At 33.4% G+C, this 115,343-nt stretch carries 91 protein-coding genes, 1 tRNA gene and 1 riboswitch (2 of these 93 cut by a window edge); of the genes, 57 read left to right on the top strand and 35 right to left on the bottom strand.

From position 1 onward, the window contains the following. A protein-coding gene (locus ACNQGG_RS01975; protein WP_417961031.1) for a TonB-dependent receptor crosses the window boundary here: on the top strand, nucleotides 1–951 show its 3' portion. 1,191 nt of this gene lie to the left of the window's left edge; the window shows 951 of its 2,142 coding nt (coding positions 1,192–2,142); its start codon lies beyond the left edge, outside the window; it ends in the stop codon at nucleotides 949–951. Between the two features lie 60 nt (nucleotides 952–1,011). On the opposite strand, the gene ACNQGG_RS01980 is transcribed toward ACNQGG_RS01975, so the two are convergent. Then, complete coding sequence (locus ACNQGG_RS01980) at nucleotides 1,012–1,431, bottom strand: Rieske (2Fe-2S) protein (RefSeq protein WP_417961033.1); 420 nt, start codon at nucleotides 1,429–1,431, stop codon at nucleotides 1,012–1,014. A gap of 164 nt (nucleotides 1,432–1,595) precedes the next feature. Here ACNQGG_RS01980 and greA point away from each other — a divergent pair, with 164 nt between their 5' ends. The 3 genes from greA (at nucleotide 1,596) to ACNQGG_RS01995 (ending at nucleotide 3,761) form a co-directional block, all read left to right on the top strand. After that, nucleotides 1,596–2,072, top strand: a complete 477-nt coding sequence (greA, locus tag ACNQGG_RS01985; protein WP_121364313.1) for a transcription elongation factor GreA — start codon at nucleotides 1,596–1,598, stop codon at nucleotides 2,070–2,072. Nucleotides 2,073–2,115: 43 nt separating this feature from the next. Further along, nucleotides 2,116–2,505: an HIT family protein gene (locus ACNQGG_RS01990; RefSeq protein ID WP_417961035.1), complete on the top strand. Its 390-nt coding sequence runs from the start codon at nucleotides 2,116–2,118 to the stop codon at nucleotides 2,503–2,505. A 95-nt stretch (nucleotides 2,506–2,600) separates the two neighbouring features. Beyond that, nucleotides 2,601–3,761 (top strand): transglutaminase domain-containing protein, encoded by a 1,161-nt coding sequence (locus ACNQGG_RS01995; RefSeq protein ID WP_417961037.1) that lies wholly within the window; start codon nucleotides 2,601–2,603, stop codon nucleotides 3,759–3,761. Here the strand turns inward: ACNQGG_RS01995 and ACNQGG_RS02000 are convergent. Beyond that, nucleotides 3,753–4,907: a sensor histidine kinase gene (locus tag ACNQGG_RS02000; RefSeq protein ID WP_417961039.1), complete on the bottom strand. Its 1,155-nt coding sequence runs from the start codon at nucleotides 4,905–4,907 to the stop codon at nucleotides 3,753–3,755. The genes ACNQGG_RS01995 and ACNQGG_RS02000 overlap by 9 nt on opposite strands. 175 nt (nucleotides 4,908–5,082) lie before the next feature. Here ACNQGG_RS02000 and ACNQGG_RS02005 point away from each other — a divergent pair, with 175 nt between their 5' ends. The 3 genes from ACNQGG_RS02005 to aat all read left to right on the top strand — a co-directional run bounded on the left by ACNQGG_RS02005 (nucleotide 5,083) and on the right by aat (nucleotide 7,083). Beyond that, nucleotides 5,083–5,964: a flavin reductase family protein gene (locus tag ACNQGG_RS02005; RefSeq protein ID WP_417961041.1), complete on the top strand. Its 882-nt coding sequence runs from the start codon at nucleotides 5,083–5,085 to the stop codon at nucleotides 5,962–5,964. 24 nt (nucleotides 5,965–5,988) lie between these two features. Continuing rightward, the gene (locus ACNQGG_RS02010) at nucleotides 5,989–6,366 is read left to right on the top strand and encodes a DUF3127 domain-containing protein (RefSeq protein WP_417961043.1); all 378 of its coding nucleotides are present in this window, start codon (nucleotides 5,989–5,991) and stop codon (nucleotides 6,364–6,366) included. A gap of 78 nt (nucleotides 6,367–6,444) precedes the next feature. Further along, nucleotides 6,445–7,083 (top strand): leucyl/phenylalanyl-tRNA--protein transferase, encoded by a 639-nt coding sequence (gene aat, locus ACNQGG_RS02015; protein ID WP_417961045.1) that lies wholly within the window; start codon nucleotides 6,445–6,447, stop codon nucleotides 7,081–7,083. Nucleotides 7,084–7,085: 2 nt separating this feature from the next. Here aat and ACNQGG_RS02020 read toward each other — a convergent pair whose 3' ends face one another. The 20 genes from ACNQGG_RS02020 to rplM form a co-directional block, all read right to left on the bottom strand. Continuing rightward, nucleotides 7,086–7,796 (bottom strand): HesA/MoeB/ThiF family protein, encoded by a 711-nt coding sequence (locus tag ACNQGG_RS02020; RefSeq protein ID WP_417961047.1) that lies wholly within the window; start codon nucleotides 7,794–7,796, stop codon nucleotides 7,086–7,088. A 19-nt stretch (nucleotides 7,797–7,815) separates the two neighbouring features. After that, nucleotides 7,816–8,937 carry a 2-iminoacetate synthase ThiH gene (thiH, locus tag ACNQGG_RS02025; protein WP_417961049.1) on the bottom strand — a complete coding sequence of 374 codons (1,122 nt, stop codon included), beginning with the start codon at nucleotides 8,935–8,937 and terminating at the stop codon, nucleotides 7,816–7,818. Between the two features lie 78 nt (nucleotides 8,938–9,015). After that, entirely contained in the window at nucleotides 9,016–9,393 is a 378-nt protein-coding gene (locus tag ACNQGG_RS02030; protein ID WP_417961051.1) for a GxxExxY protein, read from the bottom strand. A gap of 188 nt (nucleotides 9,394–9,581) precedes the next feature. Next, nucleotides 9,582–10,352 carry a thiazole synthase gene (locus tag ACNQGG_RS02035; RefSeq protein WP_417961053.1) on the bottom strand — a complete coding sequence of 257 codons (771 nt, stop codon included), beginning with the start codon at nucleotides 10,350–10,352 and terminating at the stop codon, nucleotides 9,582–9,584. After that, nucleotides 10,339–10,971, bottom strand: coding sequence for a thiamine phosphate synthase (locus tag ACNQGG_RS02040; protein WP_417961055.1), 633 nt, complete (start codon nucleotides 10,969–10,971; stop codon nucleotides 10,339–10,341). Before ACNQGG_RS02040 ends, ACNQGG_RS02035 begins: the two co-directional genes overlap by 14 nt. Continuing rightward, nucleotides 10,964–11,719 carry a hydroxymethylpyrimidine/phosphomethylpyrimidine kinase gene (locus ACNQGG_RS02045; protein WP_417961057.1) on the bottom strand — a complete coding sequence of 252 codons (756 nt, stop codon included), beginning with the start codon at nucleotides 11,717–11,719 and terminating at the stop codon, nucleotides 10,964–10,966. Before ACNQGG_RS02045 ends, ACNQGG_RS02040 begins: the two co-directional genes overlap by 8 nt. Beyond that, entirely contained in the window at nucleotides 11,692–12,291 is a 600-nt protein-coding gene (locus ACNQGG_RS02050) for a thiamine phosphate synthase (protein ID WP_417961059.1), read from the bottom strand. Before ACNQGG_RS02050 ends, ACNQGG_RS02045 begins: the two co-directional genes overlap by 28 nt. Before the next feature lie 4 nt (nucleotides 12,292–12,295). Beyond that, entirely contained in the window at nucleotides 12,296–14,119 is a 1,824-nt protein-coding gene (thiC, locus tag ACNQGG_RS02055; protein WP_417961061.1) for a phosphomethylpyrimidine synthase ThiC, read from the bottom strand. Nucleotides 14,120–14,304: 185 nt separating this feature from the next. Continuing rightward, entirely contained in the window at nucleotides 14,305–14,511 is a 207-nt protein-coding gene (gene thiS / locus ACNQGG_RS02060) for a sulfur carrier protein ThiS (protein WP_417961063.1), read from the bottom strand. Between the two features lie 75 nt (nucleotides 14,512–14,586). Further along, nucleotides 14,587–14,683, bottom strand: a riboswitch (TPP riboswitch). A gap of 91 nt (nucleotides 14,684–14,774) precedes the next feature. Continuing rightward, nucleotides 14,775–15,335 (bottom strand): DNA-3-methyladenine glycosylase I, encoded by a 561-nt coding sequence (locus ACNQGG_RS02065; RefSeq protein ID WP_417961065.1) that lies wholly within the window; start codon nucleotides 15,333–15,335, stop codon nucleotides 14,775–14,777. Nucleotides 15,336–15,337: 2 nt separating this feature from the next. Continuing rightward, on the bottom strand, nucleotides 15,338–15,991 hold the full coding sequence (locus ACNQGG_RS02070) for a queuosine precursor transporter (protein WP_417961068.1): 654 nt from the start codon (nucleotides 15,989–15,991) through the stop codon (nucleotides 15,338–15,340). A 188-nt stretch (nucleotides 15,992–16,179) separates the two neighbouring features. Then, complete coding sequence (locus ACNQGG_RS02075) at nucleotides 16,180–17,148, bottom strand: hypothetical protein (RefSeq protein WP_417961070.1); 969 nt, start codon at nucleotides 17,146–17,148, stop codon at nucleotides 16,180–16,182. A 15-nt stretch (nucleotides 17,149–17,163) separates the two neighbouring features. Further along, complete coding sequence (locus ACNQGG_RS02080; RefSeq protein WP_417961072.1) at nucleotides 17,164–18,117, bottom strand: DUF6175 family protein; 954 nt, start codon at nucleotides 18,115–18,117, stop codon at nucleotides 17,164–17,166. Between the two features lie 9 nt (nucleotides 18,118–18,126). After that, a complete protein-coding gene (locus ACNQGG_RS02085; RefSeq protein ID WP_417961074.1) occupies nucleotides 18,127–18,516 on the bottom strand; it encodes a hypothetical protein in 390 nt (129 codons plus the stop codon). A 115-nt stretch (nucleotides 18,517–18,631) separates the two neighbouring features. After that, on the bottom strand, nucleotides 18,632–19,150 hold the full coding sequence (locus ACNQGG_RS02090) for a hypothetical protein (protein ID WP_417961076.1): 519 nt from the start codon (nucleotides 19,148–19,150) through the stop codon (nucleotides 18,632–18,634). Between the two features lie 21 nt (nucleotides 19,151–19,171). Further along, nucleotides 19,172–20,782: a hypothetical protein gene (locus ACNQGG_RS02095; protein WP_417961078.1), complete on the bottom strand. Its 1,611-nt coding sequence runs from the start codon at nucleotides 20,780–20,782 to the stop codon at nucleotides 19,172–19,174. Nucleotides 20,783–21,010: 228 nt separating this feature from the next. Next, nucleotides 21,011–21,835 (bottom strand): translation elongation factor Ts, encoded by an 825-nt coding sequence (tsf, locus tag ACNQGG_RS02100; protein ID WP_417961080.1) that lies wholly within the window; start codon nucleotides 21,833–21,835, stop codon nucleotides 21,011–21,013. Nucleotides 21,836–21,967: 132 nt separating this feature from the next. Continuing rightward, on the bottom strand, nucleotides 21,968–22,783 hold the full coding sequence (rpsB, locus tag ACNQGG_RS02105; RefSeq protein ID WP_417961083.1) for a 30S ribosomal protein S2: 816 nt from the start codon (nucleotides 22,781–22,783) through the stop codon (nucleotides 21,968–21,970). A gap of 174 nt (nucleotides 22,784–22,957) precedes the next feature. Then, on the bottom strand, nucleotides 22,958–23,344 hold the full coding sequence (gene rpsI, locus ACNQGG_RS02110; protein WP_066080508.1) for a 30S ribosomal protein S9: 387 nt from the start codon (nucleotides 23,342–23,344) through the stop codon (nucleotides 22,958–22,960). Continuing rightward, complete coding sequence (gene rplM / locus ACNQGG_RS02115; protein WP_416842602.1) at nucleotides 23,344–23,799, bottom strand: 50S ribosomal protein L13; 456 nt, start codon at nucleotides 23,797–23,799, stop codon at nucleotides 23,344–23,346. The genes rpsI and rplM overlap by 1 nt, the downstream gene beginning before the upstream one ends. Nucleotides 23,800–24,143: 344 nt before the next feature. Here rplM and ACNQGG_RS02120 point away from each other — a divergent pair, with 344 nt between their 5' ends. Continuing rightward, entirely contained in the window at nucleotides 24,144–25,169 is a 1,026-nt protein-coding gene (locus tag ACNQGG_RS02120) for a LacI family DNA-binding transcriptional regulator (RefSeq protein ID WP_417961085.1), read from the top strand. 113 nt (nucleotides 25,170–25,282) lie between these two features. Here ACNQGG_RS02120 and polA read toward each other — a convergent pair whose 3' ends face one another. Further along, nucleotides 25,283–28,123, bottom strand: coding sequence for a DNA polymerase I (polA, locus tag ACNQGG_RS02125; RefSeq protein WP_417961087.1), 2,841 nt, complete (start codon nucleotides 28,121–28,123; stop codon nucleotides 25,283–25,285). A 368-nt stretch (nucleotides 28,124–28,491) separates the two neighbouring features. Here polA and ACNQGG_RS02130 point away from each other — a divergent pair, with 368 nt between their 5' ends. The 3 genes from ACNQGG_RS02130 to ACNQGG_RS02140 all read left to right on the top strand — a co-directional run bounded on the left by ACNQGG_RS02130 (nucleotide 28,492) and on the right by ACNQGG_RS02140 (nucleotide 31,860). Continuing rightward, a complete protein-coding gene (locus tag ACNQGG_RS02130; protein WP_417961089.1) occupies nucleotides 28,492–30,000 on the top strand; it encodes a hypothetical protein in 1,509 nt (502 codons plus the stop codon). A 254-nt stretch (nucleotides 30,001–30,254) separates the two neighbouring features. Continuing rightward, nucleotides 30,255–31,490 carry a metallophosphoesterase gene (locus ACNQGG_RS02135; RefSeq protein WP_417961091.1) on the top strand — a complete coding sequence of 412 codons (1,236 nt, stop codon included), beginning with the start codon at nucleotides 30,255–30,257 and terminating at the stop codon, nucleotides 31,488–31,490. Between the two features lie 73 nt (nucleotides 31,491–31,563). After that, nucleotides 31,564–31,860, top strand: a complete 297-nt coding sequence (locus ACNQGG_RS02140) for a thioredoxin family protein (RefSeq protein ID WP_039108730.1) — start codon at nucleotides 31,564–31,566, stop codon at nucleotides 31,858–31,860. Nucleotides 31,861–31,863: 3 nt separating this feature from the next. Here ACNQGG_RS02140 and ACNQGG_RS02145 read toward each other — a convergent pair whose 3' ends face one another. Further along, a complete protein-coding gene (locus ACNQGG_RS02145; RefSeq protein WP_417961093.1) occupies nucleotides 31,864–32,505 on the bottom strand; it encodes a polysaccharide deacetylase family protein in 642 nt (213 codons plus the stop codon). A gap of 83 nt (nucleotides 32,506–32,588) precedes the next feature. Continuing rightward, nucleotides 32,589–35,864, bottom strand: coding sequence for a glycosyltransferase family 117 protein (locus tag ACNQGG_RS02150; RefSeq protein ID WP_417961094.1), 3,276 nt, complete (start codon nucleotides 35,862–35,864; stop codon nucleotides 32,589–32,591). Between the two features lie 252 nt (nucleotides 35,865–36,116). Between ACNQGG_RS02150 and ACNQGG_RS02155 the strand changes: the two genes are divergently transcribed. After that, nucleotides 36,117–36,187 (top strand) — tRNA-Gln (locus ACNQGG_RS02155). 103 nt (nucleotides 36,188–36,290) lie between these two features. Here the strand turns inward: ACNQGG_RS02155 and ACNQGG_RS02160 are convergent. Continuing rightward, entirely contained in the window at nucleotides 36,291–37,115 is an 825-nt protein-coding gene (locus tag ACNQGG_RS02160; protein ID WP_417961096.1) for a universal stress protein, read from the bottom strand. A 174-nt stretch (nucleotides 37,116–37,289) separates the two neighbouring features. Here ACNQGG_RS02160 and rimP point away from each other — a divergent pair, with 174 nt between their 5' ends. The 4 genes from rimP to ACNQGG_RS02180 all read left to right on the top strand — a co-directional run bounded on the left by rimP (nucleotide 37,290) and on the right by ACNQGG_RS02180 (nucleotide 43,009). Further along, nucleotides 37,290–37,754, top strand: a complete 465-nt coding sequence (gene rimP / locus ACNQGG_RS02165; protein ID WP_417961097.1) for a ribosome assembly cofactor RimP — start codon at nucleotides 37,290–37,292, stop codon at nucleotides 37,752–37,754. Between the two features lie 13 nt (nucleotides 37,755–37,767). Continuing rightward, complete coding sequence (gene nusA, locus ACNQGG_RS02170; protein WP_417961099.1) at nucleotides 37,768–39,021, top strand: transcription termination factor NusA; 1,254 nt, start codon at nucleotides 37,768–37,770, stop codon at nucleotides 39,019–39,021. A 113-nt stretch (nucleotides 39,022–39,134) separates the two neighbouring features. Then, a complete protein-coding gene (gene infB / locus ACNQGG_RS02175; RefSeq protein ID WP_417961101.1) occupies nucleotides 39,135–42,023 on the top strand; it encodes a translation initiation factor IF-2 in 2,889 nt (962 codons plus the stop codon). A gap of 92 nt (nucleotides 42,024–42,115) precedes the next feature. Beyond that, entirely contained in the window at nucleotides 42,116–43,009 is an 894-nt protein-coding gene (locus ACNQGG_RS02180) for an RHS repeat domain-containing protein (protein ID WP_417961561.1), read from the top strand. 540 nt (nucleotides 43,010–43,549) lie between these two features. On the opposite strand, the gene ACNQGG_RS02185 is transcribed toward ACNQGG_RS02180, so the two are convergent. Next, the gene (locus tag ACNQGG_RS02185; RefSeq protein ID WP_417961103.1) at nucleotides 43,550–43,942 is read right to left on the bottom strand and encodes an SPOR domain-containing protein; all 393 of its coding nucleotides are present in this window, start codon (nucleotides 43,940–43,942) and stop codon (nucleotides 43,550–43,552) included. 216 nt (nucleotides 43,943–44,158) lie between these two features. On the opposite strand from ACNQGG_RS02185, the gene ACNQGG_RS02190 reads away from it, so the two are divergent. From ACNQGG_RS02190 to queG, 10 genes are all read left to right on the top strand, one after another. Beyond that, the gene (locus tag ACNQGG_RS02190) at nucleotides 44,159–45,493 is read left to right on the top strand and encodes a c-type cytochrome (protein WP_417961105.1); all 1,335 of its coding nucleotides are present in this window, start codon (nucleotides 44,159–44,161) and stop codon (nucleotides 45,491–45,493) included. Nucleotides 45,494–45,522: 29 nt separating this feature from the next. Then, nucleotides 45,523–48,579 (top strand): TAT-variant-translocated molybdopterin oxidoreductase, encoded by a 3,057-nt coding sequence (locus tag ACNQGG_RS02195; RefSeq protein WP_417961107.1) that lies wholly within the window; start codon nucleotides 45,523–45,525, stop codon nucleotides 48,577–48,579. A 38-nt stretch (nucleotides 48,580–48,617) separates the two neighbouring features. Continuing rightward, nucleotides 48,618–50,021 carry an NrfD/PsrC family molybdoenzyme membrane anchor subunit gene (nrfD, locus tag ACNQGG_RS02200; RefSeq protein WP_417961109.1) on the top strand — a complete coding sequence of 468 codons (1,404 nt, stop codon included), beginning with the start codon at nucleotides 48,618–48,620 and terminating at the stop codon, nucleotides 50,019–50,021. Further along, nucleotides 50,014–50,538: a DUF3341 domain-containing protein gene (locus ACNQGG_RS02205; protein ID WP_416857242.1), complete on the top strand. Its 525-nt coding sequence runs from the start codon at nucleotides 50,014–50,016 to the stop codon at nucleotides 50,536–50,538. The genes nrfD and ACNQGG_RS02205 overlap by 8 nt, the downstream gene beginning before the upstream one ends. Before the next feature lie 8 nt (nucleotides 50,539–50,546). Further along, nucleotides 50,547–51,095: a c-type cytochrome gene (locus ACNQGG_RS02210; protein WP_417961111.1), complete on the top strand. Its 549-nt coding sequence runs from the start codon at nucleotides 50,547–50,549 to the stop codon at nucleotides 51,093–51,095. Nucleotides 51,096–51,122: 27 nt separating this feature from the next. Then, entirely contained in the window at nucleotides 51,123–52,475 is a 1,353-nt protein-coding gene (locus ACNQGG_RS02215; RefSeq protein WP_417961113.1) for a quinol:cytochrome C oxidoreductase, read from the top strand. 19 nt (nucleotides 52,476–52,494) lie between these two features. Next, nucleotides 52,495–53,649, top strand: coding sequence for a cytochrome c oxidase subunit II (locus ACNQGG_RS02220; RefSeq protein ID WP_417961115.1), 1,155 nt, complete (start codon nucleotides 52,495–52,497; stop codon nucleotides 53,647–53,649). 28 nt (nucleotides 53,650–53,677) lie between these two features. Continuing rightward, nucleotides 53,678–55,474, top strand: coding sequence for a cytochrome c oxidase subunit I (locus ACNQGG_RS02225; protein ID WP_417961117.1), 1,797 nt, complete (start codon nucleotides 53,678–53,680; stop codon nucleotides 55,472–55,474). Between the two features lie 156 nt (nucleotides 55,475–55,630). Beyond that, entirely contained in the window at nucleotides 55,631–56,653 is a 1,023-nt protein-coding gene (gene ruvB, locus ACNQGG_RS02230; protein WP_416849403.1) for a Holliday junction branch migration DNA helicase RuvB, read from the top strand. Between the two features lie 149 nt (nucleotides 56,654–56,802). Next, nucleotides 56,803–57,756 carry a tRNA epoxyqueuosine(34) reductase QueG gene (queG, locus tag ACNQGG_RS02235; protein ID WP_417961120.1) on the top strand — a complete coding sequence of 318 codons (954 nt, stop codon included), beginning with the start codon at nucleotides 56,803–56,805 and terminating at the stop codon, nucleotides 57,754–57,756. Between the two features lie 37 nt (nucleotides 57,757–57,793). On the opposite strand, the gene ACNQGG_RS02240 is transcribed toward queG, so the two are convergent. The 6 genes from ACNQGG_RS02240 to ACNQGG_RS02265 form a co-directional block, all read right to left on the bottom strand. Then, complete coding sequence (locus tag ACNQGG_RS02240) at nucleotides 57,794–58,819, bottom strand: LacI family DNA-binding transcriptional regulator (RefSeq protein ID WP_417961122.1); 1,026 nt, start codon at nucleotides 58,817–58,819, stop codon at nucleotides 57,794–57,796. Between the two features lie 241 nt (nucleotides 58,820–59,060). Then, on the bottom strand, nucleotides 59,061–60,080 hold the full coding sequence (locus ACNQGG_RS02245) for a LacI family DNA-binding transcriptional regulator (protein ID WP_417961124.1): 1,020 nt from the start codon (nucleotides 60,078–60,080) through the stop codon (nucleotides 59,061–59,063). 127 nt (nucleotides 60,081–60,207) lie between these two features. Then, entirely contained in the window at nucleotides 60,208–61,953 is a 1,746-nt protein-coding gene (locus ACNQGG_RS02250; protein ID WP_417961126.1) for a glycoside hydrolase family 13 protein, read from the bottom strand. Between the two features lie 36 nt (nucleotides 61,954–61,989). Further along, nucleotides 61,990–62,898, bottom strand: coding sequence for a carbohydrate kinase family protein (locus tag ACNQGG_RS02255; protein ID WP_417961128.1), 909 nt, complete (start codon nucleotides 62,896–62,898; stop codon nucleotides 61,990–61,992). Further along, on the bottom strand, nucleotides 62,891–64,222 hold the full coding sequence (locus tag ACNQGG_RS02260; RefSeq protein WP_417961130.1) for a sugar porter family MFS transporter: 1,332 nt from the start codon (nucleotides 64,220–64,222) through the stop codon (nucleotides 62,891–62,893). Before ACNQGG_RS02260 ends, ACNQGG_RS02255 begins: the two co-directional genes overlap by 8 nt. Before the next feature lie 51 nt (nucleotides 64,223–64,273). Next, nucleotides 64,274–65,869, bottom strand: coding sequence for a glycoside hydrolase family 32 protein (locus ACNQGG_RS02265; protein ID WP_417961132.1), 1,596 nt, complete (start codon nucleotides 65,867–65,869; stop codon nucleotides 64,274–64,276). 197 nt (nucleotides 65,870–66,066) lie between these two features. Between ACNQGG_RS02265 and ACNQGG_RS02270 the strand changes: the two genes are divergently transcribed. The 28 genes from ACNQGG_RS02270 to ACNQGG_RS02405 all read left to right on the top strand — a co-directional run bounded on the left by ACNQGG_RS02270 (nucleotide 66,067) and on the right by ACNQGG_RS02405 (nucleotide 109,544). Further along, nucleotides 66,067–68,073: a glycosyl hydrolase family 95 catalytic domain-containing protein gene (locus tag ACNQGG_RS02270; RefSeq protein WP_417961134.1), complete on the top strand. Its 2,007-nt coding sequence runs from the start codon at nucleotides 66,067–66,069 to the stop codon at nucleotides 68,071–68,073. A 571-nt stretch (nucleotides 68,074–68,644) separates the two neighbouring features. Beyond that, a complete protein-coding gene (locus tag ACNQGG_RS02275) occupies nucleotides 68,645–71,617 on the top strand; it encodes a SusC/RagA family TonB-linked outer membrane protein (protein WP_417961136.1) in 2,973 nt (990 codons plus the stop codon). Between the two features lie 10 nt (nucleotides 71,618–71,627). Continuing rightward, nucleotides 71,628–73,142, top strand: a complete 1,515-nt coding sequence (locus ACNQGG_RS02280; RefSeq protein WP_417961138.1) for a RagB/SusD family nutrient uptake outer membrane protein — start codon at nucleotides 71,628–71,630, stop codon at nucleotides 73,140–73,142. 287 nt (nucleotides 73,143–73,429) lie between these two features. Next, nucleotides 73,430–76,747 carry a VCBS repeat-containing protein gene (locus tag ACNQGG_RS02285; protein ID WP_417961140.1) on the top strand — a complete coding sequence of 1,106 codons (3,318 nt, stop codon included), beginning with the start codon at nucleotides 73,430–73,432 and terminating at the stop codon, nucleotides 76,745–76,747. Beyond that, nucleotides 76,740–80,000 carry a VCBS repeat-containing protein gene (locus ACNQGG_RS02290; RefSeq protein ID WP_417961142.1) on the top strand — a complete coding sequence of 1,087 codons (3,261 nt, stop codon included), beginning with the start codon at nucleotides 76,740–76,742 and terminating at the stop codon, nucleotides 79,998–80,000. Before ACNQGG_RS02285 ends, ACNQGG_RS02290 begins: the two co-directional genes overlap by 8 nt. Before the next feature lie 40 nt (nucleotides 80,001–80,040). Continuing rightward, entirely contained in the window at nucleotides 80,041–81,393 is a 1,353-nt protein-coding gene (locus tag ACNQGG_RS02295) for a vanadium-dependent haloperoxidase (protein WP_417961144.1), read from the top strand. A gap of 2 nt (nucleotides 81,394–81,395) precedes the next feature. Beyond that, entirely contained in the window at nucleotides 81,396–82,313 is a 918-nt protein-coding gene (locus ACNQGG_RS02300) for a GyrI-like domain-containing protein (protein WP_416857218.1), read from the top strand. A 140-nt stretch (nucleotides 82,314–82,453) separates the two neighbouring features. After that, on the top strand, nucleotides 82,454–83,758 hold the full coding sequence (locus ACNQGG_RS02305) for an MFS transporter (RefSeq protein ID WP_416857217.1): 1,305 nt from the start codon (nucleotides 82,454–82,456) through the stop codon (nucleotides 83,756–83,758). 16 nt (nucleotides 83,759–83,774) lie between these two features. Further along, a complete protein-coding gene (locus ACNQGG_RS02310; RefSeq protein WP_417961147.1) occupies nucleotides 83,775–84,701 on the top strand; it encodes a carbohydrate kinase family protein in 927 nt (308 codons plus the stop codon). A 6-nt stretch (nucleotides 84,702–84,707) separates the two neighbouring features. Next, entirely contained in the window at nucleotides 84,708–86,444 is a 1,737-nt protein-coding gene (locus ACNQGG_RS02315) for an alpha-amylase family protein (RefSeq protein ID WP_417961149.1), read from the top strand. A 111-nt stretch (nucleotides 86,445–86,555) separates the two neighbouring features. Next, the gene (locus tag ACNQGG_RS02320; protein WP_417961151.1) at nucleotides 86,556–87,770 is read left to right on the top strand and encodes an MFS transporter; all 1,215 of its coding nucleotides are present in this window, start codon (nucleotides 86,556–86,558) and stop codon (nucleotides 87,768–87,770) included. Next, a complete protein-coding gene (locus tag ACNQGG_RS02325) occupies nucleotides 87,767–89,632 on the top strand; it encodes a trehalase family glycosidase (protein WP_417961153.1) in 1,866 nt (621 codons plus the stop codon). The genes ACNQGG_RS02320 and ACNQGG_RS02325 overlap by 4 nt, the downstream gene beginning before the upstream one ends. 74 nt (nucleotides 89,633–89,706) lie before the next feature. Further along, a complete protein-coding gene (locus ACNQGG_RS02330) occupies nucleotides 89,707–90,132 on the top strand; it encodes a CBS domain-containing protein (protein ID WP_417961155.1) in 426 nt (141 codons plus the stop codon). Nucleotides 90,133–90,289: 157 nt separating this feature from the next. Continuing rightward, nucleotides 90,290–92,572, top strand: a complete 2,283-nt coding sequence (locus ACNQGG_RS02335; RefSeq protein ID WP_417961157.1) for an NADP-dependent malic enzyme — start codon at nucleotides 90,290–90,292, stop codon at nucleotides 92,570–92,572. A 95-nt stretch (nucleotides 92,573–92,667) separates the two neighbouring features. Further along, nucleotides 92,668–93,249, top strand: a complete 582-nt coding sequence (gene ruvA / locus ACNQGG_RS02340; protein ID WP_417961159.1) for a Holliday junction branch migration protein RuvA — start codon at nucleotides 92,668–92,670, stop codon at nucleotides 93,247–93,249. 23 nt (nucleotides 93,250–93,272) lie between these two features. Further along, nucleotides 93,273–100,424, top strand: coding sequence for a T9SS outer membrane translocon Sov/SprA (gene sov / locus ACNQGG_RS02345; protein ID WP_417961161.1), 7,152 nt, complete (start codon nucleotides 93,273–93,275; stop codon nucleotides 100,422–100,424). A gap of 94 nt (nucleotides 100,425–100,518) precedes the next feature. Further along, nucleotides 100,519–100,899, top strand: a complete 381-nt coding sequence (gene gcvH / locus ACNQGG_RS02350; RefSeq protein WP_417961163.1) for a glycine cleavage system protein GcvH — start codon at nucleotides 100,519–100,521, stop codon at nucleotides 100,897–100,899. Next, the gene (locus ACNQGG_RS02355) at nucleotides 100,892–101,275 is read left to right on the top strand and encodes a VanZ family protein (RefSeq protein WP_417961165.1); all 384 of its coding nucleotides are present in this window, start codon (nucleotides 100,892–100,894) and stop codon (nucleotides 101,273–101,275) included. The genes gcvH and ACNQGG_RS02355 overlap by 8 nt, the downstream gene beginning before the upstream one ends. A gap of 188 nt (nucleotides 101,276–101,463) precedes the next feature. After that, nucleotides 101,464–102,207, top strand: a complete 744-nt coding sequence (deoC, locus tag ACNQGG_RS02360; protein WP_417961167.1) for a deoxyribose-phosphate aldolase — start codon at nucleotides 101,464–101,466, stop codon at nucleotides 102,205–102,207. Then, the gene (locus tag ACNQGG_RS02365; RefSeq protein ID WP_417961169.1) at nucleotides 102,179–104,344 is read left to right on the top strand and encodes a gliding motility protein RemB; all 2,166 of its coding nucleotides are present in this window, start codon (nucleotides 102,179–102,181) and stop codon (nucleotides 104,342–104,344) included. The genes deoC and ACNQGG_RS02365 overlap by 29 nt, the downstream gene beginning before the upstream one ends. Before the next feature lie 106 nt (nucleotides 104,345–104,450). Then, entirely contained in the window at nucleotides 104,451–105,353 is a 903-nt protein-coding gene (cyoE, locus tag ACNQGG_RS02370) for a heme o synthase (RefSeq protein WP_417961171.1), read from the top strand. A 2-nt stretch (nucleotides 105,354–105,355) separates the two neighbouring features. After that, nucleotides 105,356–105,943: a cytochrome c oxidase subunit 3 gene (locus tag ACNQGG_RS02375; RefSeq protein ID WP_417961173.1), complete on the top strand. Its 588-nt coding sequence runs from the start codon at nucleotides 105,356–105,358 to the stop codon at nucleotides 105,941–105,943. A 42-nt stretch (nucleotides 105,944–105,985) separates the two neighbouring features. After that, complete coding sequence (locus tag ACNQGG_RS02380; protein ID WP_417961175.1) at nucleotides 105,986–106,963, top strand: cytochrome c oxidase subunit 3; 978 nt, start codon at nucleotides 105,986–105,988, stop codon at nucleotides 106,961–106,963. A 16-nt stretch (nucleotides 106,964–106,979) separates the two neighbouring features. Further along, the gene (locus ACNQGG_RS02385; RefSeq protein WP_417961177.1) at nucleotides 106,980–107,330 is read left to right on the top strand and encodes a cytochrome C oxidase subunit IV family protein; all 351 of its coding nucleotides are present in this window, start codon (nucleotides 106,980–106,982) and stop codon (nucleotides 107,328–107,330) included. A gap of 75 nt (nucleotides 107,331–107,405) precedes the next feature. After that, nucleotides 107,406–108,047: a hypothetical protein gene (locus ACNQGG_RS02390; RefSeq protein WP_417961179.1), complete on the top strand. Its 642-nt coding sequence runs from the start codon at nucleotides 107,406–107,408 to the stop codon at nucleotides 108,045–108,047. Nucleotides 108,048–108,059: 12 nt separating this feature from the next. Then, entirely contained in the window at nucleotides 108,060–108,746 is a 687-nt protein-coding gene (locus ACNQGG_RS02395) for an SCO family protein (RefSeq protein ID WP_417961181.1), read from the top strand. A 2-nt stretch (nucleotides 108,747–108,748) separates the two neighbouring features. After that, nucleotides 108,749–109,291 carry a DUF420 domain-containing protein gene (locus ACNQGG_RS02400; protein WP_417961183.1) on the top strand — a complete coding sequence of 181 codons (543 nt, stop codon included), beginning with the start codon at nucleotides 108,749–108,751 and terminating at the stop codon, nucleotides 109,289–109,291. A gap of 22 nt (nucleotides 109,292–109,313) precedes the next feature. Beyond that, the gene (locus ACNQGG_RS02405) at nucleotides 109,314–109,544 is read left to right on the top strand and encodes a hypothetical protein (protein ID WP_417961185.1); all 231 of its coding nucleotides are present in this window, start codon (nucleotides 109,314–109,316) and stop codon (nucleotides 109,542–109,544) included. 16 nt (nucleotides 109,545–109,560) lie between these two features. On the opposite strand, the gene ACNQGG_RS02410 is transcribed toward ACNQGG_RS02405, so the two are convergent. Beyond that, complete coding sequence (locus ACNQGG_RS02410; RefSeq protein ID WP_417961187.1) at nucleotides 109,561–110,970, bottom strand: DUF4403 family protein; 1,410 nt, start codon at nucleotides 110,968–110,970, stop codon at nucleotides 109,561–109,563. 226 nt (nucleotides 110,971–111,196) lie between these two features. On the opposite strand from ACNQGG_RS02410, the gene ACNQGG_RS02415 reads away from it, so the two are divergent. The 3 genes from ACNQGG_RS02415 (at nucleotide 111,197) to tsaB (ending at nucleotide 114,662) form a co-directional block, all read left to right on the top strand. Next, a complete protein-coding gene (locus ACNQGG_RS02415) occupies nucleotides 111,197–112,600 on the top strand; it encodes a TolC family protein (protein WP_417961189.1) in 1,404 nt (467 codons plus the stop codon). Nucleotides 112,601–112,606: 6 nt separating this feature from the next. Next, nucleotides 112,607–113,911, top strand: coding sequence for an efflux RND transporter periplasmic adaptor subunit (locus tag ACNQGG_RS02420; protein ID WP_417961191.1), 1,305 nt, complete (start codon nucleotides 112,607–112,609; stop codon nucleotides 113,909–113,911). Between the two features lie 82 nt (nucleotides 113,912–113,993). Beyond that, a complete protein-coding gene (gene tsaB, locus ACNQGG_RS02425; RefSeq protein ID WP_417961193.1) occupies nucleotides 113,994–114,662 on the top strand; it encodes a tRNA (adenosine(37)-N6)-threonylcarbamoyltransferase complex dimerization subunit type 1 TsaB in 669 nt (222 codons plus the stop codon). 8 nt (nucleotides 114,663–114,670) lie between these two features. On the opposite strand, the gene ACNQGG_RS02430 is transcribed toward tsaB, so the two are convergent. Next, a protein-coding gene (locus ACNQGG_RS02430) for a mechanosensitive ion channel family protein (protein ID WP_417961195.1) crosses the window boundary here: on the bottom strand, nucleotides 114,671–115,343 show its 3' portion. The gene runs 155 nt beyond the window's last position; 673 of the gene's 828 nt are visible here — the last part of the coding sequence; its start codon lies off the right edge, out of view; the stop codon is at nucleotides 114,671–114,673.

Here is a 115,343-nt window from a genome sequence, read left to right on the forward strand (position 1 = left end):
GTGATTTGGGCTCGTTATTCTTCTCAAAGTGAATTGGGAGATCATTATTATGATGATTTTGCTACTAAAACCGATGGAAATGTTTTTGCAAAAGCAAATTATCAAATAACTGAAAAAATAAGCTTATTTGGAGATTTACAACTAAGAAATGTACATTATAAAGCTGATAGTTATGAAACGGGTTCAGTAAATGACAACTTTAATTTTTTTAATCCAAAGACGGGATTGAATTTTGATATCGACGCTAAAAACAAGTTGTACTTTTCGTATGCAAGAGCAAATCGCGAGCCAAACAGAACGGATTATGAAGGCGGAAATGCTAAGCCAGAAAAGTTGAATGACTTTGAATTGGGTTGGAGATATGTCGCTGATAAACTGAAATTCAATTCGAATGTGTATTACATGGCCTATAAAGACCAATTGATATTAACTGGAAAATTAGATGATGTAGGAAGTCCGATTCGTTCTAATAGTGAGAAAAGTTACCGTTTAGGACTGGAAGTTGATGCTACAATTGCGGTATCGGAACAATTTATTATTCGTCCTAATTTTACTTTAAGTGCTAATAAAAATATTGATTTAGCTGTTGAAGGGGAGCATTACGGGACTACTGATATTGCTTATTCACCAGCATTTATTGTTGGGAATATTTTGGTTTATAAGCCTACAGAAAACTTTCAAGTATCTTGGATGCAAAAATTTGTGGGAGAACAATACATGAATAATATCGAATTACCGGCTGCAAAGTTGGCGGATTATTTTGTGAACGATTTGAATGTTGCTTATGAATTTAAACCAAAATCAGTTTTTAAATCAATTATTGTGACTGGTTTGGTAAACAATGTTTTAGACAAAAAATATGTTTCGAATGGGTATATGTGGGATGTTTATCCATATTATTATCCACAATCCGGAATCAACTTCTTGGCTGGATTAACCCTGAAGTTTTAGATTGTTATTGGTTATAAAAGCAAAAAATCCTGATAGTTAAACTATCAGGATTTTTTGCTTTTAATTATATACTCGAAGGACATTTCCATTGACTTCTACACGATATTGTTTTAAAGGATATTGTGCCCCCCCTTGGGCTTGACCCGTAAACAAACTGTATTCTTTACTGTCACAAGGACAAAGTACATTTATTCCTTTTATTGTCATGGTCGAGCAGCTGCTCAAAGCTTGATTAGGGCAAGCGGCATCGAATGCGTTATAGCCACTTCCGGTGTTGAATACAAATATCCCTTTGACACCCGCACCAGAATAATAAATAGCATTACTGGGATACTGGAGATTAGAATATGCAGGTAGATTCATGTTGATGTCCAGAGTAAAGCTGTAATTTGGGAGGTAGGGGTTTTTATTGTTAAAACCATTGTCACTGCAACTAAATAAAAATGGAATAATCAGAGATACCAACAGTAGTTTTTTCATTATTCAAAATTTATTAAAAGAATTAGCGAAACAAATTTAATTTATTTAACTTTGAATTATATATGATTAACATATATTTATTGGCTAAAAAAAATTAATAGTATCTTTGTGGAAAGAAATCCCGTCCTGATGGGATTTTTTCTATTTATATAAATGACGAAATTATGAGCACAGTATCTTATTACACCGCGGAAGGATTAAAGAAGTTAAGAGAAGAATTGGATTATTTGAAAAGTGTAATGCGTCCAAAAGCATCTGCAGATATAGCTGAGGCAAGAGATAAAGGAGATTTGTCTGAAAATGCAGAATATGATGCCGCCAAAGAGGCACAAGGAATGTTGGAAATGCGAATTGCAAAATTAGAAGAGGTACATTCTAATGCTCGATTAATTGATGAAACGCATCTTGATGTTTCTAAAGTGTTGGTTTTGTCCAATGTAAAAATCAAAAACCAAACCAATGGAATGGAAATGAAATACACGTTGGTTGCAGAAAGTGAAGCCGATTTAAAAACAGGAAAAATCTCTGTAACCTCCCCAATTGGTAAAGGTTTATTAGGAAAATCTGTAGGAGAATTTGCTGAAATTACGGTGCCTAATGGTGTTTTGAAATTCGAAATTTTAGAAATTTCCCGCGACTAAATAGTTAAAGGTTTAACCGATTCATCAATTAACCAATTCAACAATGTCAAGTATTTTTACAAAAATCATAAACGGAGAAATTCCTTGCTATAAAATAGCAGAGGATGATAATTTTTTGGCATTTTTGGATGTAAATCCAAATGCAAAAGGGCATACACTTTGTGTTCCAAAACAGGAAATCGATAAGATTTTTGATATTGAGGATGATTTGTATATAGGTCTTATGCAGTTTTCAAAAAAAATAGCCATTGCATTGGAGAAAACAGTTCCTTGTAAAAGAATTGGGATGGCCGTTATTGGTCTGGAAGTCCCTCATGCTCACGTTCATCTTATTCCATTGAATGAAATGGATGAAATGCGTTTTCAAAATAAAGTAGCTTTAAGTAAAGAAGAATTTGAAGCATTGGCAATAAGTATTCAAACTAATTTATAATAGTTGTACAAATAAAATAAATTGGTACGGTTTTCGTTCAGAAAGGGAATAGGTGAAAATCTATTCCCTTTTAATTTATGAGTCTACTTAGTAAGATGAAAAATATTTATATACTACTTTTTTTATTTTTATCCGTTTTAAGTTTCGGTCAGAATGCAGGATATGCTTTGATTGACAAGAAAATGGCTGCTATTTCCACTAATTCTACTGAGGCGATTGCTAATTATATAAATGCTAACTTTAAAACTGATTCCGATAAAATTCGTGCTGTTTTTTATTGGACTGCATCAAATATTAGCTACGATGTTGCTAATATGTTTACGGTAAACTTTAATGAAACTCCACAAGAACAAATAACAAAAACCTTAAAAACAAAGAAAGGGGTCTGTATTCATTATGCTACCGTTTTTAATGATATTTCGAATAAAATTGGGATACAATCATACATAATAGAAGGCTATACAAAGCAATATGGGAAAGTGGCAAACTTGGCTCATGCCTGGTGTACTGCTAAAATTGATAATAAGTGGTATTTATTTGACCCTACCTGGGGTTCAGGCTATGTAAATAATGGGAAATTTTTTAAAAAATTAAATGAGACTTATTTTAAGGCAGAACCCGCAAAATTGATTTCTTCTCACATTCCTTTTGATTATTTATGGCAGTTTCTAAATTATCCAATTACCAATAATGAGTTTTATGAAGGGGTAACTCAAATCAATAAATCCAAGAAATACTTCAATTTTGAGAATGAAATTGCTAAATTAAATACTTTATCAGAAATTGATAAATTATTTGAGTCTGCAGCAAGGATAGAAAAAAATGGAGTTAAAAATACCATGATTTTAGAACGTTTGGAAGGGAAAAAGAAAGAGATAACTTATTTGCGACAAAATTCGAATGTTGAAAAATTAAATTCAATAGTCAACAATTACAATGAGGCTGTCGATTTATTAAATGACTTTGTTCATTATAGAAATAATAAGTTTAAGCCCACTTTATCTGACGATGAAATTAGTAGCATGATTCAAGCTCCTATTGAAAAATTAGCCAAATGCCAAGATGCCATTTATACGATAGGTTCCGTTGGGACTGATAATTCTTCCAATTTGACTTCGTTAAAAAAATCAATCAATGATGTTTTAGTACAAGCAAAAGAACATGAGTCATTTGTGCAGGAATATTTAAGTAAGTCAAAAATTGTCAGAAAGACTATGTTTACAAAGGTTTCTTGGTTTGGAGTTCCGTTAAACTAAATTGCTTTTTTTAAAACTGACTTGCATTGTTGTTCCTTTTCCTATTTCGGAATTCAAGACCTTTATAGTTCCTTTATGGTATTCTTCCACAATTCTTTTGGTTAAAGAAAGACCCAATCCCCAACCCCTTTTTTTAGTGGTGAAACCGGGTTCAAATATGGTTTTGAATTGTTTTTTTTGAATTCCGCCTCCAGAATCTATGATGTTTATATTGACAGAGTTACCTTCTTGCTCAATTTCTAAAGCTAATTTTCCTCTTCCTTTCATGGCATCGATAGCATTTTTTACCAGATTTTCTATCGTCCAACTGTGTAAAGTAGGATTAAGCGAGACCATAATAGTTGATTTTGGTGCTTTAAATGAAAATTCAATTTGTTTTGAAAATCGAGATTGTAAATAATCATAAGATTGAAGTGTTTCTGCTACAATGTCCTTGTCTTCTAATTTTGGTTCCGAACCTATTTTCGAAAAACGATCTGTTATGGTTTGTAGGCGTTCAATGTCTTTTTCAATTTCGAAAGTAGTGCTTTCATCTACATTTTCGGATTTCAAGAGTTCTACCCAGCCAATTAAGGATGAAAGTGGGGTTCCTATTTGGTGCGCGGTTTCTTTTGCCATTCCTGCCCAAAGTTTATTTTGCGTGGCCATTTTGGTACTTCGATAGAAATTATAGACTAAGCCGCCAAATAATACTATAATGAGCAATAAAGCAATAGGGTAATATTTTAGTTTGTTCAGTAATGCCGAATTGCCATAATATAGTTTTTGAAATTTTCCAGGTACATATTCAATTACAATGGGGTCATTTTCGTTTTTTAAATCATGTAAAAATGCGTTTGCCTTCGGTTTGTTTTTTACAATTGCATCGTCAATATTTACCGTATTTATGATGCTGTCATTCTCTGTAAGTATTATGGGAATTGAGGTGTTGTTACTGAAAATCTGAAGCGGAAGCTCTACATCCGTATTTTCACCTGCATTAATCAGTGTTTTTTGTGCTTTTGCCCAAAGGTTCATTTTTAATCGTTCTTCATTTTTAAAGATTTGAAAAAAAGTATAGGTATTCCAAAGAATCAATGAAATTATTAAAAAGGAAGCAAAAATAATAATCCAACGGGTTGTATTTCTTCTTTCAGAAAACTGCATAAATTAAATTTTGAATTATAAATATAACGAAATAAATGCTCTAGTATTTTAGTTTTAATTAAAGAATTTTTTTTCAAAAAATTATATCCTATTTTTATTCTAAATCTCGATTACTACTTCTTAAACTTGATTCATTTGTCTACTTTTGTATCTTTCGAAGATAAATTAAAAATATATGATTAGTATTGATCCTAAAAGTATTGAAACGGCTAAGTTGCAAGGCTATTTGCAAAGCTCTGTTGGACCAAGACCTATCGCTTTTGCAAGTACTATTGGTGCTAATGGAATTCCTAATGTATCGCCTTTTAGTTTCTTCAATGTGTTCAGTGCTAATCCGCCAATCCTTATTTTTTCACCAGCAAGACGAGTTCGGGATAATTCGATTAAACATACTTTAATCAATGCCGAAGCAACTCGAGAAGTGGTAATTAATGTAGTGAATTATGATATGGTTCAACAAACATCTCTCGCAAGTACGGAGTATGCTGATAGTGTCAATGAGTTTGTGAAATCAGGTTTGACGCCGATTCCTTCGGATGTTGTAAAGCCATTTAGAGTAAAAGAATCACCAGTTCAATTTGAATGTAAAGTTACTCAGATTATTCCTTTGGGAAGTGAAGGAGGCGCAGGAAATTTGATTCTTTGTGAAGTATTGCGAATTCATATTGACGAATCCATTTTAGACGAAAACGGAGCAATTGATCAGTATAAAATAGATTTAGTTTCAAGATTAGGCGGCAATTGGTATTCTAGGTCAAACCAAGGACTTTTTGAAGTGCCAAAGCCATTGTCAACATTAGGAATAGGTGTAGATGCAATCCCTAATTTTATAAAGGAAAGCACTGTTTTTAACGGAAATGATTTAGGAATGTTAGGTAATATTGAAGCCTTGCCTACAATGGAAGAAGTTAGTATATTTGTAAAACAGAATTTTGCTGTAAAAGGCGTTTTAAGCTCCGATGATACTATAAAAGTACACTTAGAAGCTAAAAAATATTTAGATAGTAATGATGTGTTTTCAGCATGGAAAGTACTTTTGGCTGAAAGAAAAAAATAGAGCAAAACAATTAAAACATAGAAGATGGAAGTTACAGGAAAAATTAAAATGATCGATCAAACTAAAGAAGTTGGATCTGGAGGTTTCAAAAAAAGAGATGTAGTTGTTACTACTGATGAGCAATATCCACAACATATTCTAGTTCAGTTTGTTCAGGATAAATGTGACTTATTGAACGGTTTTCAAGTAGGTGAGCCTGTGAAAATTGATATTAATTTAAGAGGAAGAGAATGGACAAATCCTCAGGGAGAGACTGTTTATTTCAATACAATCCAAGGATGGAGAATAGGAAAAGTTCAAGCTGAAGCTCCTTCTGCACAAATGCCTCCAATGCCAGCTGCTGAAGCATTTGCACCAGCAACAAACTTAAACGAAGAAGAAGCAGACGATTTACCATTCTAATCATTTGATTTTCTATTGATGCAGTAATCAAACCCGACAGCTATCTTTTAACTGTCGGGTTTTATTTTTTAATAAAGAATGTATTATTTAACTAAAGAACTATTCTTCCCTTCAGTTTCTCAGACTAATTCGACAGGTATTCTTGCTTTTGGAGGAGATTTGTCGACTGAGCGTTTACAGCTTGCTTATACGAATGGGATTTTTCCATGGTTTGAAGATGGAGAACCTATTACTTGGTGGTCACCTAACCCCAGAATGGTTCTATTTCTGGATGAATTGATTGTTTCCAAGAGTATGCGTAATATTCTCAATAGAAATATTTTCAAGGTTACGTTTAATCAAAATTTTAGGGATGTAATCTCTAATTGTCAAAATATAAAACGCGATGGTCAAAACGGGACTTGGATTACCAATGATATGATTGAGGCCTATTGCAAATTGAACGGATTAGGTAGTGCTAAATCAGTAGAGGTTTGGCAAGAGGATGAATTGGTAGGCGGTTTGTATGGTGTCGATTTAGGACATGTTTTCTGTGGGGAAAGTATGTTTTCTACAGTTTCGAATGCTTCTAAAGTGGCTTTTATTGCATTGGTCAACCAGTTAAAGGCAGCCAATTATAAATTGCTGGATTGTCAGGTGTATAACCCTCATCTTGAAAGTTTGGGCTGTAGAGAAATTGAAAGAACGGATTTTATGGAAATATTGAAAAGTAAATAATATTAAAAGTCTAATTTTTTAAAACTCCAATCCAGTGTATTAAAAAGAACCAATTCATTGTCTAATGTTGGTAAATCCATAATCAGCTTTAAAGTTTCATGCGCCATCATTGTGCCAATCATCCCCGGGAGAGTGCCTAATACGCCATTCAAATTACAATTGGGAATATCTTTTGGATTTGGTGGTTCAGGGAATAAGTCACGAAGATTTTTATTTCCATTATGATTAAAAACTGCCATTTGTCCCTCAAAGTTTAAAATGCTACCGTAGACTAATGGTTTTCTTAGCATTACACAAGTATCGTTTACTAAATAACGAGTAGCAAAATTATCACTCCCATCAACAACTACATCAAAATTCATGATGATTTGTGTGGCGTTTTCAATAGTTAGTTTTTCTTCAAAAGCAATAATGTCAATCAATGGATTTAAAGTTTCCAAAACCGATTTTGCCGTAATTGCTTTTGATTGACCAACGTGTTTCTCCGTATATAGAATTTGACGGTGAAGGTTGTGTAATTCTATTGTGTCAAAATCTACTATTCCAATAGTTCCTACTCCGGCCGTTGCTATATATTGCAAGATAGGACACCCTAATCCGCCAGCACCAATCACTAGAACTCTAGCTTTCTTGAGTTTTTCCTGTCCTGAATCACCTATTTCCGGTAACAGCATTTGTCGGTTGTAGCGTAAAAAATCCTGAATAATACTCATAATTCTGTATTCTTAAATGTTAATCTATATTCGTGTAACTTCTGTCCCAGTCTTTCCAAACGGGTTCGTATCCTCTACTTGAAATGACTTTCGCAATCTCCGAAGCCGATCGTTCGTCACTGATTTCAAATTGCTCTAATGATTGTGGATCAACCACATAACCACCTGGATTAGTTTTAGAACCAGCACTCATACTTGTAATCCCAATTGGAATAATATTATCACGGAATTTTTCGTTCTCACGAGTTGACATGGAGATTTCTAAATCTTCATTCCACAAACGGTAGGCACAAATGAGTTGGGTCAAATCGGTATCATCCATTATAAAGTTGGGCTCAATAACTCCTTCTGCTGGTCTTAATCTGGGGAAAGAAACTGCATATTTAGTTTGCCAATACATTTTTTGTAAATAATCTAAATGCAAGGCATTGAAAAAACTGTCCGTACGCCAATCTTCCAATCCTAATAAAACACCCAAACCAATTTTATGAATACCTGCAGTTCCTACTCGGTCCGGTGTTTCCAAACGAAAATCGAAATTGGATTTTTTTCCTTTTGTGTGGTATTGCTTGTAAACATCACGATGATACGTTTCTTGGTACACTAAAATCGAATAGATACCAGCATCATGCAATTGCTTGTATTCTTCTGTTGACAAGGGTTGCACTTCGGCTGAAATGGTAGAAAAATCATTTTTTATTAGAGCAATCGTCTTTAGAAAATAATGAATGTTTACGGTATGATTTGCTTCACCAGTAACCAACAAAACATGATCAAATCCCGCTTTTTTTAAGACCTCAATTTCTAGCGTAATTTCACTTTCGGTAAGTGTTTTTCGCTTGATTTTGTTATCTAAACTAAAACCGCAATAGGTGCAAATGTTTTGACATTCGTTGCTTAAATACAAAGGAGCATACATCTGAATCGTTTTGCCAAATCTTTTTTTGGTTAATTCATGGGCCTGTTGTGCCATTTGCTCTAAATAGGGTTGCGCAGCAGGTGAGATTAATGCCAGAAAATCATCGAGACTACGTTTGCTTTTGGCCAAAGCCTGTTCAACTTCCTGTGCAGTGGTGCTGTATATTTTGGATTTAATGATGTCCCAATCGTAGTTGTCAAAAACCGATTTAAATGTTTTCATTGTTTTGTTTTTTTACCGCCAAAAGAATATGCTGTTTTTTGGCACGCAAAATCTGCGTCCTAATTTTTAATCCTCAATTTATATTCTATTTGCAATTCTTTTGATGTCATCTAATATATTGATAGTATTGAAATTGACAAGTAGGCCTAATTTTTTATTGGTAAGTTTTAAATAGTTTGTAATTTGTTTATAATGTATAGGCGCTAAATCCTCAACCGATTTTAACTCAATAATTACTTTGTCTTCTACTAATAAATCAATTTTAAAAGCAACATCTAATATGATTTCGTCGTAAGGAATACTGATTTCAAGTTGTCTTTCAACTTTTAAATTTATTTTAGTTAATTCATAATACAAAGCACTTTCATAAACAGATTCAAATAAACCTGGACCGAGTGTGTTGTATACCTTGAAAATTGCTCCTCGTATTTCATATGAAATTTCATTTTCTGTCATCTTTAAGAAATTTAAAGATTAGTACTAATTAAAAATTAAATGTAGTTATTTTAATACAATTATAAATTCCTGTTGCACTCAAATTCTGCGAATTTTAGCATATTTTTTTAAGTTTTTTATCTGCGTAGATCTGCAAAATCTGCGTGCCATTTTTTTAGTGGTTTTCTTGTAAATAGACTAAAAATATCTTACTCATACAAAAACGCTGTCAAAGGACTTGAAGCCATCGCACGATTTACTTTTTGTGCTAATTGCGCTTCGTAGGCTTTTCGACCTGCAATAACTGCTTCTCTAAAAGCCTCTGCCATCAATATTGGGTTTCCGGCAGCGGCAATGGCTGTGTTTACCAAAACGGCATCGGCCCCAAGTTCCATTGCTTTTGCCGCATCAGATGGTGCGCCAATTCCGGCATCTATAATCACGGGAACTTTGCTCTGTTCGATTATTATTTCTAAAAAGTCAATGGTTTTTAATCCTTTGTTACTGCCAATTGGGGAACCTAATGGCATCACCGCCGAAGTTCCGGCGTCTTCCAGTCGTTTACATAAAACAGGATCCGCATGGATATATGGCAAAATGATAAATCCTAATTTGGCTAATGCCTCGGTAGCTTTTAAAGTTTCGATTGCATCGGGCATCAAATATTTTGGATCGGGATGAATTTCCAGTTTAAGCCAATTGGTTTCTAATGCCTCCCGAGCTAATTGTGCTGCAAAAATGGCTTCTTTAGCATTTCGTGCGCCAGAAGTATTGGGTAACAAATTAATTAGTGGATGTTTAAGATGTGATAAAATGGCATCGGTTTTGGTTTCTAAATCCACGCGTTTTAATGCTACGGTTACTAATTCGCTTCCCGAAGCTAAAATCGCTTCTTCCATCTGTTGATTGGAACCGAATTTCCCTGTGCCTAAAAACAAGCGGGATTGAAAGGTTTTGTCTCCTATTTTAAATGGTAGCATATAAGTTGTCGTTAAGTTGATTGATAAGTTGGGATGGATTTTCGCTTTGTGTAATCAAACCAGAAACGGCAATACCATAAATTCCAGTTTCCATTAAGCTCTCAACATTTTCCAGTGTGATGCCTCCAATGGCATAAATGGGAATTTGGATGTTTTTTATTTTCATTTGTTCGGTAATCAATCGATACCCTTCAAGTCCTAAAATTGGGCTTAAATTTTGTTTGGTTGCCGTAAATTGAAACGGCCCCAGACCTATATAATCACAATTTTCGGCTGTTCTTTGGAGCACATCTTCAAAAGTATTTGCAGTTCCTCCAATGATTTTTGTTTTTCCCAAAAGTAGTCGGGCTTCAGCAACATTCATGTCACTCAAACCTAAATGGACTCCATCGGCATCCAATTGTTGTGCTAAATTTACGTTGTCATTGATGATGAAAACTGCTAGATATTCTTTACATAATATTTTTACGGCTTCCGCCAAAGTGAAAACTTCAAGAGCGTTTTGATTTTTGAATCGTACTTGTATCCAATCGCAACCATTGTCCAGCGCTTTGTGGATATTATGCAATTGTTCTTCGACTGTATTTCCTTGCGAAATGTATTGTAGTTTATTATACATGGTGGTATCCTAATTTTGTATGGTTAGATTCTAAGTAAGTTTCTATATATTTTTTGGCATTAATGCAAGCTGTTTTCAGGTCTTGTCCTAAAGCTAAATTTGCCGTAATCGCGGATGATAATACACAGCCGGAACCATGTTTTTCGAAAACCAAAGTGTTATTTGGCGCAAGCCTGAAGATTTTACTTCCGGCATATAGATAATCAATGCCAATTGCTGAAGGATTATGTCCCCCTTTTAGTAAAACGGCGCAATGTTTTGAAAGGGTTACTGCAATTGTTTCTGCATTAATTTCTTCAGAAGACAGTTGCGAAATCTCATTGTAATTGGGCGTTATTAAATCTATTTTTTTTAAGATTTCGATCAAAATAGCTTGATTTTCAATCGTTATAAAATTGAATTCGCTACTGGATTTCAAAACCGTATCCCAAACTATTTTTGTTTTTGGCGAAAGCTTTTTTACAAGTGAAACAATTTTTTTTAAATAATCTAACGAAGGAATAATTCCAATTTTTACTGCTTTGATAGTATACTTTTGAAGCAATTTGTCCAGTGATTTCAAAACAAAATCTATGTCAGTCCATTGCATTTCGAAGAACTCATTTTCGGTTTGAATGGTGTTGCTGGTATTGACAGCAAAACCATATACATGATGTTGCTCGAATGTTTTCGCATCCGCCAAAACTCCTGCGCCTCCAGAAGGATCAAAGCCTGCAATTGTTAATACGAAAGGTCTGCTTTCTTGCATAGTTTAAAATTTTCTATTGGATTATTACTGTTCCAAATGGTACCTAAAAGTGCCACATCGTCAAAGCCATATTCTAATGCGGTTTTGATTTTATCGGATGTAATTCCTCCAAGTGCAATTAATGCAGTTTTGTTGTTATTTCTTTTTTTTAATTCTTTTTCAAAGTCACTATTCGAAGCGTAATTTGGTTTAGAAATACTTTCGAAAACCGGCCCAAAAAAAGCATAATCAAATACATTGGATAATTTTTCAAAATCAACCATATTGTGGATGGAAGTGGAGAGTTTAAATTCTCGTTCTTTCCATTTTTTCAAACTTTCCTCAGATGTTTCGATTCTTATTTTTTCTGTAAGATGGATTCTGGTAATTCCAAAGTCTTCCGCCAACTGGTGGTGGTGGTGTAAAACCAATCGATTATTATATTCCAATCCTATTTCAGATAAATATGTTTTCATATCATCTTCAGAAAAATAAGGTTTTCTGATGTGAAATAACGCTAATCCTTCAGCGAAAAGCGAATGAATGAGTATGATTTCATTCTTTATAGAGGTAGGATTGGAAATAACTATCATTTATTTAGCTATAAATTTCTTTTCCGCTTTCTACAAATTCTTGTGATTTCTCTTGCATCCCTTTTTCAGCTTCAGCAACATCACGAATTTCTTGTGAGATCTTCATTGAGCAGAATTTTGGTCCGCACATGGAACAAAAATGAGCTACTTTTGCGCCATCTGCCGGTAATGTTTCATCGTGGAATTCACGGGCTGTATCGGGGTCTAATGACAAGTTGAATTGATCTTCCCAACGGAATTCAAAACGTGCTTTGCTCAATGCATTGTCACGGTATTGCGATCCTGGATGACCTTTGGCCAAATCAGCGGCATGAGCCGAAATCTTATAAGTGATAACACCATCTTTTACGTCTTTTTTGTTGGGTAAACCAAGGTGTTCTTTTGGTGTCACGTAGCACAACATCGCACAGCCATACCAGCCAATCATTGCCGCACCAATAGCAGAAGTGATGTGGTCATAACCCGGAGCGATATCAGTTGTTAATGGCCCTAAAGTATAAAAAGGAGCTTCGTCACAATGTTCTAATTGTTTGTCCATGTTTTCCTTAATCATGTGCATCGGTACGTGACCAGGACCTTCAATAAATACTTGAACATCGTGTTTCCAAGCTATTTTTGTCAGTTCGCCAAGAGTCTCCAATTCGGCAAATTGAGCGGCATCATTCGCATCGGCAATAGAACCAGGGCGTAAACCATCTCCTAATGAAAAGGCTACGTCATACTGTTTCATGATTTCGCAAATCTCCTCGAAATGGGTGTAAAGAAAATTTTCTTTATGGTGAAATAAACACCATTTTGCCATGATAGAACCACCACGGGAAACAATTCCGGTAACACGGTCGGCTGTTAAGTGAATGTAACGCAATAAAACACCGGCATGAATAGTGAAATAGGAAACGCCTTGTTCCGCTTGTTCTATTAAAGTGTCGCGGAATACTTCCCAAGTCAAATCTTCAGCAACTCCATTTACTTTTTCCAAAGCTTGGTAGATAGGCACGGTTCCAATTGGCACGGGAGAATTTCGAATAATCCATTCTCTGGTTTCGTGAATGTTTTTACCTGTTGATAAATCCATAATCGTATCAGCTCCCCAACGGCAAGCCCAAACTGCTTTTTCAACTTCTTCTTCGATAGTTGAGGTTACGGCACTGTTTCCAATGTTAGCATTAATTTTTACCAAGAAGTTACGACCTACAATCATAGGTTCGCTTTCGGGGTGGTTGATGTTGTTTGGAATAATAGCACGACCTCTGGCAACTTCACTACGGACAAATTCAGGTGTGATCTTGGATTTTGGCGTGTTAGCTCCAAAACTGTTTCCGCCGTGTTGGCATTGCATCGCCTTGGTTTGTTCATTTATCAACTCCAAGCGTTGGTTTTCACGAATGGCAATGTATTCCATTTCGGGTGTGATAATTCCCTGTTTTGCGTAATATAATTGGGATACGTTGGCCCCTTTTTTGGCCCGCATGGGTTTGTGCAAATATTCAAAACGCAATTCGTTTAGTTTTTCGTCATTCAAACGTTTTTTTCCATATTCGGAAGAGATTTCAGTTAATTCTTCCACATCATTACGGTCCAAAATCCATTGTTCCCGAATCCGAGGCAATCCTTTTCGAATGTCAATTTCGATATTGGGGTCGGTGAATGGACCTGAAGTATCGTAAACGGTTACCGGTGGGTTTTTTTCTATTCTGCCATTTGACATTTTAGTGTCTGCCAATGCAATTTCTCGCATCGCTACTTTTATGGGATGAAGGATTCCGTCTACGTAAATTTTTGTAGAATTTGGGAAAGGAGTTCTTGAGATTTTTTCTTCGTTATTCATTTGTTTGAATTTTATATTTTAGGAGTGTTTGTCTTCTGCTAGGGATAGTAATGGAAAGCCCGTAAAGTGGAAAGCCAAATAAAACAAGGATTAATGAAGCGACCGTAAGGAAGCTTTGGCTAAGACTATGTTTTATAGGATTGCAACTGCGGACTTGAAATGGATAGCCCGCCCGAGCAGCCAAACTATCCTCCTTGAGTTGCAGAGATGATGAGAATGTCGTCGGTTTCTTGTATAGGGTGAGAATTCCAGTTGGATTTTGGAATCACGGTATTATTAATGGCTATGGCAATTCCGTTTTGTTTGATGGGAATTTCCAAGTCAAGAAGTGTCTGAACAGTTAGACTGTCAGTTGTAAATTGTTTCGTTTGATTGTTGATTTTAAGCTCCATTCCTTTTGAATTTAGTCCCGAAACTTCAGGACAGTTATACTTTAGGAATGGCTACAGGAGTACATAAATGTACAAGGAGGTCATCTTACTTTTCCCTACGCTAGTATGAACTAGATCAGGTTCAGAGGGTAATTCTCAGCCTACAATGTTGTAGACACCCCTAAAGTGTAGAGCAAAAATAGGATATTATTTAATATGTGATTCTTAAATTTTGAAAAAAAATAAAACTTTTCGAACTTGTTTTGTTATTGATTTTGAAAAAGTTACTGTTTTTTCCAACAATCTTCGACGTGATCATTGACCATTCCTGTCGCTTGCATGTGTGCATAAACTACGGTAGAACCCACAAATTTAAACCCACGTTTTTTCAAATCTTTACTGATAGCGTCCGAAAGTGGAGTAGTGGCAGGAACTTCTTTTAGCGTTTTTCTATTGTTGTTTACTGGTTTTCCTTCAGTGAATTCCCAAATATATTTGGAAAAACTACCAAACTCGTCCTGTACCTTCATAAAGGCAACCGCATTTGAAACTGCGGCGCGAATTTTTAACTGATTGCGAATAATTCCTGCATCTTGAAGTAATTCTTGGATTTTATCTTCGGTAAAAAGTGCTACTTTTTTATAGTCAAAATCATCAAAAGCTAGTTTGAAGTTTTCTCTCTTTTTAAGGATTGTAATCCAACTTAATCCTGCTTGGAAAGTTTCCAAGATTAAAAATTCAAATAATTTTTGGTCATCATACACGGGGACACCCCATTCTTCGTCATGGTATTTTTCGTAAATAGCAATACCAACACACCATTTGCATCTTGTTTTTTCTTCCATGATTATTCTGTTTCTTCTGATAAATATTTTTTTATTAAATGGTGTCCTAAATAAATTAATGGTGTCAATAAAATAGCAATTCCTAATTTGAATGTATATCCGATTATCCCAGAACTTAAAAAAGTGTCAAAGTTGATTTTTCCGGGTAACCAAAATGCAATTCCTAATACAATAAAGGAATCGAATAATTGGGAAACGACTGTAGAGCCAGTTGTTCTTAACCATATTTTTCGTTCCCCAGTCCTGTTTTTGAAAAACCAAAATACGCTTACATCAATCAATTGGGAAACTAAAAAAGCGATTATACTACCGGCAATAATCCACATGCTTTGCCCAAAAACTGCAAAGAACTGGTCATCATTTACCGGGCTTATTCCTTTGGCTGCAGGAATGTTTATGGCTAAAAATAAGAGGATGAATGCGTAAGCAATTAAGCCGGCGGTTATCAAAGATAATTTTTTTACTCCTTTTTCTCCAAAATATTCATTGATTAAATCGGTAGTTAGGAAAACTACCGGCCAAGGTAATATGCCAATACTCATTACAAATGGACCTATTTGTATCAGTTTTCCACCAATTAATTCGGCCACAACCGCATTTGTAATAAAAATTCCTGCTAGGATAACAAACACAATATCTTTTTTGGATCTGAACATAAAATGTTTCGTTTTATCAAAGTTAAGGTTTTTTGTCGAAAAGAAAGAAGCCATCTCAAAACTAAAAGAAGTACTTGCGGATTGAAGATTTGAGACATATCCTCCGATGGGAGCCAACAAAAAAACAAAAAAAAGAGGCTGTTTCACGAGTTGTGAGATAGCCTCCTTGATTATTTTTAGTTGATATTTTACCACCAACCAATAACGTTGTAAGTAACATTTTTTGGCTGACCGTTACCATAGGCAACACCTACATCGTGATATGCTTTGATCAGATCTTTTTGCAAACCAACTTCTTTTTCATAGTTTAGATTCCATTCTCTTTTGTCAATTTCAAGTATCCTTTTTCCAACTCTGTTAGAAAGTGCTTTTACTTCATTAAAACAAGCAGTACTAGGGTCAATTGAGTTTAAGATTTCACCAACTGAAACCGCCGTGTCATAATCTTGGTTTGCATTCCATAGATGATTCGCTTCGGCTAATTTTACTGAACAATCTCTGTTGATTTTTTTCTTGTAAATAGCAGGGATTATTGCCATTGTTTTGTTATAACACTCAATACATTCAACTGGAACAGAAGTAAGTTTGAAAATAGCTTCTTCGTACATGTTTTGTTTGTCAAGAACTTGTACTTCCTTAATTAACTTATTACAATTAGCATTATAATAATCTATAATTTTGTTTTTTGCATTGGTTACAAATGATTGAATTCCGGCATCGTTTTGATTAATAGATTTCATCGCATCGAGATACGCTTTTGTTTCATTAGTGCCAACACCTTTTAAGGTTAATGATTTGCTGGCGAATTTTTTACCATCAATTCCATCTCCTATGTATAACGTTACATCTAATGTCAATGCTGTCATAGAAGGAGCAGTTGCCAATAAATCTTTAGTCATAACATTTGCATTAGCAGTGATGATAAATCTAGAATTGTTACTAGAATTAGCGATGCCATTTGTGCTAATGATTTGATTCAATTTATTAGTTAGTATATTTGTTGTAAGTTCGGGCATGCTTTCTTGTGATGGAATGTATGCTGTAAGTGCAATTTTTCCTAACTCATCAGATTTAGCTGGATTTTGAGCTATAGAAACAGTTGTAAAACTTACTATTGCTGCAAAACTATATATGAATTTATTAATTAATTTTTTCATGTTTTATTATTTAGATTATTTTTCGCCTAAAACTATTACTGCTTGGCCTAACCCTTTTATCATCAATTTATTAGGTATTGTGTAAGGAGTTTTTTTCAAAAAGTCTTGTAGGCTTTTGGCAAAACCTCTTGCATCAATAGCTTTTCCACTTGTATCATAAAGAGGAATTCTTACTTGTTCGAAAAGGATCGTGTTTTCTGTGGCATCACTAGTGTTATAACGTCCTTTTACTGAATTTACTGCCATCCAATTCTCAATAACTGAACTTAATTCTTTTCCATCGTATTCTTTTTCCAAATCGCCAGTCCAAGAATCGAATTTTTTTACTCTAATGATAATTTCTCTTCCATTCTCAAACATATCATCAAAATGTTTTTGAAGTGATGTGTTGAAATTATCAATATGCGCTAACACAGATTCTTCTAATAGTACCGGTAACTCTACTGAGAAAGATGAGGCTCCAGTACCCGTTGCTGTTGCAATCTCTTTATCAGTGTATGAATCCAACCCTTGTAAAGTGAAATTTACTGATTTTTTTGGACCAGTACTGTTTAGGGTCCAAGTTAATTGCATGATGATATCAGCTTTAGCAACTTTTTTCAATTTGTCGATAGGACTTTCAACAATTCCAGCCCCAGATTTTGAAGTTAACATTACATTTTCGGCACTTTCAGATTCCAATGTCTTTATAGCAGATTCCATATTTTTTAATGGAAAGCCTCTTTCGGCCATTAACCCATTGATTTTACTTATTACAGTTAATAAATCAGCATTTTCTTGAAAAGCTCTTTTGTAATCTGGTATTTTTACGATGGTGCCTTGATTGTCGAATTCCAACATATAGCCATTTTTATTGCACCAGACGTCACTTGGTACAACCATAATTGTTGGTTTTTTTGCTTGAGCATTTGATAAACTTACCGTAAGTATAAACAGTATAGCAAATATTTTTGTAGTTGTTTTTCTCATTGTATATAATTACTTTATTATTTTAATAATCCCGTCAGCAATTAATTTGCTTTTCAATTCAGATCGCAATACGGTAACCAGCAAACCATTGGTTACACTTTCTCTGGCTTTTTTTCTGTCGCGGCTAATTTTTTCTCCAATCCTTTCGGCTTTTATTGTAATGAAGTTTAGATATTGGCCATCGTCTGTGAAGAATTTGTTAAAATAATCTTCATACTTTTCTTCAGCATTTACCTCAGTGATTAGCGGTTTTTTTAAGCAATCTTGTTTTCCTTCCAGAATACTTTGAAATATCACATCTCTAACTGCATTTTTTTTAGCTTGTTCCACTGCATCAGCCCTATTTCTTCCGTTTCCCCATGCTTTTAGGGTCAAAGATCCATCATGTTCAATGCCCATGCATTCGGTCTTGTAGATATAGTTTCCAGATATTTTTTTCTGGGAATATATAAACGTTAGAGTGAAAAGGCAGATGATTAAAGTTAATTTAAGTTTCATATTTTTATTTTTACGGTTAAAAACCAGATGAGAGACCTCTTATTATTCCAGCAATTTCTAAATCACGTCTTAATGCATCTTTAGATACGGATACAATTATTCCTACTTTATATTCTTTACCTACTTTCATTCTGTCAGAAGCATCAACCATTCCGTCCGTTGATTCAGATACGAATTTCATGTATTTTCCGCCTTCTTCAAAAAAGGGTTCAAAGAAATCCATTTTTTCCATTTCAACGTTAGGGTTTGTAGCCATAGGTTTTTGGGATGCACAACCTCTGCCATCACCACCAAATCCTTTGAATATTACACCATGAACTGCATTCTTTTTTGCTTGTGTAATGGCTATGCTTGGTTTTTTAGAATAGGACCAAACTTTTATTAGGTAAGTTCCATCAGTTCCTACACCTGCACATTCTATCTCATATCTCCATGCTTCGGTAGCTTTGTCAGCTTTTTTTTGTTTCCCGGACTGAGCAAAAGTTGATGCTGATGCAATAAGTATTAATAATACTGTAAGTATTTGTTTTTTCATTTTTTATTTAATTTGAGGTTCTTATTTTCCTTTTTTCTGAACCAAGAGCATTCCTGGGTAGAAATCGTTACCGCTAATTTTTTTGAAGTAAGTTTTATCGGTTGTATTGTTAGGATTTTCTACATCAGCTCCGTAACGATTATCCCAAATAGGGAAAGTGGTATCTACTTTGATTACACCAACGCTTACATATTTAGGAATACCATCTTCATCTATTTGTTGTTCCAAAACATCAAATATAGATTTGTCATTCAATCCTTCTTTTAACCCGATTTTTGCCGTGAGCGGTTCGTTTGTATATATTGGGGTTTTGGTTTTGAATTCGTCGTGATTTTTTTGAAGTTTTACAACTACGGCGTCAATTGCTTTCATCGTGGCTCTTTCAACTAATTTTATATCTGTTTTATTTGTAAAAATTGAAGATTGTACATCTGCCCATGAATCGTCTGTACCTATATAAACCAACTTGAAAATATCAGTTTCATCAAATGCTTTTTTCTTTGTGGGAGTTATACTTTTATCTGTTGCCCAAAAGTCGTTATAGAATTTTGCTGCGACTTCTTCATTCCAATCCAATCGATATAAGTGGGCTTTGGTTTTAACAATATACCCTTTACCGGCCACAGTAACACCTATTGCGGCCACATTAGAAATAGTTGATAGTGTTGATCCGCCTGGAACATAACTTGCCACTGTACCAACAGCATTTAACCAGCCACCTGCTTTTTTTGCAACCTCTTCCTTGTTTGTATATTTGAATTCGTTTATCAATACAAAAGTGTTTTTTATTAGGTCTTCACCTGCATCGCCTAACATAGTTAGTCCTCTTTTACTGGCTCTTGCTTTAGCGATGTCAAGTACTGTTGCATCATAATTACCTCTTGATTTAATCAAATTCATATTGAATCCCCCTTTGGGGGAGCGGTCGAACCATTTTGCGACTAATTCCCTTGCTATGTCATTTGTCCCTTTTTGGGCTTGTTTAATTTGGTCTTTAACTTCTTGAGGCATAAGGTCAACAAGTTCTTTTTGATATCTTTGGTTGTCAAATTGAACCCTTTTGTCTGCGTATTCAGTTATTTTTTTCTTTTTAGTAACTCCAATTTCCTTTGCTTCATCTTCGAGTCTTTTTCTTTCGGACTGATATTCTTGCAGGTATGGGGATTGTGTTATGGTACTTAAAATTCCTGTCGAAGTTGAAAGTGAAGGACTGTTGTTTGCTCCTGTAAGTAAGGCTCCAAATATTTCTGGATTTCCATTAGGTGATGAAGTGATGTTGCTTGGCAAGTTTTCTAAAACCCTTTTGTCTAGATTATGGTTGTTGAATTTGTCCGGAATTTTGCTGGTTACAAAGTATTTTTTAATAGAATCCGCATAAGGCATGTTTGGGGCTTCTACCATCATTGTATATAGAGAACTTCTTCGATACTTGATTTTTAATGGATTTGATTCTGGCGCTTCCTCAACAATTGGTTTGTCAACAATTTCAGGTTCCTCTCTCAGAACCTCTTTTTTTAATATAGTTTTTTTAACGTTTTTTTTGTTTGTAGCTCCCTTCTTAACTTTTGATTGGGCATTTAATGTAGTGATTGTAAAAATTAATAGTAAGGCAGTAAGTAATTTTATTTTCATAAATTTTTGGTTTAGATTTTGGAGAAATCTTGTTTGCTTACAAAAATAAATTTTAGTTTTTTAAGACACAATACCTATTTTTAGGCATATTTCAATAAAAAACAAGTAAGATAAAACTTATGTAAAATAAAAAAATATAAAAAACCCATTTCAAATTACTTCGAAATGGGTTTTTTATATAAATAAATGCGGGCTGTAAAATTCACAGTTTTGTTCCTCGCAATGATTTTATCCTAAAGCGGCTCTTTTAAAACCTGTAACGATAAGATCTTTATCTAAAGATTTAGCATAAGCAGCAACGCTCATTTTATTATCTTTAATGTAGTCTTGGTTTACCAAAGTATTGTCTTTGAAGAAACGAGCCAATTTACCTTTAGCGATATTGTCTAACATTGCTTCTGGTTTTCCTTCTTGACGTAGGATATCTTTAGCAATTTCTATTTCTTTTTCGATAGTTTCAGCGTCTACACCACTTTCGTCTAATGCGATAGGTGACATAGCTGCAGCTTGCATAGCGATGTTTCTTGATACTTCATCAGCACCATCTATTTTTGCAGATAGACTAACTAAAGTAGCAATTTTGTTTCCAGAGTGGATGTAAGACCCGATGAAAGCACCTTCTAATTTTTCGAAAGTTCTTATTTCCAGTTTTTCACCAATAACTCCAGTTTGCTCGATTAATTTATCAGCAACAGTAACTCCGTTGAAGTCAGCAGCTAAAAATGCTTCTTTATTGTCAAAATTCAATGCTAAATTAGCCATTTCAGTAGCCATTTTGACAAAGTTTTCATTCATACCTACGAAGTCAGTCTCACAGTTCAATGTGATCACAACACCAGCAGTTTTGTCAGCATTTACAACAGCAATTGCAGCGCCTTCAGTAGATTCTCTGTCTGAACGGTTAGCGGCTACTTTTTGCCCTTTTTTACGTAAGTTTTCGATAGCTAAATCAAAATCTCCGTCTGCTTCAACCAAGGCTTTTTTGCAGTCCATCATACCTGCACCAGTGATTGTTCTTAATTTATTTACGTCTGCAGCAGTAATTGTTGCCATATGTATTATTTTTTAAGGTTAAAAGTAAAAAATTCCAAGTATCAAATCCAATTTCCAATTTTATTAAATTATCAACTTTAGGTTTCTAATTTTTTATGGAGAGGAATTTAAAACTTGGAATTAAATGTTAATCTATTCTTTAGTTGCAGGAGTTACTGTTTCAGTAACGGGAGCAACAACTTCAGCAGCAGGAGCTACTTCTACGGCTTCAGCAGCAGGAGCAACAACTTCGGCAGTAGCTTCACCTTCTTTGTCAGAACCTCTATCAGAAAGTCCTTCAACAATTGCAGCTGTAACTAAAGATAAAATTTTATCAATTGATTTAGAAGCATCATCGTTAGATGGGATTACGAATTCAACCTCTCTTGGGTCAGAATTGGTATCCACCATTGCGAAAACTGGAATGTTTAATTTTTGAGCTTCTTTTATTGCAATGTGTTCCGCTTTGATATCAACTACGAACAATGCAGCTGGTAGTCTAGACATGTCAGCGATTGAACCTAAGTTTTTCTCTAATTTAGCACGAAGACGATCAACTTGTAAACGCTCTTTTTTAGAAAGGGTCATGAATGTACCATCTTTCTTCATTTTATCAATAGTAGCCATTTTTTTAACAGCTTTACGGATAGTTACGAAGTTAGTTAGCATTCCACCAGGCCATCTTTCAGTGATATAAGGCATGTTTGCAGCTTTTGCTTTTTCAGCAACGATGTCTTTTGCTTGTTTTTTGGTAGCAACGAATAATATTTTTCTACCTGATGCAGCGATTTTTTTCAAAGCTTCATTAGCTTCTTCAATTTTTGCTGCAGTTTTATATAGATTGATAATGTGAATACCATTACGCTCCATATAAATGTAAGGAGCCATGTTTGGATCCCATTTTCTAGTCATGTGTCCGAAGTGAACACCTGCTTCTAGTAATTCTTTTACTTCTACTTTGTTTGCCATTTTGTTCTAGTTTACGTTCTGTTGATTAGCAATGAATAAATGGCGATTTCTCGGCTTTATACATTTAGATGCTAAACTATTTCCTACCTCGGTAGGAGAGCAACAACAACTGTTTTTTTTAATTTCAATAAATAATTGACAATGTCTTGTCCCATTTGAACAAGACAGGTAATATTAACGTTTAGAGAATTGGAATCTCTTACGAGCTTTCTTCTGACCGAATTTCTTACGTTCAACCATTCTTGGATCTCTTGTTAATAAACCTTCTGGTTTCAAGATAGCTCTGTTTTCAGCATTCACTTCACACATAACACGTGCTAATGCCATTCTTACAGCTTCTGCTTGACCAGTTGAACCACCACCGTAAACGTTAACTTTTACGTCAAAGTTGCTTACATTTTCTGTCATAGACATAGGTTGTAAAACTTTGTACTGTAAAGTTGCAGTTGGGAAGTACGTTTCGAATGCTTTTTTGTTTACAGTGATTACTCCTGTTCCTTCTGAAACATAAACACGTGCAACAGCGGTTTTTCTTCTACCGATTTTGTGAATAACTCCCATTACTTAAGATCGTTAAGGTTAACTGTTCTAGGTTTTTGAGCCCCTTGTTTGTGCTCTGATCCTACAACAACATTTAAATTTCTAAAAAGTTCAGCACCAATTTTGTTTTTTGGTAACATCCCTTTTATCGCTTTTTCTACTAGTAATGCAGGATTTTTCGATTGCAATACTTTAGCAGTTAAAGTTCTTTGACCTCCTGGGTAACCAGTGTGACGGATGTATGTTTTTTCATCCATTTTGTTACCTGTAAGGTTAATTTTTTCTGAGTTGATAACGATTACGTTATCTCCGCAGTCCACGTGTGGTGTGTAACTTGGTTTGTACTTACCTCTCAAAATCATAGCGACTTTTGAAGCAAGACGACCTAAGTTATGACCATCAGCATCTACAACGATCCACTCTTTTGTAACAGTGGCTTTGCTTGCTGATTGTGTCTTGTAGCTTAATGCGTCCATAATATTTTTTTAATTAAACATTCCATCCCCAATAAAGGGGTTGCAAAAGTACAATTAATTATTTTAAATACAAATACCTTAAATGATTATTTTTCTCTTGTTTTTGTCCTGATAATCAAATGTATATTTAGATTTAATTTAAGACATGTTTTTTTGAATTATACTTATAATAGGTCTTTCAATAATTGTATTACATTTGTTGTCGAATAAAATTTGTATATTACACTTTTGTAAACGCAGTTTTTACATATGAAATAACTATTTTGTTTAAGAAACACAATTGTAAATTTATTTTTAAATTGGCCTGTTTTTTATAATCATTAGAAAGCAATAAATACCGACCTATGAAAGCTAAAGCAACTTTAAAACAAATTGCAAAAGAACTAAATGTCTCTGTTTCCACAGTTTCAAAAGCACTTAATGATAGTCCTGAAATAAGTGAATCAACAAAAATCAAAATCAAAGAATACGCAAAACTAAAAAATTACAAACCAAACGTTATTGGTTTGAATCTTAAAAATAGAAAAACCAAAACTATTGGGGTAATTATTCCTAATATTCTGAATTCTTTTTTTGCAAAAGTATTTAGTGGTATTGAAAAAGTTGCTGATGAAAAAGGATATAATGTTATTATGTGTATCTCTAATGAATCATTAGAAAAAGAAGCGCATACCCTTGAAATGTTGAGTAACGGAACAATAGATGGGTTTATTTTGTCTGTTTCAGAAGAAGCACAAAAACTTCATGAATACAATCATTTCAAAGAAATTATAAATGACGGTACTCCTATAGTTATGTTTGATAGAATTGCTGATGGGGTAGAATGTGATAAAGTAATTGTGGATGATTTTGATTCGGCTTTAAATTCGACACAGCATTTAATAAATTTAGGCTGTAAGAATATAGCTTTATTTTCTTCTGTAGATAATTTAAGTGTCGGTAAATTAAGAGCTGAGGGGTATCTCAAAGCTTTGGAAAATAACAATATTCCCGTAAATGAAAATTTAATTATTCGAACTGATTCTGAGGCACATTTGAAAGATAAAATTAAGGCTGTTTTTGATAATAATAAAATTGACGGTATTTTTGCTTTGGATGAAAATGATTCTGTGGCCGCTTTAAAAATTGGTCTTAAAAAAGGGTATAAAATTCCAAAAGAGCTTTCTATTATAGGTTTCGCTGACGGAATTCTTGCTTCCAGAAGATTGTCACCAAGTTTAACTACCGTAAGCCAGCATGGTATAGAAATAGGGGAGGTTGCTGCTAAATTGCTTATTGACAGATTAGAATCAAAAGAGGAGGATTTGCCATATGAGACAGTTGTAATCAAAACAAAATTGAAAGAAAGAGATTCAACAAGAAAATTGTAACAACTTAAAAAGAGTATTTAAAAAGCCATTCAAAATTTTGAATGGCTTTTTTTGTGTATTTTAACGAATAGTTTTTAAGTCAATGTTTGTATAGATTTCGAAAATAATAAATTCTAATGTGCTTCCAGCCAATCTTTTCCTGCTCCTAAATCGACGTCCAAAGGCACGTCAAGTTTAAATGCATGTTCCATTTCGGATTTTATCATTGGTTGGATTTTTTCGAGTTCCGAATTATGGACATCAAAAACAAGCTCATCATGTACCTGCAACAGCATTTTGCTTTTCCAGTTTTCAGATGTTAGTTTTTTATGAATGTTTATCATCGCAATTTTGATAATGTCGGCAGCACTTCCTTGTATTGGAGCATTTACCGCATTTCTTTCCGAAGCACCACGAACTACAGCATTGGCTGAATTGATGTCTTTCAAATAGCGGCGACGGCCAAGAATCGTTTGTACAAATCCATTTTCTCGTGCATATTCAATTTGTTCTTGAATATAGGTTTTCAATTTAGGATATGTTTTGTAATAGGCTTCAATTAGAGCGGCACTTTCAGAACGGGAAAGAGAGGTTTGGTTACTCAATCCAAATGCTGAAACCCCATAAATAATACCAAAATTTACCGTCTTGGCGTGGCTTCGTTGTTCACGGGTAACTTCTTCTAAAGGAACATTAAATACCTTTGAAGCGGTTGATTTGTGAATGTCTTCATGATTTTGAAAGGCGGCAATCATATTTTCTTCACCACTCAATGCTGCAATAATGCGGAGTTCTATTTGAGAATAATCGGCAGAAACAATCGTGTGATTTTCATCTCTGGCAACAAATGCTTTTCTGATTTGTCTTCCGCGTTCGGTACGAATTGGAATGTTTTGTAAGTTTGGATTGTTAGAACTTAAACGTCCAGTTGCCGCCACAGTTTGCATATAATCAGTATGAATTCGATCTGTAATTTTGTCTACTTGGTTTGGCAAGGCCTCAACATAGGTGTTTTGAAGTTTTACGAATTGTCGCCAATCAAGAATATCTTTTACAATTGGATTTTCAGTGGCTAAATAACTCAAGATTTCCTCACCAGTGGCATATTGACCGGTTTTGGTTTTCTTTTGTTTTACTCCTCCAATTTTTAATTTGTCGAATAAAACATCGCCTAATTGTTTTGGGGACGCTAAATTGAATTTTTCGCCGGCAGCTTCAAAAATTTTTGCCTCTAGTATTTTGATATCATCATCCAATGTTTTTGATAGTGATTTCAAGAAATCTACATCTACACGAATTCCTTCTTTTTCCATATCGGCCAAGACTTTTACCAGTGGAATTTCAATCTCCTCAAAAAGTTTTTTGGTGCCGGTTTTGTCTAATTCCAAAGTGAATATTTCTTTGAGTTGAAAGGTAACATCAGCATCTTCAACGGCATATTCTTTAATCTCTTCCAAGTCAACATCACGCATTGATTTTTGGTTTTTTCCTTTTTTTCCAATTAAAGCTTCAATGGATTTTGGTGAATATTTTAAATAGGTTTCCGCTAAAATATCCATATTGTGGCGCATATCCGGATTAATCAGATAATGGGCAATCATTGTGTCGAATAATTTTCCTTCTACTTTAATATTGTAATTCGAAAGAATTTTTAAATCATATTTTAAATTCTGTCCAATTTTCTCAATACTTTCATTTTCGAAAAAAGGAATGAATTTTTCGATTAAAGTTTGCGCCTCTTCTTGGTTTTCTGGAAAGGGAACATAGAATCCTTTTCCTTTTTCATATGAAAATGAGATTCCTACCAATTCTGCATGTAAAGCATCTAATCCTGTTGTTTCAGTATCAAAACAAACCGAAGATTGGTTTTGTAAATTTTGCAATAATAATTTCAGTCCTAAATCACCTTGTATAATTTGATAGGAATGTTCCGTGTTCTCTAGTGAATTATAATATTGATGACGTGTTTCTTCTGATGTCTCATCAGGAATCGTACTCCCAAAAAGATCAAATTGTTCTTCGTTTTTGGGTTGTGTTTTTTTGTATAATTTGGCTTCATCAACGGGTTTATTCGCCGTTGCAGTTCCGCCTTTTTTAAATATTGCATCAAATTGTTCCGCCATTCTTCGGAATTCTAATTCGTTGAAAAGCGCATCCGTTTTTTCTACATCTGGAGTTGATAGTTCGTAATCAGTTTCGTCGAAAACAACTGGGCAGTCCAGTAAAATAGTGGCCAAAGTTTTAGATAATAATCCTTTGGCTGCGTTAGCTTCAATATTTTCTTTCATTTTTCCTTTTAGCTTGTCAGTATTTGCCAAAAGGTTTTCCATAGTTCCAAATTCCTTTAACAATTTCTTCGCAGTAACTTCTCCTACACCGGGTAATCCGGGAATATTATCAGCTGCATCACCCATCATTCCAAGAAAATCAATCACTTGATCTGGTCTTTCAATTTCGAATTTTGCCAATACTTCAGGAATTCCCCAAATTTCAATTCCATTACCCATACGAGCAGGTTTGTACATGAAAATATTTTCGGAAACAAGTTGTGCAAAATCCTTATCTGGGGTAACCATAAAGACTTTGTAATTCTGTTTTTCGGCTTGCTTTGCAATGGTTCCAATTAAATCATCTGCTTCGTAACCTTTGACTTCTATGATAGGAATATGCATCGCTTTGAGCAAATCTTGTATGTATGGAATGGCAATTTTTATGGCTTCGGGCGTCGCATCACGATGGGCTTTATACTCTGGGAATATGTCGTTTCTTAATTGACTTCCGCCATTGTCAAAAGCAACGGCTAAATGATCCGGTTTTTCTCTTTTTATTACGTCCATCAAGGAATTCATGAATCCCATAATGGCCGATGTGTCCATTCCTTTCGAATTGATTCGAGGATTTTTTATAAAAGCATAATAACCACGAAAGATTAAAGCATAAGCATCGAGAAGGAACAGGCGTTTTTGTTGTGACATAATGGAGATTTTGTAAAGTTTTCAAAAGTACAAAACTTGACAGATAAAGAAGAGGCAGTTTTAAATTTTTCTCAGTATTCCTGTTTTAAACTTATTTTAGAATTTAAAAAATGTAGTTTGAATTTTTTTTTAATCTAAAATAGCTTTGAATGGGCGATCGGATGCGGTTTAATTTGAAAGAAAACAATTACTTAGTTTTAAAAATAAAATTTTTATTTTTATTTTTTGTAATATATTAATTATGTATTAATTAATATGACGCATTTAATCGATTAAATATGTATTTAAACGATTTATTGTGTAAATTTACTAAATGAAGTTAGAGTTCAATGAGGGACTTTTATATTTAATCTTTTAATTCGTGTATTATGGAAAAAAATTACTTTACTAAAATGGTTTTACGAGCCTATTTGTTACTTTTCATGATAATAACGACAAGTGTGTTTGCCCAAGTTGGAATTGGAACTGTTACTCCGAATGCAAGTTCTGTTTTAGATGTATCTTCTACAACTCAAGGAATGTTAACGCCAAGAATGACTACAGCGCAACGGATAGCAGTCGTATCTCCTGCCGATGGTCTAATAGTCTATGACACTGATTTAAAATCTTTTTATCATTATAATTCAACTTTAGCATCTTGGAGCAAGATGAGTAGTGATGGTAATGGGAGATTAAAATTCAAAATTATTAAATCTACTGATGTTTTAGCGACAGTCTTAGCTGCTGAAAAAACGGCTGGTGGAAGCACTAAATATCTTCTGGATACAAATACTTTGTATGAAATTAACGGCATCATTAATGTTGATTTACCCATAGAATTGAATAATGCTTATATTATTGGTATGGATGCTGGTGAAGATAAGTTAATTAAGGCATCAGGTGATCTTTTTACAGGAGCAACTGGAGGCTCTGTTAAGGTATTAACTTTGACAGCAACAAGTGGTAATGTTTTTAATGTTATTGGAACGGGATCAATTGCTTCAGGGACACAAACGCAAAGTTTAGTTTTAAGGGATTGTATCGTTGCGAGCTCTTCTAATATAGGAAAAATTGAAAATTTCGCATTAGCTTTTGTAAGTATTGTACAATATTTAGGAAATACTACTGGAATTGTTTATAAAGATATCAGTAAAGTTTTGCTTAGTAATGCAGCTTGGTTTGGTAATAATTCAGGAATTTATGAAACATTCCAAGGGACTTTTGGTTTAGTTGAAAAAACAGGCGGGTTTAGTGAAGTTTACGGAGCTGCCGTTGGTCTTGATGTTTCCAGTAATCCTACAATTACTGGAGATGCAGTAATAGAAACAGTTGTTTTTACAGGTACGCTTACAACAGGAAAATATGTTAATGGGTATAGTGTAGGTAGTTACACTGGGTATAATTTTAATGATAAGTGGACTGTTAGGTCAGCAGGAGTGCCTAATGAAGGTGATGCTGCCGCTACTGGAGATATGAATTTTGATTATGCTGTTGGTTCAGGGGCTTCAACTACTTTTAATAATTCGAATCCGAGTAATATTATAAAGTTATTAGGGATTTCAACATCAGCTAATTTATATAGGTTTTCAAGAAATTCAACAGATAATCGTCTTCAATATTTAGGAAAGAAAAAAAGGTTTTTTCAACTTACTGGATCTGTTTCGTTTCAGGTGAGTAATGCTGGGACATATATTATTTATATTGCAAAGAATGGAGCGCCAATCACTCAATATAAAGTTTATGGAAAAGGATTAGCTGCAAATGATATTTTAGTACTTCCATTAATTGCTTCAACAGAGTTGTCAACAAATGACTATCTTGAAGTTTATGTCCAAAGATATTCGGGAGGAAATAATGATTATATCGTGACTCCAAATTTAAATATAGTTGTTAAGTAATCAGATGGTGTTTTACGGTTTTACTGTTTTTAATAATCAAAAAAATATGTTTGTTGATTGATTTTATTTTTCAACTTGAAAAAATAATTTAAAGTGCTTTGCTGACAATTTGAGGCTATTCAAAAATAAGGATAGCCTCTTTTTTATAAAAAGATGTTTGTTAAAATAGATTTGGTATAATTTTAGTTAAATTTTGATTAATAAAAACCTGTTGTGTTTTCTTAATTTGTTATTTTGTATAAAAATATTATAAAATGATTCTTCGCATACTATTATTATGTTTTGTCCTTCTTATTGTTGAGCTTTATGCATTTCAAGCATTACGAACCTTAATAAAGGTGAAATGGGTTTTAATTTCTTACCAAATTATTAGTTTATTACTTTTAGTATTTATTGTTTATTCTTTCATGCAGTTTGACCGCTCTGTTGGGCAAACTAAGCAAACAATGCTTACTATGGGTTTAGTGCTTTTGGTATATGTTCCAAAAATGTTTTTAGCTCTTGTCTTACTTGGGGAAGATATCTTTAGAATAGGAGCGGGATCAGTAAATTATTTTATTCAGAACAATGATAATATAGCTTTTTTAGCTTCAAGAAGGAAGTTTATAAGTCAGGTTGGATTAGGTTTGGCTGCTATTCCCTTTTTGTCTTTAATATACGGAGTGACGATAGGGAAATATAATTATAAAGTGATCAAACAACAAATTTTTTTTCCTGATTTGCCTGAGGCTTTCGATGGTTTTACAATTACTCAAATATCTGACGTTCATAGCGGAAGTTTTGATAATCCAGAAAAAATAAATTACGCGATAGATTTAGTAAACGAGCAAAATTCAGATATGATTTTGTTTACCGGAGATATTGTAAATACAGATGCCAAAGAAATGCATCCTTGGATTGAAACATTCAATAGGATAAAAAAGCATGAATTTGGTAAATATTCTGTTTTAGGGAATCACGATTATGGGGAATATGTAACGTGGCCAACCGAGGCTGACAAAGAGAAAAATTTCCAAGATATAAAAAATCTATACGGGCAGATTGGTTTTAAATTAATGTTGAATGAACATACTTTTATCAAAAAAGGCAATGATAAAATTGCATTAATTGGTGTCGAAAATTGGGGGCAAAATTTCAAAAAAGCAGGTGATATTAACAAAGCTTCTGAGCATGTAAAGAAAGAAGATTTTAAAATTTTAATGAGTCACGATCCATCACATTGGGATTATGAAGTACAACATCACGAGAAAAATTTTCACCTTACATTATCAGGACACACACATGGAATGCAATTTGGGATTGAAATTCCAGGTTATTTCAAATGGAGTTTAGCACAATATGTTTACACACAATGGGCTGGTTTGTATGAAAATGTAGGTCGATATATCTATATAAATAGAGGATTTGGTTTTCATGCTTATCCGGGAAGAGTCGGAATAATGCCTGAAATTACTGTCATTGAACTAAAAAAAGGCAAGGATGTAGCTTAATTCGTTTAAAATGTTACATTTGTAGAATAATTATCTTTTTTCAGTAAATTTAGAAAATTAAATTTTTGCTTTTATGTCAAAATTTGGAGAACTTATAAACACACAAATTCCTGTGTTGATTGATTTTTATACGGATTGGAATGAATCTTCTGTTTCAATGCATCCTGTAATTAGAGATGTTGCTGCTGCTCTTGGTGATAAAGCGAAAGTGATTAAGATAGATGTTGATAAAAATCAAGAATTAGCCGAAGCACTTCGAATAAAAGGTCTTCCTACGCTTATGATTTATAAAGAAGGGTTAATGATCTGGAGACAATCCGGAGAGTTAGATGCCAACACAATTATTAGTATTGTTCAAGAACAATTTTAGTTTTCATTCAATTACAGCACAAATAAAGTTGTTTTCTTTTAGATAAGCTAAAGTTCTTGGGAGTACATATTCTAAGTTTTTGAAAGCTTTTATACTATCATGAAAAACAATTATACTTCCAGATTCAATATTCGATAATACGTTTTCTAAACATTCTTCTTTAGATAGGTTTTGATCGAAATCGGCGCTTAGTACATCCCACATTATTATTGTGTAACCTAATCTTCGTATTTCTTTAGCTTGGGCTGTTTTTATCTTTCCATAAGGTGGACGGAAGAGTTTAGATTTTAGGTTGATTCCAGAATGCTGAATGATTTCCTCACAGCATTTGAAATTTTCTAAATAGACGCCAGTTGCTGTTTTCCAGCCATTCAGATGATTGAAGGTGTGATTTCCAATCGCATGACCTTCAGTGATTGTTTTTTTGAATGCTTCAGGATGTTTATCAATATTATCTCCTATACAAAAAAAAGTTGCATTTGCATTGTAATTCTTTAATTCTCCCAAAACCCATTCAGTAATCTCTGGAATTGGTCCGTCGTCAAAGGTGAGATAAACTTTATTTCCAGTATTGGGTAAGTCCCAAGTGTAATTTGGAAATATTTTTTTTATAATCCAATTCGTTTTTATCCACTGAAGTTTCATTTTTGTTATTTTTAAAAGTAAAAAAAATAGCGACATTTTTAAATATCGCTATAGTTTCTAGTTATCCAATTCTCGGACTAAATTTACTCTTTTTCACGACCAAAACGTTCGAACATTTTAATATACGTATTGAAAATTACTTTGTTTTTATTGTAAAAAGCTGAATCTCCGCTTTCTTTCATTACATGAAGTAAACCTCTGTAGCGTTCAATATCTGTTATTATATCCACTGCAATATCAGTTTGATCTACTGCATTGAGATTAATGTAGTAATTTAGATTTTCTTGGTATTTAGTCATCAGTTTTTCAAGCAATTCTTGAGCTTTGGCCTTTTCTCCAATAGCATAATATCCTTTGGCAAATGGTTCAACCAAGGAATAATAACCAAATTTATCCAAAGGCATTTTTGTCATTGCCAAATCAATAATGTTTTTAGCTTTGTCTTTCTTTCCTTCTTTAATTAACTGATCCATCAATCGGGCAAGATTCATTCGGTACGTAATACTATTTCTTCTGGTTTCAGGATCATGATAAATAGTTGGGCTTTCACTATTTCCCCAATCCCACTTCATAACGTTGCTGTACATTTTGTCAGCATCAATCTGTCCCATTTCCATTTGGCTGTCATCCTTACCCATTTTAGTTTTTATAGGGACTAGTTTATAAACCATTCCGTCTAACTGAAGATAATCTTTCATCCATAAATAATCTTCATTGTCAAATGCGCCACCGCTAAAGTAGATAGGTCTTTTCCAGTTGTTATTAGCAACAATGTCGAGCATCATCAATCTGTTTTTATATAATGCATTTCCTTTGATGTCGATGTCTATATAAGGAACAATAGAGTCATTGTATTTAGTAGAAACAACTTTGTTTTTTATGATAACACTTTTGTCAACAGGAATTCTAAGTTTATTAGTTGGATAAAAATGAATAGTTTGTCCATTTTGCATCTCAACAGTAGATTTTGGATTTTTAATAAAATTGATAAAATCTTTTATTTCCCATCTGCTTTCCACTTTTGGAATATGTGCTACATAATCCAGTTTATCACCCACATATTCGTCATGGACAAATGAAATAGGTAAAGGATCTGATTCATACGTTTTAGTCTTCATTTGATCAATATACCAATCAGTCATGAAAAGACTTGTGTTTACAATTTTCACATCGGTTCTCACTTTTTCTATTTCTTGGGCGTACCAGAGTGGGAATGTATCGTTATCACCAATGGTAAATAATATTGCATCCTTATCACATGAATTTAAATATGCTTTAGCCATTGCAACAGCCGTGTATCTATTAGAACGATCATGATCATCCCAGTTTTGAGAAGCCATAAGTACTGGAGCAGCCAGCAAACTTGCTGCTATAATTATTGGTCCTGCTATTTTTGGAGCCAAATATTTCTGGAAACTTTCATATAAAGCATAGACGCCAAATCCTATCCAGATTGCAAATACATAGAAAGAACCCACTAAAGCATAATCTCTTTCACGAGGTTCAAACGGTCTTTCATTTAAATAAATTTTCAATGCTATTCCGGTGAATAAAAACAGAGCTAACAAGACATAGAAACTCTTTAAATCTTTATTGGCATGGTACATTAAGCCGATAAGACCAAGAATGAAAGGTAAAAAGAAATAGACATTTCGTCCCTTGTTATTCAACACATCCGATGGTAAATTATCTTGCGAACCTAAATGCAGACTGTCAACAAATTTTATTCCGCTAATCCAATTTCCGTCTAAATTGTCATATCTTCCTTGTACATCACTTTGGCGACCAACAAAATTCCACATTAAATACCTCCAGTACATATAGCCAAATTGATATTCGAACATGAAACGGAAATTGTCAACAGTAGTTGGTTTTTCTATGATTAAATAATCTCCGTAGCTTTTCAAGAAGGAAACATAACCGTCGTTGTCAATTTGTTTTTGAGCATATGCTTGTCTGAATTCTGTTACTGTTTTTTCGACTTCATTTTTTAACTGCGCAATGGCTTTGTTGTATTCTTCTTCGGTTAATTTGCTTGGATCAATGCCATATTTTGCTAAATCATCCTCATAAGGATAATCCGGATTAATTTTGAATTCTGGAGGGTTTGAGAAATTCATATAATTAGCTACATGTTCGGTACTCCACATTCTAGGTAAAATAGTTTTTTGATTGTCATCACTATTTTGTTCGGCATTTTTGAAATTATTGGTAATAACATACTTGCCTGTTTTATAGTCTCTTTCGTAGTTTGGAGCTTTGTCTAAATAAGGATGCTCCTTGTCTAAACCCGCAAAAGTTTCGGTATATTGAGAACCGTAAAACAAAGGATTTACACCATATTGTTCTCTATTATAATAAGCAAGTACTTCAGCTGCATCCGAAGGTTTGTTTTCATTAATTACTGTATTTGCATTTGCTCTAATAGGTAGCATCATCCAAGTGGAGAAACCAATTAAAATGAATAATATACAAAGGATTATGGTGTTGTAGAACACCAAACCTTTTTGTTTTGTGTATTTTAAACCAAAGAAAAAGAAAGCAATGAATAGAAGTCCAACAAAAATACTTCCTGAATCAAAAGGCATTCCCAATTTATTTACCATAAATACTTCAGTTTTTCCAAAGAAAGCCATGGTTAATGGCAATAATAATTTGAATATAAATAGTAAAATAGCAATTACAACAATATTTGCAATGATGAAGTTTTTGATAGTTACAACTTTATAATGTTTGAAAAAATAAAGAAAACCAATAGCAGGTATTGTTAATAGCGCCATGAAATGCACCCCAAATGAAAGTCCAATAACTAGCGAAATAATTAATAACCATTTATTTCCTCTAGGAGTTTCCATGTCTTGTTCCCAGCGTAAACCTAGCCAGAATAGTAAAGCAATGAATAAAGAGGCCATTGCATAAACTTCGGCTTCCACGGCATTAAACCAAAAGCTATCCGAAAAAGTATACGCTAATGTACCTACAAAAGCACTACCTAAAATAACAATATCATTGTTTTTATCATTTTCAGAAAATCGAGAAATCAGTTTTTTTAATAGTATCGTAGATGACCAATACATAAATAAAATAGTAAAGGCACTTGAGAAAACGGACATCATATTTACCATTAAGGCAATATGTTTATCATCTGAAGCAAACATAGCAAAAAAGGCGCCAATCATTTGGAATAAAGGGGCTCCGGGGGGGTGTCCTACTTCTAATTTTGCAGCTGTGGCAATGTATTCTCCACAATCCCAGAAACTCATTGTGGGTTCAACGGTGAGCGTGTATGTTACTAATGCGATTCCAAATGTAAACCAACCTATAATCGTATTCCATTTATTGAAATTGAATGTTGCCATATTTCAGTGCTAAATTGTAATTAAATTTTGAGTTACAAAGAAAATGTTTTTTTATGTAACGATGCGAGCATTAACAAAAATTTCTAAAAAACAAATCTAGAAAACTAATGAATTGGTTACTAGTGTTTTTGGTAAATTTAAAGACTGTTTATGTTCTTAGGGGAAATTATTTTCAATAAAAAGCGATAAAAAATTTGTGCAAATTAAAATTTGTTCTAAATTTGCACTCGCTAAGCAGTAGCAAAGCAATGCTGGTCTATGGTGTAATGGTAACACAACTGTTTTTGGTGCAGTCGTTCAAGGTTCGAGTCCTTGTAGACCAACGTAAAGCCTCTCAAATTTTGAGAGGCTTTTTTTATTTGAAAATTTTTGAAAGTTTTTTCTACTGCGGGAGTTTAATTTGAGTCGGATTTTTGCAACAGAAAATTATATTTTAAAAGTAATTACGGGTTTAACGGCGTGGTTTACTAAGTCCTCACTAATGCTTCTGTTGAAAAAATGGGATAATCCAGTTCTACCATGTGTGCAAAGTCCAATTAAATCAGCATTAATTGTATTTGAAAAATTGAGTACCCCGCTTTCTACATTAACGTCGTTAAAAATATGTAGAGAGTAATTTTGAATGTCAAAATCGGCAATAAAATCGCTCATTATTTTTTCAGCAAGTAAGGTGGTTTTGAAGCTGTTTGGTGTGCTAATCATTACTAAAAAAAGATTTGCATCAAAGATTTTAGTGAATTCAATCATTTTTTTGAATGGTTTTTTTATTTCATTAGAAAAATCAGATGCAAAAACGAAATTTTTACCTTCAAATTTGCCTACATCTTTTTTGATAACTAAAACCGGGATGTCAGAAAGGCGTACTACTTTTTCTGTATTGGAGCCAATAAGTAGTTCTTCGATTCCGGAAGATCCATGTGAGCCCATGATGATTAAATCAATTTTATTTTTTTTGCTAAAAGCTAAAATACCATTAGAAGCTCTTTCAAAATGTACAGTTTCAGTGACTGAAATCCCATTTAAATAAGAGCGTTCTTTGATTTTTTGGAACGTTTCGTTTGCTTTTTTTATATAAAACATTACTTCTGGAATGCCGCTGCCGCCAGAAATCGCATCGCTCATTTGGCTTGGTAATTCCAGCATGTGCAGTAAGAATATTTCGTAATTGTTTTTTTTTGCAATTTGTGCGGCTACTTTTAATGCGTCTTCAGCATGTTCTGAAAAATCGGTTGGTACTAAAATTCGTTTCATAATTAAAAAGTTTAAATTATGTAAAAACAGGTGTTTTAATGCTCCATTAAAGATAAGAAATATTTTAACAGCAGCTGATTATTTTAATTAATAAAAAAAACACTATATTTGCACCGTTATTTATTAAAATCTAGATAATGAGGGGACTAAATGTCCCCTCTTTTTATAAAAAATATGACATTTAAAGAAAAAGTAAATACGTTGTTGACAGAATGTCTTTTAGAAAAGCCATCAATTTTTTTGATAGACCTTACTATCACTGATGCTTTTAAGGTTATTGTGAATTTGGATGGTGATAACGGAGTGGCACTTCAGGATTGTATCGATGTGAGCCGTTTTATTGATAATAACTTGGATCGCGAGGAACAAGATTACTCTTTAGAAGTAGCTTCGGTGGGGGTAGGATCGCCATTGAAATTAGTAAGACAATACAAGAAAAATATAGGACGCACATTGATTGTGAAGACTGGGGCAGAAATAATTGAAGCAGAATTAGTGGAAGCTAATGATGATTTTGTAATTTTGTCGTGGAAAGCAAGAGAGCCTAAAAAGATAGGAAAAGGAAAAGAGACGGTTCAAAAAGAACTAAAACTGCCTTACGCAGATATAAAAGAAGCAATTGTTACAGTAACATTTTAATTAAAGAATTCGCATGGAAAATTTAGCATTGATCGATTCATTCTCAGAGTTTAAAGATGATAAACTTATTGATCGTGTAACGCTTATGGCAATTTTGGAAGATGTATTTAGAAATGCATTGAAGAAAAAATACGGTTCAGATGATAATTTCGATATTATTATAAATCCTGACAAAGGAGATATGGAAATTTGGAGAAGAAGAGTAATCGTTGCTGACGAGGATTTGGATTTTGAAAATGAAGAAATTACTTTGACAGAAGCAAGAAAAATTGAAGCCGATTTTGAAATTGGTGAAGAAGTTTCTGAGGAAGTAAAATTAATTGATTTAGGAAGAAGAGCTATTTTGGCCTTGCGTCAAAACTTAATTTCAAAAATTCATGAGCATGATAATACAAATCTTTATAAACAATTTAAAGATTTAATTGGAGATATCTATACTGCGGAAGTACACCATGTTCGTCCTAGAGTTGTGATTTTGGTTGATGATGAAGGGAATGAAATTATTTTACCAAAAGAAAAACAAATACCTTCTGATTTTTTCCGCAAAGGAGATAATGTAAGAGGGATAATCGAAAGTGTTGAATTGAAAGGGAACAAACCTCAAATCATTATGTCTAGAACTTCTGAGAAGTTTTTGGAAAAATTATTTGAACAAGAAATTCCTGAAGTATTTGACGGATTAATCATGGTGAAAAAAGTAGTGAGAATTCCAGGCGAAAAAGCAAAAGTAGCCGTAGATTCTTATGATGATAGAATTGATCCAGTTGGAGCATGTGTTGGTATGAAAGGTTCTCGTATTCACGGAATTGTTCGTGAATTAGGAAATGAAAATATTGACGTAATCAATTACACCAGTAACATTCAATTATTTATTACCAGAGCATTGAGCCCTGCTAAAGTTTCTTCGATTAAAATTAATGAAGAGACTAAAAGAGCTGAGGTTTTCTTGAAACTTGAAGAAGTTTCTAAAGCAATTGGTCGTGGTGGACATAATATTAAATTAGCCGGTTTATTAACTGGTTATGAATTAGATGTTATCCGTGAAGGTGATGTTGCGGGAGCAACTGCTGATGAGGATGATGTTGAATTGACTGAGTTTTCAGATGAAATTGAAGACTGGGTTATTGAAGAGTTTGCAAAAATTGGTTTGGATACAGCAAAAAGTATCTTAAAACAAGATGTAGAAGATTTAGTAAGAAGAACAGATCTGGAAGAGGAAACAATTCTAGATGTAATGAGAATATTGAAAGAAGAATTTGACAGTTAGTCAAATGTATCTTCAACGATAAACATGCCATTTTACAATGAATTCTTGCTCGGTAGGTATCGAGTAGGGAGTAAAGTGAGGAATAACAAAAAAGGTAATAATAAAAAGGTTTTATGTCTGAAGAGAGAATTATTAGAATAAACAAAGTTTTAAGGGAATTGAATATTTCTTTGGAAAGAGCTGTGGATTATCTAAAAGATAAAGGGATTGCTATTGAAGCAAATCCAAACACAAAAATTTCTGATGATGTATACAATGTCTTGTGCGGTCAGTTTGCTGGTGACAAAGGGAATAAGGAGGCTTCAAAAGAAGTAGGAGAAGAGAAAAGAAAAGAAAAAGAAGCTTTACGTGTGGAGCGAGAGAAAGAAATCGAAGACAAACGTAAGCAAGATGAAGAAAGACTAAAACAACAAGAAGTTATAAAAGCGAGAGCTGTTGTGACGGGTCCGGTTCAGGTTGGGAAAATTGATCTCAATCCTAAAAGACCAACAGTTGTTCCTGCTCCTGCTAAAGTCGCTGAAAAAATTGAGGTTCCTGTAGTTAAAGCTCCAGCTCCGGTTGAAAAACCTGCCGTTGTTGAAACTGTTCAAAATGAACCGGTTCAAAAAGAACTTTCGGAAGAAAAACCTGTTTCAGACAAAAAAGAAGTTAAACCTGTTGTTGGAATTAAAGAAGTTAAGAAAGAACCCGTAAAAGAGGTTGTTGCTGAACCGATAAAAGTGGCTGCAGTTGAAGAAGCGCCTGTTGATGAGACTATAACGACTCAATATCAAAAATTATCAGGAACTACTTTAACAGGTCAAATAATTGATTTATCTCAATTTAATAAACCTAAGAAGAAAAAAGAAGAGCCTAAAATTACTCCAAATAAACCGGGTGCGCCTGGAGCTGTAGGAGCTAATAATGCCAATAAAAATAAACGCAAAAGAATTGCTCCAAAACCAGGTGCTCCTAGACCACCTGCTGTTCCCGGAGCTCCAAATCCAAATAAAATTACCCCAAATGCTGGCGGTGGTGGTGGATTCAACGCTAATAGAAGTGCTAGGCCTGGTTTTGTAAAAGGAAACAGACCTGCAATTGTTGCTAAAGTTGAGCCTACGGAAGAGGAAGTTAAAAATCAAATTAGAGAGACTTTAGAAAAACTACAAGGAAAAGGTGGAAAATCTAAAGCGGCTAAATATAGAAGAGACAAGAGAGATACGCATCGTCAAAAATCTGATGATGAGCAAAGAGCTATTGACGAAGGAAGTAAAACCATCAAAGTTACTGAATTTGTTACTGTAGGTGAAATTGCCATTATGATGGATGTGCCAATTACTAAAGTTATTGGTACTTGTATGTCACTTGGAATCATGGTTACCATGAATCAACGTCTTGATGCAGAAACATTGACTATTGTGGCTGATGAATTTGGTTATGAAGTGGAGTTTATCACGGTAGATATCGAAGAAGCGATTCAAGTTGTTGCTGATAAAGAAGAAGATCTGGTTTTTAGAGCGCCAATCGTTACTGTAATGGGTCACGTCGATCACGGTAAAACATCTTTACTGGATTACATTCGTAAAGAAAATGTTATAGCTGGTGAGTCAGGTGGAATTACACAACACATCGGTGCCTACGGAGTAACATTAGATAATGGTCAAAAAATTGCATTTTTAGATACACCGGGACACGAAGCTTTTACAGCGATGCGTGCTCGTGGAGCTCAAGTTACGGATATCGCGATTATTGTAATTGCAGCTGATGATGACATCATGCCGCAAACAAAAGAAGCGATTAGCCATGCTCAAGCTGCAGGCGTTCCAATTATTTTTGCTATCAATAAAGTTGATAAACCAAATGCTAATCCAGAGAAAATTAAAGAAAAATTAGCAGGTATGAATTTACTTGTTGAGGATTGGGGAGGAAAAATTCAATCTCATGATATTTCTGCAAAAGTGGGAACAGGAGTTAAAGAATTATTAGAAAAAGTATTATTAGAAGCAGAACTTTTAGATTTAAAATCTAATCCAAATAAAGCGGCTTCTGGAACTGTTGTAGAAGCTTTCCTTGATAAAGGAAAAGGATATGTTTCTACTATATTAGTACAACATGGAACTTTGAAAATTGGAGATTATATGTTGGCTGGTAAGCATCATGGTAAGATTAAGGCCATGCATGATGAACGAGGAAATATCGTTACTGTTGCGGGTCCTTCGACTCCGGTTTCTGTTCTTGGTTTAGATGGTGCAGCTACTGCGGGTGATAAGTTCAATATTTTTGAAGATGAAAAAGAAGCGAAACAAATTGCATCTAAACGTTCTCAATTAATGCGTGAACAATCCGTACGTACACAAAGACATATTACATTAGATGAAATTGGACGTAGAATTGCATTGGGTCAATTTAAAGAATTGAACATTATCCTTAAAGGAGATGTGGATGGTTCTGTTGAAGCGTTATCCGATTCGTTCTCTAAATTATCTACTGAAGAAATTCAAATTAATATCATTCATAAAGGTGTTGGAGCGATTACAGAAACTGACGTTATGTTGGCTTCAGCTTCAGATGCAATCATCATCGGATTTAATGTTCGTCCTGCTGGAAATGCAAGACAATTAGCAGACAAAGAAGAAATTGATATCCGTTACTATTCTATTATCTACGCTGCTATCGATGACTTGAAAGATGCGATGGAAGGAATGCTTGCTCCGGAAATGAAAGAAGAGATTCTGGGTACTGCGGAGATTAGAGAGATATTCAAAATCTCTAAAGTTGGTTCTATTGCCGGAAGTATGGTTATGGACGGTAAAATTGTTAAAAACGCCAAAATGAGAATCATCAGAGATGGTGTGGTTGTCTTTACTGGAGAGTTATTAGCGTTGAAACGATTTAAAGATGATGTTAGAGATGTTGCTAAAGGATACGATTGTGGTATTCAAGTGAAAGGATACAATGATATAGAAGAAAGAGATGTTATTGAATCGTACCATGAAGTAGCTATCAAAAAGAAATTGAAATAGTATTTAGCAAATTAGCTTTTGATATAAAATCCCGATTCGTCGGGATTTTTTTTATTTTAGGTTGAACGGTATTTGTCTTATTATAAGGCTATATTTACAAGTATAAATACAACGGAAAAGAACTGCAAGACGAGCTGGGACTTAACATGTATGACTATGGGGCTAGAAATTATGACCCAGCTTTGGGTAGATGGATGAACATTGACCCGAAAGCTGAATTGTTAGAAATGTCATCACCTTATGTATATGCTTTAAATTGTCCAGTAATTTATTTAGATAAAGACGGTGAATTGCCTATTTTGATAAATGGTCTTGTTGCGTCTGATAGTGAAAGAGCCGATGAGAGTTATTGGGGAAAGGAAATAATAAATACCATAAAAGGTTCAGGTATAGCAAATCCTGGAGGAGATATTCAGTTTGTAGATGGTGATAGAGGCGATGGTGGCGGTGCTCATCCAGAAAGTTACCCAAGTAATAGAAAAGAAATGGGGAAATCTGATGCAGAAATGGATTGGGACACTATTTTGTCAAAATTAGAAAAAGACCCTAAAACAGGTAAAATAATTGAAAAAATTCAGATTTATACTCATAGCAGAGGAGCTGCTTTTGGGGCAGGTTATACAGAAAAATTATTAGAATTAATAAAAAAGAACTCAAGTAAATTCGCAGATGCAGATAATGTTATAGATTTTGTTTTTAATATGGCTCCACATCAATCAAATTATATTACTGCTCCAGATGGAGTTGATTCTTATAGTCTTGACAGAACAAAAGACCCTTTGTCTGGGAATGATATGTCTGGGGTTAAAGGTGCATTTACGACAGATGAGGGAGGTTATAAAAAAGCACATTCCATAAGTACCTTTGGAAAAGATTTAAAAGCTTTTACTTCATCTTTTTTAAAAGGAGGTAGTAGTAACGATGTTATAAACAACTTTGTCAAGACAATGAAAGATAAATACAATATTAATGTAACTGTTAACTAATAAATTATGGGAAAATTTCTAAAAGTTTTATTCATTAACTTATTCATTACTTTTTTAGCGTTATTCTTGTTGCTAATATCATTTTTTTTTATGGGTTCTGGTTCAGCAGGATTTAATAGCAATTGGTATTATTTGATTTTAATAGTTGGTCTTTTGCATTCTTTAATATGCGCTTACAAGTTGAGAAGTGAAAAAAAGTATCATTTATTAATCTCATTAATAATTATGATGATTTATCTTTATTTTTATTTTGAGTGATTATTCACTGCTGCTCGAAGTGTTCCTTAAAAAACGAACGTACTTACGAAGTCAGATGCGCTGTGCGAATGTCTCCTAACTTCGTACTCACAATCTGAATCAACCAAAAAAACCCCCACTGGCGCTCGCTTGTCCACCTTCTCTGGTGCTTGACTGCGTCGAGTACCAACTTTAATTAGAATACAAATCGTAGCGTTTGCAACGCGGTTAAAACAAATAAAGCCACTTCTTTACAGAGTGGCTTTATTATGTAAAAAAAAGTAATTATTTGATTTTATATATCTACCCTTTACTTGGTTTTATCAAGAGTACATTTTTGTATTTTTTTCTAATGTCAATTAGATTTCGTTCTGCTTCAATGCGAGTTTTAAAATTCCCTACCCAAACCTTATAATTGGGAGTATTGAATACAATTGTTCCGTCAATATCACTAAATTCTTGTTTAAATTCATTTAACGTGTTTTTTGCTTTTTCGCTGTCGCCACTAAAAATTTGAACTTTATACCATTCGTTTGCAGCGTTCAAAACGTTTGTTTTTCTTTTCTCATTTAGCAATTGTTCGAATTTAGGGTCTTGACTTAACGTGATATTTCGATCTTGTGCGTTAATATAATTTGAGGTAAGGGATAATGTGACTGCGTAAAAAAAGGCTTTTCTGGGTGTTAAAATTCTCATAATGTGATAGTTTTTGTGCAAAAGTACTATTTATAGAATGAAACGAAATAATAAATATTATTTAGAATTAATATAAATTGAATTTAAGACTATTTTAAGGTTTTGAGAATAGTTCTTAAGTCGTATTTTTGTCCAAGTTTTAAAAAATGTACTGTTTTTTTCTAAAATTATTAATAGAAAAAACCGTACCAATTTTAGTAGATAATCATTTATAATATGAAAAAGGTGGGTAACCATAATTCGATCTCAAGGAAATTATATCTAGGCTTAGGGCTAATGTTGATTTTCTCCCTAAATTCATTTGCGCAAACTGCAGTTCCTGCAGACGCTCCGGCTGCGACGCCTGCTGTTGCTGTTGCGACCCAAGGTGGTGATGCTGCAAAAGGAAAAGAGCTTTTTAATGTGAATTGCGCTGCATGTCATAAGCTAGATGCGAAAGCAACTGGTCCTATGTTAAGAGGTATTTCTGCAAAACATGACATGGCTTGGATTTACAAGTGGGTTCATAACAGTTCTGATATGATTAAATCAGGAGATGCAGCTGCTGTAAAAGTTTTTGAAGAAAACAATAAATCAGTAATGACTGCTTTTCCTCAATTGACGGAAGCAGATATTAATGATATTATTGCTTATACATCAGAGCCAAAAGCGGAAGCTCCTGTTGCTGCGGGTACTGCTTCAGTTCCAGGTACTGGAGGTAATGATAGTGGTATTTCTAATAATGTTATACTAGGCGCTCTTGCTTTAGTGATGGTTATGTTGGTAGTAATGTTGTTTTTGGTAAACAATGTTCTAACTAAGGTAGCTAAAGCTAATGGAATTGAAGTGGCTCCAAAAACACCAACTACTCCAATTTGGAAAGCATTTGCCAGAAATCAATTTTTGGTATTGGTAACGTCTATATTCTTACTATTGTCTGGTGCTTATTTTGTGTATGGTTTCTTAATGCAAGTAGGTGTTGATCAAGATTATGAACCAATTCAGCCAATTCATTATTCTCATAGAATACATGCAGGTAGTAATGGAATTAGCTGTAAATATTGTCACTCTTCGGCTAGGGTGAGTAAAAATGCTGGTATACCATCTTTGAATGTGTGTATGAATTGCCATAAAAATATTTCTGAGGTGTCTGATACTACTGCTACTCCAGATCACTCTAAGGCATTCTATGATGGAGAAATCCAAAAATTATATACCGCTGTTGGTTGGGATCAAGCAACTCAAAAATATACTGGCAAAACGCAGCCGGTTAAATGGGTTCGCATACACAATCTTCCTGATTTTGTTTACTTTAATCACTCACAACACGTTACGGTGGCCGGTATTGAATGTCAAACTTGTCACGGTCCGGTTCAGACATATGAGGTTCAAAAACAATTTGCTCCATTGACTATGGGTTGGTGTATTAATTGTCATAGAAAAACCGAAGTAAAAATGGAAGGGAATGATTATTATACAAAAATTCATGAAGAGCTTTCTAAGAAATACGGTGTAGACAAATTGACTGCAGCGCAAATGGGCGGTTTAGAATGTGGTAAATGCCATTATTAATCAAATTATTAAGATTTTAATATTTATATATGTCATCAAACAAAAAATACTGGAAAAGTGTTGAAGAGCTAGACGAAAATAGTTCTATTGTTGAGGCGCTTAGAAATAACGAATTTGTTGAAGAAATTCCTACGGATGAATTTTTAGGAAATAGTGATGCTTTATCATCTTCATCAACAACACGTCGCGATTTTTTAAAGTACGTTGGGTTTAGTACTGCAGCAGCTACGCTTGCAGCTTGCGAAGGTCCTGTGAATAAGTCAATACCTTATGTGCTTCAGCCAGAACAAATCATTCCTGGAGTTGCTGATTATTATGCAACCTCAGTTTTTGATGGTTTCGATTTTGCGAATCTTTTGATAAAAACACGTGAAGGGCGTCCTATTAAAATAGATAATAATACTATTGCTGGGGCAAAATTTTCTGCTAATGCTAGAATTCACGCGTCAATATTGTCACTATATGACAGTATGCGTTTGAAAGAGCCAAAAATTGAAGGTAAAAATTCAACTTGGTCTGCTGTTGAGTCTAAAATAAAGTCAAGTTTAGCTGATGCAAAAGCAAAAGGCGGTCAAATCGTTCTTTTAACAAATACATTGGCAAGTCCATCAACTGAAAAGTTGATTTCTGAATTTATTGGTAATAACCCAAATGCTAAACATGTAGTTTATGATGCTGTGTCTTCATCGGAAGCTTTAGATGCTTTTGAAGTTGTATATGGTGAAAGAGCTTTGGTTGATTACGATTTCTCAAAAGCTTCTTTAATAGTATCTGTTGGTGCAGATTTCCTTGGAGATTGGCAAGGTGGAAGTTATGATTCAGGTTATGCTCAAGGCAGAATTCCAAAAAACGGAAAAATGTCTCGTCATTTTCAACTGGAATCAAACATGACTTTGTCAGGTGCTGCTGCCGATAGACGTTTGGCAATGTCGACTGCAAATCAAAAACAAGCATTAGTTCATATATATAATGTTATAACTGGCTCTTCTGTAGCGGTTAGTTTAGATGATAAATTTAAATCTGAAGTTAATAAAGCTGCTCAGCAATTAAAAGCTGCTGGTTCAAAAGGAGTTTTAGTTTCAGGTATTCAAGATAAAAATGCTCAATTATTAGTTTTGGCTATCAATCAAGTATTGGCAAGTGAAGCTTTTAATACTTCGGGAACAAGACAAATAAGAAAAGGATCAAACGAAAAAGTTACTCAATTAGTTAATGAAATGAAAGCAGGAAGCATTCATACTTTGATTATGAGTGGTGTTAATCCTGTTTATACTTTAGCAGATAGTAAATCATTTGTTGAAGGTTTGAAAAAAGTTAAAACTTCAGTCACTTTTTCTTTAAAAGAAGATGAAACTGTTTTGCTTACTACAATAGCTGCTGCGGCTCCACATTATTTAGAGTCATGGGGTGATTTAAGTTTGACAAAAGGTACTTACAGTATTACTCAACCAACCATTCGTCCATTATTTGATACCAAACAATTTCAAGACGTTTTATTGTCATTGAATGGTGTTGGCGGAACTTTTTACGATTATTTAAAAGGAAATGCTTCAGGAATTGTTTCGGGTTCTACTTGGAATAAAGTGTTGCATGATGGTGTTTTTGTTGGAGCTATTCCAGCTTCTTCTGCATCGTCTGCTGATTATAGTGCCGCGGCTAATGCTTTGGCTCGATCAAAAGCTTCTGAAGGATTCGAATTGGTTTTGTATACAAAAACTGGATTGGGTGATGGTCAACAAGCAAACAACCCTTGGTTGCAAGAATTGCCAGATCCAATGACAAGAGTTTCTTGGGATAATTATCTTACCGTTTCGAATGCTGATGCTAAGAAATATGCTTTGTCTAATGAAATTGTGGCTAATGGTGGTTTGAATGGTAGTTATGCTACAATTACAACGGCTGATGGTTTAAAATTAGAAAATGTGCCGGTAATAGTTCAGCCAGGTCAAGCTGTAGGAACTATTGGTTTAGCTTTAGGTTATGGTCGTAAAGCGGCTTTGAAAGAAGAAATGCAAGTAGGTTTAAATGCTTACCCATTATATAAAGGTTTTAATGATGTTCAATCGGTAACATTGGTTAAAGCTGGCGGAGAACACGAATTTGCTTGTGTTCAAGGTCAGAAAACATTGATGGGAAGAGGGGATATTATTAAAGAAACCTCTTTGGAAATTTTCAATACTAAAGATGCTGAGTTCTGGAATGAACAACCAATGGTATCTTTGGATCACAAGGAAGTTGAGGCTACAAAAGTAGATTTATGGGATTCATTTGATCGTTCTACCGGACATCACTTCAATCTTTCTATCGATTTGAATGCTTGTACAGGTTGTGGTGCTTGTGTAATTGCTTGTCATGCTGAAAACAACGTTCCTGTTGTTGGTAAAGCGGAGATTAGAAGAAGTCGTGATATGCACTGGTTACGTATCGACAGATATTATTCTTCTGAAAGTACATTTGCAGGCGATAATGAAAGAAAAGAAAATATTGCTGGTTTGTCAAGTTCATTATCTACATTTAATGAAATGGAAAAAGCAGGAGATAATCCTCAAGTTTCTTTCCAACCGGTAATGTGTCAACACTGTAATCATGCGCCTTGTGAAACTGTTTGTCCTGTTGCTGCAACATCGCATGGTCGTCAGGGGCAAAATCAAATGGCTTATAACAGATGTGTTGGTACGCGTTACTGTGCGAATAACTGTCCGTATAAGGTGCGTCGTTTTAACTGGTTCTTGTATAACAAAAACAGTGAATTCGATTATCATATGAATGACGATTTAGGACGTATGGTATTAAATCCAGACGTAAATGTTCGTTCTCGTGGAGTTATGGAAAAATGTTCGATGTGTATTCAAATGACGCAAGCAACAATTTTAAATGCAAAAAGAGAAGGAAGAGTAATCGTTGATGGTGAATTTCAAACAGCTTGTTCAAATGCTTGTTCTACCGGAGCAATGATTTTTGGAGATGTAAATGATAAAGAATCTAAAGTTACTAAACTGGCTGAAGATGAAAGAATGTATCATTTATTAGAGCATGTTGGAACAAAACCAAATGTGATTTATCATGTTAAAGTTAGAAATACCTAGTACAAAAAATAATTAATTAAGAATCAATATAAAGGATTATGTCGTCTCACTACGAAGCAACCATTAGAAAACCCTTAGTTATAGGTGATAAGTCTTATCACGATGTAACTGTAGATGTAGCTGCGCCTGTAGAAGGTAAAGCAAACAAACATTGGTGGATTGTATTTTCAATTGCATTAACCGCATTTCTTTGGGGAATGTGTTGTATCATTTACACTGTATCTACAGGTATTGGAACATGGGGATTAAATAAAACTGTAGGTTGGGCTTGGGATATCACTAACTTCGTTTGGTGGGTAGGTATCGGTCACGCAGGAACCTTGATTTCAGCCGTATTATTACTTTTCCGTCAACGATGGAGAATGGCTATTAACCGTTCAGCGGAAGCAATGACCATTTTTTCTGTAATTCAGGCAGGTTTATTTCCAATCATTCACATGGGTCGCCCATGGTTAGCCTATTGGGTTCTGCCGATTCCGAATCAATTTGGTTCATTATGGGTGAATTTTAACTCTCCTTTGCTTTGGGATGTATTTGCAATTTCTACGTATCTTTCGGTTTCATTAGTTTTCTGGTGGACTGGTTTATTACCTGATTTTGCGATGTTGCGTGATAGAGCAATAACGCCTTTTAACAAACGTGTGTATTCTATATTGAGTTTTGGATGGAGTGGTAGAGCAAAAGACTGGCAACGTTTCGAAGAAGTTTCTTTGGTTCTTGCAGGTTTGGCAACTCCTTTAGTACTTTCGGTACATACCATTGTATCAATGGACTTTGCTACCTCGGTAATTCCAGGTTGGCATACTACAATTTTCCCTCCTTATTTTGTTGCAGGAGCAGTTTTCTCAGGATTTGCAATGGTAAACACCTTGCTTATCATCATGAGAAAAGTTTCTAATCTTGAGGCTTACATTACTATTCAACATATAGAATTAATGAACATCGTAATTATGATTACGGGTTCTATTGTGGGTGTTGCGTATATCACTGAGCTTTTTATCGCTTGGTATTCAGGAGTTGAATATGAGCAATATGCATTCTTAAACAGAGCAACCGGACCTTACTGGTGGGCATATTGGTCGATGATGACTTGTAATGTTTTCTCTCCACAATTCATGTGGTTTAAAAAATTAAGAACAAGCATTATGTTTTCTTTTATTATTTCAATTGTAGTAAATATTGGAATGTGGTTCGAAAGATTTGTAATCATTGTAACTTCGTTGCACAGAGATTATTTACCGTCTTCTTGGACAATGTTCTCTCCTACATTTGTTGATATTGGAATTTTCATTGGAACCATAGGTTTCTTCTTTGTGTTATTTTTGCTCTATTCTAGAACATTCCCTGTTATAGCACAAGCGGAAGTAAAAACGATATTAAAAGGAACTGGAGATAATTACAAAAGACAAAGAGAAGCAAATAAAGATTTACATCATGAGTAATAAAGTAATATACGCCATTTATAATGACGATGATATTTTGATGGATGCGGTTAAGAAAACCAGAGCAGCTCATCATCATATTGAAGAAGTTTTTTCTCCATTTCCTGTTCACGGTTTGGATAAAGCGATGGGGCTTGCTCCAACAAGATTAGCAATTTGTGCTTTCATATACGGTTTAATTGGTCTGTCATTTGGAACTTGGATGATGAATTACATTATGATTCAAGATTGGCCTCAGGATATAGGTGGGAAACCAAGTTTTAGTTATATTCAAAACATGCCTTCTTTCGTTCCAATTATGTTTGAAGAAACGGTTTTCTTTGCAGCTCACTTGATGGTTATCACCTTTTATATGAGAAGTAAATTATGGCCTTTCAAACAAGCGGAGAATCCAGATGTGAGAACAACAGATGACCACTTTTTGATGGAAGTTGCTGTAAATGACAATGAAAGTGAATTAGTTTCTTTTTTCGAAAGTACAGGAGCAGTAGAAGTTAAAGTAATTGTAAAGAATTAATTGTCGATATGAAAAGTCTATATAAAATAACATTTGTAATTTGTATTACTATTTTAGTTTCGTCTTGTCATAATAATTCGAAGCCTAATTACCAATACATGCCTAATATGTATGAGCCTGTAAGTTATGAAACTTACGAAGAGTCAACTGCATTCAAGAATGGTAAAGAAGGTCAACTTCCTCCTGCAGGAACAGTAAATAGAGGGTTTGAGCCTTATGAATATGAAAATTCAACTGCCGGATATGATTTATCTAAATTAAATTTAAAATCACCACTTGATTCTATATCGGTTAAAGATGAAGAGAAATCTAAAGAATTATTTGAAATTTATTGTGGTATTTGCCATGGTAATGCAGGTGATGGTAAGGGTAAATTAGTTACACAAGGAAAATTTCTTGGTGTACCAAGTTATAAAGATAGGGTGATAACTGAAGGAAGTGTTTTTCATGTTCAAACTTACGGTTTAAATTCAATGGGTGCTTATGCTAACCAGTTGAATCAACACGAACGTTGGTTAGTGGCATCTTATGTTTTAAAACTGAAAGCTAAATTATAATTGTTGAACAAACTGATCGTAATAGATATGTATACATTTTCAAGTAAATTAAAAACATTTTCTTTTGTCTTAATGGCTGTTGGCCTTTTAGGGATAGGATATGGTTTTTTAACTGCACCAAAAGATATTCAAGAAGTTGAAAAACTACTTGCTGCTGAAACTCATGAAGGTCATGGTGAAGCAAAGCATGAAGTTGCAACTGCAGCTACAGAAGCTCATCATGAAGTTAGTAAGGATGACGAAGTTAAAGAAGAAGCGGAACATAAAGAACATTCAATCCATGTTTTGAAGCAACTACAAAATAAGCCTTGGGCTTCATTATATGTTGCTTGTATTTTCTTTATGCTTATTGCTATGGGAGTCTTAGCTTTTTATGCAATACAACAAGTTGCTCAAGCAGGCTGGTCTCCAGTTTTGTTTAGAGTTATGCAAGGTATAACGGCATATTTGCCTGTGGGTTCAATTATATTTTTTGTAATTCTTATAATTTGTGGATTACATATTTTTCCTTCAAATAGTTTATTTATTTGGTTAGATCCTGAAGTAGTAGCCCATGATAAAATAATTGCTAATAAATCAGGGTATCTTAATTTCCCTTTTTGGATAGTAAGAGCTGCAATTTTCCTAGCAGGTTGGAATTTATATCGTTATTTTTCTGCTAAAAACTGTGTAGCTCAAGATCAAGCTAATGATGATCTTTGGTACAAAAAGAATTTTAATATCTCAGCAGGTTTTTTAGTTTTCTTTATTGTCACTGAATCCATTATGTCTTGGGATTGGATTATGTCTATCGATCCACACTGGTCTAGTACTTTATTTGGATGGTATGTTTTTGCTAGTTTCTTCGTAAGCGGAATTACTATGATTGCAATGGTAACGTTGTATTTGAAGTCTAGAGGTTATTTAGAACATGTTAATACAAGTCATATTCATGATTTAGCTAAGTTCATGTTTGGAATCAGTGTATTTTGGACTTACTTATGGTTTTCACAATTCATGTTGATTTGGTATGCTAATATTCCTGAAGAGATAACTTATTTTGTAACAAGAATAGAATTATATAACCTTCCATTTTTTGGTGCGGTAGTTATGAACTTCTTGTTTCCAATATTGATTTTAGTAAATACTGACTTCAAAAGAATAACTTGGATTTTAGTTATGGCAGGTATAGTAATCTTATTAGGACATTACATTGATTTCTTTAATATGATTATGCCTGGAACGGTAGGGGATAGATGGTTTATTGGTGTATCTGAAATTGCATCTGTTCTTTTCTTCCTAGGATTATTTATATATGTTGTTTTTACAGCATTAACTAAATCTCCTTTGTTACCAAAAAGAAATCCATATATAGAAGAAAGTAAACATTTCCATTATTAATATTTAAAGAAAAAAACAGATGACAAGTTTGTTGGTAATTATAGTTTTAGTTTTATTAGCTGTTGCTTTATGGCAATTGACTAAAATATTCGACCTAACTCAAGTAGGATCAAATCCGGATAGTTCTCAAGTAGCTACGGATAATGATAATAATGTACAGGGTTATTTAATGTTCGGCTTCTTAGCATTTATTTACATTTTCACAATCTATGGATTGTTTAAATGGGGTCCACTCGTACTTCATACTCCAGCTTCAGAGCATGGGTCTCTTGTAGATAGTCTTATGAATATTACTTGGGTTTTGATTTTTATTGTTCAGGCAATCACGCAAGTTTTGTTGCATTATTTTGCCTTTAAATACAGAGGTAAAAAAGATCAAAAAGCATTGTACTTTGCTGATAATAATAAACTAGAGGCGATTTGGAGTGTTATTCCGGCGGTAGTTCTTGCAGGTTTAATTCTTTATGGTCTTTATGCTTGGACTAATATCATGTTTATTGATGATGAAGAGGATACCGTTGTAATTGAATTATATGCACAACAATTTAAATGGACTGCACGATATGCAGGAAATGATAATGTTTTGGGTAAAGCTAACGTTAGATATATTGAGGGTGTTAACACGCTTGGTGTTGATTTAGGGGATCCTTATTCTCAAGATGATATAGTTGTTTCCGAATTGCATATACCTAAAGGAAAAAAAATACATTTTAAAATGCGTTCTCAGGATGTTTTACACTCTGCTTACATGCCTTATTTTAGAGCTCAAATGAATTGTGTTCCCGGAATGGTTACTGAATTTGCTTTTACTCCAATTTATACTACAGCTGAATATAGAGATTTACCTTTTATGATTGAAAAGGTAGCCCATATTAATGATCTTAGATCTAAGAAAAGTATAGAGTTAGTTGCTAATGGTGAAACAGCTTTGGATCCTTACACTTTTGATTATCTGTTATTATGTAACAAAATTTGTGGAGCTTCTCATTACAATATGCAAATGAAAATTGTTGTTGATACTCCGGAAGAGTACAAAAAATGGTTAAGTGATAAAGCAGTATTAGTTCAAGAGGTTAAAGCTGCCAATGCACCTGCTCCAGTAGAAGGGAGAACTGGTAAAGATTCTACTGGTGCCAAAGACACCGCAGCTATTGCTAAAATAGCTATGAAATAATTATTAAGAAAATTTAAAGTATACACATATGTCAGCAGAAGGTCACGATCAAGCACACGATCACGAACACGAACATCACCATAAAGACACTTTTATTACTAAATATATCTTTAGTATTGATCACAAAATGATTGCCAAACAATACTTGATAACAGGTATTATTATGGGAGTAATAGGTGTGGGTATGTCTATGCTTTTTAGAATGCAATTGGCATGGCCAGAACAATCATTTAAAATATTCAATATATTATTGGGTGATAAATTTGCTCCAGACGGAGTTATGGCAAATGATATTTATTTGGCATTAGTTACTATTCATGGAACAATAATGGTTTTCTTTGTTCTTACCGCCGGATTAAGTGGTACTTTTAGTAACCTGCTAATACCACTTCAAATTGGTGCTCGAGATATGGCATCAGGTTTTATGAATATGATTTCGTATTGGTTATTCTTTTTATCAAGTGTAATCATGATTAGTTCATTATTTGTTGAGGCAGGACCTGCTTCAGCTGGTTGGACTATTTATCCTCCATTGAGTGCGCTTCCACAAGCGATTCCTGGTTCTGGTATGGGTATGACTCTATGGTTGGTTTCTATGGCTATATTTATTGCTTCATCATTAATGGGGTCATTAAATTATGTTGTTACTGTAATAAATCTTAGAACTAAAGGAATGTCAATGACAAGATTGCCTCTTACTATTTGGGCTTTCTTTGTAACTGCAATTATTGGTATCGTTTCTTTTCCAGTTTTATTATCAGCTGCTTTATTGTTGATTTTTGACAGAAGTTTTGGAACTTCATTCTTCTTATCTGATATTTATATTGCAGGTGAAGTTTTACATTATCAAGGTGGTTCTCCAGTTTTGTTTGAGCACTTATTTTGGTTCTTAGGACATCCTGAAGTTTATATTGTATTATTACCAGCTTTAGGAATCACATCTGAAGTTATTGCAACTAATTCTCGTAAACCAATTTTTGGTTATAGAGCGATGATTATGTCAATTTTGGCAATCGCATTCTTATCAACAATTGTTTGGGGTCATCATATGTTTATCTCGGGTATGAATCCATTTTTAGGATCTGTATTTACATTTACGACTTTGTTAATTGCGATTCCTTCTGCCGTGAAAGCTTTTAATTATATTACAACACTTTGGAAAGGAAATTTACAGTTGAACCCAGCGATGTTGTTTTCAATTGGTTTAGTTTCTACTTTCATAACAGGTGGTTTAACAGGTATTATCCTTGGAGATAGTACATTGGATATCAATGTTCACGATACCTATTTTGTAGTGGCTCACTTCCATTTAGTGATGGGTATTTCTGCTCTTTATGGTATGTTTGCCGGTATTTATCACTGGTTTCCAAAAATGTTTGGAAGAATGCTTAATAAAAACTTAGGTTATGTTCACTTTTGGGTAACTGCTATTTGTGCTTATGGTGTGTTTTTTCCAATGCACTTTATTGGATTAGCTGGTTTGCCAAGACGTTATTACACGAACACTAATTTTCCATTGTTTGACGACTTACAAAATGTAAATGTTCTTATTACTACTTTTGCATTAATTGGAGGAGCATTTCAATTGGTTTTCTTATATAATTTTTTTAGTAGTATTTTCTACGGTAAAAGAACAGTTCAAAATCCTTGGAAATCAAATACACTAGAGTGGACTGCACCAGTGGAGCATATCCATGGTAACTGGCCAGGAGAAATTCCTGAAGTTCACCGTTGGCCATATGATTACAGTAACCCTGCTCATGATGAAGATTTTGTGCCTCAAAATGTTCCCATGAAAGAAGGTGAAGAAGTTTTACACCATTAATCGAAATATATATAGCCTCTGCGAAAGTAGAGGCTTTTTTATTTTATAACGGTATGATAATTATCTATTTAGTTTTACAGTTGTTTTCATTAATAATTTTTATAAAGTCTTCAAAGGGAATTCTGCCAAACTAAATACTTTCTTTATCTTTGTTGAATGAATGAAAATTTAGATCCAACGACAAACGGTTATAATGCAGATGAGCTTGATCTTGAAAAAAAATTAAGACCGCTTTCATTCGATGATTTTGCCGGTCAAGACCAAATATTAGAAAATTTAAAAGTTTTTGTTCAAGCAGCAAATCAAAGAAATGAAGCACTTGATCACACCCTTTTTCATGGTCCTCCAGGTTTAGGAAAAACAACTTTGGCGAATATTCTTGCCAATGAGTTGCAAGTGGGTATAAAAATTACTTCAGGACCTGTTTTAGACAAACCAGGTGATTTAGCTGGGTTGTTGACCAATCTAGAAGAAAGGGATGTCTTGTTCATTGATGAAATCCATCGTTTAAGTCCCATAGTTGAAGAGTATTTGTATTCAGCAATGGAAGACTTCAAGATTGATATAATGATAGAATCTGGGCCAAATGCAAGAACAGTCCAAATTAATCTAAATCCATTTACTTTAATTGGTGCAACAACTCGTTCTGGACTATTGACAGCGCCCATGAGAGCTCGTTTTGGAATATCCTCACGCCTGCAATATTATACAACGGAGTTATTAACTACAATTGTAGAACGAAGCGCCGCTATTTTCAAAATGCCTATCACTATGGAAGCTGCAATCGAAATTGCAGGTAGAAGTAGAGGAACGCCCCGTATTGCCAATGCATTATTGCGTCGGGTTCGTGATTTTGCCCAAATAAAAGGGAATGGTAAAATTGACATCGAAATTGCTCGTTATGCGCTGAAAGCTTTAAATGTAGATGCTCATGGATTAGATGAAATGGACAATAAAATTTTAACTACTATTATCGATAAGTTCAAAGGCGGACCTGTTGGTTTATCAACTTTGGCGACAGCCGTGTCCGAAAGTAGTGAAACAATCGAGGAAGTTTACGAGCCGTTTCTTATTCAAGAAGGATTTATCATGAGAACCCCAAGGGGTAGAGAAGTTACTGACAAGGCCTATAAACATTTGGGTAAATTAAATACGAATATTCAAGGCGGATTGTTTTAATTTTGTGAGCTATTTACTTCGTCAGTTCGTTACCTCTTGTCCTGCTATTCGCTATATCTATCTCGTGAAAAACAAGATAGGATGCCACTTCAAACGAAGTTCACTGAACTTCCATAAAATAGTAGCTAAGTAAAGTAATCAGGGCTAGTTTGAATAAACTATTAATTTTTAACTTTTGCGTCATAATTCAAAAATCTAAATACACACAATTCATAAAATCGGAAGCTAAACGCCTCGGTTTTTTGGCTTGTGGTATTTCGAAAGCCCAGTTTTTAGAAGAGGAAGCGCCACGCTTAGAAAATTGGTTAAATAGAAATAGAAATGGTGAAATGGCATACATGGAAAATCATTTTGACAAACGTTTAAATCCAGTCTTACTTGTCGATGATGCTAAAAGCGTAGTTTCTCTTTTATTAAATTATTATCCCGAGGAACTTCAAAATCCGGATTCTTATAAAATTTCAAAATATGCTTATGGACAAGATTATCATTTTGTCATTAAGGAAAAGCTTAAAGAATTTTTATTTTCGATTCAGTCAACAATTGGTGAAGTTTCTGGGCGTGCCTTTGTTGATTCAGCACCAGTTCTAGACAAGGCTTGGGCTGCCAAAAGTGGTTTGGGCTGGATTGGTAAAAACAGTAATTTGCTGACTCAAAAAGTAGGTTCTTTTTATTTTATTGCCGAACTAATTATCGACTTAGATTTAGAGCATGATAATGCTACATCAGATCATTGTGGGACTTGTACTGCTTGTATTGATGCTTGTCCAACTGAAGCGATTATAGGACCCTATATTGTAGATGGCAGTAAATGTATTTCTTATTTTACAATAGAGTTAAAAGAGAATATTCCTCAAGAGATGAAAGAAAAATTTGATGATTGGGCTTTTGGTTGTGATGTTTGTCAAGACGTTTGTCCGTGGAATAAGTTTTCAAAAGCTCATAACGAGCCTTTGTTTAGGCCAAATCCTGAATTGCTTTCCATGTCCAAAAAAGATTGGAAAGAAATTACAGAAGAAACATTTAGAGTTGTGTTTAAAAATTCGCCACTTAAAAGAGCAAAATTTCAAGGAATGAAACGAAATATTGAATTTTTAGAGTAATTTGATATTTTAGATCAGCTAATTTAAGTTAAGCAAATTAATTCTTTATAGAAGATTCTCTAATAATAACACTTGTTTCTAATTCAATAGTTCTTGGTGTAAAAGGAATTCCTTCTTTATGACAATTCATTTCTTCTAATAATAAATTAAAAGACTCAATTCCCATTTCATGGCTTGGCTGATCTATAGTGCTCAATTTAGGGGTCAGTACTTGTGACATAAACCAATTGCTAAAACCAATTACAGCAACTTGTTGAGGAACTTTAATTTTGTTGTCATTAAAATGAGATAATACACCTACTGCAACCAAATCAGTAACTGCAAATACTCCGTCAACATCAGGATGATCTTTTATTATTTGTTTTGCGAAATCTACTCCTTCCTGAAAAGACACGGTTTCACAGGTATAAACTAATTTGGTATCAAAAAGGATATTATTTTTTTCTAAAGCTTTTTTATATCCTATATAACGGTCAATTGAATTTTGGGGGTTTAAAGGGCCGCGGATATGGACGATTTTTTTACAGCCATTGTCTATTAAGTGTTGAACAGCGTTAAATGCTGCTTTTTGGTCATCTATAATTACTTTTGAGCAAGAAATTAGTTTGTTTATTTTATCAAACATTACAAAAGGAATATTCCTGTTGATTATTTCTTTTAAGTGATCGTCGTTATTTGATTCGTTAGAAAGTGAAATAATAATTCCATCAACTCTTTTCTTGATCAGAAGTTCTACTTGTTTTTTTTCTAATTCTAATGACTCATTTGATTGTAGAATAATAACTAAATAGCCATTTTTTTCCGCTTCATCAATAATAGCATTTACCACATTCGAAAAAAAGTGATGCACTACTTCCGGAATAATTAAACCAATAGTTTTTGATTCTTTTGTTCTTAAATTTACGGCAAAGCTGTTAGGTGTATAATGTAGATTTTGAGCAAGATCAATTACTGCTTGTTTCGTTTTTGCACTAACATCAGGATAGTTTTTCAATGCTTTTGAAACAGTTGTTATTGAAATTCCTAATTTTGTTGCAATTTCCTTAAGAGTGATATCTTTCATGAATTGGATTTCTACGTATTTAATTTTATAAAAATATTTTTTAGGAACAGTTTTCTTTGAAATTCGATAAGCCTTTGTCTTAATTAATATTTATTAAAAACGGCTTTACTTTCATATATTCTTTTACAAGATATTAATTTTTATCGTATTTCTGTTTTTTTTATCAAAATAAACAAATTAATACAGATTAGTTAAATTGCGAAATACGTAGTGTGTTGTTTTTATTAAACAGTTAGATTTATTAAGTAGACTGTCTTTCAATTATACTTGTTGCTAATTCAATTGACTGAAAAACTATAGGTAAATTGTTTTTTTTTAAATTAATTTCATCGAATAAAATTGATGCTGATTTTCTTCCAATTTCAAATCCAGGTTGGTCAATCGTTGAAAGTTTTGGACTTATTACACTTGACATAAACCAATTACTAAAACCCAAAACTGCAATCTGTGTTGGAATAGCAATGCCTATTTCATTCAAGTATTTAATAATTCCAACTGCAACTAAATCAGTAACTGCAAAAATAGCATCGATTTCAGGATGTTCATTGACTACTTTTTTTGCGTTTTGATATCCATTTTCAAAATCCATGTTGTTATCACACACATAAACCAGTGACGAGTCATAGATGATGTTATTGTCTTCTAATGCTTTTTTGTATCCTAAAAATCGATCGATGGAATTTTGTGGCAAATAGGAACCTCTAAAATGAGCAATTTTTTTATATCCTTTTTTTATAAGATAACTAACGGCATCATAAGCTGCTTTTCTATCGTTAATAGTTACTTTAGAACAGTTAACAAGTTTCGCAATTTTATCAAAAAGTACGAGTGGAGTATTATGAGAAAGGATTGTCTTTAAATGTTCAAATTCGCCAGTTTCGTTAGATAAAGACATTAAAATTCCATCAACTCTTTTATTCAATAAAAGGTCAATCTGTTTTTTTTCAAACTCAAACTTTTCATTTGATTGTAAAATAATAACCAGGTAATCCCTCTTCTCAGCTTCTTCAAGAATTCCTTGAATAACATTTGAAAAAAAGTCATGAACAAGCGTAGGGATTATCAAACCTATTGTTTTAGACTCTTTTGTTCTTAAGTTTACTGCAAAACTGTTTGGAGTATAGTTTAGCTGATTTGCTAATTCAATAACTGCATTTTTTGTCTTTTCACTTACATCCGAGTAACCTTTCAAAGACTTTGAAACGGTTGTTATAGAAATTCCTAGTTGATTGGCAATTTGTTTGAGAGTGGTGTTATTCATATTTCGATACTCTATAAAAGCCGAATAAAAAACTGCTTCTTGAAAAACGAATTTACAATTTATTTATTGTAATTCAATTTTCAAGAAACAGTTTAATTTTAAATTATGAATTTTATATCTTTTATTATTATTTAAGCTCTATTACGATGGCTTCGTAAGGACGTAAGATGTTATTTTTTAGTTTTTTAGTTCCAGCATAATTATCTAAAATAATTTTAGATTTAGCAACTGAAATCCCTATTTTGTAGGTGCTATTTTTATCGGTAAAATTCAATAACACCAATAATTTTTTACCGTCCAGTTCTCTTGTGTAAGCATATACATTTGGATTTTCTTTGTCTAATAATGTATATTTTCCATAAACAAGCGTTGGTTCTTTTTTGCGTATTTGTACTAATTTTCTAAAATAATTTAATACTGAATTTGGATCTTTTTCTTCTGCTTCTGCATTTATGGTTTTATAATTTGGATTTACTTTCAGCCATGGTGTTCCACTAGTAAAACCTGCGTTTTGAGTATCATTCCATTGAAAAGGCGTTCTTCCATTTTCTCTAGAAGTTTGTTTTTGACCTTCTAAAAACGCATTCAAATCACCCCCTTTATTTTTTAATCCAATGTATTTGTTGCGAGTGTCAACATCGTGGTAATCATCAATTGAATTGAATCGAATGTTGACCATTCCTAATTCATCTCCATAATAATAGTAAGGAGTTCCTCGCATTGTCATCACAAAAGTAGAAAGCATTTTTGATGAAATTTCTCGAAATTCAGGAGTATCATTACCAAACTTGCTGACCATTCTGGGTTGATCATGATTAGCGAGAAAAATAGAAAGCCAACCTTTGTCTTTAAAGACTTCATCATAACGAGAAAAAATTTCTTTGTATTTTACAAGGCCAAAATCTTTTAAATGTGTACCAATATCAACACTTTCAAAATGGTATGCCATGTTTAATTCTTTTCGGTCTGGATCTACAAATTGCATCGCATCTTCTGGAGAACTACCAGCACCTTCAGCAACGGTCATAATGTCGTATTTACTAAAAACTTCTCTATTCATTTCCTGTAAATATTCATGTAAATGAGGACCGACTCCATAGTATTTTATGATGTTTTTTTCATATCCTTTTGGTAATTCTGGCCAAGTTGTGTCTTTTGAAGCAAATTGAAATGCATCCATTCTAAAACCATCAATGCCTTTGTCTAACCAAAATTTCATGATATCATAGACTTCATACCTGACTTTTGGGTTCTCCCAATTTAAATCAGGTTGTTTTTGAGAAAAATAATGAAGATAATAGGAATCCGTTTGCGTATCATATTTCCAAGCATCACTATTGACGTCAAAAAAGCTCCATCTGTAAGGTGGTTTCCCTTTTTCGGCTGGCCACCAATGGTAATAATCTCTATATTTATTATCTCTGGAGCTTCTGGATTGTTTGAACCATTCATGCTCATCACTACTGTGATTTACCACTAAATCCATGACAAGTTTGATATCTCGCTTGTGCATTTCTTTTAATAAAAGGTCAAAATCTTCCATAGTTCCAAAATCCTTCATAATTTCACGATAATTGCTAATATCATAGCCATTATCATCATTTGGAGAAGTATAAATAGGATTAAGCCAAACTGCATCTATTCCCAGGCTTTTAACATAATCTAACTTGGATATAATTCCTTTTAAATCGCCAACCCCATCGCCATCACTGTCCTTGAAACTTCTAGGATATATTTGATATACAACAGCTTCTTTCCACCATTTGGGATCATTTTTTTGAGTTGTTTTTACTGACATGTTTTGTGCGATTGTGCTTTCAGCCGCGAATAGCATCATAGCTGAAAATAAGCATGATTTGATAATAGGTTTCATGGTTGTTTTTATTAATGGTATCAGGATTATTTGGTGTTATTTTTTTGTAGGGTTCATAAATGCATGAATCGTTTTGTCTGTTATTTTGGGGTTTGCACCTTCATTTTTTGCTACTAAAGCACCCATAGCACAAGCAAAATCAATAGCATTTTGGGGTTCGTCATTGTTTAATAATTTGCAAAGTAATGCGGCTAAAAATGAATCGCCGGAGCCTACAGTATCAATAATATCAATTTTATAGCCACTATTGTAATACATTTTTCCGTTGTAATATAAAACGGCTCCGTGGCTACCTTTGGTTACGCAGACATGTTTTGTATTTGTTTGCTCCGCAATAAAAAGAATGTTTTGTTCCAATGAATGATAAGGAGACTTAAGAAAACTACTTATTTCATACAATTCATCATCATTAAATTTTATAAAATCAGATTGTAGCATTAATCGAATAAGTGCTTCTTTAGTGTAAAATGGTGCCCGTAAATTGACGTCAAATATTTTGTATTTGGCATAATTAATAAGTTCCAACAAAGTAGTAAACGAAATCAAATCCCTGCAAACAAGGCTTCCGTAAACAAATGCATTAGCTTTTTTTACCACATTTTCAATTTCTGGATTGCATTCTATTTTATCCCAAGCAACAGGATAATTGATTGTATAGGATGCTGATCCTCTGTTATCTAATTGGACCAATACCTCACCAGTTGAAAAGGAATCATCGATTTGAATAGTGTTTGTTGATACACCATTCTCTTTGATAAATTCTAGTAATTCTTTGCCTATCATATCATTTCCAACACGGCTTATTATTTGAGCTTTTACTCCTAGTGAAGCTAGTCGAAGAGCCACATTCAAGGGTGCTCCGCCAATTTTTTTATGTGAAGGGAAAACATCAAACAATACTTCTCCAAAACAAACGACGCTGATTTCTTTTTTGATATTATTCATTGTTAAGCATTTTATGTTCTAATTCTTCTAGTGATAATCCTTTAGTTTCGGGCATCATAAATAGTACAAATACCAATTGCAGAACCATCATAAAGGCAAAAAAGGCAAATATAGGCCAAGGGTTTTCTTTAAATAAATCAATTACAACTGGTCCGGCTAAAGTGATTAAAGCTGCAAAAATCCAATGAATTCCAGTCCCAAACGATTGTCCGTTTGCCCTTACATTATTTGGGAATATTTCGGAGATAAATACCCAAATTACAGCTCCTTGTCCTATAGCATGTGAGGCTATAAATAATAAGATGGATACCATTAAAATAATCGAACCTAAATTATTATGAAAAGCCAAAGCTACCATAGTTAAACTCACAATGTATCCAATGGAGCCAATTATCATCAGTTGTTTTCTTCCCAGAACATCTATTAATCGCATACCAATAATAGTAAAAATCAAATTTATTAATCCAATTAATATGGAGTTCATTAAAGATTCTTTCGAGCCTAATCCTGCCATTTCTAATATTTCAGGCGCGTAGTATAAGATAAAATTGATTCCTGATAATTGGTTGAAAAAAGCAAGCAGAAAAGCTAAAATTACCGGTAGTTTATATTTTTTTGAAAAAATGGTTTCTTTGACTGTGGAGTCAATAACATCTTTTTTAATTTCCTCAAAATTTTCTAAAGCTTCTTCTTTAGTATAAATCATTTCCAATACTTTCAAACCAGCAGCATCGTCTCTCTTTTTTAAAATTAACCAGCGTGGACTGTCTGGAATTTTCAAAACAATAATGCTATAAATAAATGCAGGTAAAGCGACTATTCCAATCATCCATCGCCAGTCATTTGCACCAGCAAATCCTTCGAACAAATAATTAGAAAAGAATGCAATTAAGATTCCAAATACAATGTTGAATTGGAATAAAGCAACTAATTTACCTCTGTTTTTTGCTGTGGAAATTTCAGAAATATAGATAGGTGCAGCTACAGAGGAAGCTCCAACGCCGATTCCTCCTATAAAACGGAATAATGAAAAGAGATAAGGATTTGGCGCTAATGCGGAACCTAATGCTGATACTAAAAATAAGATACCAATCCAAAAAAGAGTCTTTTTTCTACCCAATTTATCACATGGTATTCCACCGAATAAGGCACCAAAAACAGTTCCCCACAATGCCATCGACATGATAAAAATGCCATGAAATAATGGGGTGGTGTGCCATAATTCTTTGATTGGCAAATTTGCACCGGATATTACTACAGTGTCAAAGCCAAATAAAAATCCCGCTACAGCTACGGTGAGAGACCAATTTCGAACGTTATTCATTTGTTATGTTTTTGGTTAATAGTTTTTGGTTTTTTATTCGCTAGACGGGTGTTAATTTTTCCAAATTTCTTTTATTTTATTTATAGTAATGGTTTTAATTTCTTGATCTTGATTCGATTGAATGTGTAAAACGGTATAGGGCTTTTTAGGGAAAATTTGTTCTGTAAAACTGTAAATCCCTTCATTTAAGAAAATTTCTATGGAAGACCAATCTAGAAGAATTCGATAATCAATAGTTTCTGAAACAATATTTGGAATTGATGTTTTATGAATTTTTTTTCCAAAATTTTCTTCAAAATTTACTATCCCTGAATGTCGTCTGTCTATGGAAAATGTTTTTTGTGTAGCATCATAATCAATTACTAAAGAATCTTTTGTATTATTAGAAAATATCAGTTTTAGATTCTTTGACTGTGCTTTAAATTTTATTTCTGATTGATTGAGGTTGTTGTGTTTTATAGTGACAGTTTGATTTGCAGTAATGTCTATTTTCTCTTTTGAAAATTCAGAAATCATTTGTTTTTTTAGCTGTTCGACAGGAATGCTTTTTAAAATATAATTCACGCCTAATTTTTCAAGTGAAAGTTCTCTGGGCAGTGTCATGGCACTTCTCCAATTTTTTGTCGGGGTATTTCGGGCATAAAGCCAATTGCTCATCCAACCTATAAATATGCGTTTGTCATTTGGGGCATCATTATAAGTAACTCCTGCATAATTATCTGCTCCATAATCAATCCATTTAGTTTCTTTTTGGGTTGTATAAAAAGTTTTTCCGTCAAAATTGCCAATGAAATATTGCGTACCTGAACCGCCATTTGGGGCTCCTGGATTAATACTTATAAGCAACACCCATTTTTCTTCATTTGAATTAGCTACTTTTAATTTGAAAATATCAGGACATTCCCAAACGCCACCATGAGCACCATGGTTTTTACCAAATTCACTTTCGAATATCCAAGTAATTAGATTTTTTGAACTATAAAATTGAGCATGGTCACCGGCTACTAAAACCAAATTCCAAAGATTAGTTTCGGTGTTCCAGAAAACTTTGGGATCTCTAAAATCTTTTAAACCGGAATTTCCTAAGATTGGATTTCCTTCATATTTTGACCAAGTGTCTCCTTCGTCTAAACTATAGGCCAATCCTTGTGTTTGAAAATTTGTTTTTCCTGTTTTTTCGCCATCCATATTATGATAGGTGAAAATAGCAATCATTGGTGGGTTGGCTTTAGTCCCTAATCCTGAAGAGTTATTTAGGTCCATAACGGCGCTTCCTGAAAAGATGAGTCCTAATTTATCAGGATATAAGGCAATATTCTTGTGTTTCCAATGAATTAAATCCGTACTAGTTGCATGCCCCCAGTGCATTGGTCCCCACACAATATCATTTGGGTAATATTGGTAAAACAAATGATAAACACCTTTATAATACACCATCCCATTAGGATCATTCATCCAGTTTTTTTCTGGAGAAAAATGAAATTGCGGACGAAAAGGTTCTTTATATCTTTTTGAAGAGTCAATTTCTATTTTTTCAGAAGAATTTACAGTAATGATGGTGTTATTTTCTTCTTTTTTACAAGAAAAGATAGATAATAAAGCTCCAAAGAAAAATAAAATGATTAAACTAATACTTGCGAACTTCATTTAAAAAAGGATTTATTTTTATATTATCTCTATAAAAATAGAATTCTTTTTTTAAATTATTCAATCTGTTGTAATCAAAAACGTTTTCGGTAAGTCGAAAACGTTTTCGATTTGTAATCAACGTACTATATGAGATTATTTAATTTTTTAACAAATTAATTATATAAGTTTGAATATATTATTAAAAAATTACAATTATGATTTCAAATTTTAAAAGCCTGATATTCCTGTTTTTCCTGAGTCCAATTGTTTTTGGTCAAACAAAATCAGATGAGTGGCATTTATATGCAAACTCCAGAGAAAATTATTATGGAGTTGCTATGGCAAATGGTCAAATAGGAATTGTTACAGACGATACTCCTTTAAAAACAAAAGAAATAATTCTTAATGGTGTTTACGATGGTAGTCCTGAAAATGGAATAAGCAGAATTGTGAGAGGGATTGAATTTTTAAACTTACACCTAACTATAGACAATCAAGAAATAAAATCGGACAATATCGATAATTGGAGTCAAGTGATTTCTATGAAAGAAGGAACAAGTACCACTTCGTTTACGTTTAAAGATTTTGCAAGTATTAATTATACAATTTTAGCAAATAGAGCGGTTCCATATTCTGCTATGGCAATTGTCGAAATTACTCCTAATAAAGATATCGCGATAAAGGCTTATAATTATATGATTGTCCCTGATGAATTGAAAGAAGCCAAAAGTCAATATCGGGTTTTAAAAGATAATCAATACATGATGCCTGTTTTTGGAACAACTGCAAAAACATTAACAGGTAAGTATATAGTTTCAGCATCGACTACATTTCTTTTTGACGGGCAAAGTGAAACATTGAAGCAAGTAGGAAATGAAGTTGGTTTTTCAAAAAAATTATTGAAAGGAAAAAAATATCGATTTGCCATTGCCGGTGGAATTTGTACTTCAAAAGACATTACCGATCCATTGAACGAATCCGAAAGACAACCTATATACGCATTGCAACAAGGAATTGATAATTTGTTAAATCGTCATAAAGATGCTTGGGCGGAATTATGGAATACAGGAGACATTCAGATCGAAGGAGATTTAGATTCGCAACAACGGGTAAGATTCGCTTTGTATAATTTGTATTCCTTTATTCGTCCGGAAACAAGACAAAGTGTTGCGCCTATGGGATTGTCTTCTCAGGGATATAATGGACATATTTTTTGGGATAGCGAACTCTGGATGTATCCTACACTTTTAGCCTTACAGCCAGATATGGCAAAATCTTGCTTAGATTATCGTTCAGACCGTTTGCAAAAAGCAAAACAAAAAGCTACCATATATGGCTATAAAGGTGCGATGTATCCATGGGAGTCAGATGACACGGGAGAAGAAGCAACGCCAACTTGGGCTTTGACAGGAATCTTTGAACAACATATTACGGCTGATGTTTCGATTGCGTTTTGGAATTATTACGCTTATACACAAGATAAGTCTTGGTTAAGAAAAGAATGGAACGTATTAAAAGAAACTGCTGATTTCTGGGTAAGCCGTGTAGTTAAAAATAAAGATGGAAGTTATTCTATTTTAAATGTTGTTGGTGCGGATGAATATGCACAGCATGTCGATGATAATGCATTCACAAATGCCTCAGCTATTGAATCACTAAAAAATACCATCAAGGCAGCCACAATTTTGAACGAACCAATTGATGCAAAATGGGTAGCAGTATCGGATAAGTTAGCAATTCATGTCGAAAATGGTATTACCCAAAATTACAAAGGATATCAAGGGCAAATTATTAAACAAGCGGATGTTAATTTACTAGCGTATCCTTTACACGTAATCACGGATAAAGATCAAATAAAAAGAGATTTGGAATACTATGCCGAAAAAATTGATAAAAAAGATGGTCCTGCAATGGCTTCAGGAGTTTTATCTGTTTTGTATGCTCGATTAGGAGATAGAGAGAAAGCATATAGTTATTTTGTGAAATCATATTTGCCAAATAGTCGACCTCCTTTTGGGGTATTCTCAGAATCAGCAAATAGTAATAACCCTTATTTTGCAACTGGAGCCGGTGCGATGCTTCAAGCAGTAATTTATGGTTTTGGAGGAGTGGAGCAAACAGACCACGGATTGCAATATAATAAAGGGCTGTTGCCAAAAAAATGGAAGTCTTTAAAAATAATCGGTTTGGGAATGGATAACAAAACTATCACAATAGAATAAATAACACAAAACAATATTTTTAGCCACGAATACACTTTTTAATCTTTCCTAAAGGATTGTAATAAGCAGTGTATTCGTGGTTTTTTCTTGTTTTTAGGTGCCTTTTTAATTTTTCAAAAAGTTAAATTTTTTTAAAATGATATTATTAGGCTGAAGTTTCCTTTTTAGAAACGAGATGTTTATTTTGATTGTAATTAAAATAGTATTTCTAAAGAGAATCAACAAAAAAAGGTCATTGTTTCAATTTGACATTAAAATAATAATAAAAATGATTTATTCGCAATGCTTTTTTGATAAAGCAGGATTGTGTTGATGATAGCGTAGATAAATTTAGATATAAAGGACTTAATATTAAATATTTGTTTTTTTTTAAGTGTTTTTTTTTGTGTTTAATATAATTTTAGTATTAATATTTTGAAGTATTAATTTTTAAAATCGAAAACGTTTTCGGCTTAACGAAAACGTTATAGTTTGTAATTTTCTTAATATTATCATAAAATTAGTATTATGTTTACGACATATTTTAAAACAAACCATTAAAACAAATTATTAACCAACTTATTTATTACGTATGAAAAATAGTCTACTAAAAGGCTTGATGGTGTTTCTAACGATGCTATGTACTAGTTTGACCTATTCGCAAGATGTGTCCGGTACAGTATCTGATGCTAGCGGTCCGCTTCCAGGGGCTTCTATATTAGTTAAAGGAACAACAAATGGAGCACAAACAGATCTCGATGGAAATTTTACTATCAAAAATGTTGGCTCAAACGCAGTTTTGGTTTTCAGTTACATTGGTCTTAAAACTCAAGAAGTAAGTGTAGCAGGAAAAAGCTCAGTGAAAGTAATCTTAAAAGAAGATTCTGCTGAATTAAAAGAAGTAGTAGTTATTGGCTACGGTTCTGTTAAAAAGAAAGATGCAACTGGTGCAGTTGATCAAATTGGAGCGAAAGATTTTGATAATGTAGCTTCTCCTTCACCAGCTCAATTATTGAGAGGTAAGGTAGCGGGTGTGCAAGTAACTCAGTCAAGTGGAGAGCCAGGAGCAGGTGTTGCTATTAGAGTTCGTGGAAACTCTTCTATTCGTTCAGGAAACGGTCCATTAATTGTTATTGATGGTGTGCCATTGGATGGTGGAAATGTTTCTGGTGGTGGAGATGATTTATTAGGTGCTTCTTCAGCTAGAAATCCATTGAATTTTGTGAATCAAAATGATATAGAAAGTATAAGCGTGTTGAAAGATGCTTCTTCTACGGCTATCTATGGTTCTCGTGGTGCTAATGGTGTGATCGTGATTACTACTAAAAAAGGAAAGTCTAAAGAGCCTCAATTAACATATAGTTCTTCAGTGCAATTTAGTAAGATGTCTGGTAAATTTGGTGTGATGGGTGCAGATGAATTTGTTGCTGCAGGTGGAGTTGATAAAGGATCAAGAACTTATGACTGGAAAGATGCCGTTTTGCGTAAAGGTTTCTCTATGAATCATGATTTGTCTTTTAGTAAAACAACTGAAAACTCTAACACTAGAGTATCTTTTGGTGCATCAAATACGAACGGTATTGTTAAAAATTCAGGTTTGGATAAATATTCTGCTTCTGTTTACAATTCGAATGATTTTTTCGGGGGTGCTTTAAAAGTAGAATCAAGATTGATTTATGCATCGTTAAAAGATGAGACTACATTGCTGTCCAATAATGCAGGTTTTATCGGAAATTTAATTGGTACTGCTCTGTATTGGAATCCAACATTACCTATCTATAATGCGAATGGTACTTATAATGTAGTTAGTAATACGTATTTGAATCCAGTACAATTATTAAATGCGTACAAAGATTACACTAACACTAATAAGGTATTAGGAAGTATTAACACAACTTGGAAGATTAATAGCCACTTAAAATATCAATTCTTATTTGGTATTGAAGGGTCTAATTCAAGCAGAAAAAGTCAATTATTGCCAACTATTGATATTTTGAACGTTGCTCAGGCAGCTGTTCCTGGTGGAACTGAAGTAAAACATGGTCAAGCTTCAATCAACAGTCAAAATAAATTCAATAAAACGTTTGAACATACGTTGAATTATAATAATGACTTCGGTGATAACTTTAATTTAGATGCGTTAGTAGGATATTCATATTATGATTATAATGCCGATGGGAATTTCTCAAGTGGTAAAGGATATGATATGGCTCAGACTAACTTGATTGATAATATTGAAGGTGGACTTCAAAATGAGTTTAGAGTTTTTTCTTATAGAAATAGAGTGGAATTGCAATCTTATTTTGGTAGGATTAACGCTACTTTGTACAAAAAATTAATTCTTACTGCTACCTTGCGTTCTGATGGATCTACTAAATTGGGAGTAAATAACAAATATGATTACTTTCCGTCTGCAGGTATCGCTTATAAAGTGGTAGATAGCAAAGAGGGTATCGTAAACAACTTCAAAATTAGAGGAAATTATGGTATTACAGGAAATCAGGAATTTGCGCCAAACTCTGCAATTTCAAGAGGATCTTATGGTATCAATGGTACTTTAAATGTAGATACGAACTCTAATGCAGATTTGAAATGGGAAACTACTAAATCGTATGGTGTGGGAACTGATTTTGAATTGTTTAATAATAAATTGACAGGTTCATTGGATTATTTCCAAAGAGATACTAAGGATTTAATTTTCCCTGTACCTGCAGCTGCTACTCAACCTGGACCACCATCTCCACGTTTCAAAAACTTACCTGGGAATTTAATCAATAAAGGTGTTGAGGTTTCTTTGAGTTATAAAGTAATTGATACGGAAGATTTGACTTGGGACATCTCAGGAAATGCATCTTTCTTAAACAATGAGGTTAAAAACTTTGCTGGTTTCATCTCTACAGGTGGATTGAATGGGCAAGGATTGTCAGATGCTTATGCGCAGGTAATTACGAATAATAAACCGGCATATACATACTATATGTATGAGTGGAGAGGGTATGATGCAAGTGGAAATTCTATCTATGCTGATGCGGCTGGTAATGATACTGGTTTAGGAACAGCAGCTAAAAAATTATTGGACAAACAACCTTTACCAAAAATAAATGTTGGTTTCTCTACTAATCTTGCTTATAAAGGATTTGACGCCAGTGCTTCTTTCTATGGTGCATTTGGTCACTATATCTACAATAATACTACTAATGCTTATTTCTTTAAAGGAGCTTTCCTTGGAGGAAGAAACGTTACTCAAGAGGCAGCTACTTCACCTCAAGCTCAGGGAGATCCAAACTCCCCATCTACTAAATACCTAGAAAAAGGTGATTTCTTAAGAATGGGTAATTTAACTTTTGGTTATACAATTAAGGGAGATGCTTTAGAGAAATATAAAATTAAAACAGCTCGTTTTTATGTAAATGGTTCTAATTTATTCATAATTACTGGTTATTCAGGTTCAGATCCTGAGGTAGATACTGATAAATCTTTGAATGGAGTGCCTTCTGCAGGTATGGAATATTTATCTTACCCAAGAGAAAAAAGTGTGTCTGTTGGACTTAACGTAACATTTTAATTAAAAAACAATGAAAAGAAATAATATTATAAAAAGCATCTTATTTGCCAGTACAATTGTGCTAGGAGTAAGTTGTACCAATCTAGATGAGGAAGTTTTAGACGGAGTAGTTATTAATAATACTGCAGGCGGTACTGTTAATACAGCGTCTTTATTGACTAGTGCCTACAATGGATTAAGAGGTTTTCAGGATCAGGACAAAATGTTCGCTTTAGATGAAATGTCAACTGATGCTTTAGTAGGTCCTACTCGTGGGGGTGACTGGGATGATAATGCAAAATGGAGACAATTGCATACTCACACTTGGGCGCCAGATAACAATGAGATTAGAAATGCATGGAATTCATTACTGTCTCAAGTATACAACTGTAATTTAGTTGTGGAAAACGGTACTGCTTCAGAGGTAGTTCAAGCTCGTTTTTTAAGAGCATTTTATTATTACAATGTAGTTGATTTATACGGACAAGCACCTTACAGAGAGGCGGGGTCTTCATTAGAAGCGGATCCTAAAGTATGGACCAGACAAGAAGCAACTGCTTTTGTAATTAGTGAATTAGAAGCTGTTGTTGGAAGTTTGCCTGCACGTGTTGCTGGCGATGCCAGTATTGCAAACAAAGATGCTGCTCATTTTTTATTAGCTAAATTGTATTTAAATAAAGGGGTTTTCAATGCGGCTGATGCAGCTGGACCTTACGTTTTTGATGCAGCTGATATGACCAAAGTGGTGTCCCATGTTGATGCAATAAGCAGCTCTTTAGCTGCGGATTATTGGGATAACTTTAAACCAAATAATAACACTTCTCCTGAGATATTATTCTCTTCAAAAAATTTAAGAGGTGGTGCAGGTGGAGGTATTCAGTCAAGATGGAGAATGGGTATGCACTACAATCAAACTCCTGATGGATGGAATGGTTTTGCTACTGTAGCTGAATATTATAACAAATTTAATCCGAACGACAGACGTATTAAAAATGCAGATCCGGCTATTATCGCTGCTTTTGGTAACAATGTTGGTTTTCAAGTTGGGCAAATGTACAAACCGGGTGGGTTAATAGCATTAAAAGATAGAAATGGTAATCCATTAGTTTATACTGCAGCTTTGACATTGATTACTGGAGGCGCTACACTTGAAACGGCTGGTATCAGAAGTCAAAAATACATTCCTGATGTTGAAAATTTAGGTACTCCGGAGAATGACTATGAATTAATGCGTTATTCTGATGCTTTACTAATGAAAGCAGAAGCTGTATTAAGAGGTGGTTCAGGGAGCGTTGGTACTATCATGACTGCTATTGCTGCACGATCAGGTCAAGCAGCTTCGCCTGCTACTCTTGATGGTGTATATCTTGAAAGATCTAAAGAATTATGGTATGAAGGATGGAGAAGAAATGATATGATTCGTTTTGGTAAATTCTTGGCAGCAAGAGAACTAAAACCATACGTTTCTGATAAAAGATATGCTTTGTTTCCTATACCAGCAGATGCTTTGTTTAATGCGAATTTAAAACAAAATCCTGGTTACTAAGGGTTTGTTACAATTTATTATGTTTTGAGTTAGTTATAAAGAGGGTATTTATTACCCTCTTTATTTTTTTACACTACACAGTTTTATAATAGTAACTTAAAAAGTTATACTTCATTTACTCAACCTTTGTAATGATAAAGAACAGTTAATTTTCATAGGATTAGTTGTGAAAAAGAAGTTCTTTTTTACTTGTAAATTGCCTATTTATTTTTGTTATTAATTTTTTTATATAATGAATAATATATAAATTGGTCAATTCTAATTTCCTAATTAAATAGTTTATAAATATGTTTAATCGTATTATTTTATTTCTACTTTTTATTTTCATTTTTTCCAATTGTTCCAAAGAAAATTCAGTAAATGAGAATGCTTTATTTTCCCAATTAGACTCTACAAATACCGGAATTAATTTTGTAAATGAAGTTAAGAATGGTGTTGATATGAATATATTCAAATACAGAAATTTTTATAATGGTGGGGGTGTCGCAATAGGAGATGTAAATAATGATGGGCTTTCCGATGTGTATTTTACATCTAATTTAGGTGCCAATAAACTTTATTTGAATAAAGGGAATTTTAAATTTCAGGATATTTCCAAAAAAGCGGGCATCGAAGGTACTAAATCGTGGTCGACGGGTGTTGTAATGGTCGATATTAATGCCGATGGTTTTCTCGATATTTATGTTTGTAATGCTGGAAATTCAAAAGGGAATAATCAAAAAAACGAGCTTTTTATAAATAGTGGCAATGGTACCTTTACTGAAAAAGCTGATGAATACAATCTTGCAGATACAGGTATAACAACTCATGCGGCTTTTTTTGATTATGATAAAGATGGCGATTTGGATTGTTACATATTAAATAATAGCTTTATTCCAGTCAGCAGTCTTAATTATTCAAATAAAAGAGATTTGCGAGATAAAGATTGGGATGTAGCAGATATCCTTAAAGGGGGCGGAGACAAATTATTGCGAAACGACAACGGAAAATTTATAGACGTAAGCGAAGCTTCTGGAATATATGGTAGTCTTATAGGTTTTGGTTTAGGGGTTACTGTAGGAGATGTAAATGGAGATTTATACCCAGATATTTATATCTCTAATGATTTTTATGAAAGAGATTATTTATATATCAATAATAAAAATGGAACTTTTACTGAACAAATTCAAGGATGGACATCTCATATAAGTCAGTCTTCTATGGGAGCTGATATGGCTGACGTGAACAATGATGGCAAAGCCGATATATTTGTAACAGACATGCTACCTGAAAATGATGAGCGTTTAAAAACCACTACAAGTTTTGAAAGCTATGATCTATATCTTAGAAAATTAAATATGGATTTTTTCAATCAGTATATGCAAAATACATTGCAAATTAATAATGGGAACAATCAATTTCTTGAAATAGCGAATTATGCAGGTGTCTCTAAAACGGATTGGAGTTGGGGTGCTTTAATGTTTGATATGGATAATGACGGTTACAAAGATATTTATGTTTGTAATGGGATTTATAACGATTTGACCAATCAGGATTTTGTTGATTTTTTTGCAAATGAATTCATGCAAAAAATGATAGTTACTGGTAAGAAAGAAGAAATAGAAACAATTATCAATAAAATGCCGAGTACACCAATACCTAATTATGCTTTTAAAAATAATAAAAACCTAACGTTTACTAATGAAGCCAAAAAATGGGGATTGGATAAACCAAGTTTTTCAAATGGAGCTGCTTATGGGGATTTAGATAATGATGGTGACTTGGATTTGATAGTCAATAATGTCAACATGGAAGCCTTTGTTTACAAAAATAACTCTGATAAAAATAAAGGAAACCATTTTGTAAAAGTTAAATTAAAAGGGGATAACCAAAATAGATTTGGAGTAGGAAGTGTTGTTCAGTTGTTCTCAGGAAATGAGATTTTAAGACAAGAGTTAATCCCATCAAGAGGTTTTCAATCATCGGTTGATTATGTTATGACTTTTGGAATTGGAAGTAAAAAAATAGATTCCTTACAAGTGATTTGGCCAAACAGTAAATTTCAAACGATTAAAGAAATAAAAAATAATTGTACGCTCACTTTGAATATTACAAATGCGAAATTAAATTACATTCCAAAAAATGATAAACCAAAACCATTGTTTTTGGAAAAGCAAAATCAGCTTTTAGCACATGAGGAAAATTATTATATTGATTTTGATTATGAAGGTCTAATTTCAAAAGAACTTTCACAAGAAGGACCTTCACTAGCTGTTGCAGATATTAATGGTGACGGTAATGAAGATCTTTTTATTGGCGGAGCCAAAAGACAAACAGGAAAAATCTATTTGAATAGCGGAAATGATAATTACACTATTACAGGTCAAAAAGATTTAGATAGTGACGCTAGTTATGAAGATACTGCAGCCAGTTTTTTTGATGCTGATGGTGATGGCGATCAAGATTTACTTGTTGGTTCTGGCGGAAACGAAAAAACGGATCAAACAAATTATAAAAATAGATTGTATTTAAATAATGGAAAAGGGATTTTTACAAAAAGTAAAATGAATATTCCAACAACAAACAATAACGTATCTGTAATAGCTGCTAATGATTTTGATAATGATGGCGATATTGATGTTTTTATTGGTAGTCGAAGTGTTCCTGGGGTTTATGGGATTGATCCTAAACAATTATTATTAGAAAATGATGGTAAAGGAAATTTTACTAATGTAACGGATAAAAAAGCTTTCAAATTGAATGAAGTAGGAATGATAACTGATGCTGTCTGGGAAGATATTGATAATGATGGTAAAAAAGATTTAATTATTGTAGGTGATTGGATGGCACCGCGAATATTCAAAAATACGGGAAGACGTCTGGTGGATTACAAATCAAATGTTACGGAACTAAAAGGTTTTTGGAATGCAGTTAGTTGTGTAGATTTAAATAATGATGGTAAAAAAGATTTAGTGCTTGGAAATAAAGGAACTAATACTCCATATAAAGCATCAAGTACTAACCCTATGCGATTATTTGTCAATGATTTCGACAGTAATGGAACTATCGAACAAATTGCTACCCGTTATATCGATAATAAGGATATACCAATTCATTTAAAGCAGGAATTAGCAAAACAAATACCTTCAATAAAAAAGAAGAATTTAAGTTATGCTGATTATTCAAAGAAATCATTTCAGGAACTATTTGCTCAAGATATAGTTGATAATTCTATCCAAAAAACAGCAACGATTCAAGAAAGCATAATCGCTATTAATAAAGGAAATGGAAAATTTGAAGTTAAAGCATTACCAAAAGAAGTTCAATTTTCTTGTGTAAATACTATTTGTACTTTGGATGTAAATAAAGATGGAATCTTAGATTTGATTTTGGGCGGAAATCAATACGAGTTTAAGCCTCAATTTACCAGATTAGATGCTAATTATGGGAGTGTGCTTTTAGGAAGTAGAAATGGAACTTTTACTTTTTTGCCTTATAATAAATCAGGTTTCTTCATGAAAGGAGAAACAAAACATATTAAAATAATAAAAAACAAGAATAACACTATTGCTGTTATAGCTGTTATTAATGATAATACCCCTAAAATATTTAAACGCAATGAATAATTTTTTTAGAATAGTTTTAGTTTCATTGCTGATTGTTAGTTGTTCAAAAAAACAAGATCAGTTGTTTGAAAAACTATCGTCAGAGAAAAGCAATATTACATTCAATAACCAATTATTAGAATCCAAGAACATCTCTATTTTAGATTATCTCTATTATTATAATGGTGGCGGAGTTGCATTGGGAGATATCAATAATGATGGTTTGGTAGATATTTATTTTACTTCAAATCAAGGAAAGAATAAACTGTATTTGAATAAAGGAGGTAATAAGTTTGAGGATATTACAACGAAAGCTGAGGTTGAAGGGCAAAGTGATTGGAATGCTGGTACTGTAATGGCAGATGTAAATGGGGATGGATATTTAGATATTTACGTTTGTGCTGTTGTTGGAATCAATGGCTTTGAAGGGCACAATGAGTTGTTCATCAATAATAGGGACAATACATTTACTGAAAGTGCAACTGAATACGGATTAGATTTAGATAATTACAGCTCATCTGCTGCGTTTTTTGATTATGATAGTGATGGAGATTTAGATATGTATTTATTAAATCATGCTGTTCATTCTGAATTATCATTTGGCAATGCTGAAATTAGAAATAAGAGAAGTTACGAATGCGGAGATAAATTATTTAGAAATGATAATAACAAATTTGTTGATGTAAGCGTACAAGCAGGAATTTTTGGCGGAGCGAATGGGTACGGTTTAGGAATAGCGGTTTCTGATTTTAATCTTGACGGCTATCCTGATATTTATATTTGTAATGACTTTCATGAAGATGATTATTATTACTTAAATAACGGTGACGGTACTTTTACGGAAAGTTTGAAAAAGCATTTTGGGCATACTAGTAGATTTTCAATGGGAGTCGATGTTGCGGATGTAAATCACGATGGATTTCCTGATATTATGACATTGGACATGCTTCCAGAGGACGAAAAAGTTTTGAAATCTTCATTAGGAGATGACAATGTTCAAATGCTGAAAATGAGAACGGAGAAATTAGGGTATCATTACCAGTATACCAGAAACATGTTGCAACTGAATCAAGCAGGAGAACATTTTACAGAAACTGCTTTACTCAGTGGTGTCGCAGCTACTGATTGGAGTTGGAGCGCATTATTTGCTGATTATGATGAGGATGGAGAACAAGATATATTTGTATGTAATGGAATTCCCAAACGTCCGAACGATTTGGATTATGTGAAATACTTTTCAAACGATCAGATAAAAAGTAAAATCAGCACGACTAAATTGTTGGACAAAGAAGCTTTAAGAAAAATGCCAAAAGGCAATGTGACCAATTACGTTTTTCAAGGTTCGAAAGATTTAATGTTTAAAAACAGATCTAAAGATTGGATTGAAAATGATTCCATAATTTCAAATGGCAGTGGTTATGCTGATATTGATAATGATGGGGATTTAGACGTAATTACTAATAATTTAAATAGCGTAGCTTCCGTTTATGTAAATAGTACGAATAAAAGTTCTAATTATTTAAAATTGAGATTGCAGTTTGGCGGGAAAAATACTTTTGGTATTGGTACCAAAGTAATTTCTTATTCTAAAGGCAAAAAACAATTCAAGGAACTGCAAACTACGAGAGGATTTCAATCTTCTTCGGAGCCAATGATCCATTTTGGTTATGGACTAACAAAAACTATAGATTCATTAGTGGTTATTTGGCCAGACAGAACGTATCAAACATTGAAGAATGTTAAAACGTGTCAAACGCTGAATATAAAACCGAATAGCAACCGAAAAGCATTTAATTATAGTAAATTACATCCTGCGGTTCTACCTATTTTCAAAAAGGTAGTGACTAATTTAGGAATCGACTTTAAGCATCAGGAAAATGATTATATCGATTTTGTCTTCCAAAAATTAATTCCATACCAACGTTCTGATCGGGGACCGGCAATGGCAATAGGTGATTTAAATGGAGACGGTAAAGATGATATTTTCTTTGGCGGAGCCAAAAACAACAAAGCAGCTATTTATATTCAAAATCCAAAAGGATTTACTAAAAAATCTTATATTGAAATTGAAAAAGATTCTGTTTTTGAAGATGCTTCAGCGGTAATAGGCGATTTTAACAACGATAAAATTAACGATTTGTTTGTAGCTTCCGGTGGCGGTGAAAATGCATCTAATTTACAAGACCGATTATATTTAGCTAATAAGGGGCAATTGGTAAAAACGATTTTACCTGATTTAGCCCAAAACGCTTCAGTTGTGAAAACGTTCGATTATGATAAAGATGGTGATTTAGATGTTTTTATTGGGAATAATTCTGTGAACAATAGATTTGGAAGTATGCCGGACTGTTATTTATTGAACAACAATAAAGGCGTTTTTACTAGTGTTGAAAACAGAACGTTTTCAAAAATTGGAATGGTTACGGATGCTATTTTTACGGATTTTAATAAAGATGGTAAAATAGATATTATCGCAATTGGTGAATGGATGAAACCTACTTTCTTTGCCAATACAAATGGGAAATTTAAAAACGTTACTCAAACTGTTTTTTCTGAAAAAAGCAATGGATTGTGGCAAGCTATAATTCCTTTTGATATTGATAATGATGGCGATCAAGATTATTTGGTTGGAAATTGGGGAATGAACTCTAAATTCAAAGCTTCACAGGAGTTTCCTATGAAAATGTATTACGATGATTTTGACGGAAATGGTTCTTTTGAAACGATTGTGGCTAAAGAGAAAAATGGGAAGTATTACACCACAATGGGGCTGGACGAGTTAGCCGAACAGTTTAGTGGAATGCTTAAAAAGAAATTTAATAGTTATAAATCATTTGCGGGTAAAACATTAGAAGAGGTTTTTGATCCAAAAATGCTCGAAAAAGCAAAATTATATGAAGTTCATAATTTGAAATCGGGATATTTAAGAAATGATAAAGGAAAATTTACTTTTGTTGCTTTTTCTAATAAAATGCAAGTAGCCCCAATTACCTGTTTTGTGAAGTCAAATTTTGATTCTGATACAAAAGAAGAAGTTTTTGTAGGAGGAAATTATTTTGGTGTGTCACCTTATCATAGCCGATTTGATGGGTTTTCAGGAGCTTTAATAAAAAATGAAAAAACAATCTATTTAGGAAGTCAAATAGGTATCGATTTAACTCAGAAGGCAGTTAAGCATTTAGATGTTATTAATCTCAATGGTAAAAAATATTTATTGATTACTATCAATAATAATAAAGCTGAGGTTTATGAAATGCCAATGGTTAAAAATTAATTTAAAAAAACATTACAAATAAATAATTAAACTCAATAAAATGAAATCTAAGATTTATCTTTTAGGACTTATAATGTTCTTTTTTATTTCTTGTAAAAAAGAACATTCAATTAAAGTTACAACAAATGATTACTGCGCTGCAGTGGATACAGTAACGGGAATTATGGTTCATGATATTTTTTCACCACCGGTTGCGAGTAGAATTTACGTTTATCCTAATGTTGCGGCTTATGAGATTATGGCTCAAAACAATACTAAATATCAAAGTCTGCAAGGGCAGTTAAAAGGATTAGATTCTATCCCTAAACTAGATTCAAAAAGTGGGGTTAATAAAAATTTAGCGGCACTAATCGCCCATATTGAAGTGAGTAAGCAATTAATTTTTTCTGAAGAAGCGCTAGAAAAATTCAGAGACAGTTTATATGAAAAATGGGAAAATGAGAATGCGGAGGAATTCTTGGTTTCTAAAGAATATGGCTTAAAAGTAGCGGATCGAATTAAAAAATGGATGGGAAAAGACAATTACAAGCAAACCCGAACTTTTTCTAAATTTTCGGTTTATGCAAACCAGCCCGGAAGATGGCAACCAACACCGCCCGCTTATATGGATGCTGTTGAACCGCATTGGGGAGAAATAAGAACTTTAGTTATGGATTCAGCTTCTCAATTTAAACCAATTGCACCGCATCCTTTTTCTACAGATAAAAATTCTGCTTTTTACAAAGAAGCAAAAGAAACCTATGATGTAGGAAATATGATTTCCGAAAAATTAATCGCAATGGAGAAAAATAAAAGTACTGTAATTCCAGAAGAATCTGACATTGCTACTTTTTGGGATTGTAATCCCTATGCTACAGTAACACAGGGACACATGATGTTTGCCAAGAAGAAAAACTCGCCAGATGCACATTGGATGAATATCACTAAAATTGCCTTGAAAAAAAATAAATCTGACTTTGAAACTTGCGTTTTTGCCTACACTAAAACGTCGATTGGAGTTTTTGAAAGTATTATTAGTTGTTGGAATGAGAAATTTAGAACTAATGTAATTAGACCGGAAACCTATATTAATCAAAATATTGATGAAAATTGGAGACCGCAATTACAAACACCTCCTTTCCCAGAATATACGAGCGGACATTCAGTGATTTCTTCTTGTTCGTCACTAATTTTAACTTCAATTTTTGGAGATAATTTTAGTTATATTGATGATTCTGAAGTTCCTTTTGGATTACCAAAAAGACCTTTTAAATCGTTCAAGCAAGCAGCAGCAGAAGCCGCAATTAGTAGGCTGTATGGAGGTATTCATTACAGAGCAGCAATCGAAAATGGTGTTGTGCAAGGTAATAATATTGGAAATTATTTGAATGAAAAATTAAAGATGCTTAAATAATAATGATAGTCAGAAAAAAATATATAATAGGATTTAGTGCATTTTTTTTATTGTTTATAGCATGGTATTTATTTATAAAAAAAAGTGATTATTGTATTTCATTTAAGGTTAATACTGCTACAGGAACTGTTTTTCAAGGTGTTCAGGAGTGGTCAGCCACTCAGTTACTAAATCAAAAAGAAAATTATACTATTTTGGAAAAGAGAAATTTTGATTTCATCAAACAAGAAATGAAAAAAGGGAACTCCTATATGGAATATACTTGGGAAATGAAATCCATTAATGACTCAATAACCGCTGTAACCGTTGGTATAAAAGATTTCGATAATAGTTTGTTCAATAGACTTACCGCGCCTTTTTATAGAACTAAGTTTAAGGTAGAACAAATTAAAAAAATAACCGATTTTAAAAACGGCTTAAATAATCATATAAAAAATTTTAAAGTCAAAATTGATGGCGAAGGTACTTCTCAAGAAACATTTGTAGCTTATATAAGCTTGAAAAGTATATTGCAGGAAAAAGCACAAACTATGATCGCAAATGATGCGATTATAACTGGTTTTTTGCAACAAAATAATATTAAGATAATAGGAAGTCCTTATTTAGAAATTCAAAGTTGGGATCTTGATAAAGAAACAATCAACTTTAATTATTGTTTTCCAATTGATAAAAGCACCAAAATTATCGAAAATGAGATAATTAAATTCAAAACATTGCCAGCTCTTAAAGGTTTAGAAGCTACCTATTACGGGAATTTTAGAACTTCGGACAGAGCATGGTTTGCTTTGCAGGATTATGCAAAGAAGAATGACATTAAATTAGAAAATAAACCACTAGAGCATTTTCTTGCAAATCCTTTTAATGGGGGCGATGAACTGGAATGGGAAACTAAAATAATTATTCCATTTGCGAAAAAATAAAGGTTAAAAATTTAGATTATTTTAACATTTCGAAAACGTTTTCGGGTATTCCGAAAACGTTTTTGTTTTAATTATGTATTGAATTGGGAATTTTAAAATTAAATTTAAAAAAAATTAACAAACCAATACATTACCAAAGAATGGGAATTAAAATAAAATTAAGTTTTTGGCAGATAATCAATATGAATGTTGGTTTTTTTGGCATACAATATAGCTTCGGATTACAGCAAAGTGCTGTAAATCCTATTTATGATTTTTTGCATGCAAGCCCAGATCAAATTCCTATATTGAATCTTGCAGGTCCGTTAACAGGTTTGTTGATACAACCTATAATTGGTGCAATGAGTGATAAAACTTGGCATCCAAGATGGGGAAGGCGAAAACCTTACTTTTTTATTGGAGCAATAGTTTGTAGTATTGCCTTATTTTTATTCCCATTTAGTAGTTCATTATGGATGGCTGCAGGTTTGCTTTGGATTCTAGATGTTGGTAATAATACCGCTATGGAACCTTATCGTGCCTTTATTGCGGATACATTAACCGAAGACCAGCAACCTATGGGTTTTCAAGCGCAAAGTTTTTTTACTGGTTTCGGGCAGTTTTTGGCTTATATCTCTCTTTTTCTATTTCCAATAATTTTCGTCGGTTATACGGGATCATTGCCTACTTGGATTTATGCCTCCTTTTTTCTAGGAGCAGTACTTTCTGTAACTTCCATTTGGTGGAGCATAAGTAAGACTAAAGAAATTCCACCAACTGAAGCAGAATTAGCAATTTTAAAAGCGGAGCCATTAAATGTTTTTTCTCCTTTTATAGATATTTATAGAGCGGTTTTAGAAATGCCAACGGTTATGTGGCAACTATTTTTGGTCTATTTGTTTCAATGGTATGCCATGATGTGTTATTGGCAAAACAATTCAAAAAGTATTGCTTTGTCCGTTTGGAATGTCACGCCAAAGAATACAGCAGGATATGAAAAAGCAGTGGAATGGAATGGATTGATTGGTGCATTTGGGTTTATAGTTACTTTTTCAATAGCCTTCTATTTGGCCAAATTAGCAAAAAAGCATGGGGCCAAGATGATTCATTTCGTCTGTTTGTTATTAGGAGCGGTTTCTCTTTTATGTTTTCCAATGGTACAAAATCAGTATGTGTTTTTTGCTGTGGTTATTGGCTACGGCATTGCTTGGGCAAGTATGATGGGAATTCCTTACTTGATGGTTGTTGCTGTTATTTCAAAAGAAAGATATGGCGTCTACATGGGTATTATCAATATGATGATTGTGATCCCAATGATTATTCAAAACCTGTCATTTGGTTATATTTTAAAAAACTTCTTACATAATGACCCTCGATTAGCAATAAGTTTTGCAGGAGTACTGTTAGTGATTGCTGCTTTCTGCACATTATTAATTAAAATAAAAAAGACAAAATTAAGTGAATAATACAATAAATAATAATATGGATGAAATAGATATCCTTTGTGTTGGTGAAGTTCTTGTAGATTTTATTGGACATCAAGAAGGAGTGTTTATTAATGAAACTAGAGATTATCATAGGTATTTAGGAGGTTCGCCTACTAATGTTGCTATGAATTCAACACGATTGGGTTTGAATACTATTATGGTTGCAACTGTTGGGAACGATGGTTTTGGATCCTATATTACGGAACGATTAGCGAGTGTTGGTGTGAATACTAACCATCTTAACATTCTGGATGATAAATCTACTAGTGTGATTTTTGTTTCAAGATCCGAGGGTACCCCAGATTTTATTCCGTATCGTTCAGCAGATTGCTGTATTTATGAAGAACAGATTTCAAGGGAAATACTATCTCGTACAAAGATATTTCATACCACCTGTTTCGCATTAAGTAGAAATCCTGCACAGAAAACTATCTTAAAGAAAGCACAAGAGGCACATGATTTAGGATGTAAGCTAAGTATCGATGTTAACTATGCAAGAAAACTTTGGAAAAGTCAAAAGAAGGCTTTTAAAGTAATCAAAACCTATTGTCAGTTCAATCCATTAATAAAAATTAGTGAAGATGATATGCTGCGTCTTTTTGAGAAGGAACTTCCTCATGAAGAAATATTTGAATTTTTTCACCATCAAGGAGTAGACACTGTTTGCTTAACTTTAGGCAGTAAAGGGGTGAAATTATCTCAAAAAGGGGAAGAAGTAATACAAATGCCAGCAATAAAAATTGACAAAGTTATGGACTCCACTGGAGCGGGTGATGCTTTTTGGTCTGGATTTTTATTTGCTTATATAAAAGAGAAACCAATTAATGAATGTTTGGATATCGCTTTAAAATTAGCAGCTTTAAAACTGCAAAATGTAGGGCGATTGCCGGATAACATCAATATCCTCTCTAAACTTTTATAAAATACTATGCAACAAAATAATACAAAAATCAGTAATGGCGTAATGCTCAATATTTATCCAGATAGTATTGGAGAAAAATTTAGTGATACCATTGCTATGCTTAAAATGGGCGAGTTTAAAGATGTATTTTCTTTACTATACGTTTTACCTACTTTTTTTAATAGTGATTTAGATAGAGGTTTTTCTATTATTGATTATGATATAAATAAAGATTTAGTTGATGCAAAAGATTTAAAGGACTTGAATGAGCTTCAGATAAAACTGAAATTTGATATTGTGTTAAATCATCTTTCTGTAGCTTCTCCTCAGTTCAAAGACATGCTGGAATACGGTAAGGATTCTAAATTTAAAGATTTTTTTATCAATTGGAATGAGTTCTGGGAGGGAAACGGGGTGAAAAATGAAGATGGAATTGTAATTCCAAAACCAGAGTTTCTCAATAAATTGTTCATGAGAAAGTCGGGTTTGCCTATCTTGAAAGTGCGTTTTCCGGATGGCACCGAACAGCCTTATTGGAATACTTTTTATCAGCAAATCACCTACAATCCGATTGCTGCAGCAGATTTACAAAATGTAAAAGGACTAACAGAAAAGCAAAGTCTATTTGTTGTTGCCGTAATTAACACTGCAATTAATGATAATCAAGATTTTACGTCCATTGATTTTGAAGATTGTACTCCTTTGAAATCAGAAATTTTACAAATTGTAGAACAAAAACGTTCCTATTTAGGACAAATGGATGTCAATGCTGAATCGCCTTTAGTCTGGGATTTTTATGAGGAGACATTAAAGAAATTAAATGGTTATGGTTGTAATATCCTTCGATTAGACGCTTTTGCCTATTTGCATAAGCAAGTAGGGGAGTCCAATTTTTTTAATAAACCGGGGACTTGGGAATATTTAGAACGTATTAAGAAAATAGCGCAACAAAATAATTTGATGCTATTGCCAGAAATTCACGCAGAATATGGTTTGCATTTACATGATGAGGTAGCCAATGAAGGATATTATATCTATGACTTTTTCTTACCTGGTTTAACGATACATACTATCGAAAATAAAACTAGTAAAGCCTTGTTAAGTTGGGCTAAGGAAATTATTGCCAAAGGGTATAAAACAGTAAACATGCTTGGTTGCCATGATGGAATACCTGTTCTGGATTTGAAAGGCAAGGAGGTAAATGGCGTTTATAATAAAGGATTGTTAGAAGATACCGAGATTGAAAGTATCATGAATAAAATCATGGAACGTGGTGGTCGTGTAAAGAATCTTTACGATCCTTCAGGGAATAAAATTTCTTATTATCAAATAAATGCTACCTTTTTTAGTGCACTAGGTGAAGACGAACAAAAGTTGCTTCTTGCAAGAGTCATTCAAATGTTTATGCCAGGAATACCGCAGGTTTGGTATTTAGATATTTTTGCAGGTAAAAACAATTATGAAGCTGCAGATAATGGAGGTAGTGCAGGACATAAAGAAATTAACCGTACCTCATTGACAATGCACGATATCGCACAAGGGTTGAAAACGGAAGTTGTAAACAAACAACTAGAAATTATGCACTTAAGAAATACTTCAAATGCATTTTCAGGTCATGCAGCAATAAATGATGCCGTTGACGCTATTATAGATGTTAAATGGGTAAATGGCACTACAGTTGCTCACCTAAAGGCAAACCTTGAAACCAATCGTTTTACAATTGACCATTCGGTAAACGGTATAACAACCACTATGAGTTTTTAAATTTCATACTGTAATCGAAAAATTAGGGGGGTGTTAAAATATAAAAATAAAGATAGTCACTCCGAAAGGGATTTAAAATCTCAATTGTCTAAAGGATTAAAAAAATAAAATATGAAAAAAAACGCTGTCAAAATTGCGATGTATCTCAATTATTTTGTGTTTGCAATATTATTAAATAGTGTTGGGATTGTTATACTAAAATCGCAAGCAAATTATGGGGTAGATGAATTGCAAGCCAGTATTTTAGAAGCGTTCAAGGATCTGCCTATTGCGATAGTTTCTTTTTTGATAGCGTCATTTTTGCCAAGAATAGGATACAAAAAAGCCATGCTTATTGGATTGACATTGGTTTCTGTAGCCTGTATAAACATGTATTTTGGAAATTCATTTGGTACCGCCAAAATACTTTTTGCAACCGTGGGAGTTTCATTTGCCTTGATAAAAGTCTCTGTTTACTCCTTAATAGGCACAATTACAGAGAACCAAAAAGAGCACAATAGCTTGATGAGTAGTATTGAAGGAGTGTTTATGATAGGAATAGCCTTGGCGTATTTTTTATTTCCCGCTTTTAATTCTGATACAAATCCAGATTCATGGTTAAACGTATACTGGTTGTTGGCTGGTATTTCATTAGTGTCATTTTTATTTTTATTTTTCACCAAATTTGAAGACCAAATGGAAATTCCTGGAGTTAATTTGGCCGATGATTTCGCACAAATGTTCAAATTATTTGCCAAACTTCTAACTATCGTATTTGTAATAAGTGCTTTTTTGTTTGTGATGATTGAGCAAGGAATAATGTCTTGGCTGCCCACGTTTAATAGCAAAGTGCTGCATCTGCCGCAAAATATCAGTATTATGATGGCAAGCATTCTAGCAATTACTTTAGCAGTTGGACGGCTTTTAGCGGGTGTGATTACTAAAAGAATTGATTGGATTTGGGTACTCAGTTTTTGTATCGTGATGGCCATGCTGATTGTTGTTTTTGTTCTTCCAAAAACAGTAGGGTTAGAGGTGAAAGAAATTAATTCACTTAGCGATATTCCATTAATAGGATTTGCATTTCCATTGGTTGGACTTTTTATTGCACCTATTTATCCACTTTTAAATTCGGTGGTCTTAAGTGCTTTGCCAAAGAAACTGCACAGTTCAATGACAGGTTTAATCGTTGTTTTCTCGGCTCTTGGAGGTACGCTTGGATCCAGAACTATTGGTTATCTGTTCAAAAACGAAGGTCCTGAAAATGCATTTTTCTATACTTTAATTCCAATGTCATTACTGCTTATCTCCTTTTTTATATTAAAAAAACTTACTTCTAAAATATGAATTTCTTAATTAACATAGATAAGGTGTTTCATGAATTATTACTTCAGGAAGATACCGATAAAGATAAAAAAATCACTAAAGATGATAATGGACCTAAAAAGTTTGCTTTAGTTGATGAAAATACAAAACAAGAAATTGTTATTGAGGGAACGTATCATTTGTCAAATTTACTGCAAGAATTAGCTTTGTTAAAAGAAAATAAAGTGGATAAAGGGGTGATAGATTTGAGCCGTATTCAAGAAAATCCTGTAGAGCGAATTTCAAGAAAAATTAGAGATGACTATTGGAATGAATTGACCAGAACTATTGATAAAAAAGGTTTGGATCAAATTCTTCAGGATGAGAAAACGACTAATGAAGTTCCTACGCTTTATGTTTCGGCAAAAGACAAGCTAGGCGTTGCCTATTTTCAGGAATTGGAAAAAGAACTTCAGAATTTTAAAGTAGGTCTTTTGCCCGAAAATTTCTCGATGGAATATGTAGATACATTAAATAAAAAACCAGGTATTTTAGCTTTGGCTTTAGAGCAAAAAATATACAGTTTACAAGGAGTGCCTTTCGTGGTTCCCGGAGGAAGATTCAATGAAATGTATGGATGGGATAGTTATTTTATTGGAGTTGGGTTGATTATAGATAATCAACTGGAAAAAGCAATGTCAATTGCTGAAAACTTTAAATATCAAATCATACATTATGGTAAAATTCTAAATGCGAATAGAAGCTATTATTTGACAAGAACCCAGCCGCCGTTGTATTCTTCATTGTTAATTGAAATTGTAAAAAAGAAAGTGCCTAGTTTAGAATGGTTGAAAAGTCATTTGGAAACGGTTATTTTGGAATATAATACGGTTTGGATGGTTCAAGGAAACCGGTTGACACCAACTGGTTTAAATAGATACAAAGCTGATGGGGTAGGGATGCCATTTGAAGTAGAACCAGGGCATTTTGATGATGTTTTAGAGCCGTATGCTAAAAAATACAATTTACCAATCCGAGAGTTTGAAAAACAATATTTAAACCGAACTCTTGTTGATGCGGAGCTTGACGTTTATTTTGTTCATGATCGTAGTTTGAGAGAAAGCGGTCACGATACAACAGATAGACTTATAAATACGTGTGCCAATTTGAACTCGGTAGATATCAATAGTTTTCTTTATAAATACGAAAAGGACATTGCGTATTTGATAAAAGAGTATTTCAATAATGTTTTCCAAGTTGGAGATGTGACTTATACTTCGGAAGAATGGGAACAGAAAGCACTTTTCAGAAAAGAGAAAATTGACGAATTGTGTTGGAATGAAGAATTAAGCATGTATTTTGATTATGATTTTGTAAATAAAAAACAATTTCCATTTGAAGCGGCAACTACATTTTTTCCTTTATGGGCTGGGTTGTGTAATGAACACCAAGCTAAAAAATTAGTCGAAATAGCTTTGCCACAATTTATAAAAACAGGTGGAATTACTGGAAGTACCAAAGCAAGTAGTGATAGTTTTTCAAAAGATGCGCCACAACGACAATGGGATTATCCATTTGGCTGGGCGCCACATCAAATGTTATTGTGGGAGGGTTTAATTAACTATAAATTCTTCAATAAGGCTCAAGAAATGGTCTACAGATGGTTGTGGTTAATCACTAAAAATGCAGTTGAATATAACGGAACCATTCCTGAAAAATTTGATTTGGAAATCAGTTCGCATAAAGTTTTTGCTGAATATGGTAATGTGGGAACTGAATTTGATTATATCGCCAAGGAAGGATTTGGTTGGGTAAATGCATCGTATCAATACGGTTTGCAAATATTGAGTGACATTTTAAAACAAGAACTGAATAAGCTGACTTCGCCCGATGAATTATTTTAAAGTGAAATAAATAAATAAATTGAGCATTTGAATACTATTTTTTTTAACTTTATAATAAATTAAACTTATCTATTATGACTGTTAATCAAATATTAAGCACAAAAGGAAAGGAAGTTTATTCCATACTTTCCACTAACACTGTATACGAAGCTTTGACAGTGATGAGCGAAAAAAACATTGGAGCCATTCTTATCATCGAAGATGGAGTTTTGAAAGGAGTTTTGTCTGAGAGAGATTATGCCCGAAAAATTGTTTTGAAAGCTAAATCTTCAAAGAAAGCCTTGGTTCATGAAATTATGGAGACAGATGTAGTTACAGTAAAACCATCAGATGATTTAGATTATTGTATGGAATTAATGAGTACTAAAAGAGTGAGGCATTTACCTGTTTTAGAAAACGATACGGTCATAGGAATTATATCCATAAGTGATGTTGTAAAAGCGATAATCGAAATCCAAAAAGATACAATTCAACATTTAAACTCTTACATTACACAATAGAAGTAAATAGTCCAATACTATGATAGCTGCAAATTTTTGCAGCTATTTTTATTTGTACCTGCTTGTATTAGTTTGTTTTTTATAAAAGAATAGGATAAAAGCTGACTTTTTAAACCAAGTCTTCTATCTTTGTATGATAGAATAAAATCTAAAAACAATGGACAAAAACAGCAAAAGAAGAGAAGCATTATTATACCACGCAAAGCCTACTCCTGGTAAAATTCAGGTAGTTCCCACTAAGAAATATGCAACACAAAGAGATTTATCTTTGGCCTATTCCCCCGGTGTAGCCGAGCCATGTTTAGAAATTGCAAAAGATGTTAACAATGTTTATAAATATACAGCTAAAGGAAATTTAGTAGCAGTAATTACCAATGGTACAGCGGTATTAGGGCTAGGGGATATTGGTCCTGAGGCGTCTAAACCGGTAATGGAAGGTAAAGGATTATTGTTTAAAATTTTTGCTGATATTGATGTATTTGATATCGAAATTGGAACTAAAGATATTGAGGAATTTATCCAGACCGTTAAAAATATAGCACCAACTTTTGGTGGAATTAATTTAGAAGATATTAAAGCTCCGGAGTCTTTTGAAATAGAAAGAAGATTGGTTGAAGAGCTGAACATCCCGGTAATGCACGATGATCAACACGGAACAGCTATTATATCATCGGCTGCTTTGTTGAATGCATTAGAATTGGCTAATAAAAAATCAGAAGATGTGAAAATGGTGGTTTCCGGAGCGGGTTCTGCTGCTCTAGCTTGTGCCGATTTATATGTTTTATTAGGAGTAAAAGTTGAAAATATATTGATGTTTAACAGTAAAGGAGTTTTGACTAAAGACAATTCTTCTCTTTCTGTTTTGCAACAAAAATATGCCAGAGACATAAAACCAATGAGTCTTGAGGAAGCATTAGTTGGTGCGGATATCTTTTTAGGTTTGTCAACAGGTGGAATTATGTCTCCACAGATGTTGATGGGTATGGCAGAAAATCCAATCGTTTTTGCAATGGCAAATCCAGATCCTGAAATTGATTATAATCTGGCAGTTGCAACTAGAAAAGACGTTATCATGGCTACTGGACGTTCTGATTTTCCTAATCAGGTAAATAACGTTCTTGGATTTCCTTATATTTTTAGAGGAGCGCTTGATGTTCGTGCAACCAAAATTAATGAAGCCATGAAAATGGCAGCTGTAAAAGCACTGGCTTTATTGACAAAAGAATCAGTTCCAGAACAAGTAAATGTTGCTTATGGAGCAACTAAATTGGTTTTTGGAAAAGAATATATTATTCCTAAACCATTTGACCCAAGATTGATCACTATTGTGGCACCTGCTGTGGCAAAAGCAGCTATGGATTCAGGAGTAGCGTTAAATCCTATCACGGATTGGAAAAAGTATGAAGAAGAACTTTTAGATCGTTTAGGGAATGACAATAAAATGGTTCGATTGATTACCAATAGAGCTAAAATGGACCCAAAAAGAATCGTTTTTGCGGAAGCAGATCATTTAGATGTGCTTAAAGCGGCTCAAATTGTATTAGAAGAAGGAATTGGTTTTCCAATTTTATTAGGGAACAAAGAGATAATTTTAGAATTAAAAGAAGAACTAGGGTTTGATGCCGATGTTCAAATTATAGATCCAAAAATAAAAGAAGAAGAGCCTAGAAGAAATAAGTTTGCCAAAACCTATTGGTCATCCAGACAAAGGCGTGGAATATCATTATTGGATGCTCAGAAATTAATGCGTGAAAGAAATTATTTTGCAGCCATGATGGTCAATGAAGGTGAAGCAGATGCACTTGTTACGGGACATTCCAGAAGTTATCCATCTGTTGTGAAACCAATGTTGCAACTTATTGAGAAAGCTCATGGTGCTTCTCTTGTTGCCACCACAAATATGATGATGACCAGTCGTGGACCGATGTTTTTATCGGATACGGCGATAAATATAAATCCTTCTGCAGATGATTTAGCTAAAATTGCCATTATGACTGCAAAAACAGCCAAAATGTTTGGAGTAGAGCCGGTAATTGCAATGGTGTCGTATTCAAATTTTGGTTCTTCTACAAATGAAAGTGCCACTAAGGTGAGAGAAGCCGTGGATTATTTGCATAAAAACCATCCTGAAATGGTTATTGATGGTGAAATTCAAGCTGATTTTGCTTTGAATCCGGAAATGTTGAAGGCAAAGTTTCCGTTTTCTAAATTAGCAGGTAAAAAAGTTAATACATTGATTTTTCCTAATTTGGAATCAGCTAATATTACCTATAAACTTTTGAAAGAATTGAACAAGGTGGATTCAATAGGACCTATCATGTTAGGAATGGGAAAACCAGTTCATATATTTCAACTTGGCGCAAGCGTAGAAGAAATGGTAAATATGGCAGCTATAGCTGTAATTGATGCCCAAGAAAAAGAAAAGAAAAAGAATTTGTAATAGGATAGTTCTTTGATAAAAAGAGCATTTAAACAGATATATGTAGCGAAATTATGTGCTAATTTTATTATATTTGGTGACATATATTATAAAAAATGATTGCACATATACAAGGGAAATTAGTAGAAAAGACACCAACACAGGTAGTTATTGATTGTGGAGGCGTAGGATATCATGTAAATATATCCTTACATACCTACTCTTTACTCCCCAATACTGACTTTATAAAATTGTATACGCATCTTCAAATAAAAGAAGATGCGCATACTTTATTTGGTTTTGTAGAAAAATCAGAAAGGGAGATTTTTAAATTATTATTGTCAGTTTCTGGTATTGGTGCCAGTATTGCCAGAACTATGTTATCATCATTAGACCCAAAACAAATTACAAATGCTATTGCATCAGGTGATGTAATTACCATTCAATCTATAAAAGGAATTGGTAGTAAAACGGCACAAAGAGTAATACTTGATTTGAAAGAAAAAGTATTGAAATTGTATGATTTAGATGAAGTTTCTATGTCACAAAGCAATACAAATCGAGATGAAGCGTTATCTGCTTTGGAGGTATTAGGTTTTGTTCGAAAAACTTCAGAACGAATCGTAGAAAAAATTGTAAAAGAGGATCCAGATGCTTCTGTTGAATCTATTATTAAGAAAGCTTTAAAGAACTTATAAAAGGTACTCAAAACACGGATTATATGCATAAAATTTGTATTTTTTTGCTAGTCATATTTTGTGGTTTTGTATCGCAAGCTCAGGTAACACCGGCCGCTCAGGATACAATTAAAACGGGTTTCTCTACAGGAAAAGTCCAGTTAAAAGATCCTCAAAGTGTTCTCTCTGCTTACACATATGATCCTGTTACGGATAGGTATATTTATACCAATTCTGTAGATGGGTTTTCTATTAACTATCCTATTATTTTAACTCCAAAAGAGTATGAAAACTTGGTTTTGAAAGAATCTATGCGAGATTATTTCAAGAAAAAAGTAGATGCCATTGATGGAAAAAAAGAAGGCAGTGAAGCTGCCAAAAAAGATTTATTGCCAAGGTATTATGTAAAATCAGGGCTTTTTGAATCTATTTTTGGAAGTAATACTATTGACGTAAAACCTACCGGATCAATAGAAATGGATTTAGGAATGCGGTATACAAAACAAGATAATCCTTCATTTTCTCCTAGAAACAGATCCAATCTTTCTTTTGATTTTAATCAAAGAATAAGCATGAGTTTAATGGGAAAAGTGGGGACACGACTTAGTGTAAACGCTAATTACGATACTCAGTCTACTTTTGCTTTTCAAAATCTAATCAAGTTAGAATATGCACCTTCGGAGGATGATATTATTCAAAAAATTGAAGTTGGAAATGTAAGTATGCCTTTGAATAGCTCATTAATTAGAGGAGCGCAAAGTTTATTTGGTGTAAAAACACAATTGCAATTTGGGAAAACTACAGTTACAGGTATATTTTCGGAACAAAAATCGCAAACTAAAAGTTTAATTGCTCAAGGTGGCGGAACGATTCAGGACTTTGATTTGTATGCGCTAGATTATGATAATGACCGACATTTTTTCTTGTCTCAATATTTTAGAAACAAATACGATGCATCACTAAAAAATTATCCTTTCATTGATAGTAGGGTTCAGATTTCAAGATTGGAAATTTGGGTTACCAACAAGCAAAACAGGGTTAGCACAACAAATAACAATCTGCGGAATATTATTGCACTCCAGGATTTAGGAGAGGGCCAATTGACTGGTTTAGCAGACAATGAAGTAGTAGTTTTAGATCCTTCAACCGGGATGTTTAATAATCCTGTCAATTCTCCTTCTGATAATTCAAATAATGATTACGATCCTGCACAAATAAATGCAGGAACTGGTTTGTTGAATAATAACATACGAGAAATTGTTACTTCAAGTTCTGGATTTAATGTTACTGTAAGTGAAGGTCAGGACTATTCTAAATTAGAAAACGCCAGAAAACTAAATCCTAACGAATATACTTTTAATGCACAATTAGGATATATTTCATTGCAACAACGACTAGCCAATGATGAGGTCTTAGCCGTGGCGTATCAATATACAATTGGGGATAAAGTCTATCAAGTGGGTGAATTTGGTAATGATGGAGTAGATGCAACAGTTGTTACAGGAAATAGTAATAATTCAACTCAGGCAATTATTACGCAAAGTTTGATCTTGAAAATGCTGAAAAGTAATTTGACCAATGTCAAAAACCCTGTTTGGAACCTGATGATGAAAAATATTTATCAGATTCCGGGGGCATACCAAGTGAAACAGGAAGACTTTAGATTTAATATTCTTTATACGGATCCTTCAGCCTTAAACTACATTACAGAAGTCCCGGGAAGTCCTTTTCCGCCGAATCCATTGCCCGAAAATAAAGTGGCAGAAACTCCTTTGTTGAAAGTATTTAATTTAGATAAACTGAATTACAATAATGATCCACAAGCTGGCGGTGATGGTTTTTTTGATTTTATGCAAGGCTTGACGATTGACGCTCAAAACGGGAGGATAATATTCACAACCAAAGAGCCATTTGGAGAACTCTTGTTTTCTAAATTGTCAAATACGGGTTCAGGAGAAAATTATAATGATACCAACACATATAATCTTAATCAAAAGAAATACGTGTTTAGAAACATGTATCGCAATACACAATCCGGGGCTTTACAAGACAGTGAAAAAAATAAATTTTTATTAAGAGGAAAATATAAATCCTCAGGCGGTGACGGAATACCAATTGGAGCTTTTAATGTTCCCAGAGGTTCGGTTGTAGTAACGGCTGGAGGAAGAGTTCTGGTTGAAGGAATTGACTATAGTGTGAATTATCAATTGGGTAGGGTTCAAATTTTAGATCCTTCTCTTCAAGCTTCAAATACACCTATTGAAGTTTCTTTAGAAAACAATTCTATTTTTGGTCAGCAAACCAGAAGGTTTATGGGCGTAAATGTAGAGCATAAAATTTCTGACAATTTCTTAGTCGGAGCGACTTTTTTAAAAATGACAGAGAAGCCATTTACCCAAAAATCTAGTTTTGGTCAGGAATCTGTAAATAATACCATTTTTGGTTTTAATACTAATTTTTCTACTGAAGTTCCTCTTTTGACCCGATTAGTGAATAAATTGCCAAATTTAGATACTGATGTTCCTTCTAACCTTTCCATAAGGGGAGAAATTGCATTTTTGAAACCAGATTCGCCAAAAGCAGATCGTTTTGAGGGAGAATCAACTATTTATGTGGATGATTTTGAAGGTTCTCAATCGACCATCGATATGCGTTCCCCATATGCTTGGAGTTTATCATCGACCCCGGAGAAAAATGCGAGAAGCACATATGATTTTAATGGCAATGCTAACGATTTGAGTTATGGTTTTAAAAGAGCCAAGTTGGCTTGGTATTCAATAGACCCGGTATTTTATACTCAAAAACCGTCCGGAATCACAAATGAAGAATTATCTTTCAACACTACCAGAAGAATTTTTAGTGAGGAACTGTACCCTTTAACTGACATTGCACAGGGACAATCCCAAGTTGTAAACACATTGGATTTAAGTTATTATCCTTCTGATAGAGGTCCGTATAATAATAGTTCAAACGTTTCTACAAACCCGGCAAGTAATTTTGGGGGAATTATGAGATCATTAAATTCTACTAATTTCGAACAAGGAAACGTAGAATATATTCAATTTTGGGTGTTAGATCCATACGTAGGAAGCGGTCAAATACCGCAGTCAAATACAGGTAAAGTTTATTTCAATTTAGGTGAAGTTTCAGAGGATGTATTAAAAGATGGAAGGAAACAATATGAAAATGGACTTGGACCAGATCAGATATTGGCAAATCCACGATCAATTTGGGGAGATGTGCCTGCATCACAATCTTTGATTTATGCTTTTGATACAAATACAGCTAACAGAGCCAATCAAGATGTTGGTTTAGATGGTTTGGCTAATGCTAAAGAAGGTGCTATTTACAATAATTATACGTCTGATTCTGACCCTGCAGGAGATGATTATACCTATTATTTAAATGCCTCAGGGAATGTTTTAGAGAGATATAAAAAATACAATGGCGTAGATGGAAACTCCGCAGTTGATATTAACGATCCTAATCGAGGTTCTTCTACAGTTCCTGATGTAGAAGATATAAATAGGGACAATACAATGAATACTATCAATGCGTATTATGAATACAGTATTGATGTTAAGCCAAATATGAATGTGGGGGAAAATTACATTACTGATATACGAAGTACGCAAGTTACATTGCCAAACGGTTCTGTAACTGATGCCAGATGGATTCAATTTAAAATTCCTGTTTCACAACCTGAAAACACAATCGGTAATATCTCTGATTTTAGATCAATCCGTTTCATGAGAATGTTCATGACCGGTTTTAATGATCTGGTAACGGTTCGCTTTGGTGCTTTAGATTTAGTGAGAGGAGAATGGAGAAGATATACGAATACACTTGATTTTAATGATACAAATGTTGTTGATGATAAAACAACTTTAGATGTTTTAGCAGTGAATGTTCAAGAAAATAATGAAAGATGTCCCGTAAATTATATTACTCCTCCGGGGGTAGTTAGAGAGCAATTGTATAATAATAATACTGTTATCAACCAGAATGAGCAATCATTATCTTTAAGAGTATCTGGTGATGGATTGGAGCCAGAAGATTCGAGAGCTGTTTTTAAAAATGTGAGTATTGACATGCGTCAGTTCAAGAAATTGAAGATGTTCTTACATGCGGAATCTTTACCAAATGAAATTGCGCTTCGGGATAATCAAATGGTAGGTTTTATCCGTTTTGGAAATGATTTTACACAGAATTTTTATCAAATAGAAATTCCTCTAAAAGTTACTGTTCCTTCCTCGACTTCCAGTTCAGATTGTTCGGCTTTAAGTGCCGAAGCAGTTTGGCCTGAAGACAATGAGATTGATTTATCTTTAGCATTATTGACTAAATTGAAGATTCAGGCAATGAGTATCGATCCAAGTACGCTCCCGCTTGACGGAATTTATTATCAAAATGAAGAAGAATTAGATCCTTCTTTGGCTAACAAAAACAATAAGCTGAGATTGGGTATAAAAGGAAATCCTAATTTTGGATTAGCGCGAACATTAATGATTGGTGTAAAAAGTAACGAAACCCATCAAGATGTTAAAGGAGAAGTTTGGTTTAATGAACTTCGTTTAGCTGATATGGATAACCAGGGCGGTATGGCAGCCGTGTTGAATGTAGATTCAAATTTTGCTGATTTTGCTACAGTTTCTGCCACAGGTAAAAAAAGCACCATAGGTTTTGGAGCATTAGAAGAAGGTCCGAATGAAAGAAATCGTGAGGATACAAAACAATATAATATCGTAACGAATGTTAATTTAGGCAAATTATTACCTCCGAAATGGGGAATTAATTTACCGTTCAACTATGCTATTGGTGAAGAAATGATTACTCCAGAATATGACCCTTTTAATCAAGATATTAAATTAAAACAGTTATTAGATAATACTACAGATAAAGCGGAACGAGATAATATTCAAAGTCGAGCTACGGATTATACAAAACGTCAAAGCATCAATTTTATAGGTGTTAGAAAAGAAAGAAGACCAGAGCAAAAACAACATGTTTATGATCCGGAAAACTTCACTTTTTCGCAGTCTTTTAATCAAGTGGAACGTCATGATTTTGAAATCGAGGATTATGTGGATCAGCATGCAAATTCATCTGTCGATTATGCCTACAGTTTTCAGCCTAAGCCTGTAGAGCCTTTCAAGAAAACTGCTTTTATGAAGAAAAGTAATTATTGGAAATTACTGAGTGATTTCAACTTTAATTATCTGCCTTCAAACATATCTTTCAATACGAATATTATCAGACAGTACAATCGTCAGCAATTTAGACAAGTTGATGTTGAAGGAATTGGTCTTGATCCATTGTACAGAAGAAATTTTGCTTTCAATTATCAGTATGGTTTTAATTTTAATTTGACAAAATCGTTAAAATTAAATTATACGGCTTCCTCCAGTAATATTGTCAAAAGTTATTTAAACGAAAATAATGAACCAATTGATACTTTTACAATTTGGGATAGTTATTGGGATATTGGAGATCCTAATCAGCACATGCAGCAATTGGTAGTGAATTATGAGTTGCCAATTAATAAAATTCCGCTATTTAGTTTTATAAAAGCGAACTATTCTTATACAGGTGATTACAGTTGGCAACGTGCGTCCAATGCATTGTCTCAAATAGAAATTGAAGGGAATAGCTATAATTTAGGAAATACAGTTCAAAATGCAAGCTCAAATAATTTGAATGCTACATTCAATATGGATGCGTTTTATAAGTATTTGGGACTAACAAAAAACACAAATAAAGCAGCTGCTAAACCTAAGGTGACTGTACCGAAACCTGGAGAAAAAGTGGTGAATACAAATACACAACAAATTGCAAAGAGCAATAAATTTCTAGATGGTTTGATGGGTATTTTAACGAGTGTTAAAAATATCCAGATGAACTATACAGAGAATAGTGGGACGATATTGCCAGGATATACACCAGGTGTGGGGTTCCTTGGTTCATCGAGACCGTCATTAGGATTTATTTTTGGAAGCCAGGATGATGTGCGATATGAAGCAGCAAAGAACGGATGGCTGACCAATTATCCTGATTTTAATCAAAATTACTCGCAAGTAACCAATAAGTTATTTAAAGCTACCGCAAATGTAGATTTATTACCTGATTTAAAAATCGATTTGTCATTAGACAGAGCATATTCTAAAAATTTTTCAGAGCAATATGATGTTACAGATGGACAATATAATTCGAGATCTCCCTATAGTTATGGTCTTTTCTCAATTTCTACAGTCTTAATAAAAACATCTTTCTCAACAAGTGATGAAAATTCATCTACGGCGTTTGACGATTTTAGAAATAATAGACTTGCAGTAGCAAATCGATTGGCAACGCAGCGCGGGATAGATATCAATAATCCAGCAAATCTAGATGCAGAAGGATATCCTATAGGGTATGGTAAAAATAATCAAGCGGTATTGTTGCCTGCTTTTTTAGCGGCGTATTCAGGAACTAATGCAACGGATGTTTCACTTGGGATTTTTAGAAATTCCCCAATACCAAACTGGGCTGTAAAATACAATGGATTAATGCGTTATGCTTTTTTTAAAAAGAATTTCAAACGCTTTTCTATGCAGCATAGTTATAGAGCTTCTTATACTATTAATTCATTTAGATCTAATTTTGAATATGATAAAACGCCAAACGGAGTGGATGCGAGTGGTAATTTTTTCAACAGCACAATTATGTCAAACATCAATTTAGTGGAGCAATTTAGTCCGCTTGTCAGAATGGATTTTGAATTGAAAAGCTCCTTAAAAGTGCTAACCGAAATAAAAAAAGATAGAGCATTATCAATGAGTTTTGATAATAACTTATTGACGGAAGTAAAAGGAATTGAATATGTTGTAGGACTTGGTTACCGATTTAAAGATGTGATTTTCTCCTCCAGATTAGCGGACAACCCAACAGGAATTATAAAAAGTGATATTAACTTAAAAGGCGATCTTTCGTATCGAAACAACCAAACGATTGTTCGGTATTTGGATTATGATAACAATCAGTTGGCAGCAGGACAAAATATTTGGTCTTTAAAAATTACTGCAGACTATGCATTCAGTAAAAATTTGACAGCAATTTTCTATTACGACCATTCATTTTCGAAAGCGGTAATATCAACTTCTTTTCCCTTAACAAATATTAGATCTGGATTTACGTTACGTTATAATTTTGGAAATTAATTTTTTTAAAATCTAAACAAGATTTGAATTGAGATTGTTACATTTGTCACCTAAAATTCAATTATCAAATTAATAATTATCAATTAGTATTTATATGAATATACCAGAAAATTTAAAGTACACTAAAGATCACGAATGGGTTAGTATTGAAGGCGATATTGCAACAATAGGAATTACTGATTTTGCGCAAAAGGAATTAGGGGATATCGTGTATGTTGAGGTGGAAACTTTAGACCAGACTTTAGAAAAAGATGAAGTTTTTGGAACTGTTGAGGCAGTTAAAACTGTTTCTGATTTGTTTCTTCCATTGTCAGGTGAGATTGTCGAGTTTAATGATGCATTAGAAAACAAACCAGAAAGTGTTAATTCAGACCCTTATGGAGCGGGATGGATGATAAAAATAAAGATTGCAAACGAAGCTGAAATAGATTCGTTGCTTTCAAGTGAATCTTACAAAGAACTTATTGGTGCTTAAGCAATTCTATTTTTGGGCGGCTTTATCTTGGACAGTATTGATAGTCTTTTTTTGTTTAATTAAATCAAGCGATATTCCTGCTATCCAGATTATGAATTTAGATAAAGTTGTTCATTTTTCTTTTCATTTTGTGTTTACATTGCTTTGGTTTTTCTTTTTTAAGAAGCAAATGAATAGTTTAGATGTCTTTAAGCCTTTAGTATTATCATTTGTATTTTCCATTTTTTTTGGGATAGCAATTGAAATTATACAAGCCTTTTTTACAACAACTAGAAAAGGAGATTTTTTTGATGTTTTAGCAAATTTATCTGGAGGGATACTCTCTGTTTGTGTAATTTTGTTTTTTAATAAGTACACGAGCTTAAATAAAGCATGATGCATATTATGGTCCCACTTCGGTGGGATTTTTTGTATATAAAAATGATTTTATTTTTATATACATTCAATAAATTTTTAAAATAAGATTGCATCTTTACGAAGTAGTTATTAATAGTAATTTAAATGTGAATTTAAAATGTATTTTTGCTAATTAGATTTTAATTAGATCGTAAAATCACAGGAAAAATGAATATTAAGCAATATTTAGATTCTACTTATTTAAAAACCGCATCACAAGCAGGTCTAAGTGAAGCTGATAATACTATTGTTGCTGAAAAATTTATTCAAGAAGCCATCGAAGAGTGTTTTAAGCTTATTATGATTCGGCCAGATATCGTTTCTATTGCAAAAAAAAAGATTACTGATGCTAATTCAAATTTACAAATTGGTACAGTGATTGATTTTCCGGAAGGGAAGTCTAGTGTAGATGAAAAAATTTCTGAGGCAATTCAAGCGATTGAAGACGGAGCCGATGATTTGGATTTCGTTTGTAATTACGAAGCGTTTAAAAATGGTAGCATTGATTTGGTTAAGGATGAAGTCCTAAAATGCACGTTATTGGGACTGGAAAATAATAAGGTTGTAAAATGGATTATAGAAGTGGCTGCACTAAATGATAAACAGATTATACAATTGTCTGCTTTGATAAAAAATGTAGTTATTTCAAATTTCAAAGAAGAATTGTACCAATCGGTTTTTGTAAAATCATCAACAGGGTTTTATAAAACGGAAGGTGATTTGCCAAATGGAGCCACAATTCCATCCATTATTATGATGTTGGAAAATGCTTCGCCACTTCCAGTAAAAGCAGCTGGCGGTGTAAGAAGTTATAAAGAGGCTGTTGAAATGATACGACTGGGTGTAAAACGAATCGGAACCTCAGTAGCTAAAGCAATTGCTGATGGGCAAAATTCACAAATTGATTACTAAATTCACAAAGAAAACCAATATGAAAAAAGGTTTGTCAACGTTACTCTTATCGTTTTATTCGTTTTTTATTTATTCCCAAGATTATAGAGAGACTCAATCAGGTATTTCAGCTGAACGGTTTCCTGTTTTTTTGAATTGTGAAAACTTGCAATCTAAGGAGTTGGAAAAATGTTTTTATTATCAAGTTCAAAATTTTGTATTCCAAAATTTTAAAGTTCCAGAAAATTTGAAACAAAATAATTTCAAAGGTAGTGTAGAAGTACTTTTCGAAGTGGACAGTAATGGTATTTTTAAAGTGATTTATGTAAATGCTACTGATGAGGATTTGATAAAAGAAACTAAACGGGTTTTTGGGGCATTTCCAAAGATTAAACCATCAACTTATAATGGGAAACCAACGTATTCTAAATTTACAATTGTAATTGCTATTCCAATAAAAAGTCCGGAACAGTTAGCTTCGGAAGCCATTGCTCGAGCTGAAATTTTACCAAAAGAAACAAAACAGCTTACAGAATTAGATAGTATTGTTTATAAAAAATTCAATAGTCCACAGTTCGAAAGTCATTTGAGTATTCCTTTTTCGCATAGTTATTATTCTCAGTTTGATGCTTCTTTAAATCAAGTTGGGATTAATAATCACACTGCATCAAAACCGTATACTTATGTAGAGGTTTCAAAATATTATGATCTTAAAGCCGTAAATGATAAACTAAAGAAAAATGTTTCTGGATGGTGGGCAAGAAAATTATGGAATGAAAGTACGGTTGAAATCCAAGGAGAGGACTATTGGTTCACGTTGAATCCTATATTGGATTTACAAGTTGGTAAAGCATCACAAACCAAAGCGAGTTACACTTACGTAAACACACGAGGGATTAATTTTCGAGGTGGTTTGGGGAAACAAATTAATTTCTCTACTACAGTTTTTGAAAGCCAAGGGCGCTTTGCGGATTATTACAATCGTTATGCGGAGTCTATACGGCCAGCGGGAGGGAATCCTGCAATTATTCCAGGTATGGGAATTGCTAAAGATTTCAAAACGGATGCCTATGATTTTCCTTTGGCGGAAGCCAATATAACTTTTGCACCCAGTAAATATTTTGATTTGCAATTGGGTTATGGAAGAAACTTTATTGGAGATGGCTACCGTTCTTTATTAGAAAGTGATGGAGCGAGTCCGTATCCGTATTTCAAAATTAATACTAATTTCTGGAAAATAAAGTACACCAATACCTATATGTGGCTTAAAGATGTTCGGCCAGAAGTTACACTTGAAAAAACGTATGCTACAAAATTTATGGCAAATCACTATTTGAGTTGGAATGTATCGAATAAATTTAATCTAGGTTTATTTGAATCGGTAATTTGGACAAATACGAATGACAGAGGATTTGATGTGAATTTTGTAAATCCAATTATCTTCTATCGTTCAGTAGAGTTTGCCTCTTCTGCTAGAAGCGGAAATGCAGTTTTAGGATTAACCTATAAATACAAATGGAATAATCAAATAAATGCATATGGACAATTTATTCTTGATGAATTCTCTCTTGGAGATGTTAAAAGAGGCGATAACAGTTGGAAAAATAAATTTGGGTATCAGTTAGGCGTTAAATATTATAATGCTTTTCAGGTTGATAATTTAATAATGCAATTAGAATACAACCACGTACGTCCTTATGTCTATTCTCATAGTAATCCTATTACCAATTATGCACATAACAATCAAAGTGTAGGACATCAATGGGGTGGAAATTTCAAAGAGTTTATAGCAATTGCCCATTATCATAAAGACAGGTATTTTGCTGATGCAAAAATAACAATGGGTACCCGTGGATTGGATTTTGATACAACTCAAGATAGTTTTAATTACGGAGGAAATATCTATAAGGATTATGATGAAAAGAGAGCTTTGGATAGCGGTGTAAAAGTAGGGCAAGGAAATAAAACGGCTGTTTTTATTGCTGACATACAAGCAGGATATTTGATAAACCCAGCAACTAATCTAAAACTTTTCGGAAGCTATATTTATAGAAATTTTGATCCAACAAAGAATACGGTAACTACTTTTACGGAAAGCACTAATTGGTTTACTTTAGGAATACGTTCCGATGTTTTTAATTGGTATTTTGATTATTAGCCTTAGTTTTATTTTTAAAAGAACTTTTTTATGAATTGTTTTTTGTCAAATCCTTTTTGATACGCTACTTTTGCAAAAGTTTTTACAAAGAAAATAAACATTAGTATTGAACGCAACACAAAACACCCTTTCATTAAAATCTATTTATATTGATTTCCGCGAAATAACCAAAGCACGTCTTGCTGTTAGCGTCGTGTTTTCGTCCATTGCGGGATTTATGCTTGGGATTGCTGATATTCATTCTTTCAGTTGGATGGTATTGTTGAAGCTGGCTATTGGTGGCTATTGTATGGTAGGGGCTTCTAATGCTTTTAATCAGGTTATTGAAAAAGATTTAGATGCTTTGATGGATCGCACAAAAAATCGTCCCGTTCCGGCAGGCAGAATGTCTTCTACTACAGCTTTGATTATTGCAAGTCTTCTTACTATTATTGGAATTGTACTGCTGTACACAATCAATTCTAAAACTGCCATGTTTGGCGCAATTTCTATATTTCTTTATACAAGTGTTTACACGCCTTTGAAAACGATGACGTCGTTATCAGTTTTTGTAGGGGCATTTCCTGGTGCAATTCCTTTTATGTTGGGATGGGTTGCTGCAACGGGAGAATTTGGTATAGAAGCAGGAACTTTATTTTTAATTCAATTTTTCTGGCAGTTTCCACATTTTTGGGCTATTGGATGGTTTTTATATGAAGATTATGAAAAAGCAGGGTTTTTTATGCTTCCTACGGGGAAAAAAGATAAATCGACCGCCTTGCAAATCATTCTGTATACAGTTTGGCTTATTATAGCTTCGCTTTTACCAGTTTTGGGATATACAGGCCAGTTGTTTATTACACCAATAGCGGCTGTTATTGTATTTTTGCTTGGGCTTTGGATGCTTTATTATGGAGTACAATTATACAAATTGAGAACAGCAAAAGCAGCGAGAACTTTAATGCTGGTGAGTGTTTCTTATATTACATTATTACAATTGGTTTATATATTTGATAAATTTTTAAGATAGTTATGGAAATTACAATGACAACAGACGAGCATAAATCCAGAACAGCACGGTCATACAAGTTGATACTGCTGTTTGCAATGGTTAGCATGACCATGATGTTTGCAGGGCTTACAAGTGCTTTTGTGGTAAGTAAATCTAGAGCCGATTGGTTGAAGGATTTTCAATTACCAACCGCTTTTTACTTTAGTACTGTTGCAATCATAGGATGCAGTATTACTTTTCATTTGGCAAAAAAAGCGATTCAAAAAGACAATCAAAAGGTGACAACTATATTTCTTTTGTCTACCTTAGCATTGGGGATTTTATTTGTGATTTTGCAATTTGCAGGCTTTAGCCAAATAGTATCAAATGGGTATTATTTTACAGGAAGTGAGAGTTCAATAACGACAACTTTTTTATATATTGTTACCGTTGTGCACTTGGCTCACCTTGCTGGCGGTCTAATTTCGTTGCTAATTATAATTTATAATCATTTTAAACAAAAATACAATTCAACTCAAACTCTTGGAATTGAACTAGGTGCAATGTATTGGCACTTTCTTGATTTCTTATGGGTTTATTTATTTTTATTTTTATATTTCTTTAAATAATAAAAAAACGTAAATTTGGGAACTTTTTAACGAATAACTTATATGGAAGCGACAGTTACTACTGCAAATAGTGAAGAAAAAACTTGGGGAGGCGGAACAGAGCCAATGGGAGCGGATTATGGCAAATTGATGATGTGGTTTTTTATCGTATCAGATGCCTTAACATTCTCTGGATTTCTAGCAGCTTATGGATTTTCTAGATTTAAATTTATTGAGACATGGCCATTGGCCGATGAAGTGTTTACTCACTTTCCATTTATGCACGGAGTATCAGCTCCGATGTATTATGTAGCATTAATGACATTTATTTTGATTTTTTCATCTGTAACAATGGTTTTGGCTGTTGATGCAGGTCATCAAATGAAGAAAAACAAAGTGGTTATTTACATGTTTTTAACAATCATTGGAGGTATAATCTTCGTTGGTTCACAAGCATGGGAATGGAAGAATTTTATAAAAGGTGAATACGGTGCCATTGAGACAAAAGGAGGTAGTTTACTTCAGTTTGTTGATAAAGAAGGACATCGTGTAGCACTTGCTGATTTTGCAGCAACTTTGCCTGAAGAAAGAGAGCAATTGACTCGAAACAAAGGGAAATGGTTCATGGATGAATCTTCTTTGCCAGCTTATTCAGTTGCCGAAGTTCAAGCAGGTTTCAAAGCACATCCTGATCTTTTGATTAGAACAGAAACCATAACTGCTGAAAAAAAGAAAACAGTTCTTTCTAGAAAAGATTCTGAATTAAGATTAAGTCAAGCTAGTTTAGTTATAGAAGGAGCTAACTTAACTCACAATGAATACGGAAGTAAATTATTTGCTGATTTCTTTTTCTTTATCACAGGGTTTCACGGATTTCACGTATTTTCAGGAATCATTATTAATATCATTATATTTTTTAATGTTTTAGTAGGAACTTATGAGAAAAGAGGTAGTTATGAAATGGTTGAAAAAGTGGGGTTATACTGGCACTTTGTCGATTTGGTTTGGGTATTTGTATTTACGTTTTTCTACTTAGTTTAATTTTAGATTTATCATTATGTCACACGAACATGTTTCTAATACAAAAAGGATTTGGACAGTTTTTGGTCTCTTATCTGTAATAACGATTGTTGAGGTAATTTTTGGAATTATTAAACCTGACTTTCTTTACATGAATAGCTTTATGGCAATGAGTTTACTAAACTGGTTGTTTATAATCTTAACACTTGTAAAAGCATATTATATTGTATGGGCTTTCATGCACATGGAAGGAGAGAAAAGTACACTAAAAAATGCAGTTGTTTTACCAGTAATTTTTTTAATATTATATTTACTTTTCATTCTTTTGACTGAAGGGAATTATATTTATGAGGTTTTTAAGAATTCTACGATTAAATGGAATTTTTAACAAGATATTAATTCAAAAAAAGGGTACGCATTGCGTGCCTTTTTTTATTTTTGTACTTTAAATTTTATCATTGTAATGAAAAAGAATATTGTCCTTTTTGTCCTTTTTATTTTGCCTATCGTTGCCTATCTTTTTTTTGCATCGGGTATAAATAGTTTTACGAGGTTACCTGTTATTACCCCTAAAGTTGCTGATTTTGGAGAATGGAAATCTTTAAAAGGTGAAAAAGTTAGCTTAAATAATAAAATAACCATCTTAGGATTTTCTGGTTCTGAAATTTTAAAAAACAGAGGTAATTTTTTTAATTTAAATGAAAAAATATACCAGCGATACCATACTTTCAAAGATTTGCAATTTGTTGTGGTTTGTCCTTTAGGTACTGAAGAGGATTCTAAAAAGGTTGTTGATGCATTAGGTGCTTTTACAGATGTGAGTCAATGGCATTTTGTTTTTGCTTCTCCTAAGGAAATAAATGCTTACTACAATCAACTTAAACTTGTAGGCAAGCTGGATAAAAATCTTGGTACTCCAAATGTTTATATTGTAGATAAAGAAAGAAATCTTAGAGGAAGAAAAGAAAAGAAAGAGTATAAGGAAGGGTATAATACATTTCATCCTGCTGATTTGAGTAATGAAATGCTAGATGATTTTAAAGTAATTTTGTATGAGTATCGTGCAGCACTTAAAAAAAATCATAACGCTACAAAGGAACTTTAATTCTTAGAATTTATGCTTAAAAATAAATCATACATAGGGATTTCCTTTATTATTTTACTTTTTGGGATTTATGCAGTGCCAAAAATAATTGATAGGATACAGAATGACGATGTTGTAAAAGGAGATCGTTTGGATAAAATTGGTGAGACAAAAAAGGATGATGGTAAATTAGTGAGAATTGGTCCCGCTCCAAAATTTGAATTAGTAAATCAGGATAATATAAAAATTACGAATGAGACCTATAAAGGAAAAGTTTACGTTTTAGAATTTTTTTTTACTACCTGTCCTTCAATTTGTCCAAAGATGAATTTAAGTATGTTGGCTATTGAAAACTCTTTCTTTGGAAACCCTAATTTTGGAATTGTTTCTATTACTATTGATCCAATTCATGATACGCCGGCCATTTTGAAAAAGCACGCTAAATTATTAGGGGTAAAATCATCTAATTGGAATTTCCTTACAGGTGATAAGGATTATATTTTTGATATTGCAAATAAAGGTTTTAATCTTTATGTTGGAGAAAATAGTAAAGTAAGTGGGGGTTTTGAGCACTCAGGATTATTTGCTTTGATAGATAAAAATGGTTTTATCCGTTGTAGAAAAGATGATTTTGGTAATCCTATCTTATATTATGACGGATTAGATAAAAAAGGCGTTAGGGATATTCAACAAGATATTAATATTTTATTAAAAGATTAAACATGGAAGAGAATTCACTTGAACAAAAATTCAGTAAATTTATTATAATTGTTTCAATTGTAATTCCTGTAGTAGTGGCTATTTTATTTGGAGTGAAACTAAAAGATTTTGGTTACAATGTGGAACCACTTTCTTTTTTACCACCTATTTATGCAACTACAAATGGATTAACTGCTGCTATTTTGGTTTTTGCCGTAATTGCAATTAAAAAAGGTAAAAGAAAACTTCACGAACAGTTAATGACAAGTGCAATTGCATTGTCAGTATCCTTTTTGGTGATGTACGTTGCTTATCATATGACTGCTGACTCTACTAAATTTGGTGGTGAAGGAGTTATTAGATATGTGTATTTCTTCATTTTGATAACACACATTATCTTATCCATAGCGATTATTCCACTTGTTATGATTACTTATGTGAGAGCTTTGGCTACTAAATTTGATAAACACAAAAAGATAGCCAAAATTACATTCCCAATTTGGTTATATGTGGCAGTTACAGGTGTAGTTGTTTTCTTAATGATTTCACCATATTATGTTCAATAAAGATAAAATGAAAAAGATTGTAATGCTACGGTTCTCAAGATTTGTAAAGACGAGTTTCTTTTTTCTTGTTTCTTTCTTCTTATACTTACCCGTAAATGCTCAGTGCGCTATGTGTCGTGCGGCATTGTCAGGTGAAGGAAATAAAGATAAAGCTGCCGCAGTTAATGATGGGATTGTTTACTTGATGATAATACCGTATATTTTGGTCGGTGTAATAGGCTATACTGTTTATTGCATGAAAAAGAATAAATAAAAGTGATTTATTCAAGTTATTTTAAACCATCCACCGATACATTTACTGCTCCTTTTACTTTTATAAAAGCAATTATAGCCTGATTGGTTAGTTCTATTTTTTGGAATTGAATATCCTCCATTTTCCCGTTTACAAAAACACCCGGCATTGGTGAATAATTTTTCAAATAATTCATCATGCTTTTTTTGCCTTCGTCTAAATTTGGTTTAATCGAATAGCGACAACTTTGCTGAATTTTTCTTAAGACCAATCCTTGAGCCAGCCAATTAGCGGTACGCATTAATTTGTTCTTTGTGTCCAAGGCATAATCCAATTTGTCAAAAAATACTTCTTTCGTTTTGTCATTATATTGTGGGAAACCTGCCAGATAAATGGTTCCGTTTACAGATCCCAATACATCTAAGGCAATTATCATTTTGCCGTTCTTGTGCCAAATAGCTACGTTTTGAACTTTAACTTTCTTACTTCCAGAACCAAATTCCTGTCCGGAGAAATTGGTAGTCATTATTTTTGAAGCTTCGTCATAAGGAGAAACGGCAACAATATTTGCGGTTATTTCTTCTGGAATTTTTATGACGGGTTTTAAAACAATTTTGTTTTTGTCAAATTTTGATTCGGGTTTCTTGCCTATCAATGTTTCCATAGTACATTTCATACCCATGTCTAGCAAAAAAGTATCGTTTTTTAGTTTGGCAGTAGTAGAATAGATTTCAATTGGAACAATACGAAGCCAGCTCTGATATTCTTCATTCATTTGAAAAGGGGTGCAAATTTTTTCTAATGCGGAAAGAACATTAGGTTTGAAATCCATAGCTTTTGCTATAGCATCGTCAATCTTTTTTTCAATTTTAGATTTAAAAAGTTTGATTCCAGGATTAATCAGGTAAGTTACAGGCACATTTTTCCCAAAAATGGACATCGTTGGGCTTTCGTTCCAGTCTAATGATTTTAGTTCGGTTTTAGTGTTTAGTTTCCAGTTAATCAATCCGGTTTCACTTATTAAAGTCACCACGCCGTCCAGATTGAATTCTCGTGTGTCATAAAATTCAACACCCATTTTTTTTGTGCCAATTCTATATTTTACAATAGCCTTCAGCGGTAAAATAGTTTTTATTTTATCTCCAGCAACTCCTTTGTCATTTGTAATCGTAATTGGTGCTTGTTTCCAAACTTTCATTTCTATGCCGTCATCATCAATATTGTTATCCTCATAGATTAATCCATTTAAGATGGAGTTTGTTTGGTTTTCAATGTCTTTTAGTTTTATGCTAATCGGCAAATTAATAAAAGAGGGAATGTTTTCGTAAACTAAGGGAATAGCATCATCGGGTTCCGGTTTTAATGTAGCTATTTTTTGAGAAGTGGAACAACCGGAAATCAATAAGATAAGTGCAATCGAGAATAAGAATGAAAAGAATTTCAGCATTTTAGTTTAGTTTAAAAGACAAAATTAACAAAACAAATATATTTTTAGTATTTTTTGTAACAAATGCTAATTTTCAAAGTCTAATTGTTTTTATAACGGATTCTGTTGTGAATTATTTTATAATATTTCTAAGTTCTTTAATAGAAAAACTTAAATTTGTTTAGCAGTGATACTGCACTTTTATTCGAAATATATGGGAAAAAGAAGTTTTCTTAGTTTAATTCTAATGTTAGTTTTTAGCATTACCATTCAGGCACAATCTAAAAAGTGGACCTTGGAAGAATGTGTGAAATATGCGATACAAAACAATATTTCAATCAAGCAAACCGAATTAGATTCCAAAACGGCTGCAATTGATAAAAAAGGGGCAATAGGAAATTTTCTGCCTTCTTTAAATGCCAATGCTTCTCACTCTTGGAATATTGGTTTGAATCAGGATATTACAACAGGACTTTTACAGAATAAAACGACTCAGTTTACTTCTGCAGGAGCAAATATAGGGGTTGATATTTACAAAGGATTACAAAATCAAAATACACTTCGTAAAGCCAATCTTTCGATAGTTGCAGCGAAATATCAATTACAAAAAATGCAGGAAGATGTAGCGCTAAATGTTGCCAATGCCTTTTTACAGATTCTTTTTAATAAAGAGAATTTAAAAGTGCAACAGGAACAATTAGGGATCAATCAAAAACAATATTCACGTTCAGAAGAATTAGTCAATGCAGGATCAATTCCTCGTGGTGATTTATTGGATATAAAAGCGACTGTTGCATCGAATAATCAAAATGTTATTGCAGCTGAGAATGCTTTATTAATTTCAAAATTGAGTTTAGCTCAATTATTGCAATTAAAAGAATTTGAGCATTTTGATATCATTGATGATACTAATGCTAAAGATGAAAACAATATTTTAGCACAAACTCCAGCAGTAATCTACGATAAGGCAAAAGAAAATAAAATCGAATTGAAAATTGCCAAAACCAATTTGGAGATAGCGGAGAAGAATGTTGCTATTGCAAAAGGGGCTTTTCAACCGACGCTGCAAGGATTCTATAGTTTTAGTTCCAGAGTTGCTTACAGTGACAGAATTATAGGTGTTCAGCCCAATACGTCAAATCCTACATCTGTAGTTGGGTATGTACAAGGGACAAACCAAAATGTTTTGCAAAATAATTTTTCTCCCGTATTAGGAAATGCATTGCCATTTTGGGATCAATTTAGTAACAACAAAGGACAATCTTTTGGGGCGCAATTGTCTGTTCCAATTTTTAATGGGTTTTCAGCAAGAAATAATGTGGAGCGTTCTAAAGTAAGTTTAGAAAAATCAAAAATTGCATTAGAACAACAGGATTTGGACCTGCAAAGAAATGTTTTTACAGCCTTTACAGATGCGAAAGGAGCTTTGAATGCTCATGAATCTTCCATTATAGCATTAGAATCAAGACAGGAAGCTTATAATTATGCAAAAGAAAAATATGCAGTGGGATTGATGAATTCTTTTGATTTCAACCAATCACAAACGTTACTTACTAATGCACAATCAGAGGTTCTTAGAACAAAATACGATTACATTTTTAAAATTAAAATTTTAGAATTCTATTTTGGAATTCCAATCATTAAAAACTAGATTATTATGTCAAAAAAAACGATTTATATCTTAATTGGTAGTGCAGTAGTTGTTATTGCAGTATTGATAGTCCTTTCGAAAAAAGGAATTATTGGAAATAAAGATAAAGGTAAAGAGGTAGAAATTGCTAAAGTTGATGCTACTACAATTGTTGAAACGGTTTCTGCTACGGGAAAAATTCAGCCTGAAATTGAAGTAAAAATATCCTCAATGGTTTCAGGAGAAATTATTTCATTACCTGTAAAAGAAGGGCAAGTAGTCAAAAAAGGTGATTTATTAGTAAAGATAAATCCGGATTTATATACTTCGGGATTAAATAGAACAGTTGCTAATTTGTCTGGAACTAAAGCAGGTTTGAGTCAGGCGGATGCCTCTTTTAAAGAAGCTAAAGCAAGTTATGACAGAAATAAAACGTTATTCGATAAAGGAATTATTTCCAGATCAGATTGGGATAAATCAATTGCTTCTTTTGAAGTTGCAAAAGCGACCAAACAAACGGCCTATTTTAATGTAAAAAGTGCTTCCGCTTCGGTAAATGAAGCTCAAGATAACCTAGGACGAACAATTATTTATGCACCTGCCGATGGAACCATTTCGGTGCTTAATGTAGAACTTGGCGAGCGTGTTTTGGGAACGCAACAAATGGCTGGAACAGAATTGTTGAGAGTTGCCAACTTGAATAATATGGAGGTCGAAGTTGATGTAAATGAAAATGATATTGTAAAAATAAAAGTAGGTGATGAGGCAAAAGTTGAAGTTGATGCTTATTTGAAAAAACAGTTTAAAGGAATTGTTACCAGCATTTCTAATTCGGCTAGTTCTTCTTTGACGGCGGATCAAGTAACTAATTTTAAAGTAAAAGTTAGAATACTTAAAGAATCCTATCAAGATTTATTAGAAGGGAAACCAGATACATATTCTCCTTTCAGACCAGGAATGACGGCAACAGTTGATATTATTACCAAAACAAAAAAGAATGTATTGTCTGTGCCAATTAGTTCCGTTGTAGTAAAATCAGATACCACTGCAGTGAAGGAAATAAAAATTGAGGATCCTCAATCCGATGAGAAAAAAGCAGCACCTAAAAGTGATAAGAAATTGGAATGTGTTTTTGTAAAAGTAGGTGATAAAGCCAAAATAAGAATCATTAAAACTGGCATTCAGGATGATACTAACATTGAAGTTTTGACTGGACTTAAAAAAGGTGATGTAGTTATTACAGGACCGTACACTACAGTTTCGAAAGAACTTAATTCTGGAGATAAAGTAACACTAAAAACAGAAAAAGATAAAGAAGAAAGCAAGAAATAATACATAAAGTACATATATTTGAAAATCACAATCATTAATTTTATTTTATGATTGTGATTTTCACGTTAAAATAAAAATAAAATTGGATTATATACTTAATATTGAAACCGCTACAAAAAACTGTTCTGTTGCTCTTGCAAAAGAAGGAAAAACAATTCTGTGCAAAGAAATAGCAGAAGAAGGGTATTCTCACGCCGAACGATTACATGTTTTTATTGAAGAAATTATACAGGAAGCCGGGATTACGTTCAAAGATTTAGTTGCTGTTGCGGTAAGTCAGGGCCCTGGATCTTATACCGGATTACGAATAGGAGTTTCTGCCGCAAAAGGGCTGTGTTTCGCTTTAGACATTCCTTTGATTGCTGTTGATACCCTGAAAACGTTAGCTTCTCAGGTTAAAGTTTCAAATGGCTTGATTATTCCAATGATTGATGCTAGAAGAATGGAAGTGTACAGTGCCATTTTTACACCTAATTTTGAAAATAAAAGAGGAACTTTAGCCCAAATTATAACTGAAAATTCATTTGAAGATTTACTGGAGACACTTTATTTTGTGGGAGATTGTGCCGAGAAGTGCAAAACAGTTTTAACCAAAGATAATTTTGTTTTCTTGGACGCAATCAAATACCCTTCAGCCAAAGAGATGAGTTTGTTAAGTTTTGAAAAATTCAAAATAAACGACACGGTAAATGTCGCTTATTTTGAACCATATTATCTGAAAGATTTTATGATTACTACCTCAAAAAAATAATATGTTTATTAAGAATTAGCCTTGGATGATTCTCTAACATAAGGCTGAATTATAATACCGGCACCATCAAATGCTACTTTACAGCTTTCTAAAGTTTGAGAGAAGACTTCGCCAAAATCTTCATTATTTGCCCATGGTCTAACCGCAAGTTGGATGGCATTGTCAGTCAAATTCTTTACGGAAACTTCGGCAACTGGCGTTTTTAGTATTTTGGGGTTACTATTTAAAACAGCGGTAATAATGTCTTTTGCCTTTTTAATATCGGTATCGTAAGAAATGGCAATCGTTAAATCGGCTCTCCTAAATCCTTGCAAGGAATAATTGATAATTGTCCCATTGGATAAAGCCCCGTTTGGAATAAAAATAGTTTGATTGTTCCCGTTGATTAATTTGGTAACAAATATTTGGATTTCGCTAACGGTTCCAATATTACCCTGTGCTTCAATGGTATGTCCTACTTTAAAAGGTTTGAACATTATAATTAGCATTCCTCCTGCAAAATTTGACAAGGAGCCTTGAAGCGATAACCCAACGGCTAGTCCCATTGCACCAAGAATGGCAACAAAAGAGGAACTTTCTACTCCCAGTTTTGAAATGACAGCCACAAATAATAATACTCTTAAAACCCAAAGTAAAACATCAGCCAAAAAGGTGGTCAAGGTAGGATCCAAATCTCTTTTT

This window comes from Flavobacterium esculini (genome assembly GCF_048284325.1).
Classification (GTDB): domain Bacteria; phylum Bacteroidota; class Bacteroidia; order Flavobacteriales; family Flavobacteriaceae; genus Flavobacterium.

Bases quoted from the DNA above. Each gene is read 5' to 3' on its own strand.
- deoC (WP_417961167.1), top strand. From the start codon at position 101,464: ATGAATATTAAGCAATATTTAGATTCTACTTATTTAAAAACCGCATCA.
- ACNQGG_RS02335 (WP_417961157.1), top strand. From the start codon at position 90,290: ATGGACAAAAACAGCAAAAGAAGAGAAGCATTATTATACCACGCAAAG.
- ACNQGG_RS02265 (WP_417961132.1), bottom strand. From the start codon at position 65,869: ATGAAGTTCGCAAGTATTAGTTTAATCATTTTATTTTTCTTTGGAGCT.
- ACNQGG_RS02405 (WP_417961185.1), top strand. From the start codon at position 109,314: ATGCTACGGTTCTCAAGATTTGTAAAGACGAGTTTCTTTTTTCTTGTT.
- ACNQGG_RS02085 (WP_417961074.1), bottom strand. From the start codon at position 18,516: ATGGGCATTGAACATGATGGATCTTTGACCCTAAAAGCATGGGGAAAC.
- ACNQGG_RS02035 (WP_417961053.1), bottom strand. From the start codon at position 10,352: ATGCTACCATTTAAAATAGGAGACAAAACCTTTCAATCCCGCTTGTTT.
- ACNQGG_RS02395 (WP_417961181.1), top strand. From the start codon at position 108,060: ATGCTTAAAAATAAATCATACATAGGGATTTCCTTTATTATTTTACTT.
- ruvB (WP_416849403.1), top strand. From the start codon at position 55,631: ATGAATGAAAATTTAGATCCAACGACAAACGGTTATAATGCAGATGAG.
- tsf (WP_417961080.1), bottom strand. From the start codon at position 21,835: ATGGCAACAATTACTGCTGCAGACGTAAATAAATTAAGAACAATCACT.
- ACNQGG_RS02190 (WP_417961105.1), top strand. From the start codon at position 44,159: ATGAAAAAGGTGGGTAACCATAATTCGATCTCAAGGAAATTATATCTA.
- ACNQGG_RS02010 (WP_417961043.1), top strand. From the start codon at position 5,989: ATGGAAGTTACAGGAAAAATTAAAATGATCGATCAAACTAAAGAAGTT.
- ACNQGG_RS02070 (WP_417961068.1), bottom strand. From the start codon at position 15,991: ATGTTCAGATCCAAAAAAGATATTGTGTTTGTTATCCTAGCAGGAATT.
- ACNQGG_RS02285 (WP_417961140.1), top strand. From the start codon at position 73,430: ATGTTTAATCGTATTATTTTATTTCTACTTTTTATTTTCATTTTTTCC.
- ACNQGG_RS02275 (WP_417961136.1), top strand. From the start codon at position 68,645: ATGAAAAATAGTCTACTAAAAGGCTTGATGGTGTTTCTAACGATGCTA.
- ACNQGG_RS02380 (WP_417961175.1), top strand. From the start codon at position 105,986: ATGGAAGCGACAGTTACTACTGCAAATAGTGAAGAAAAAACTTGGGGA.
- ACNQGG_RS02255 (WP_417961128.1), bottom strand. From the start codon at position 62,898: ATGAATAATATCAAAAAAGAAATCAGCGTCGTTTGTTTTGGAGAAGTA.
- ACNQGG_RS02040 (WP_417961055.1), bottom strand. From the start codon at position 10,971: ATGTATAATAAACTACAATACATTTCGCAAGGAAATACAGTCGAAGAA.
- infB (WP_417961101.1), top strand. From the start codon at position 39,135: ATGTCTGAAGAGAGAATTATTAGAATAAACAAAGTTTTAAGGGAATTG.
- nusA (WP_417961099.1), top strand. From the start codon at position 37,768: ATGGAAAATTTAGCATTGATCGATTCATTCTCAGAGTTTAAAGATGAT.
- ACNQGG_RS02145 (WP_417961093.1), bottom strand. From the start codon at position 32,505: ATGAAACTTCAGTGGATAAAAACGAATTGGATTATAAAAAAAATATTT.
- ACNQGG_RS02260 (WP_417961130.1), bottom strand. From the start codon at position 64,222: ATGAATAACGTTCGAAATTGGTCTCTCACCGTAGCTGTAGCGGGATTT.
- thiH (WP_417961049.1), bottom strand. From the start codon at position 8,937: ATGAAAACATTTAAATCGGTTTTTGACAACTACGATTGGGACATCATT.
- ACNQGG_RS02050 (WP_417961059.1), bottom strand. From the start codon at position 12,291: ATGATAGTTATTTCCAATCCTACCTCTATAAAGAATGAAATCATACTC.
- polA (WP_417961087.1), bottom strand. From the start codon at position 28,123: ATGTCACAACAAAAACGCCTGTTCCTTCTCGATGCTTATGCTTTAATC.
- ACNQGG_RS02390 (WP_417961179.1), top strand. From the start codon at position 107,406: ATGAAAAAGAATATTGTCCTTTTTGTCCTTTTTATTTTGCCTATCGTT.
- ACNQGG_RS02205 (WP_416857242.1), top strand. From the start codon at position 50,014: ATGAGTAATAAAGTAATATACGCCATTTATAATGACGATGATATTTTG.
- ACNQGG_RS02310 (WP_417961147.1), top strand. From the start codon at position 83,775: ATGGATGAAATAGATATCCTTTGTGTTGGTGAAGTTCTTGTAGATTTT.
- ACNQGG_RS02225 (WP_417961117.1), top strand. From the start codon at position 53,678: ATGTCAGCAGAAGGTCACGATCAAGCACACGATCACGAACACGAACAT.
- sov (WP_417961161.1), top strand. From the start codon at position 93,273: ATGCATAAAATTTGTATTTTTTTGCTAGTCATATTTTGTGGTTTTGTA.
- ACNQGG_RS02330 (WP_417961155.1), top strand. From the start codon at position 89,707: ATGACTGTTAATCAAATATTAAGCACAAAAGGAAAGGAAGTTTATTCC.
- ACNQGG_RS02240 (WP_417961122.1), bottom strand. From the start codon at position 58,819: ATGAAAGATATCACTCTTAAGGAAATTGCAACAAAATTAGGAATTTCA.
- greA (WP_121364313.1), top strand. From the start codon at position 1,596: ATGAGCACAGTATCTTATTACACCGCGGAAGGATTAAAGAAGTTAAGA.
- ACNQGG_RS01995 (WP_417961037.1), top strand. From the start codon at position 2,601: ATGAAAAATATTTATATACTACTTTTTTTATTTTTATCCGTTTTAAGT.
- ACNQGG_RS02385 (WP_417961177.1), top strand. From the start codon at position 106,980: ATGTCACACGAACATGTTTCTAATACAAAAAGGATTTGGACAGTTTTT.
- rimP (WP_417961097.1), top strand. From the start codon at position 37,290: ATGACATTTAAAGAAAAAGTAAATACGTTGTTGACAGAATGTCTTTTA.
- rplM (WP_416842602.1), bottom strand. From the start codon at position 23,799: ATGGACGCATTAAGCTACAAGACACAATCAGCAAGCAAAGCCACTGTT.
- ACNQGG_RS02220 (WP_417961115.1), top strand. From the start codon at position 52,495: ATGACAAGTTTGTTGGTAATTATAGTTTTAGTTTTATTAGCTGTTGCT.
- gcvH (WP_417961163.1), top strand. From the start codon at position 100,519: ATGAATATACCAGAAAATTTAAAGTACACTAAAGATCACGAATGGGTT.
- ACNQGG_RS02075 (WP_417961070.1), bottom strand. From the start codon at position 17,148: ATGAAAAAATTAATTAATAAATTCATATATAGTTTTGCAGCAATAGTA.
- ACNQGG_RS02130 (WP_417961089.1), top strand. From the start codon at position 28,492: ATGGAAAAAAATTACTTTACTAAAATGGTTTTACGAGCCTATTTGTTA.
- ACNQGG_RS02160 (WP_417961096.1), bottom strand. From the start codon at position 37,115: ATGAAACGAATTTTAGTACCAACCGATTTTTCAGAACATGCTGAAGAC.
- ACNQGG_RS01990 (WP_417961035.1), top strand. From the start codon at position 2,116: ATGTCAAGTATTTTTACAAAAATCATAAACGGAGAAATTCCTTGCTAT.
- ACNQGG_RS02320 (WP_417961151.1), top strand. From the start codon at position 86,556: ATGAAAAAAAACGCTGTCAAAATTGCGATGTATCTCAATTATTTTGTG.
- ACNQGG_RS02185 (WP_417961103.1), bottom strand. From the start codon at position 43,942: ATGAGAATTTTAACACCCAGAAAAGCCTTTTTTTACGCAGTCACATTA.
- ACNQGG_RS02270 (WP_417961134.1), top strand. From the start codon at position 66,067: ATGATTTCAAATTTTAAAAGCCTGATATTCCTGTTTTTCCTGAGTCCA.
- ACNQGG_RS02295 (WP_417961144.1), top strand. From the start codon at position 80,041: ATGAAATCTAAGATTTATCTTTTAGGACTTATAATGTTCTTTTTTATT.
- thiS (WP_417961063.1), bottom strand. From the start codon at position 14,511: ATGGAGCTTAAAATCAACAATCAAACGAAACAATTTACAACTGACAGT.
- ACNQGG_RS02305 (WP_416857217.1), top strand. From the start codon at position 82,454: ATGGGAATTAAAATAAAATTAAGTTTTTGGCAGATAATCAATATGAAT.
- ACNQGG_RS02210 (WP_417961111.1), top strand. From the start codon at position 50,547: ATGAAAAGTCTATATAAAATAACATTTGTAATTTGTATTACTATTTTA.
- nrfD (WP_417961109.1), top strand. From the start codon at position 48,618: ATGTCGTCTCACTACGAAGCAACCATTAGAAAACCCTTAGTTATAGGT.
- ACNQGG_RS02375 (WP_417961173.1), top strand. From the start codon at position 105,356: ATGGAAATTACAATGACAACAGACGAGCATAAATCCAGAACAGCACGG.
- ACNQGG_RS02400 (WP_417961183.1), top strand. From the start codon at position 108,749: ATGGAAGAGAATTCACTTGAACAAAAATTCAGTAAATTTATTATAATT.
- ACNQGG_RS02090 (WP_417961076.1), bottom strand. From the start codon at position 19,150: ATGAAAAAACAAATACTTACAGTATTATTAATACTTATTGCATCAGCA.
- ACNQGG_RS01980 (WP_417961033.1), bottom strand. From the start codon at position 1,431: ATGAAAAAACTACTGTTGGTATCTCTGATTATTCCATTTTTATTTAGT.
- ACNQGG_RS02005 (WP_417961041.1), top strand. From the start codon at position 5,083: ATGATTAGTATTGATCCTAAAAGTATTGAAACGGCTAAGTTGCAAGGC.
- ACNQGG_RS02410 (WP_417961187.1), bottom strand. From the start codon at position 110,970: ATGCTGAAATTCTTTTCATTCTTATTCTCGATTGCACTTATCTTATTG.
- ACNQGG_RS02315 (WP_417961149.1), top strand. From the start codon at position 84,708: ATGCAACAAAATAATACAAAAATCAGTAATGGCGTAATGCTCAATATT.
- ACNQGG_RS02290 (WP_417961142.1), top strand. From the start codon at position 76,740: ATGAATAATTTTTTTAGAATAGTTTTAGTTTCATTGCTGATTGTTAGT.
- thiC (WP_417961061.1), bottom strand. From the start codon at position 14,119: ATGAATAACGAAGAAAAAATCTCAAGAACTCCTTTCCCAAATTCTACA.
- ACNQGG_RS02140 (WP_039108730.1), top strand. From the start codon at position 31,564: ATGTCAAAATTTGGAGAACTTATAAACACACAAATTCCTGTGTTGATT.
- ACNQGG_RS02420 (WP_417961191.1), top strand. From the start codon at position 112,607: ATGTCAAAAAAAACGATTTATATCTTAATTGGTAGTGCAGTAGTTGTT.
- ACNQGG_RS02065 (WP_417961065.1), bottom strand. From the start codon at position 15,335: ATGGAAGAAAAAACAAGATGCAAATGGTGTGTTGGTATTGCTATTTAC.
- ACNQGG_RS02325 (WP_417961153.1), top strand. From the start codon at position 87,767: ATGAATTTCTTAATTAACATAGATAAGGTGTTTCATGAATTATTACTT.
- ACNQGG_RS02080 (WP_417961072.1), bottom strand. From the start codon at position 18,117: ATGAGAAAAACAACTACAAAAATATTTGCTATACTGTTTATACTTACG.
- ACNQGG_RS02120 (WP_417961085.1), top strand. From the start codon at position 24,144: ATGAAAGCTAAAGCAACTTTAAAACAAATTGCAAAAGAACTAAATGTC.
- ACNQGG_RS02415 (WP_417961189.1), top strand. From the start codon at position 111,197: ATGTTAGTTTTTAGCATTACCATTCAGGCACAATCTAAAAAGTGGACC.
- aat (WP_417961045.1), top strand. From the start codon at position 6,445: ATGTATTATTTAACTAAAGAACTATTCTTCCCTTCAGTTTCTCAGACT.
- ACNQGG_RS02365 (WP_417961169.1), top strand. From the start codon at position 102,179: ATGGGCAAAATTCACAAATTGATTACTAAATTCACAAAGAAAACCAAT.
- ACNQGG_RS02000 (WP_417961039.1), bottom strand. From the start codon at position 4,907: ATGCAGTTTTCTGAAAGAAGAAATACAACCCGTTGGATTATTATTTTT.
- ACNQGG_RS02300 (WP_416857218.1), top strand. From the start codon at position 81,396: ATGATAGTCAGAAAAAAATATATAATAGGATTTAGTGCATTTTTTTTA.
- ACNQGG_RS02250 (WP_417961126.1), bottom strand. From the start codon at position 61,953: ATGAAACCTATTATCAAATCATGCTTATTTTCAGCTATGATGCTATTC.
- rpsI (WP_066080508.1), bottom strand. From the start codon at position 23,344: ATGGGAGTTATTCACAAAATCGGTAGAAGAAAAACCGCTGTTGCACGT.
- ACNQGG_RS02030 (WP_417961051.1), bottom strand. From the start codon at position 9,393: ATGACAGAAAATGAAATTTCATATGAAATACGAGGAGCAATTTTCAAG.
- ACNQGG_RS02045 (WP_417961057.1), bottom strand. From the start codon at position 11,719: ATGCAAGAAAGCAGACCTTTCGTATTAACAATTGCAGGCTTTGATCCT.
- ruvA (WP_417961159.1), top strand. From the start codon at position 92,668: ATGATTGCACATATACAAGGGAAATTAGTAGAAAAGACACCAACACAG.
- ACNQGG_RS02135 (WP_417961091.1), top strand. From the start codon at position 30,255: ATGATTCTTCGCATACTATTATTATGTTTTGTCCTTCTTATTGTTGAG.
- ACNQGG_RS02095 (WP_417961078.1), bottom strand. From the start codon at position 20,782: ATGAAAATAAAATTACTTACTGCCTTACTATTAATTTTTACAATCACT.
- ACNQGG_RS02215 (WP_417961113.1), top strand. From the start codon at position 51,123: ATGTATACATTTTCAAGTAAATTAAAAACATTTTCTTTTGTCTTAATG.
- ACNQGG_RS02280 (WP_417961138.1), top strand. From the start codon at position 71,628: ATGAAAAGAAATAATATTATAAAAAGCATCTTATTTGCCAGTACAATT.
- ACNQGG_RS02150 (WP_417961094.1), bottom strand. From the start codon at position 35,864: ATGGCAACATTCAATTTCAATAAATGGAATACGATTATAGGTTGGTTT.
- ACNQGG_RS02020 (WP_417961047.1), bottom strand. From the start codon at position 7,796: ATGAGTATTATTCAGGATTTTTTACGCTACAACCGACAAATGCTGTTA.
- ACNQGG_RS02195 (WP_417961107.1), top strand. From the start codon at position 45,523: ATGTCATCAAACAAAAAATACTGGAAAAGTGTTGAAGAGCTAGACGAA.
- ACNQGG_RS02245 (WP_417961124.1), bottom strand. From the start codon at position 60,080: ATGAATAACACCACTCTCAAACAAATTGCCAATCAACTAGGAATTTCT.
- rpsB (WP_417961083.1), bottom strand. From the start codon at position 22,783: ATGGCAAACAAAGTAGAAGTAAAAGAATTACTAGAAGCAGGTGTTCAC.